This is a genomic window from Rhizobium leguminosarum bv. trifolii WSM2297 (assembly GCF_000271845.1).
This window is the reverse complement of record NZ_JH719393.1, coordinates 1,125,755-1,208,341: the sequence shown is the minus strand read 5'-3', so window position 1 is coordinate 1,208,341 and position 82,587 is coordinate 1,125,755. Positions and strand designations below refer to the sequence as shown.

Sequence of the window (82,587 nt, the reverse complement as noted above, 5' to 3'; positions counted from 1 at the left end):
TGCACTCTGCGCCATCCTCAACAAGACGGCTGCGGAGGTTCTGTTTTTTGCAGATGCTGGACGAAGACGAATTCACCGTCCTTTTCACAAAACGGATTTGGGAGCTCTCGGCCGAAAAAGGTTTGCCGTTTGGCAAGGAACCCTCTGAATATGCGCGGACCGTTGCGCGGGCTTACTGGCTATCGCTCCATGCAGAAGGCTTAAGCCCTGAAGACTGTGCCGACGAGGACGCCTCCTATTGGCCCTGAAACCCATCACCGGCCACCATAGGATATGGGCGCCGATTATCTAGCCTGACATCTCGCCGACGAGATCCGAATGGCACGTAATCTGTCCGAAAGCGTACGGGAACCAGACAGGTTCTCGGTTAATGGTGTCGATCCGCCGATCACTTTTCGCAAAGCTTGGCCAAGTTCTTCTCCAGACTTCGCCGGAGGGCGCCGGAGATTTCAGTCTCCAGCCCCTTGACGATGTCGCCGAACCGGCCACCGGTCTTCACGATCTCAATGGAGGTCTCGGTCGCCTTGCAGGTCGCCAGGTCGATGTTCAGACGAACCTCAGCAGTCGCTGAAAACCCTCCTTCGACCAGCGCTTCGTCTGAGGTCTTGCAAGCAAGCGTGCCGCGGGCGCTCGCCTCCGCGGTGTCGCCATTAACCGACAATTGCAGGTTTTCGATCTTTACGGAATCGAGCTTGTCGACGCCTACCTCTACACTGATGCCGAAGCTCGATACCTTGGTCTTCAACGACCTGCATGGCTGCGCATCTCCGATGGCCCTCTCCAGCGCATTCGGTGCCTGTGCGTTGGCGAAGAAGCATGGCTGGAGGAGAAAGACGCCTGCCGTTAGCACGCCTAAACACTTCCGCATCGCTCTCTCCAATCTGCCTGGGTTTTCACGCAGGTGCCTCTGAATCATAGGGCTGGATCGGTCTCCCGGAAAGGCAATACCGCTCCCGGCCCCTTGCGGATGTGCTTCCTCGTGCATCGCTGTCGAGGGGTCGAGACAGACGACTGGAATTTCTGGAGAATGTCAGCTTGCTGGCGAGTGAAGACGCCCCTCCCCCACCGGGCGGACGGCGGTCTCCTGAGGGGCGTCTCCAGAATCTCTTCGCGAGGCGGCGATCAGCCCATCGCGAGCCGAAATCAAAAAAAACATTGGGCCCTTGTCGAGAACTGATCTCCTCGTACGTCTATTACAAGTGAGGCCGCCGAAAACCATCAAGCGCGCCTTTCGACTTCCGCAATGCGCAGGGTACCCGAATGCTGGTCGAATAACGAAACGGTCGTAATGGATCGAGGGAGCAAGCAGATGGACATGATCGAATTGAAGCCTGCGAAGGAACTGGCCGCGAAACGTGTGAGCAGGTTCATAAACGAAACTGTGGACTACGCCGAGGCGAGGACGGCCCTGTTGGCGGAAGAGATCGAGGTCCGACGACATCTCACCAGGCTTGCGGAGCAACGCCGGCGCCTGCCTCCCGGCCCGCTCGTACAAAAGGATTATCGCTTCAAGGACGAAAACGGTCTGGAGCTCGGTCTGGCAGGCCTTTTCGGGCATCATGATACCCTTGTAACGTACTTCTGGATGTTCGGCCCGCAGCGGGAACGGCCCTGTCCGATGTGCACGAACTTCCTGGGCGGAGCGAACGGCAACGGCGCCGACGTCAAACAGAGGGTCGCATTCAAGATCATCGGTCGCAGCCCGGTGGAGCGACAACGTGCGTTCGCTATCGAACGCGGATGGCGTGACCTTGATTTCGTCCAGACTGTCGGCGACGACTATGCCCGGGACTTAGGCGTGCTTGACGACGAGGGATCAGAGTATCCGGGATTCACGGTCTACCGGAAGGATGGGGACGACGTTCGTGTCTTCTACAATGGCGAGATGCCGGCAGAAGCGGCGGATCCCGGCCAAGATCCAAGGGGGGCGGTGGATATCGCCCCGCTCTGGAACATTCTGGACATGACGCCGGCTGGCCGCGGCACGGATTGGTATCCGAAGCTCAACTATTGAACTCGATCGCGGTGGTTGTCGGGCGCGAGCCTACATGTCTGATTTATCGGCTTGCTGATGGACGAGCTTCGCCCAGACCACCTACTCGTCGTCGCTCGGTGCAACATTCGTTCTCTCCGGCTTTGCCGAGATCGACCGGTTCGCCCTAGCTCCCGGATCGCGTCAGAAAAAGCGACCGATGCTTCTTGCGACACGTCATGACCGGCGCCCAGCAGGATCTGCTGAGCGTCGCCGCCGGTGAAGTGCCTGGCGTCCTAATTCTTCGCCGGAGGAGGATCAACGCGGCCATCAGCGCCAGGCAAAAGGATCGTCGTATCCGACAGGCGACCGTTACTAGCCAAGCACTTGATGAAACGCATTTACAAGTATTGGCATGCGCCTCGCTTCCATGGCTCCCTCCTTGGCGGCTATTCGTACGGCCGAAGCGGATACCGCATAACCGAAATACCTTGCTGGTAGCTTAGTTTCCCTTCGCAAACATCGCCACAATATGCCTAACCCGCTCACTGCGGAACGCCGCCCTGATCCGACCATGGCGCTCAAGCTCCGCCAATCCATGTAACGCAGCCCAAAAGGCTTCGGTCGCTACCTCAGCGTCAGCGCAAAACCGATCAACGACCCCCATCATAGCCCCAAACGTCTCGCGCAAGACTTGAGGCGTATCGGACTTCGCGAACCGAAGACCGCTCGGCAGAACGAACATGGCTTCGTACAGAGCTGGCCTTTCGAATGCGAATTCAAGGTAGGCCGTGGCGACGGCTTCGATAGCCTCTTCTGGAGATGCACCTGCGGGGACAGACGCCCGCAACGTTGGCCCCAGTTCTTCAAAACCCTTGAGCGAGACTGCGCCGACAATCGCGTCCCGGTTTTCGAAATGGGCGTAGAGTACGGGCTGGCTGTATTCGATCTCCTGCGCAAGGCGCCGGACGGTGACTGAAGCCCAGCCATCTCGTTCGGCAAGCATTCTTGCCGCCGCGATGATCCGCTGCTCCCGCTCCGCTCTTTCCCGCTCTTTCCGCTCGCTGATACCCATGTTTCCACCACCTTCGATCCGTCGCTCTGACTTTAGCGATCTTAATTATTCGTGGCAATGCTTGACAAACTAGCGCTGCTAGTTTTAGGTTTATCGCTATCGCAAACATGGCGATCGAAACCATTAGGGTCTTCCAATGTCCAACCTGATATCGTTTTCACTCGGTAATGCCGCGACGCTGGCGGCCGCGGCGGCGTTTCTCATCGGCAGCGTCGTCAACGCCAGTGGCCGCAAGCCGATCCGCGAAGAATTCGTGCGTTACGGATTTCCTTGGTGGTGGTGCTGGGTCACCGCGCTGCTTGAATTTATGACGGCTGTTCTTCTTCTCCTGCGCCCGACATTCGCCCTTGGAGTGGCGCTTGGGGTTTGCATCATGGTCGCGGCGATCTTCGCAATCCTGCGAGCGCGTGACTTCCGCCACATCCCGCCGCCAGCGGCATTCCTGCTGCTGTTGCTGATCGCTGCATTCGTCCAGTTCTCATAAATTTGACGGGAAACCGTCGATCTCAACCATCAAAACCGCCGAATGTCGAACCGCGCCGAAACCCGTCGGCGAGGCGCACAGCCACGGCGCAAGGAGCCAGTCATGACCATATCCAACTCATCCTCCAACAGCGTGGTCGTTTACCATTCCGGCTACGGCCATACCCACCGCATGGCGGAGGCCGTCGCCGAAGGAGCCGGAGCGACGCTTCATGCCATCGACGCCGAGGGCAACCTTTCCGAGGACGGATGGGCGGCGCTCGATGCCGCCGACGTCATCATCTTCGGCGCGCCGACTTACATGGGCGGACCGAGCTGGCAGTTTAAGAAGTTCGCGGATGCATCCTCAAAGCCGTGGTTTTCCGTAAAGTGGCGGGATAAGATTTTCGGCGGTTTTACCAACAGCGCCAGCCTCAACGGTGACAAGTTGAACACCCTGCAATATTTTGCTCTTCTTGCGGGGCAGCATGGCGGCCTGTGGGTGAGCCTGGGCATCAAGCCATCGAACACCAAGTCGTCTTTGAGAGACGATGTAAACCGAATGGGATCGTACCTCGGCCCGATGGCGCAGTCGGATGCCGACGCGGCGCCAGTGGAAATGTCTGTCGGTGATCTCGAGACCGGACGTCTCTACGGGGCGAGAGTTGCAGGCATCGCGCGACAACGAAAGTCTTGAACAGGCATCAAATGAACTGCACGTTTATCTGACAAAGTCCTTCCGCGCCTTTGCGCGGAAGGTTTAGGCTTGTAGCGTGTATGACCACGTTAAGCCGAAGCTGACAGCGTGTGCCAACCGCCTTGAAACCGGATCCTAGCTCTTGAAAGGAATCGAACCGGAGATCCCTCGCAGGAAGTAGCTATGCGTTTGGCAATCGGTGATTTTCCGTCGTCACCTCGAAGCGGGCACTCGACCAGTCACGGATTGCGGTAGAGGATATCAGCCGCTTTATTCCGCATCAGGCCAATACAAGAATCTTCAATGCTTTGTGCGAGAAGCTGGGTATCCCGACTGCGAAGACGGTGAACACGATTGGCGATTACGGCAATTCGTCCGCCGCGACCATTCCGCTGTCGCTGACGATTGCCAACGACGAGCGCCGGTTGTTCCAGGAGAGACGCTCCTTCTGGCCCGGCGGGTGCCGGACTGACGGGCGGCGCGGTGGTCCTGCGATTTTGATCCGGCCTTGCAGCAACGCAGCCGCGCTATTGCCGGTTGGCCGGGCTGCGGCCATAAAGCAAAAGCATGGCGATGATGACGACGCCGTAGATGATCTGCCGCCCTGCCTCCGGCATCTGCATGACGGAGAGGATCGATTGCAGCAGCGTAATCAGGATCACGCCGGCAACGGTGCCGAGATAGGATCCCTTGCCGCCGAGAATGGAGGTTCCGCCGAGGACGACGGCGGCGATCGAGGGCAGGAGATAAGCATCGCCCATGGACTGCGCCGCTTTCGAGGCATAGCCAGCAAGCAGGGCACCGCCGAAGCCGCTCAGCGCCCCTGAGGCAATGAAGGCGATCATGACGATCCAGCGGGTATTGATACCGGAAAGATAGGCGGCACTCTCCCGATTGCCGATACCATAGACGGACCGGCCGAATGTCGTGCGGTTAAGGACGAAGACCGTTGCGGCGCCGACGACCGCCCAGATGAGAACGGCATTGGGTAGCCCGGGCAGAAGGAAGCCGGTTGCCAGATAGCGCATCGCAAATGTTGCCGAATCCTGCGGCGAGAAGCCGCCAGTATAGACGACCATCAGTCCTTGCGCGACGGCGTTGGTCGCCAGCGTGATGATCATCGAGGGGATGCGCAAATAGGCGACGCCGATCCCGTTGGCGAGCCCGATCGCCATGCCGCAGGCAATGCCGAAGGGAATGGCCAGAGCCTCGCCGAGCGGGCCGTAAGCGGCAGCCGCGCACGCCATCATTCCGCCGACGGCGACAGACCACGGTACGGAAAGATCGATCTGGCCGAGCAGCACGACGATCATCATGCCTGTGGCGATGACGCCAAGAAAGGATGCGACCTTCAGCTGCTGCAGGAGATATTCCGGCGACAGGAAACTCGCCGAATACAAACTGCCGATGATGAGCAGCAGGAAAATGCAGGCGAAGGCGGTGGCTATGGCAGGGTCGAGCCGATGCATGAACTTGGAAAGCCGGGTCACCGAGTGTTCTCGCATCAGTTTGTTCATCCGAACCATTCCAGGCGATTGCGCACACGGAACAATGCGAACGCGCCAAGGCTCACCGCGACGAGCAGCACCACACCCTGGAACAGCGGCTGCCACAGCGGATCGAAATCGAAGACGAAGAGCAGGTCGCCGATGGTCCTGAAGGCGAGGGCTCCGAAGATTGCGCCGATCGCGCTGCCTTTGCCGCCGAACAGGGATACGCCGCCGAGCACCACCGAAGCGATTGAGAACAGCGTATAGGCATTGCCGCTCGCAAAGGCTGCCTCGCCGGTGAAGGTGAAGAAGGTAAGGAAGAGCCCGCCAATCGACGCAAGAAGACCGGCGAGCGCATAGGCGGTAAATTTCGCGCGGCGGATGGGCAGGCCGGACATATAAGCCGCGATCTCCGATGAACCGGAGGCATAGGCTGCCCGCCCGATCAGGGAGCAGCTGAACGGTACCCATATGACGAGAACGACGGCGATGAGAGCGACAAGGCTGGCCGGCAAGAGGTCGAAGACCTTGCCTGTCATGACGTCTGCCAGTTCCTCGTTGACCGATCCGCCGGGAAAGGGTCGCAGCAGGAGGGCGATGCCGAAAAACACAGCGCCGGTGGCGATCGTGGCAACGATCGGCTGCAACCGTCCATAGATGACGATCAAGCCGTTGAGCGCGCCGCAGGCAAGACCGGCAGCCAGGACGGCCATCACGCCAAGAGCAGTTTCAAGCGGCGAGCCGAGCACGAGCCAGGAGGCCAGCGCATTGGTCAGGATGAAGATCATGCCGACTGAGAGGTCGATGCCGGCGGTAATCACCACCAACGTCTGAGCCATCGCGACGAAGGCAAGCAGCACGCCCTTGTTCGCCGCGGTCTGGACGACATTGGCCGTCAGTCCGGCGGGATGATTGGAGACGTAGATTGCAAACATGACGAGGAATATGCCGGCTGCCATCAGCGTGCCGCGCCGTTCGCCCAACCGGTAACGCCACTCCTTCATGCCGCGCTCCCCACATTCTCGCTGCCGACATTCAGTGCGCTCGCCACCAACGCATGCTCCGTGATGCCGTCGCCCTTCAATTCGCGTCTGATGCTGCCGTTGTAGAAGACGAGAACGCGATCGCAGCAGCCGATCAACTCGTCGTAATCCGTCGAATAAAAGAGAATGGCTGCTCCCGCTTCGGCCAAGCGCCGCAGCAACTGATAGATCTCCTGCTTGGTGCCCACATCGATGCCGCGTGTCGGATCGTTGAGCAGAATGATCCGCGGCTTGCGCATCAGCCACTTGGCGATGACGACCTTCTGTTGGTTGCCGCCGGAGAGCGCTCCGACCGGAATGTCGAGACCTGCCGTCTTGATCGCCAGTAGCTGTACCATTTCCTCGATCAACCGTTCTTCCTTTTCCTGATCTATCACCCACACTCTGGACACCCGGTCCAGTACCGCAAAGGATAGATTTTCCCGGACCGTCATCGGCAGCATCAAGCCTTCCGTCTTGCGGTCCTCGGGGATGAGCGCCATGCCGATCTGTCCGGATTTTGCCGCTGCCGGGCTTGCGAGCGTAACCGCCTTGCCGTCGACAAGGACGGAACCTGTGATCCCGCGCAGGACGCCGAAGAGCGCAAGCAGCAGCTCGCGCTGCCCTTGTCCATCCAGGCCTCCAAGGCCGACGACTTCACCACGACCGACGGTAAGCGAAATGTCGTGCAGCCTATCCGCCCAGCCGAGCTTGCGGCATTCCAAGACCGGACGGACTTCATCCTTCGCGAGCCGTTCCGGTTTCGGCGGGAAGGCGCGGCTGTATTCCCGACCGATCATCATTTCGACGATCTCGCCATCGCTGCGCGTGGCTGCCGGGAAACTCGCCACATTGCGGCCATTGCGCAAGACCGTGCATTGATCCGCCAATTCGGCGATCTCCTGCATGCGATGAGAAATGTAAAGGAGTGCCAGCCCTTCGGACCTCAGCCGTCGCAAAACGGAGAAGACCTCGGCGACATCGGCTGCCGTCAGTGCCGACGTCCCTTCGTCGAGAATGAGAATGCGCGGTTTCCAGGCGAGCGCCTTCGCGATCTCCACCAGTTGTCGGCGCGAGAGCGGCAGGTCCTTGACCAGCTCGCGCGGATGAATGTCGCTGGCGCCTGCCCGCGCGAGCATCTCCTCGGCGATGACGCGTTGCGCCTTGCGGTCAATCAGGCCGAAACGGCGCGGCGGAGCGGCGATAGAGATGTTGTCGGCGACGCTGAGGTCCGGGATCAGCGAGAGTTCCTGAAATACGCAGGTGACGCCGGCGGCGGAAGCCTCGGCCGGGGAGCGGAAGGTCACCGGATGCCCGTCGAGCAGCATGCGGCCTTCATCCGGCGCGACGACGCCGGCCATGATCTTGATCAGCGTGGATTTGCCCGCGCCGTTCTCGCCGAGAATGGCGTGGATTTTCCCGGATTCCACGGTGAGTTTGGCGTTTTCCAACGCATGCACGCCTCCGTAACGCTTCGATACACCGCTCATCTCAAAGAGCGGGGTTGCCGCCGGTTTTTCTGGTGCCGTCATGAATGTCCTCGGGGCAAGTGTTTCTCGCGCGCCGCGGGCAGAGCCGCGGCACGCCGCTCAAGCGATCCGGTTGGACCCCGGCCTATTTGTTTTCCTTCGACTGCCCCATGATCTCCTGCGCGGTAAAATTGATGCCGCAGGTGGGAAAAGCGTTGCCGACGAAGAAATTGTCCGACTGATCCGGATAGAAGTCCTGGCCCTCCTTGAAGTTCGGGTCTTCGACAATTGCCAGCGGCAGCTTGATGGACTGCGGCACGACCTGTCCTTCAAGTGCTGCGATCGCCGTCTTGATGGCAACTGCCACCTGGGCAGGCCCGGTGCCGGCCGATGAGCATTTCAGGCCTTCACCAGCATATTTGGCGCAGAACTTGCGGAAGCCGTTTTCCGTTTCGCCACCGAAAGGCACGAACGGATGTTTGGCATCGATCATTGCCTGCACGACGCCGGTATCGCCGCCCTGCGCGGTGATGCCGTCGAACTTCTTGTGCACGGCTATCGCGTCGGCGGTGGCTTTCTGTGCCGTCGGGTCGTCCCACTTGCCGAGCACTTCGACGACATCCCACTTCTTGCCGGTGGCATCCAGGGTTTCGTGTATGCCGTTGTGGCGGTCGGTATCGACTGACGTTCCGGCAACCCCGCGCACCTCGAGAACTTTGCCGCCGTCAGGAAGGTGCTTTGCTAGCCAGTTCGCCCACAACACGCCAAGGCCCTTCTGGTCGACGTTGACGTTGATTGCGTCTTGCGTATCCAGAATATTGTCGAAGGCGACCAGGACGACGCCGGCCTGCTTTGCGCGCTTGATGACCGGTCCGAATGCCGTCGGATTCTGGGCATTGACGACGATGGCGTCGTAACCGGAATCGATGAAGTTGTTGATCGCCGAAATCTGCGCCGGCACGTCCTCACCGGTGGAAACGACCTTGAACTCCTTGAGTTTGGCGGCGACATCCGGCTGAGCGGCATAGGCTTTCGCGGTCTGGATCATCTGAATGCGCCAGGTGTTGGCGATATACCCATTGGCTAGCGCGATGCGATAAGGCCCGTCTTTTTTCGGAAATTTGAAGAACTTGGTATCCGCCGTCCACGGCACGAAGCAGTCAGCCTCGGCCGCAGGCCCACTGACAATTTCCGGTTGGGCAAGAGCCGTGGAGTGGGAAAGCGTAAATGCAGCAGCGGCGAGAAGGCCGCCGACCAACGTCTTGTACATCGAATCCTCCCATTTGTTGCCATGTTGGGATCGGCATCGAATGGGTGTCGGAATCATCGACTGTCCGCTGCAGTTGTTCTGCAGTGGTTGCCGGTCCGGCAATGCATGTCGATACGCTCTCCAAATGACGCCGGATGGGCTCCTCCCGAGGGCGTCACGCATCCGATGGTAGCGCTGCCAATCATGATTGTAAAGAAGCACGCAATGACCTGATCAACGCGAGATTCTCAGGCTCACCCGGAGCAGCTAGGGTCGCCCGGGGCTTGTCCTTAAGCTGCTGTTTGGGCGCCGCAAATTGACTTCGCACGATGCCGTGGCACTGGAGCTTGTCGTAGCAACGAAATTGCACGAGCAGGCTCTAAGGCACCTAAGTCGCCCAAAGCTGCTAGCTTGCAGAACTTGGCTCGGTCGAATTGGGATGCGTAGATCTGGGCTACATGATCCGACTAAATCCGTTTCTTTTCATCCTCGCTACAAAAGACTGGTCGAGAGCTGAACGCGAGCGAGCTCGTGGAGACGGATTGCTGGTTGCCAGCGCCGTAGGAGAATCCCGGCAGGATGCGCGCCCGGCGCCAAACGGCGCGATAATGATTATGTCGCGACAGTCGTGCGCCGGCGCTTCCAATCCTGAGAACTGTCTTCCACTATCTGGCAAGCCCTCTTATGCGCCCTGATCTCGAAGGCCCGATGAAATTACCGATCGTCGAGAACGAGTGTGCGCCGAAATCTCCTGGCGTCTCAAATCGCTTCCCCAGAAAGATGAAGCAGTCCCGGTGGAAAATCATCGATGATCCCGAGGGCCTCGTACCCAAGCCGTTCGTAAAACCCGCGCGCCCGAAAGCTATTGGTCGTGAGCCACGAACCTCGGCAGCCGCGATCTACCGCCCTCTTGCGCAGCGAGGGCCATGACACGACGGCCAATGACACCCTGGCGAAGCGCTTCCGGCACTACCGGTAGATCGACCGTGCTGCCCCAACGCCCACCAACAATATTTCCTGTTTCGGGCCCAGTGGCAGTTAAGACCAGCAGTTTATCTTCAGTCGGACGCCAGTACGAGACGCCTTGAACTCAATCAGCGACGCGGCAATGGCGGACCGTTCATGTGAACCCGGGTCTCTGACGAGCTGGATCGTTGTTGAGCACCCTGTTTTCCGAACCTTTGCGGCGGCGCATACTAGGGAATTCTGCGATAGTTGCAATGTCCGCTTGTGGCTCAATCCTGGCGTCACAACAGTCGCGGCCTGCGGGGGCCGACGGGGAATGCCAGGAGTTTTGGCGGAACCGAAACCTTGCGAGTAGGCTCAAAGCGTCGCCTGCCATGCGCCCGCGCCTACTAGAATGTCTTCCAAGTCCGCTGGCCATACCTGCTCCGTAGTGGAGCGAAGCTCGGTCTGGCTCCACCAATGATGGGCAGCCATGACTTCCCGCTCAAGGAGACTCCAGTTGGCATCGGAGATTGCTGGCTCGTTGATGCGTATCATGAAATATCGTTCATCGGCTTCGACCACGTTTCCGTTGTAGAGTGTTAAGACGACGGTTCGTTGGGCAACCTGTTGTCCGGGATGGTCTCGAGTGATCCCGAGCTCCTCATGCAACTCGCGAAGCGCAGTCTCTTCATACGTCTCGTTATCTTCCACCCCGCCGCCGGGTGTCGCCCAGAAGATTCGACCGCTCAAGGGTCCTGATTTGGGCTCGAACCTGAACAGAAGCACTTGGTCCTGGTTGTTGAGGACGAGAAGGCGGGATGACGGGCGCTGCAACATAGCCCTACGATAGGCCGATTTTTCGTGGCAAGAAAGATGCTTGGTCCAGAGTACGTTGGCGAATGACGTCGCCTTCACTGATCAATCCGAGCGGCCGGTTATCGGGGTCCACAGCTGGTATTGCGGTGACGTGGTGGATCAGCATTTGCCGAGCGGCCTCGGCCACGGTGGTTTCAGGCGACACCGTAATCAAATTCGTTGTCATCACAGACTTTGCGGGGATTGTCATGTGTACGGCTCCAGCTAGAAGAGCGTGCACGATACCATACCGGTTTGGTGGCCGCCTTGACGTACCGCAACATACGATCGGTTGCCGTCCCTCGCGACCATCCCGGATGCTGAAATTGTCGCCACGCTTGTGAAGTCCCGCCTCTCATCGGCCGCACCTGACAATACATATCCGTCTTGATCCACGGCGCGCCACAGCCAGCACTTTCTCCCTCCGATGCGAACGACAGCCTCGTCGAGATGCCACACGTCGCCGGAAGAAGGCGATTTGCGGTGCAACCGCGCTGTGACATGGAACCGTGCGAACCATTGGCGGATCGTTTCATACGAGACTGCCACACCGCGCTCCAGCATCATTTCCTCGCGCAGGCTGACGTTGAACCAGAAATACAGCCAGATTGCTGGGGCGACGGTTTCAATAGGGAAGCGATGATTCTTGTAGGTCGGCGTCGCGCTGTTCATCCGTGAGCGTCTACCGCAATCGTTTGACGAAAATCAATGTGACAACGCCGCAATACAAGACATTCGACGACCGGGCACAGGGGGTCACCCCAGATCCTGCAGATTGAGTACTTGAGAGAAATAGGCTCCAGGTGTTGAGCCGCTCCTACGACCGCGCTTTTTGTTTCGTGTCGATCTCATCCGAACTTTTAGAGACGTCAGAGGCTTTGAAATCCCAGTGCTCGTTCTCGGCCGCCCGTGCCTTGCAAACGACATAGGAGGGGACCGGCTCGCAGCGTCCTCGTACGTATTCTCTTCTCGCTGCAAGAGTCGGGATCCGCTCGAGTGAGACTGGCCCAGTCAGCGCACGATCCACTAACAGATCTGACAAATTATGTCGTAGAAATTGGATGGAAACGGATGGATAAATAGTCCATGAGAGTGTTTCGAGAATTGGATGGGAATGGATGGGAAAATGAAATTTCTAAAAACGGCGACCGTCCGGATCACGCCCGAAATCTTGTCGCTGATCGCCGAAATCGACGAATTCAAGGGTGCTTGGCGTGCGATCGGCCGGATCGCTCCTGAGCGGCTGTCCGGCCTCCGGCGTATCGCCACGATCGAAAGCGTCGGTTCCTCCACACGTATCGAAGGGGCACGCCTTACCGACCGAGAGGTCGAAAAGCTGCTGGCAAACATTCGCCTGGGGTCGTTTACGACACGCGACGAGCAAGAGGTTGCCGGCTATGCGGAGGTGATGGAGACCATCTTCAGTGCTTACGAAGCTATTTCATTCACCGAGAATCATATCCGTCAGCTCCACCGCGACCTTCTTGCGTATTCGACAAAGGACGAGCGGCATCGCGGCGCATACAAAACCCTCTCGAACAACGTGGAAGCGTTTAACGAACAGAGCGAGAGCCTTGGCATCATTTTCGAAACGGCATCGCCGTTCGATACGCCGCGTCGAATGGAAGAACTGATCGGCTGGCTGGATGAGCAATGGCGAGAAAAGCGGCTCCATCCACTTTTGGTTGTCGCGATCTTCGTTGTCGTTTTCCTGGAAATTCATCCGTTCCAGGATGGCAATGGCCGCCTCTCGCGCATTCTGACCACCTTGCTGCTCTTGCAGGCCGGCTACGCTTACGTCCCCTACAGCTCGCTCGAAAGCATCATCGAGCAAAGCAAGGAGAGTTATTACATCTCGCTCCGGCGCACGCAGGGAACGATCCGCAGCGCAGAGCCCGAATGGAATCCCTGGATCGAGTTCTTTTTGAGAGCCCTGCATCGGCAGAAGACCCGGCTTGAGAAGAAAATGGAGCGCGAGCGAATTATCCTCGCCGACATGCCGGAATTATCCGTTACATTGCTCGAGTTGGTGCGCGAGCACGGGCGGATTACGGTCGCGGAGGCTGCACGGATCACCGATGCAAGCCGTCACACCATCAAGGATCATCTCAAGACACTCGTGGATCAAGGGCACCTCGCCCTCCACGGTGCCGGCCGCGGCGCCTGGTACGGCCTTTCCTGATGATGCGGATGTCAGGCCCATCTCAATAGTTTTTGCAGTTGAAAGGATTTGAACCAGCGACCCTCAAGAAACAAGTCGCCGCGTAAGATAGCCGACGTCGCGTCGACGATGTCGGTCATGCCCACCAGTCTTCAGAGGCCGCTGAAGAGGGGCGCCGCCGCCACAAGGACAAGGCGAGCGACTTCGAAAACGCGCTGGCGGCTGATCATACCGGCCCTTTGAAGTAGACCCTGATGAGGAACAATGTCGCCCGCGCCTGCGGTTAACGGCGTCAATTGCGGAGTAAAAATGGGCCGTTTCGCCAAAGAAAAAATTTCTATGACGATTCCCCACAGGCTAGCTCAATTAGCCAGGGGCTAAGCCTCGAAGATCTTGCGATTGCAACGGGACTGACGGTTGTGGAGATAGAGGCCTGCGAGGATCCTCCCGCCGGAGCAGTACGAAGCCATCATCTGGAGCGTATCGAGCGCGTGCTCGGCTAGGGCCTCCCCAGCGTCGCCCTGGAAGGTTCGGTGCAGCCTGTACAAGGACCAGCAGAACGGCGTTCGACGATCCGTGAGGCAATCATCACCCGCCGGGCAGGCATACCGGAGAGCCGTGGATTTTCGATGCGTTCGATGAGCAGGCGGAGGCCGACGGCACCGGCCTCCTGCCCTTCCATCTTCACCGTCGTCAGTGGCGGCGAAATTTGGGTCGCCGGCGAAAAGTCGCCGAAGCCGACGACCGAAACATCGTCGGGGATCCGGTACCCCTGCCCCAGCAATTCGGAAACGACTGTCAACGCAAGACCGTCATGAGCGCAGAAAAAGGCCGTCGGAGGAATACCCCTCTTCTTCAGGTCCCGGAATGCCGCGCCGAAGCCGTTTTGCTCATCGAACTCCAAGACCTGCAAGGAGACGTCCTCGTGCCGCTCGGCGATCTCACGCGCCCCATAAAACCGCTCACGCCGCCCGCGGAAGCCGGGTGTGCCGCTGACATAGACGATTGATCGATGGCCGAGGCCAACCAGATATTGAAGCACCGCCTGCCCCGCCTCATGGTCGGTCCCAGTGATCTGATCAGCCTCTTCCAGCGGATCGACCCATCCGAAACGCACGATCGGTATGCCGGTTGCCGTTGCCGCCGCCACTGCTTCGCGATCATGCGGACCGACAAGCATCAGGCCCGCGCATGCGTGCGCCAATTCCTCAAGTTGCCCGGCGCTATGCGTCCAGCGGATGCGCAGCGCCATCCCCAGCCTGTGAGCCTCGCGCTGGACGCCGTTCTGGATCTGCATGTAAAGCTCGCTGTTAACGGCATCGAGATCGTGGAACACGACGGCAATGTCGTTTGACTGCGATTGGCCGGCAGGACGCGTGTATCCCAGCCGCTCGGCCGTTGCGCGAATGAGCGCGCGCGTTTCCTCGCTGACGCCGCTCTTGCCTGCCAGCGAGCGGGAGACGGCAAATTTGGAGAGGCCGACCTCTTGCGCGATCGTTTGTAAGGTAATCCGCCCGCGTTTTCCCACTCTCCACCTCGTCCGCTGCAGCCCGTTCGCTACGTTTCACGCGGCAAACGCAACTTTCCTACTAATAACACATAACGCTTTACCTAACGGTATCCAACTGTATTCTTCTCTTCGGTCCGCTTTGATAGGCAAAAATCACAGGAGAGCGGACGATTTCTGGAGGAGACCCCCTATGATCAAGCTGAAACGTCGTGCGTTTCTGGCCGGGACTTCGGCCGTTCTGATCCTGCCCGCACTGCCTGCCCTAGCGGCGGATTACAAAGAAGCCGCCACCCTGAAGGACAAGGTTTCGGGCGGCGCATTGCCGCCGCTGAAAGATCGACTGCCCGAAAATCCCCTGGTCATCAAGCCGGTGGATAGTATCGGCAAGCACGGCGGCGACTGGAACATGGCCCTTGTCGGCGGCGGTTCGCTCTCCATGTTGTTCCGTTATCAGGCCTACGAGCCACTCCTGCGCTACACGCCCGATTGGTCGGGCGTGACGCTCAACGTTGCCGAAGCCTTCGACGGCAATGCGGATTCCACCGAATATACCATCCGTCTGCGCAAGGGCATGAAGTGGTCGGACGGACAAGCTTACACCACAGCCGATGTGAAATTCTGGTACGATACTATTCTTACGGACAAGCGGGTCGCCGTGAACGGCCAGGGTCATTGGAAGACATCAGGCAAGCCGGCAAAGCTCGAAATCATCGACGAGCAGACGTTTAAAGTTATCTTCCCCAAGCCTAACGGTATGTTCCCACTTCAGGTCGCCTGGGCCAATAGCGATCACACGACCCGCTGTCCCAAGCATTATCTCGAGCAGTTCCATATCGACTATAATCCGAAAGCTGACGAGCTTGCCAAGCAGCGCGGCTTCGAGAGCTGGATCGCCGCCTTCCAGTCTGCCTCCGGCTTTCAGGACGACAACGCTTTCTTCCTGAACTCCTCGAAAAAGCCCTGCCTGCATGCCTGGATGTTCACCGTCGCCCCAGGCGAGAATACCGAACGCGCCATTGCCGAGCGCAATCCCTTCTACTGGAAGGTTGATACGGAGGGGAACCAGCTCCCTTATATGGACCGCATCGTCTACCAGATGGTCGCAGATCCTCAAGTGCTGCTCTTGAAGGCCATGCAGGGAGAGATCGACCTGATGGACCAGTATATCGCAACACCGAACAACAAGTCGGTTCTCTACGATGCGCGTGAGCAGGGCAAATATGATTTCTACACACTGACTTCCACCGAAGCCAATGTGATGAACTTCATCTTCAACCTGAATCACAATGACGAGACCAAGCGAAAGCTCTTCCGCAACAAGGACTTCCGTGCAGCACTGTCACTGGCGCTCGATCGCCAGTCGCTGATCGATGCCGTACTCGTCGGCCAGGGCGCTCCCGCCCAGCCATCGATCAAACCGGGCGATCCGCTCTACAACGAGCAGCTCGCCACGCAGTTCACGAGCTATGATGTCGACAAGGCGAATGCCATGCTCGATCAGCTCATTCCGAAGCGTGACGACCAGAACTTCCGGCTAGACGAAAAGGGCCGCCGGCTGACGGTGATCTTCGAAATCGACCAGGCACGCGCCGTCTTCCTCGATCTCTTCCAGCTCGTCATCCCGATGTTCCAGGCCGTCGGCATCGATGCACAGATGCGCACCATGGATCGATCGCTCTGGGAAACCCGCGTCCGGCAGGGGCGCGATTTCGACGCTACGGCCCACCAGTTTGGCGCCAATGGCGGCGTCGCCGCCATGCTCGATCCGCGCTATTACGTGCCGACGGATTCGAACGCTATGTATGCGCCGGCCTGGCAGCTCTGGTATCTCGACCGCAACAACGCCAATGCGGAAGAGCCGCCGGAAGAGACCAAGAAGCAGCTTGAGCTCTACGACAAGCTGAAATCGACCTCCGATCCGTCCGCCCAGCAGGAGGTCATGAAGCAGATCCTGCAGGGTGCGGCTGACAACTTCTATGTTTTTGGCGTCTCCCTGCCCCCGGATGGCTACGGCATCGTCAAGAACAACATGAAGAACATCACGAAGACGATGCCGAACTCATTCGGTTGGCCGACGCCTGCTCCCACCATGCCGGAGCAGTTCTACAAGGTCTGATGGCCTATGACAGCCATGAATGCGAGGCGCCGGCTCTGCCGGCCGGCGCCAAGGTCCCTCATTGCCCAGCGGTTGGATGAAGACGATGCTCGACGCCAGAAGACAGAATAGCGACACCTTGCGCACCCCGAACTGGTTCAAGACCGCAACACGGTGGACCCAGCTCACCTTCGTGGAGGACGATCCGGAAAAATATGATCCGGCCTTCTGGGTGGACGTTTTCAAACGCACGAAATCCAACGCGGTATGCCTCAGCGCCGGCGGCTACATCGCCTATTATCCGAGCGAGGTGCCCTATCACTATGTGAGCAAATACCTGGGCGATAAGGACATCTTCGGCGCGCTCGTCGATGCCGCCCGAAAGCTCGACATGCATGTCATGGCCCGAGTCGACCCACACGCAATTCACGACGATGCCGCCACGGCACATCCCGAATGGGTGATGATTAATGCCGACGGCACACCGCGCCGCCACTGGGCCTATCCGGATGTCTGGGTGACCAATGCCTATGGCGATTACAACACCGTCTTCATGCCTGAGGTCGTCAAGGAGATCGTTCGCAAATACGATATCGACGCCGTCTTCGCAAATCGCTGGCAGGGCCATGGCGTCGATTACAGCGAAGACAGCGCGCGCCGCTTCAAGGATATGTTCGGCCACGACCTGCCGAAAAAACCGGATGCCGAAGACCCGGCCTGGCAGGCCTGGGTGCAGTGGCGCCGCCGCGTACTCACCGACATGATTGCCCAGTGGGACGATGCGGTCAAAGCGATCCGCCCGCATGCGAGCTTCATCCCGAACATGGGCGGCGCCTCGCTGATGGAATTCGACCTCTCGGTCATCGCCAAACATTGCCCCTTCCTCGTTGTCGACCATCAGGGCCGTAAAGGCCTCGAACTCGGCTGGTCCGCCGGCCGCAACGGCAAGCGCATCCGCGCCACCTTCCCCGATCGCCCCGTCGTGCTCATCACCTCGATCGGCCCGGAGGAGGAATACCGCTGGAAGGATGCGGTCACCTCGGGCGAGGAAATGCAGCTCTGGATCAATGACGGCACGGCCCATGGCCTCTATGCCTGGTTCACCAAGTTCAACGGCGTTGTGCCGGACAAGCGCTGGGTAGAACCGGTCGCCGACGCCTTTGCACTTCAGGCAGCCGTCGAGCCGGTCCTCGAAAGCATGCAGCCGACCGCCGAAATCGCCGTCGTTGATCCTTCGACCACCCTTCGCCACTGGGCGCCGGAAGAGCGGCACAATGCCGAGAAGCACGATCTCGGCTTCTATCACGCGCTCGTCGAAGCCCGCCTACCCTTCGAGCTTCTCTCGGATCAGGTTCTGACCAATGAAAATCTCGACCGTTTCAAAGTAATCATCCTCGCCAACGCTTCCTGCCTTTCCGATGCGCAGAACGAGGCGATCCGCGCCTATGTCGAACGTGGCGGCAGCGTCGTCGCTTCCTACGAAACCTCACTCCGCGATGAATTCGGCAAGAAGCGCAACGAATTCGGCCTTTCGGATGTACTGGGTGCGAAGCTCGTTTCCGGCCCGCGCGGAATCGTCAAGAACACCTATGTGGCACTGTCTGGCGATCATCCTGTTAATCAGGGCTATGAGGGTGCCGAGCGCATCATGGGCGGCACGCGCCTCATTCATGCCGACCCGACCGGTAATGCGACGATGCCCTTCCTCTATGTGCCCGATTTCCCGGACCTGCCGATGGAAGAGGTCTATCCTCGCAAAGCGCCGGAAGGTGCTGCCGTCATCGCCCGCGAAACCGGCAAGGGCGGTCGTACGGTCTATATCCCCTGGAATATCGGGGAGATCTTCTGGGAAGTCTTCGCGGTCGACCATGGCAAGCTCATCAGCAATGCCGTCAGCTGGGCGCTCGGCAAGACCCCGCGCGTCACGGTCGAAGGTCCCGGCGTCATCGATATGGCACTGCGCGACAGTGCCGAAGGTATCGCGGTCAGTCTGTTCAACCTCACCAACCCGATGATGATGAAGGGGCCTATACGCGAGAATTACCCTCTGGCGGCCCAGACGGTTTCAGTGGAAATTCCTCAGGGCAAGTCGCTAGCCAAGGCATGGCTGACCGTTACCGACCGCGCCGCAAACTTCAGCGTCAAGGATGGCCGCGCGCAGGTGGAAGTGCCTGATATCGAGCGGCTGGAGGTGCTGCACCTCACCTGGAAATGAGGTGTCGAGACAAGGAGGAGCGTTTTCGGCCTGAAGGGGCCGAAAGCGGATGGAGATCCGAAGGAAGTGCCTGACCGGGCGCTCTCAACGGGAGGAGAAACATTCCGATGCATGGCTATATCTTCAAGCGCGTGCTCTACATGATCCCGACCTTGTTGGGCATGTCGCTGATCTCGTTCCTGATCATCCAGCTGCCGCCGGGTGATTACCTGACCTCAATGATCGCGACGATGAGCGACAGCGGCCAGGCCGTCGATCCCGCGCAGATCGAGCGGTTGAAAGAGATCTACGGCTTCGACGACCCCTTCTATATCCAGTACCTCAAATGGATCTGGGGCATTGTCAGTCGCGGTGATTTCGGCTGGTCCTTCGAGTGGAACCAGCCCGTCTCCGGCCTCATCTGGGCGCGCATGGGCTCGACGCTGGTCATCTCGTTTCTGAGCCTGCTCTTCGTCTGGATCGTCGCCCTGCCGATCGGCATCTATTCGGCCGTGCGCCGCCACTCGATCAGCGACCACGTCTTCACCTTTTTCGGCTTCATCGGCCTTGCGGTACCGAACTTCATCCTGGCGCTGACATTGATGTATGTCGCCTACCGCTACCTCGGCCAGAGCGTAGGCGGCCTCAACTCCCCCGAATTTGCCGAAGCACCCTGGAGCCTCGCCAAGGCAGGCGATTTCCTCGCCCATCTCTGGATCCCCATTATCATCATCGGCGCGTCGGGCACCGCCGCCATGATCCGCATCCTGCGCGCCAACCTGACGGACGAGCTGCACAAGCCCTATGTCATCACCGCTCGCGCCAAGGGCCTGCCGGAGTACAAGGTGATCCTCAAATATCCAGTGCGCATAGCGCTGAACCCCTTCGTCTCGGCGATCGGCTGGGTACTACCCCATCTCGTCTCCGGCGTGACAATTACCGCCATCGTCCTGAATTTGCCGACCGCAGGTCCCCTGCTTTTCCGCGCGCTGGTCTCGCAGGACATGTATCTCGCCGGCAGCTTTATCCTGCTGCTCTCGGCACTCACCCTCGTCGGCATGCTTCTGTCGGACCTGCTGCTTGCGCTGCTCGATCCGCGCATCCGGTTCAATTGAGGAGGCGCCGATGACGCACGAAACATTCGCGCCCCATAACGGTCCCCTCCACATCGTTTCCGAAGGTCCCTCGATCAGCCCGCTGAAACAGGGCAAAACCGTATCGACCGCAGCCATCGGTCCCTGGCGGCTGGTCGCCGGCAAGCTGATCCGCCAGAAGGTGGCGATGGTCGCCGGCGTGATCATCCTCCTGCTCTATCTCATCGGTCTCTTTGCCGAATTCCTGGCGCCTTCCCTGCCCGCGACCTCCAAGCCGCAATATACCTACGCGCCGCCGCAAGGCCTCAGCTTCTTTGTCAACAAACCGGATGGCAGCTCGGAATTCAATTTCCATGTGAAGGGCTACAAGGTGGAGATCGAAAAGGTTGCGTTGAGGCGCACCTTTGTCGTTGACGACAACAAGGTCGTGCCGATCGGCTTCTTCGTCAAAGGTCCGGCCTACAAGCTCTGGGGCCTGGTCCCGATGAACCGGCATTTCATCGGCCCGATCAACCCTAATGATCCCATGTACCTGCTCGGCGCCGATCGCCTCGGCCGCGACGTTCTCACGCGGCTGATCTACGGCACCCGCATTTCGATGTCGATCGGCCTCGTCGGCGTCGCCATGTCGCTCGTCCTCGGCGTCGTGCTTGGCTCTATCTCCGGCTTCTACGGCGGCTGGGTGGATACGCTGATCCAGCGCGTCATCGAAGTCGTCAGCGCCATGCCGACCATCCCGCTGTGGCTCGGCCTTGCTGCGGCAATCCCGCTCACATGGTCGCCCGTCAACGTCTATTTCGTCATCACCATCATCGTCTCGCTGCTTGGCTGGACCAGCCTTGCCCGCGAAGTGCGCGGCCGCTTTCTGGCGCTGCGCGGCGAGGATTTCGTTACTGCCGCAAAGCTTGACGGCTCAAGCGAGGCGCGGCTGATCTTCCGCCATATCCTGCCCTCGCTGACGAGCCATATCCTGGCTGTCGTCACGCTCGCCGTACCGACGATGATCGTCGCGGAAACCTCGCTCTCCTTCCTCGGCATCGGCCTCAAGCCGCCTGTTGTCAGCTGGGGCGTGCTGCTGCAGGACGCCCAGAATATCCGCACGGTAGCAACCGCGCCCTGGCTGCTGATCTGGCCGTCTCTGGCGGTAGTTGTTGCCGTCCTGTCCTTCAACTTCTTCGGCGACGGCCTGCGCGACGCAGCCGATCCCTATGACAATTGAGGAGGAAGCCATGACCGATCTTCCAGAAGATGTCGTCCTATCGGTTGAAAATCTCTCCATCGACTTCCGGCTGCGCACGCATATCCTGCATGCCGTCGAGGACGTCAGTTTCCAGCTGAAGCGTGGGCAGACGCTCTGCCTCGTCGGCGAAAGCGGCTCGGGCAAGAGTGTGACCGCCCGCTCACTGCTGCAGATCGTCGACAAGCCCGGCACCATCGTCGGTGGCCGCATCCTCCTGCGCAACGGCAGCGAGATCACCGACATCGCCACCCTCGAACCCGGCAGCCGCGCCATGAGGCAGATCCGCGGCCGGCGCATCGGCCTCATCTTCCAGGAGCCGATGAGTTCGCTCTCGCCGGTCCACACGATCGGCTCGCAGATCGTCGAGGCGATCCGCATGCACAGCGCTCTCGACAAGAAGGCAGCGCGTACCCGCATGGTCGAGCTGCTCCGCCAGGTCGAAATCCCAAACCCGGACAAGATGGCCGACTGCTACACCTTCGAATTCTCGGGCGGCATGCGCCAGCGCGCCATGATCGCCATGGCTCTTGCCGGCAATCCCGATATCCTGATCGCCGACGAGCCGACCACCGCACTCGACGTAACGACACAGGCCGAAATCCTCGACCTCATCAAGCGCCTGCAGGTCGATCGCGGCATGGCGATGCTGCTCATCACCCATGATATGGGCGTGGTCGCCGAAGTGGCAGAGGATGTCGCCGTCATGCGCTTCGGCCATATCGTCGAGCGCGGCCCGGTCGATGCCATCTATCATGCCGCGACCCATCCCTACACACGCCAGCTGCTGGCCTCGACCGTGAAGCTGACACATCATGTCGAAGGCAGACTCCCGGCAATCGCCTTGTCTTCGCAGGCACCGCCACCGATCCTGTCTGTGCGCAATCTCAGCAAGACCTTCGGCTGGCACGGCAATGCCAACACGCTACGCGCCGTCGATGACGCCAATTTCGACCTCTATCCCGGCGAAAACCTCGGCATCGTCGGAGAAAGCGGTTCTGGCAAGACGACACTCGGCCGCCTGATCCTGCGCACCGTCGAGCCGACGACCGGCACGATTCTCTACCGCGGGAAGGATGGCGGCGAGACCGATGTTACCAAGCTCGGAAAGAAGGAGCTGCGCAACTTCCACCGCGAAGTCCGTCTCGTCTTCCAGGATCCTTTCGCCTCGCTCAACCCGCGCATGACCGTCAAGGAAGTGATCGGCGATCCACTGATCGTCAACGGCCTCGCCAAGGGCAAGGCGCTGGAGGACCGTGTCGCCGAGCTGATGCGCCTCGTCGGCCTCGATCCGATGGGCATGGAGCGCTATCCGCACGCCTTCTCGGGCGGCCAGCGCCAGCGCATCGGCATTGCTCGCGCCCTTGCACTCGATCCGCGTGTCATCATCGCCGATGAAGCGACTTCGGCCCTCGACGTATCCATCCGCAGCCAGATCCTCGACCTGCTGCTCGATATCCGCCAGCGGCTGAACCTGAGCTTCATCTTCATTTCTCACGACATTTCGGTGGTACGCTACTTCTGCGACCGCGTTGCCGTCATGCATCGCGGCAAGATCGTCGAACTCGGCGAGGCCGAGCAGATCTGCACCGCGCCGCAGGAGGCCTATACGAAGAGCCTCATTTCAGCCGTTCCCAATCCCGACCCACGCGACAAACGCATGCTGCACCGGCACCGGTTCGTCGCTCCTGCCAATGCCTGAGGACGTTCCAGTGCCGAAATTTTGCGCCAACCTTTCCTTCCTCTACCAGGATCTTGCCTTCCTCGATCGTTTCGTCGCCGCTGCAAACGACGGCTTCGGCGCGCTCGAATATCTCGGCCCCTATGTCGAGCCGAAGGAGAAGGTCGCCGATGCGCTCAAGGCAAACGGCCTAAAACAGGCGCTCTTCAATGTTCCCTCCGGCGACTGGGCGGGCGGCGAACGTGGCATTGCCTGCCTGCCGGATCGTATCGAGGAGTTCCGCGCCGGCATCTCGCTGGCCCTCGATTACGCCAAGGCGCTCGCCTGCCCGCAGGTCAACGTCATCTCCGGCCTCGTGCCGAAAGGTGCCGATCTCGAAACGCTCGAAAAGGTTCTGGTCGAGAATCTGAAATATGCCGTTCAGCGCACCGCCGATGCCGGCGTGAAGCTGTTGATCGAGCCGATCAACCTGCGCGACATCCCGGGCTTCTTCTTGTCGAAGACCGATCACGCCGAGCGCATCCTCGAAAAGGTCGCATCCGACAATCTCTACATCCAGTATGATTTCTACCACATGCAGATCGTGCAGGGCGACCTGATCCCGACCTTCATCCGACTCAAGGACAGGATCGCCCATGTGCAGATTGCCGACAATCCCGGCCGCAATGAGCCCGGTACGGGCGAGATTAACTACGGCTTCATCCTCTCCGAACTCGACCGCCTCGGCTACGACGGCTGGGTCGGCTGCGAATACAAGCCGAAGGCTGGCACGAGCGAAGGCCTCGGCTGGATGAAACCCTATCGGAAGTGAGCGAGACATGAATATCGGTTTTATCGGACTGGGCCTCATGGGCCGCCCGATGGCGGAGCACCTGATCGATGCCGGCCACACGCTGCATCTGAGCCGTGTGAAGGACGCCTCGCAGCACCTCGTCACCAAGGGCGGCAGGGCTGTCCACACTGCCAAGGCTGTTGCCGAGGCCTCCGACATCACCATTCTGATGCTGCCGGATACGCCTGACGTCGAAGCCGTGCTCTTCGGTGAGAATGGAGTGATCTCCGGCCTCTCCTCGGGCAAGCTCGTCATCGACATGAGCTCGATCTCGCCCGTCGCCACCAAGGACTTTGCCAGGCGCATCGAAGCGCTCGGCTGCGACTATGTCGATGCTCCGGTCTCCGGCGGCGAAGTCGGCGCCAAGGCCGCTTCGCTGACGATCATGGCCGGCGGCAAGGATGAGGCTTTCGAGCGAGCCAGGCCACTCTTCGAAAAGATGGGCAAGAATATCACGCTGGTCGGCGCCGTCGGCGATGGCCAGACCGCCAAGGTCGCCAACCAGATCATCGTCGGGCTGACGATCGAAGCCGTCTCCGAAGCGCTGCTCTTTGCCAAACGCGCCGGCGCCGATCCGGCCAAGGTGCGCGCAGCCCTGATGGGCGGCTTTGCCGCCTCGCGCATTCTCGAAGTGCACGGCGAGCGTATGGTCAAGGAAACCTTCGATCCCGGCTTCCGTATCCGACTGCATCGCAAGGACATGACGCTGGCCGTCGATGCCGCCCGCGCGCTCGATCTCTCGCTGCCGAACACGGCCGCCACTCAGCAACTCATGAATGCCGCTGTTGCGAATGGCGACGGCGAACGCGACCATTCCGCCCTCATCCGCACGCTCGAGCTCCTCGCCGGAGGGCCGCGCTAGATCAGGACCACCTAGAACACCCGGACGACATCTTCGATTGCCTCCCACCGGAGCCTTTTTCCGGATGGCGAAGCCATGTCCGGACATCGATAGAGAAGGACAGGACAATGCTCAGAAACGATATCCAATTCCCTTATGGCGCCGTCTATTTCCGCAAGTCCAATCCGCCGCGCGACGACTGGGAACGCGACTATGCCACCGCTGGCGAAGACGGCCTGAACATCTTCCGCCACTGGTTCATGTGGAGCGCCATCGAAGTCGCCCCCGGCGTCTACGACTGGGAAGAATATGACCGCCAGCTCGATCTTGCCGCAAAAAACGGCATCAAGACGATTATTGCCGAACTCATTCATGCGGTGCCGGATTGGGCCGTCCGCAAATATGCCGATGCGCTGCAGGTCAATGCCGACGGCACCAAGCTCGGCTCCTTCATGGGTGTATCGGCGGCAACTGGCGGCTTTTCCAACAATGGCGGCGGCGCCGGTGCGCTGACGCTGAACTGCCCGGAAGTGAAGGAGGCGGCCGGCAAGTTTTTGACCGCGCTTGCCACCCGTTACAAGGACCATCCGGCGATTTACGGCTACGACGTCTGGAATGAGTGCAACTATTCCGCCGATGTCGATTACAGCAGCTATGCCAAAGCCGCCTTCCGCAGATGGCTGGAGAAGAAATACGGCAGCTTGAAAGTTCTCGCCAAAGCTTGGCACCGCTACAGCTATGCCGAATGGGAGGATATCGAGCCGCCGGTCCATATGGCGCCCTATCCTGAATGCATCGACTGGCTGCAGTTCAAACGCGACAATTTCTATAATCAGATGCAATGGCGCATCGATACGATCCGCGCGGTCGACCAGAAGAACGTCATTGCCGCCCACGGCATTTCGGGCTCGATCCCGAACATGGTCGCCAATGGCTGCGACGACTGGCTTGCCGCTTCCAAGGTCGAAATCTACGGTTTCACCTGGATCCAGGCCCGCAAGGGTACCGAGCCGTGGAAGACCTGGTACGGGGTTGACATCAACCGAGCCGCCGCCCGCGGCAAACCCTTCTGGCATGCGGAGCGTCAGGGCGGTCCGCTCTGGCTGCAGCCGCAGGTGATCGGCCGGGACAAGGAGGACGGCCGCGTCGCCGAGCCGGAGGACATCCGCATCTGGAGTATGACTTCCTTTGCCGGCGGCGCGCGCGGCGTGCTGAACTTGCGCTGGCGTCCGCTGCTCGACGGGCCGCTCTTCGGCGCCTTCGGCGCCTATGGCATGGACGGCAGCCGCACGCCACGTTCGGACATGCAGAGTGTAATGGCGAAATGGGCGAACGATCCGGCGCAGGCAGTGCTTTGGGAAGCCAAGCCGGTGCGTGGCGAGGTGGGCATCCTCGTCGTCCGCGAAACGCAGGAATGGGATTACCTGTTGAATTATGACCGCAAGGAAAAGCCCTATCCCGAAGCCATGTGGGGCGCTTACCGCGCCTTCCTCGAACAGGGTCTGCAACCGGATTGGGTCCACATCGACGATATCGACTCCTATGACTTTCTCTATTTCCCTTACCCGATCATGTTCACCGCCGAACAGGCGGCACGCCTGAAAACGTGGGTGGAGAAAGGCGGCACGCTCATTTCCGAAGCCTGCCCCGGCTACTTCGGCGATCGTGGTCATGTCGGCCAGGTGCAGCCTAATCTGGGGCTCGATGAGGTCTTCGGAGTGCGCGAGGAAGACGTTGAATTCATGCCCGACATCGGCCACCGTATCCGTTTTAAGGTCGGCGACATAGCCGTCGATGGCGGAGGTCTGCTGCAATCTTACCGCCTCACAGGCGGCACGGGGCGCGGCTATTTCGACGATGGGCGCCTTGCAGTCGTCGAAAGTCGCTTTGGCAAGGGTCGCACCTTGCTTATCGGAACCAATCCCTCTGTCGCCTTCTATCGCACCGACGGCAGGTCCAATGCCGCTTTTTTTGCCGGGCTTGTGGCCTGGAGCGCCAGGACGCGGCACGTAACCTTGTCAAACGAAGCGATCTTTGCTCGCATCCACAGGGGGGAGAGCGCAAGCTTCCTATGGCTGGTCAACCCGACACGCAAAAACCAGACAACATCGGTCAGCCTCGCTGAAGGAAAGCTCTCGGGCGCGAAGGCCGCCTGGCCGCCCGAATTTGCGTATGATACAGACCGGCTCGAAGTGCCGGCGCGAGACGTGTTGATCCTGCCGCTATCGTAGCCAACATCTCCGGGCTGGGCCGCGGTACTTCCTTCGCGGATAAAGCCGGGCATGCCACGGCGTCTCACGCGAAGGATGATCTCATCGCGGAGACAGGCGCCGCTCCTATTCTGATGTGCTGTCTCTGCGGCACCGCGGCAGAAGGATGATTCAACCGTGTTGCTTTGATCCTTTCGAGCATTTTATTGAGCCTATCCAGGCTCGAAATCCATACCATCTCGGTCCATGGTGGAGGCCAGATCAACCATCTCGCTAGAGACTATCATGACGAGAATTGCAGCTCTAAAGCCAGACGACGTCCCGGCCGGTTCGAAACCGACTCTCGATGCCTTCACAAAGACTCTCCGGTTCACCCCAAACATGATGGCGAGCTTTGCAGCGAGCCCGATCGCATTCAACGCGTGGGCGACCCTGCGCACCTCCATGAGCGAGGCGCTCGACCTGAAGACCCGTGAAAGCATCAGCCTTGCTGTATCCGAAGTGAATGGCTGCAACTACTGCCTTGCGGTCCACACCTTTGGCGCCGGGCATGCCAAGATGTCGGCCGATGAGATCATCCTCGCCCGGAAGGGCCATGCCAGCGAACCGAAGCGGGACGCCGCCGTTCAGTTCTCGCGCAAAGTCATCGAGACCCGAGGGCAGGTCAGTGACGCCGATCTCAAAGCCGTCCGCGACGCCGACTACACGGATGCGAACATCATCGAGATCGTCACGCTGGTGGCCATGTACGCTGACGAACTTCTTCAACAACGTGTTCGATCCCGAGAAGGACTTTCCCGCCGTTCCGCCGGCCGGCTCGATCTGAGCTCTGTCCGGTCGGGTTGCAGATCGGAATTTGGTAAGATGACGAAACACCACACACAGGGAGTTGGACGATGAAGGCAATTATTGTGACGGACCAAGCGGCCGGAACGGCCGGGATGAAGCTGGTGGAGCGGCCCGAGCCGCAGCCAGCAATCAACGACGTCATCGTTGCGGTTCATGCGTCGGGGTTCGTTCCGACCGAACTGACGTGGCCCTCGACCTGGACCAATCGCCGAGACCATGACCGAACTCCGTCGATCCCCGGGCACGAACTCGCCGGCGTGGTCACCGCTCTCGGCTACGGCACCACGGGACTGTCGGTGGGACAACGCGTGTTCGGCCTTGCCGACTGGTATCGCGACGGCACGCTCGCGGAATATGTTGCCATGGAGGCGCGCAATCTCGCGCCCTTGCCGGGCGACGTCGACTTCACGGTCGGCGCGAGCCTGCCGATCTCTGGCTTGACCGCGTGGCAGGGCCTGTTCCAGCACGGACGCCTTCAGGCAGGTCAGAGCGTGCTTGCGCACGGCGCGGCCGGCGCGGTCGGTTCAATGGTGGCGCAGCTCGCGCGGGAGGCCGGCGCCTATGTCATCGGCACGGGACGCGCCGCCGACCGGCAGAAAGCGCTCGACTTCGGCGCGAGCGAATTCGTCGACCTTGAAGCCGACGCGCTGGAAGATGTCGGCGCGGTCGATCTGGTGTTCGATGTTATCGGTGGCGACATCCAGAAGAAATCCGCGGCCCTGATCCGGGCCGGAGGAACGTTGGTAACCGTCGTCGGTCCGGCGGAGGCTCGACCCGCGGATGGCCTTGCTGTCGACTTCGTCGTCGAGTTCGATCGTGCTCAATTGGGTGAGATTGTCCAGCGGGTGCGGGACGGACGACTGCGGACGAACATCGGCAAAGTCTCGAGCCTTGACGAGGCCGTTGCCACCTTCAACTCAACCGATCGACGGTCGGGCAAGACGGTTATCCGCGTTCGTCCTTAAGAGCTTGGGAGGGCGAGCGATCCTGTTCTCCGCGCAGATCGTCTTTGCCCTTTTGGATCGTGGCGAGTGTCTTGGCACGCATCCAGCGAAAGAACCGATCAAGCCCCGGCGCGGGTCAGCCCGCCATTCAGGAGAAAGAAAGTGACACTCGATCATCCGATTTTCACGCGCTGGCCGGCGCAATACCCCGATCGGCTGCAACTGTTTTCCCTGCCGACGCCCAATGGGGTAAAGGTGAGCATCATGCTTGAGGAAACGGGCCTCCCCTACGAACCGCACCGGATCGACATCACGGCGGACGAAAGCCATGACCCAGCCTTTTTGGCCCTTAACCCCAATGGCAAGATTCCCGCAATCTACGATCCCGACGGGCCGAGCGGCAGGCCGCTGGCGCTGTTCGAATCGGGTGCGATCCTCCTCTATCTTGCCGACAAGACGGGACAGTTCATCTCGGCCGATCCGAACACCCGCTATGAAACGATCCAGTGGGTGATGTGGCAGATGGGCGGGGTCGGGCCAATGTTCGGCCAGGTCGGCTTTTTCAACATATTCGCCGGGAAGGACTATGAGGATAAGCGGCCGCGCGATCGCTATGTGGGTGAGGCCGCGCGGCTGCTTCGCGTCCTCGACGACCGCCTCACGGGACGCGACTGGGTGATGGGCGCAGACTACACGATCGCCGACATTTCTCTCCTCGGTTGGGTGCGCAATCTGATTGGCTTTTACGAAGCGCGCGAACTCGTCGGTTTCGACCGCTTTCTTCATGTGCAGGCCTGGCTCAATCGCGGGCTTGCGCGGCCGGCTGTCGAACGTGGGATCAATATCCCACCGCGTGAATAGCGTCCGCCAAGGTGGATGCCACTGCAAATAGCGAGCGACGCACGGGTGGGCTCAAACCATATTCAAGCGAGTATAATCATGGCTGAAATCACTCCCGATATGGAGGCAATCATCAAGCAGGCAATCCTGTCCTTCGTCGCCACGATCAACGAGGACGGAACGCCAAGTCTTTCGCCGAAGGCATCGCTAACGGTGCGCAATGGCGTACTTTACTTCGCCGATATCGCATCGCCTCGGACGATCCTGAACCTGAAGCGAAATCCGGCCGTCGAAACCAATGTGGTCGACGTATTCCAGCGGCGCGGATACCGGTTCACGGGTCGTGCGGTGGTTTTGCCGCCGGGAAGCGATGAGTTTTCGATGATTGCCGACTGGGTCCGCGCGACAAACGGCTCGGAATATCCTGTCGATCATGTCGTCAGAATTGAAACCACCTCAATTTCACCGCTTCTTTCTCCCGCTCATGTCTTTGCCGATCCGCCTCGGAGCCAGGAAGAAATCAGGGACACGTATCGTCAGAAATACGCGGCGACCGCTGGGCTGTCCTGACCGGGGAAACCACGCCGCCCGGTTTTATGGGTCGTCACACGAAACCAACGAGGGTGCCATGCACCTCTAAGAGCGGCATCGCTGAGCGCTCCGGTCCCTCTAATGTCCAAAGCTTCTTGCCTGACCTGCTACATCGGACGCGGGCCGCGCAGTGCGCTATGGTGCGTCAGCGATTCAAGACCCAGGGGTCCAATGTCTGAAGTCGACTGGTTGAGCCATCTCCTGCAAATCGTCAGCGTGACCGGGCAGCTCGAGGTCCGCTGCGCCTACGGTGCCCCGTGGCGATTGACCTGGGGCCAGGCTGCGGCGAACGAAATCCCCTACCACGTCATAGTCAAGGGCCGGGCCATTTTCGAGGATCCGGAAACGAGAACGGCGAGGGAACTGGTGAGCGGAGATATCGTGCTGCTGCCTCACGGTGCTGCGCATGTGTTGCACGACGGTAGCGGACAAACACCCATCCGCACTCAGCAGAGCCACGGGTCTGCGGGATGGATGCTGAGCGAGAACGATAGCCAGGGCGAGCAACTCGATCTGTTGTGTGGCCGATTTTTCATCGCACCGCCCCATGATCGCCTGATCCGCAATTACCTGCCGACGAATCTCGTGGCACGGGCCATGAACGGTCAAAGAGCAGATGGCATCGGGTCCGCTTCCAACCAACTCGCCAGTCTTGTTGGGCTGATGCGAATGGAATCGGCCAGCGACAGAGCGGGCGGTCGCGCCGTTCTCAACGCGCTCTCGTCGGTCCTATTCACGCTGGTATTGCGAGCGGCAAGCGAATCCGAAAAACCCCCGGAAGGCTTGTTGGCCCTGGCCAGCCATCCGCGACTGGCTCCAGCCATTGCGGCGATGTTCGCCGATCCAACGCGGCCTTGGAAACTGCCGGATCTGGCGGACTTGTGCGGCATGTCGCGCGCCACGTTCATGCGGCACTTCCAGGACAGGTTAGGTTGCTCCGCCCTCGACTTGTTGACCGATCTGCGCATGGGTCTAGCGGCCAACGAGTTGAAAAAGCCAGCGATCAGCACCGAGACCGTGGCCGAGACGGTCGGCTATCAATCTGTTTCGGCATTCCGCCGTGTGTTTGCCGAAAGGATGGGGATGACGCCGGGGGAATGGCGCCGGCTGACTCAAACAGGCGAACAGAAAGGCGCAAAATTACCTTCAGCGCGAGATTGATCCTTTCGAGCATCTTATTGTGCATATACAGTCTCGATGTTTGCATCATCGTCCGTAAACTGGGCTCCGTAATCACTTGATGAAGGAGCCATCCAATGAACGACATCGCTACAGCCAAAACCGAAACCGCAGCCGGCATGGGTGCGGAAATCTATCAGGGCGGGCGCGCTTTCCCGACGAACGCCGTCACCGAAAGCATGCTCACCCGCCGCGCTACGAAGTACTACGATGCCGCTGCCAGCTTGAGCGGCGACCAAATCCGCCAGTTGGTGAGGATCGGCACATCCGCGCCGACGTCCTTCCACCTGCAGAACTGGCGGTTCATAGCGGTGCGCACGGCTGAAGCCAAGGCTCGCCTCCGCCCGATCGCCTGGGGCCAGCCCGCGATCACCGACGCTGCCGTCACTTTCGTCATTATCGGCAAACTCGCAGATGCCAGCACGATCCCTGCACGTCTGGCGCCGGTGGTGGAAGCGGGCATCATGCCGGCACATGTCGTGCCGGAATGGGAACGACCGGCACGCGGTCTTTATGATGACCAACCTCAACGGCAGCGTGACGAGGCCGTGCGCTCCGCAACCTTCGGCGCGGCAGCGATCATCGCTGCGGCCAGTTCCTTCGGCCTGGGTTCGACGCCGATGATCGGTTTCGACGCCGACGCGGTCCACCGGGAATACGGCCTGGGCGGAGACGAGATCCCGGTCATGCTGTTGACCGTGGGACCGGAGCGGGCCGGCAACTGGCCGCAGAAGCCGCGCATGCCGGTGGCAGACGTCCTGTCCTTCGCATAATTCGCAATCCAACCGACAATTTAAGGAGACTACCATGACAAGAACCAGTGTTCTGACGCCGGAACAGGTGCCGGCCGCATCCAGACAGACGCTTGATGCTTTCACCAACAACATCGGATTCACCAAGCCCGATCGCGTTCAACGCATGGGCTACTCTGCTCGGCTCCTTGAGCAAAGCGCTCGATGTCAAGACGCGCGACAGCATCGGCCTCGCCGTCTCGGAAGTGAACGGCTGCAACTATTGCCTGACAGTTCACAGCTTTACCGCTGAACATATGGCCAACCTGCCGGCCGAGGACATCATTCTCGCTCGGAAGGGTCAGGCAAACGATCCGAAGCGGGATGCCGCGGTCCAGTTTGCGCGTAAGGTCATCGAGACCCGAGGGCAGGTCAGCGACGAAGATCTGAACGCCGTCCGCGATGCCGGCTACACCGACGCGAACATCATCGAGATTGTCGCTCTGGTGGCGATGTACTCGCTGACGAACTTCTTCAACAACGTGTTCGATCCCGAAAAGGATTTTCCCGCCGTTATCCCGGCCGGCTCGATCTGAGCTTTGGCCTGTCGCAACCTTTTGAAGCTCCGGGATCAATCACATGAACATCCTCCATATCGATAGCAGTCCGCGCCAACAATCGCACAGCCGCCAGCTTTCGGCAGCGATCGTCGAAAAGCTTCTTGAGGTTGCGCCCGGCAGGGCCATCACTCGGCGGGATTTGGGCGCTGAACCCCTGCCCCAAACCCTGGCCCTCTACGCCGCCGCGCTGGCGTCGCCGGCAACATTGGCCGCCCCGCCGATGGGTTCTCTTGATCTTTCCGAAGCGCTGATTCGGGAAATTGAAGCTGCAGATGCGATTGTCATCGGAACGCCGATGCACAATTTGACCATCCCGTCCGTCCTCAAGGCGTGGATCGACCAGATCCTGCGCGTCGGCCGGACAATGAAATCTACGCCGGGCGGGAAGGTGGGAATGCTCCGGGACCGTCCGGTCTTTGTCGGTGTCGCGTCCGGCGGCTTCTTCAACGGCGAGCGAGCCAACCAGCCCGATTTTCTCACGCCCTATCTGTCGCTGGCACTCAGCTCGATCGGGCTGAAGACCCAGCAGTTTCTCTTGCTACAGGGCACAGCCTTCCTGGAGTGGAGCCAGGCACCAGTAGCGAGGGAAAAAGTGCTCGCCGCTCTCGACCTGACCTCCGTAGAGGATCTGCGAGAAACCCACGATCACCCTGCGGTATTCGCGAGCGCCGACAGACGGTATTGCGACCTCCCCTCACTCCCGCAATCGCCGCCAGCAGCATGCTGAGGGCGTACAAGCTCTTGTCGTCCGTATCTCAACCCTCCGGTGCCTGCCGGACCATCAACATGAGGCTTAAGATGATTTCACCTACGCCTACGCTTCCCCAAATCGGCGACAGGATCACCGACAAATCAGCGCCGCCCGATAACAGCGCCGTCCGCGAATGGATCGGACCGGAGGCGTTCGAGCGTTGGGACGAGCTGCGGGACTGGATCGACGAATTCTACCCTGGAGTATTCGCGCCGGACTGGCTCTATGGTGGCAAGTACCGCGGTTGGTCCTTGCGCTACAAGAAAACCAAGGCGTTCACCACTTTCGTACCGGAATACCGGCGGTTTTCGGCTGTCGTGGTCATGGGGGGAGCAGAACGAGAGAAGTTTGAGGAGCGGCGTTATGTCTGGCGTCCTCAATTGGTCCAGCTCTACGATAGCGCCAAAACATACATCGACGGGAAATGGCTGACAGTTGCCATCGCATCGGCAGACGATCTGCATGATGTGATGGAGCTCTTGACTATGAAGCGGCCCCCACCGTCGCGCGATTGAATGTCAGGACACTGGGGTCGCTGCAAAATCGGCGCGGCAGCTTCATGGGAAGCCGGAGCAGTGGCCACGGACAGCATGGAGCCAGTTCTCCACAGTTGACCCCAAGTACTTAACCCAGAGCGACACTGACAAATATCTAAGCTCTTGAACCAACTTTCACTTACGACCTGTAATTCGCGAGCTGGAAGTGATTGAAATTCCTGCTCTTCACCTTGAACGTATTGATATGAAGGTCGGGCGCGAAATCCCACGCCTCTGGCGTTCGCGCCGCCGATCAACAACAGCTTACGAGCCTCGTGGTGTCTAACATGCATCCTGTACTCGAGCGGCGTCATGAGCGTCATCGCCGGGAAGTGCCGATGGAGCGACGTCGGGCTCATGCCTGCGAGACTGGCGAGCAGGCCGATAGACATCGATTCGCGATAATGCTCCTTTAGCCAGGACATCACCCGTCCGATCGAGCGAGCTTCGTATTTCCAGTCGCGGAATCTCTGAGGGTTGCACCATGCTGACCTTGTAGAAGTCGATAATAAAGTTCCGTCGTTGCCGGCGTCAGGAGCGCTCCGAGATCTTCCGGACGGTCGAGAAGCGCCGTGACCCGATGAAGCGCGCTCAAGATTTCTTCTGTCTGGTCTCCTACAGAAGGACCTTCTCGATGCGGCGAAGAGGGCAGGGTCGAGACGTGCGGGAGCAGTTCGGCCAGGAAGACGTAGCGTCTTGCGCGTCAAGCTGAAAATTTAGCTACCGGGCAAAGTGTCGGGCCATTCCAGCGATCCATGAAGGACGCGCAGGACACGAACTGCTGTTTCCGTAACGACATATGGCGTTCCGTTGATCACCAGTTCGCGTGTCCCAGCAATTCTTCCAACGCGACCGCTTGCTGGAAAATCGACCAAGCGGCGCGCAGCGGCCATGATCCGCTCGTCGATCATTACAGCGGCCGAAGGTTTGTCTGCCTCGATATAGGTGAATATGGCGTCTCGATCCGACAGCGCGAACGCAGACCATGTAAGCTTCACGACTTGAGAGCACCTGCTTTGACGCGCGCTGTCGCCCGGCGCTCCGCGAAGTGTGCCTCGACGTCAAAATCTGACACGTCCGGTCGAGTGTCGTTCAGCGCTTCGAGTACCTTCGTGCGAAACCAAGCATCGTGAGCCTCGCTTCCCGAAAAAAGTTCAAGTGGCAGCGCACCCTCATTAGCTGTCCGCGTGAGCAGGATACGGACCGCATCTGATACCGTCAGGCCCATGTTCTCAAGGACGGCGGAAGCACGATCCCGAACTTCGGCATCGATACGTGTTTGGACAAGTGCGTTTGCAGCCATTGGCTATCTCCAAATTTAACAGCAAGGTAATGCATTTGAATGACAATATCCATAGTAAGTTGGCGCGAAGGCCCCGATTCAGATTATCGACGACGCGATTTCCTCGTGCGGCATGTCAGTAATTTATGGAACTATGCCCCCGATCTGGACAGGCAATCTTGAGATCTGAGAGAAAGCGACTGCTTGGAACTCCCGAACTCGCAAGGCTGTACCTGAATCAGTCATTAAGCAAATGGGGCCCACGATGAAGAGCTTCGGAGGCAAATCCGGCGAGTTCGCGAATGAAGAAGTCGAGAACCGTGGACGGTTTCTCCCCGAGGCGGGTGGCAATGATGAAAGGCGACTTGATCCGCGCCTGCTCTGCTAGCACTGCCCGAAAGATCCCCTTCTGCACCCAGTCCGCCGCGTAGTGATCCGGCAGATATCCGAGGTAGCGTCCGGACATTACGAACATTGCCTGCGCTTCCATGTTCGAGGCAGACGCCCGCGCCCGTGCCTTCGGAAAATATTGCAGCTCCCGCATATTGGCATAGGGCCTGACGACAAAATCGAAGCCCTCGACCCGCTCAACCGAAATCTCATTATCCGGCGATGAGAAAAGCGGATGCCCCTTTGCGCAATAGAGAGAATGGGTCTCGTCGCGCAGGCGCGATAATTTCAGGCCCTGGTAAGGTTCCGTTTCCGGCAGAATGGCAATGTCGAGGCCGCCATTGGCGATTTCGGACAGAAGCGCATCCGGCGAATCGATGACCAGCTCCAGCCGTGCCTCCGGCGCTCTGTCGCTGATCCGGGCGATGATGCGGTGGATGGGAAGGTCGGCGTCGGTGATCGTGTTATCCACCAGGCCAAGTCTCAGCGTTCCCGTAATCCGGTTCTTCAAGTTGCCGACATCGCTCTCGAAGGCATTGAGCGCCAGAAACAGCGATTTCGACTGCTCGTGCACGATAGCGCCCCGATCGGTCAGCTCGAAGCCGCCGCGGCCGCGACGACAGAGCCTGAAGCCGAGCCTGTCTTCCAGCGCCTTTATATGAAAGCTCACGGCCGATTGACTGAGCCCAAGGGTGATCTGCGCACCAAGGAAGCTTTTATGCTCCACCACGGCACGAAAGACGGTCAACGATCTAAGGTCGGACTGGGCTAGAAGCATCGACAACGCCTTACATCATATTTTCTGATGTGAACTCCATATTTTTTCTATTTTTTTGCGCTGTTGTCCATGATTTCCTGTTTTCAACACTGAAAACGGGGAACGGAATTATGAAGCGTCTATCGACCTCAAAAGCTCTTCTTATCGGCGCAGCACTCGTTGCCGCGCTTTCGACCTCCACTGCGCGGACTGCAGACCTTCTCGAAAAGGTCAAGTCCGACAAGGTATTTACTGTTGCAACCGAAGCACGCTTTGCGCCTTTCGAATTCGTTGAAGACGGCAAGATCGTCGGCTACTCGGCCGACATCATGGCAGAAGTCATGAAGGCATTGCCGAATGTCACGTTGAAGCGGCTCGACCTACCCTGGCAGGGCATTCTACCGGGCCTCGCGGCAGGCCGCTTCGACTATGTCGTCACGTCGGTCACGGTCACCTCGGAGCGCATGAAGGCCTATCACCTCTCCGCCCCGATTGCGGATGCGACCATGGCCATTCTCAAGCGCAAGGGCGATACGGCGATCACCAAGCCCGAAGACATCGCCGGCAAGGCGGTCGGTTCGCAGGCAGGTTCGGCCCAGCTCGCAGCACTTGAGACCTTTGCTGGAAAGCTGAAGGACGGCGGCAAGCCGGCCGTGACGGTCTCTACCTATACCGATTTCTCGGAGGCCTATGCCGATCTCGGCGCCGGCCGCATCCAGGCTGTCGTCAATTCGCTTCCGAACCTCCTGGAAGTAGCTCGCCAGCGTCCCGATGCGTTCGAAGTGGTTCTGCCGACCTTCGGCCCGAAGACCTATTTCGCGTGGGCCGGCCGCAATGACGCAGACAGCGCTGCACTCAATGCGCTGATCGATGCGGAACAGATCAAGCTGAACAAGTCCGGCAAGCTCGCAGAGCTTCAGAAGAAGTGGTTCGGTGCGCCGATGGAACTGCCGGAAGCTCTCCCCACCGCCGAGTAAGACGCGCAGCGACAGGCAGGTCATGGAAAAGACAGTCGCACACATTTGGCCGGCACTTCTCGATGGCCTGACCACAACGATGACGATCAGTCTGGCGGCGCTTCTTCTCGGCGCGCCGCTGGCCCTCCTGCTGGCGGCGGCCGGACGTGGCGGACGATGGATCCGGGCCCTGGCCGGGATCTATCTCTCCTTCTGGCGTGGAACGCCGATCCTCGTCCAGCTGTTGATCATCTTCTATATTCTCCCCTTTCTCGGGCTTGAGCTGGACCCGGTCGTTGCGGCGACCGTGGCCCTAGCGCTGAATACAGCTGCCTTCCAGTCCGAAATCTACCGGGCGGGCCTCCAGGCCATCCCGAAAGGCGAGATCGAGGCGGCGAAAATGCTTGGCCTTTTTCCCCGCACGATCTTCCTGCATATCGAGGCGCCTCAGGCTTTCCGCACCATGCTGCCGGCGCTCGTTGGCGAAATGCAGGCTCTGGTGAAGAACTCCTCACTCGTCTCGGTGATCGCCGTCACCGACCTGACGCGCCGCGCCCAGCAGGTCGCCGCCTCCACCTTTCGGCCGCTGGACGCCTATGCCTCCGCTCTCATTCTCTATGTCGCGATCGGTATACTTCTCGCAGGAGTGGGCCTTTTGATCGAACGACGTCTCTCGCATGGGAGCGAAGGCCAATGACCGGCTTCACGAACGACGCTCCGCTCTATCTTGCCGGACTTCTAACCACCATCACGGTGTCGGTCAGCGGTATGGCAATCGCAATCCTTCTCGGCATCATGCTTGCCTCGGCGCTACGCAGCCGTTTCCGGCCGCTCTCCCTTGCGGTCAGGGCCTATGTGGAATTTGCCAGAGGCGCACCGCTCGCGCTCGTGCTGTTCCTTCTCTACTACGGGGGCCCACAATTCGGGCTTCTGCTCAGCCCCTATGTGGCGGGCATCGTGGGCCTCGGTGCCTATGGCGCCGGCCCGTTCGCCGAGACCCGGGCAGGTCTCAACGCCGTCCCAAAGGGAGAACGCGAAGCGGCCGAGATGCTGAGCCTGACACGGGGACAATGCTTCCTTTATGTGGAGCTGCCGCAAGCTTTGCGCCTCACCGTGCCGCCGTGTGTGGGCCAAGCGATCGCACTCCTGAAGGAATCGGCCGTTCTGTCTGTCATCACACTTGGCGAACTGACGAAAGTGGCTGGTGCCATCAGCTCGATCACTTTCGCCGTTGTCACTCCCTACCTCTCCATCGCCCTCCTCTACTGGGCATTCGTTGAAATTCTGTCGAGGCTCGGGCGCGTTCTTGAGCGCCGCTTCGCCATGAAAGGCTCCTGACATGACGCAACCGGCGGCGATCTCCGCTCGCGGACTTGAAAAACGTTTTGGCGACAACACCGTATTGCGCGGCATCGATCTCGATGTTCACAGCGGCGACGTCACCTGCATCATCGGGCCCTCCGGTTCCGGCAAGAGCACATTATTGCGCTCGCTTGCCTTTCTTGACGCCTATGACGCAGGCGATGTCCGCATCTTCGGCAAGATGCTCGGATGGCGCGAGACGCCGCATGGCCGCGAGCGGGCCGGCAACAGGGAGCTTATCGAAGCCCGAAGCCCGATCGGGATGGTGTTTCAGCATTTCCATCTGTGGCCACATATGAGCGTTCTGGAAAATGTCACCCTTGCACTTCGGCTGGCGCATGGCTTTTCGCGGGCCGCAGCCGAGGAGACTGGGCGGCAGATGCTGGGCAAGGTCGGCCTTGCCGACTATGCCGACCGCCGACCGGAAAGCCTGTCCGGCGGACAGAAGCAGCGCGTGGCGATCGCCAGAGCACTGGCGGTCAAGCCCAAGGTCATGCTTTTCGACGAACCCACCTCGGCGCTCGACCCGGAACTCGTCGGCGAAGTTCTTTCCGTCATGAAGGCGCTGGCGGCGGAGGGCATGACCATGGTCATCGTCACCCACGAAATGGGCTTTGCCTCCCATGCGGCCCGTCGGGTCGTCTTCATGGATGGCGGCCAGATCGTCGAAGAAGGATCGCCGCAGGTGCTTTTCAGCACCCCGAAAAGCGGCCGCCTCTCCCAGTTTCTGCAAACCTGGCGCGAACGCGCGCTCTAGTGCCTGAAAAGGAATGACCATGACTGCCCACGGCTATGACAACGGACGGCTCAACCTCCCCTTCGTCGGCATTTCGACCTTCGCCAAGAGCCCCTATGTGGAAAACTGGGACCAGATCGACGCAGATGTGGCAATCCTCGGCGCTCCCTTCGATTTCGGCACGCAGTGGCGCTCCGGCGCCCGCTTCGGGCCGCGAGGCATCCGCGAGGCATCGACCCTTTTTGCCTTCGGCCATGCCGGCGCCTACGATCATGAGGACGACGTCACCTATCTTGAAGGCGTTCGCATGGTCGATCTCGGCGATGCCGACATCATTCATACCGATACGATGACGAGCCACGCCAATATCGAATTCGGCGTTCGCAAGATCCTCGCAGCCGGCGCACTGCCGGTCATCCTCGGCGGCGACCATTCGATCAACATCCCTTGCATCAACGCCTTCGGCGAGCAGGAACCGATCCATGTCGTGCAGTTCGACGCGCATCTCGATTTCGTCGACGAGCGTCATGGCGTCCGCTTCGGTCATGGCAGCCCGCTGCGCCGTGCCTCAGAAAAGCCGTGGGTCACGGGCATGACACAGCTTGGCATCCGCAACGTCTCGTCGACCGCCAAGGAAGGCTATGACTATGCCCGCGCGCAAGGGTCGGACATCCTGTCGGTCCGCCAGGTCCGCAAGCTTGGCGTCGATGCCGTTCTAGAGCGTATCCCTGGCGGCAAACGCTATTACCTGACGATCGATATCGATGGTTTCGATCCATCGATCGCGCCGGGGACCGGCACGCCGAGCCATGGCGGTTTCATCTACTACGAAGTGCTGGAACTTATCGCCGGCCTTGCCACGCGCGGGACGATCGTCGGTGTTGATCTGGTAGAAGTGGCGCCGGACTATGATCATACCGGTTCCACATCGATCCTCGCGGCTCAGCTATTGCTCAACACGATTGGAAGAATCTTGACGTAGCGGGTGGTCAAGTGCCCGCGCCGATTGGCGGCGAAGCGACGTTGATCCAGGACCTCAGTTCGAATGCCGTTGCGTCAAGATTTCAGCCCAAGGCGAACTTCAACACTTCGGCGCACCATGCGACCGATGCGCCCACATCTTCACGTCCGCGATCTGGTTCATCTAGTCGCGAAAGTGATGATCTCGGGGCTCGACGGTCCAAGCGGGCTGCCGTCAAAACCCCCGAATCGCTGTTCGATCCGTAGCCCCGCGCTTTCCAGAAGGCTAGATAGTTCATCCGCCTCAAGGAATCGCAAGGTGCTCTGACTAACCCGCGGGAGGCTCCAATGCTTTCCGCAGAACCTGTGGGTGAATGTCAGCGTTTTTCCATCGAAAGGGATGACAACCTCTGTTGTGATCTGCACCAATGACCCGTCAGGCAGTTCAACGACGACAGCATTCTCAGGCGTCCAATTCTCCCACGCACGCACCGAAGGATTCCGCGTTTCGAAAGCGAAACGTCCACCTGGCACAAGGACGAGTCGTACAGCCGCCATGAAATCCCGCAGGTCTTCGTCGCTGACAAGGGCCTGGAATGCGTGTCCAGTCATCACAATGAGATCAAACTGCGCTGTCCAACCGACCGACTGGAGATCGCCGAGAACCCATTCAATGTCCGTGCGCGTTCGTGCGCGGTTCAATACGCCAGGTGCTGGGTCGATCCCACAGAGTCGCCCCGAATGTCCGGCCAGGCGAGCCTCGTGAAGGAGGGTGCCCGTTCCAAACCCGACATCAAGCACAGCGTCTGCTGTTAGAATGCGAGAAAGGTAGAAATCATAATCCTCACGTACGGACCTCGGATGCCAGGCATCATAAACGGCTGAGAGGTACGGGTCGGCGAAAAGATGGTCGAGCATAGGGTCAAGTTCGAATGAGGAGTGGGACGAGCTAAAGCGGATAACGAATTTACCGAATAATGGCTGGATCTGGGCAAACAAGTGAGATGAACCGCGGCACGCCCGGATTACTGTTTTCTTTGGTCGAAGGCATTTGACGCGTTGCCTGGGCCGAGTTCGGCGGCCGGCCCGGCACAGGTAGCGGGTCAATTTTTCCGACAGATGCCCGACAACTTCATGTCCGCGATCTTCGCCGCGCCCATCAACTTCCGGCTCTGTTCGACAAGCTGCGAATATCGTCGCGCGCGTATCAACCCTCAAGCGCAGCCTGAGCAGCCTGCTGCGCGCGGATCGTCCGGGGATCGACGGAAATCCAGGAATCCACAATCTTGCCGTCGACGACGCGGTACATGTTCAGACCCGTCGCCTCGAACGGTTTATTGGTGGGTTTCAGATTGAAGAACTGGCCCGTGTGCACGCCCGTCTCGCGCCATTGAGCAACGACCAGGTCGCCGCTTGCTACGATCAGCTGTAACTCGCTCTTGAGGTCGGAATACGCTTTGTGGATGTTATTGACGGCTTGCGCAAATCCCGCCGGACCATTCCTGCCGTTCGAATGATCCGTATGTTTCTCCGAAACGACTGCCGCGAAGCCGCCGGCGTCGTTCCGCTGGATGTATTCATAAAGCTGACGAACGACCTGCTCATTTCTGGCTGTATCATTCATGATGCCTCTCCTGTTTTTTGATTGGCTGATTGGGATCAAACACTGATGGTCAGATCAACCTTGGTGTCGAAGGCGGCAAAGAGCATGCTTATCAACGCGGCGAGAAGTGTTGGACTTCGGGCATAGCGAGGCCGTCGACCACTGGGATTTGCATGACTTGTACTAAAGCATCTGATCAAGCATCCGTCGAAACGGGCCTTCTTGAACGGCCCGTTCTTGTTTAGATGATCGCCACTCCGCTCCTCGGCGACAAGTGACCATTATGGCTTCTCGAGACCAGCTTTCCTTGCAAACATAATAGCATGCCGCCGCTTGGCCTCGCGCGTGCCCTATCCTTCCATGTTCATCCAGACAATTTCCCAGACATAGCCATCTGGATCTTCAACATGGCGATTATACATGAACCCCAAATCCTGTGCGGGGTTGGGGTCGGCGCGCCCACCTGCCGCAACGGCGCTTGCCAGCGTCGCGTCGACGCTGTCGCGATCGCCGACAGTGAGGACGATCATCGCCTGACTGTCGCGCCGGGCGTCGCCAATAGGGCGTTTGGTGAATTCTTTGTAGTGGTCATGGGTCAGCAGCATCACCCCGACCGAGTCCGAGAACATGAGCGAAGTGGAGTTCTCCCCGGAAAACTGCCCATTAACAGTGCCGCCCAAGGCCACGTAGAACGCCGTCGACGCCGACAGGTCCCGGACAGGCAGGTTCACAATCATCATTTTAGACATCACATTCCTTTTCCGGCCCTCCTTTGTGAGGCCACATTTTTGATATACAATGCGTATAGTTAAATCAAGCTAATTTTTGCCCGGGGAGCTGGCGCGAGTTTGCTCGCGCGGCCTTCTGGGTCAGGAAGGAAATTTGTAAGCTCAGCAAGACGACGAGGGCGGGATGGCGCATCGCGGCAGCCTGCCGCCTGTTGGCCGCAAACGATTGCTCTGAGGTGATCCCCAACTCTTGCAGGGCCTCAGCCAACCCCTCGGCCGTCGACATCCGCGGGCGATTTGCGTGCCGGGCGATGACCGCTTGCCGCCTCGACTGGGTGGGACGCCCCACGCTTGCGGCCTGGCCATGACTGAATGCCTGGCAAGAGCCGCTCGAGGGTAATGAAGTGCAGAACCAGACAGACGAGAATGTCGCGCAGTCCTCGAGCGGCGCGTCCGCCCAGCACGAAAAAAATTGGGTGGTCGTTGGCGTCGAGTGGAAACAACGCCGCGAAACGGCCGACCGCAACCGCCTGGGCGAAGGTGGAGAAAGTAAACGGCAAAATAGTCTCCCCGGTAACTTTAGCAGCAACCTGCTCGGCGGCGTAGACGCCTGAGACTGCGGCGGTAAGCGCAGATGGTCGAAATGGAGCACCAGTTGAACCGCGGGGATGAGCGCTGTCGCCAATGGCCAGAATGCAAGGATGGGAGACAGATCGGAGGTCATGTCGACAACCACCCGGTCCTGCGCATCGACCGTAAGCCCAGCCTCTCTGGCTATCGAGGGCGCGCGCATCCCGGCCGCCCAAATGCACACGTCGAATGTAAAGTGGCGTCCGTTCGCAGTGACCACCTCGCTCGCGGTGATTTCACTGACGCGTTCATTGTCGACAAGTGCAACGCCCAGTTTCGTCAGATCGCGTCTGAGTACGGCTCGGACCTTGTCGCTGGTGAAATCCCCGGCACGCGTTGCGCTCACCAGCGTGACGTCCATTTCGGGCCAGGTTGATTTGACCTCGCCTGCCGCCTCGATCGAAAGCGGCCCTCCGCCGACGGCCAGCACGCGAGCGGGTCGTCCTGCGAACTGGTGCAAGGTGCCTCGTAAAGCCGCAGTCGAATGTAGGCTCTCGCCCGGGTCGAGCCGATAGGCGTATCGCGACGCGCCAGGCGTTTTGCTCGTATCGACATGCGACCCAAGCGCGTAAATGAGCTGGGTAAAGCCGATCTCACGCGCAGATCCCCTAGCTTCGATGTGGACACGGCACCGTACGGGATCCAGCGAAAGCGCACGCGCCTCTATGAACTTGATTGGCGTCCTCGCGAGATAGTCGGAAAGGGACGCGATCCGCGGCATAACAGGAGCGACCATCGCTTCCTGCAGCCGCACACGTTCTACGAACTGTTCCTCGGCGTTGATTAACGCGACCCGAAGTCCAAGCCGGCGTCGCCCCAACCGAAGACTGGCCATCAACCCTGCGTAGCCAGCTCCCAATACGACTATGTCATAGGTTTCGAACGGTGCGTCAGGTGTTGTCAACATCGAGGACTTCTCCGGCATAGCCATTGCAATATCCGTCTCTATGCGTAGCGGGCGGCGGCCATGGTCACAGCCGCGATAGCGAGCAGAATGGCCGCGCCCCGCTGAGCGACCGCGACGCGGGGTCGAACGCTCGCGTCATAGTCGCCGCCAGCTTTCCTCAACCGCCGCAGCGCGCCACCCACAACCGTCGCCTGGATGCCAAGGGCAAGAATTGCGGCCACGGCGCCAGCCCCCAGCAGTTGTTCGGCGGTTCCAAAGGAACCCTCATGCAGCGTGTGCCAAAGATAACCGCCGGCGCCGATGGCGATTGCGGCAGCGAAAAGTTGCGAACGGAAGAGTTGCTCACTTCCGAGTCCCGCCGTTCGCGCCAACGCGAATGTGGATCCGGCCCAGAACGTGGCGGCAAGAATATGGACCGACATGGCTATGATCAGCGACAGTTGCATGGCATTGATCCTCTTGACTGGCAAATTAAATATACATTGTGTTAAGTTAAATCAAGAGGCAAGATCGTGTCAAAGCGTTCCTATGTCAGCGTAGCGCGGGCTGAGGCGGCCGCGGAAAAAAAGGAACGGGTGATTCAGGCGGCCACCCGCTTCCTCCGCGAAGCAGATAGCATCACAGCTTTTTCGTTGGACTCCATTGCGAAGGCTGCCGGCGTGACCCGTCTTACGGTCTATAATCAGTTCGGGTCGCGGCGCGGGCTGCTCGAGGCGGTCTTCGACGATATCGCTCAACGAGGGCAGCTCCTCCGCCTGAACGGCGTAATGGCCGAGGCTAACCCCTCGAAGGGACTAGACCTTCTGATTTCAATCTTTTGTGACTTTTGGAGCGGCGATCCAGCGGTGACTCGGCTCCACGACGCCATGGTGATTGATCAGGAGTTCGCGGAGGCGCTGCTCCAGCGTAACGAACGCCGTAGAAGAATGATCGGGGACCTAGTCGCACGAATAGCTGGGGAACAGGCAACAGTCGCAGCCAAACGCGACGCCGTGGACCTCATATTCGCACTCACGAGCTGCGGGATGTTTCGAATGCTCTCTGGAGCAAGGCCCATCGAGGCTGTTTGCGCTATCATAACGCACGCCGCTTGGGCAGCCATTACCAGGATCTCGTCCCCAAGTCCCGCCCGAAGTTGATCCCTGCAGGCCGTCCTCACCCGCTGGAAACGGCGTCCGCCCGACGCGAGAAATTCTGGTAATAACCACCGCGATGAAGTTGCTCACCTTCGATCTGGTGAACTCTCCGCGATTGATATCGATGGGAGCCTGACGAAGCAGAGAACACAATGGATCGCCAGGAAGCTCTCGATCGAGCACATGCGCTCATTCAAGATCATGAGTGAGCGTCCGACGAATGCATTTTTTGCGTCTACGAGGCGCGGTTTAGGACTTGCGGCTTAGCTCATCTGCCATGACGCGCTCGATCATCTCGGGATCGCATTGTTCATCGACGAGGAACTGGCGGATTCCACCATCCCACGTCCTTATGTCGGCCAGGAGATCTCGAAGGTCGTCAATTCCATTTTCGGTCAGGCCTTTTGTGCCATCTTCACTGCCATCGCGGACATATACCAATTCGCCCTCGGCGATATTGTCCGAGTTGGCGGTGACTTCCTCGAGTAGTTCAAGGTTCTCGCCGATCATGCTGGCGACTTCTTTGAGCGTGTAGATGAACCTCGAGCGTGCCATCACGCAGCCTCGCATCGGTCTTTCGCCGGCACCCACTGCCACGGCAGCAATTCCTGGAGCCGATCCTTGGGATAGCTCTGGATCCGGGTCAGGACGTCTGTCAGATAGACCTCCGGATTGTGACCATGGAGCTTGGCAGTCTCGATGATGGTCAGGATGTTGGCGATGCGCTCACCGCCCTTGTCTGACCCGGCGAAGAGCCAGTTTTTTCTTCCGATTCCAAGCGGTCTCATGGCGCGCTCGGCTATATTGTTGTCGACCTCAACACGGCCATCGTCGATGTAAACGCTCAACGCTGCCCACCGCGAGAGGGCATATCGCATCGCTTCCGCCAGCTTCTGCTTCTGTGGCAGCGTCGAAAGCGTAGCCTCGATCCAGACCTTCAGCTCTCCCAGTATGGGCTTGGCATGTTGTTGGCGCAGTTTGCGTCGCTCGTCGGCAGGCATGCCGCGGATGCGATCCTCGATATCGTAGAGCGCACCGATGCGCGACAGTGCCTCGTCGGCGATCGGAGATGGCTTCAGCTTGATCACATCGTGGAACTTGCGGCGCACATGCGCCATGCAGGCGGCCTCGACGATCTGGTTGCCGTAGAGCTTCTTGTAACCTCCATAGCCATCAGCATGCATCACGCCGCTGAAGTTTGCGAGATGGTCAGCCGGATGCACGCCCTTTCGGTCGGGGCTATAGTAATAGGCGATTGCTCCGGGAGTGGGATCTTGATAACCGCTGCCATCGAAGACATAGACCCAAACCCTGCCAGTTTTTGTCTTTCCTCGCCCAGGGTCGAGAACATCGACCGGGGTATCGTCTGTATGTATTCGGTCAAGCGCGGCGATGTGCGCCCTGATAGCCAAGACGAGCGGCGCAAGCAAAAACGACACGCGGCCAACCCAGTCCGCCATGACAGAGCGAGAGATGTCTATCCCCAGCCGGTCGTACATCTCGGATAGGCGGTAGAGAGGGATATGATCGTCGAATTTGGCGACCATGATATGGGCGAGCAATCCCGGTCCGGGCTTGCCGCGTTCGATGGGCAGGGTCGGCATCTCACCCGCTACCGTCGTGTCGCACTCCCTGCAAATCATGCGCTTTTCGACATGACGGACAATCTTGATGGACGCCGGCACGTGCTCCATCACCTGGACCACCTTGTCTGCTGCCTTCAGGAATGATGTGCCTCCGCACGTCGGACAATTGCAGGGCGCGGCATAGACCAGCTCTTCGGTGGGAAGACCATCGGGCAACGGTTTGCGCTTCGGCTTGTCCGGGGTGTCGTTCAACTCCGGCAAAGGAGCTTTCCCGGAGCGCATCTCAGCCTCGGCACGAGAGGCCTCGATCTCCTCCAGCATCAGTTCGAATTGCTCGATCTTCCGGTCGATCTTTTCCGAAGAAGCGCCATGCTGCCGATGGCGGAGCAGTTCCAGTTGCGCGCGCAGAAGCCCGATAATGGAGTCGCGCTTGATGACTTCGGCTTCCTGGCTCTCAAGTTTCGCCGCCTGTTCCGCGACGAGTGCACGCAAAACAGCTAGCTCGTCCTGACTGTTCAGCGGCGTTGTTTCCATACCCGCATACATAGCCGATTTGCGCCGGAAGTGCCAGCATTTTGCCCCGGATGTCCTTGCAAAATATAGCTTTTAACCCGTTCGTCCGGGAGCAGAAGTCCACGCAGGTCGGCGCCAATCGATCCCCTCAACAAGCATCGACAACTGAGCTTGCGTCAGATGCGCAACCCCATCTTTCGCCGTCGGCCAGGGAAAGTATCCGCGTTCCAAAATTTTGTAAAACAGGCAAAACCCTTGGCCATCCCACCATAAAAGTTTGATCCGATCAGCGCGTTTTCCGCGGAAGCCGAAGATTGCGCCGGAGCCCGGCGCTTCCTTGATAGCCGTCTCGACAAGCGCCGACAGTCCATCAATGCCACGCCGCATGTCGGTCACCCCGCAAGCCAGATAAACCCGCACATTCCCCGAAGGCCCGATCATGCCGCCTCCACACAAGCGACCAGTGACGATAGCACTTCGAGATCCATGTCCGCTGCAATTCTCAGTAAGCGGCCATTCCTCAGGACGATCTCAACGTCTTTGCATCTCGACCGAGCACTGCTCCTCTTGGAACCGTCACCCACGCTCTCCGACGCTCCGATAAGCGATACCGGGATGAACGTCTGGGGAGATTCGGCTGGCAAGAGCTTCTTTCGCCAGGCGTAAATCTGCTGCGGAAGAACGTCGTGCCGGCGCGCGACATCCGAAACGGTGCCATCCGCGCTGAACGCTTCTTGCAATATCGAAAGCTTCAGTTCCGTCGACCAGCGACGTTGTCGCTCGGCACCCGTCAGAATCTCAACCTTGGCCATTCATACCCTGTTACGTCACAAATGAATCATCTGTGTCGTAACTTGCGCCAATCCCGCACCTAACCAAAATCCGATCACCGGACGCTCACGATCATGAAAGAGTAGTCTTCATGATGTGCGGCATTTCAGGTTCAGGAAAGACCACATTCGCCCAGGAACTTGAGAAGATGGGGTGTGAACGCCTATCGATAGATGAGGAAATCTGGCGCGCCAATGGCCGCTTCGGCCTGGATTACGCAGAGCATGAATATGGCGAGTTGCGAGACGCGGCAGAGGAACGCCTCCGCAAGCAACTCATAGAGATGCTCCGGCGGGGAACCAAGGTTGTCATCGATTTCAGTTTTTGGAGTGCCAAAGCACGATTACCGTGATCTTGTGCAAGCAACGATTATCGACAACAACTGGTGTTCATGAACATTCTGCCCGAGGTTTTTGCGGGAGCGATTGGATCACCGCGCCTTACGACGCGACGCTAACGCGGCCTTTCCGATTACTGACGAGCTGCTGCATCGCTACATCCAGGGTTTTGAACCACCACATCATGAGAATGAGTGGAGGGTAGAATAGTCCACCGGGAATATTGCTGCGACAGCACGATCCTTAGAATAGGAGATGAAACCGGGTGCCATATTTGATGAAAGCCTCGCACTTTGAGCTCTCAGAATCCAATCTAACACCACGAACCCGGCGATCCAACCGTCCCCCGGTAAGCCCTGATGCGCACACACATTTCGATAAGTACGTGTCGTGAAGCACCTCATCGAGTGGGCCTTCGATCAAATCGGTGGGTTCAGATATAAAAAGTGGCGGCGTGGCTGCCGATGTCGGCCCCCACGCGATCGTATCCATCAACCTAGGAAATCCTGTACCGCCTCCATGAACTCTGATGGATATTCAACGTTCGACAGGTGAACCGCAGGCAAAACGATCAGCTTCGCGCCGGGCACTGTCGCGGTGATCAACTCGCTATGGCTGAGCGCCGTCACGGTATCGTGCTCGCCGGCAATCACGAGTGTCGGCCGGTTGATTAGAGCCACGGTGCGGCGAAGGTCCGCATCGCGAACCGCCGCAAACAGAGCCGCCAGGCCCTGCCGGTCGATTGTCATCAGCATGGCTCGGAATTCCTCGATAGCTGGATCGTGGGCCGCCAACATACCCGACGGGAACCAATTGTTGAGGAATATCTCGGCGGTCTCCGACATGTCCGGTGCTTGACGCACGGCGGCAATGCGCTCGTCGAAATAGCTTGCGGGTGAGAGGTGTGACGACGTGTTGCTCAGGATCAGCCGGTCGATGCGCTCGGGCGCGTAGATTCCGAGCCACTGGCCGACGAAGCCACCGAGCGACAGGCCGAGGAAGTGCACGCGTTGCAGATGAAGCGCATCAAGTAACTCGATGACGTCGCGGCCAAGCCGGTCCAGCGAATAGGCGCCGGCCGGCACGCTCGATCCACCATGGCCGCGAAAATCGTACCGCAGAACGCGGAAATACTTCGACAATTCGTCGACCTGCCCGTCCCACATGTGCAGCGTGGTGGCGATCGAGTTGGACAGCAGCAGCACCGGCTTTGCGGCGTCGCCGTCGAAGCGGTAGGCGATCCGGGTTCCGTCGCCGACAGTCACGAAATTCAATTCACTCATGATGATGATCCCTCTGGAACGTTGAATGAACCAACCGTAGCGGCGCCTGACGTTTGTTGATATTACAAAGATAGGACAATCTCTGTAATCAGGACTGACATGGCTGAATTCACCTTGCACGACTTGCAGTGTTTCGATGCGGTCGTCCGCACCGGCGGCTTTCAGCCGGCGGCCGCCCTGCTGCACCGCTCCCACCCAGCGGTGTTCGCCGCCGTCGCCAAGCTTGAGCGACAACTCGACCTCGTTCTCCTCGATCGGAGCGGCTATCGAGTTCGCCCGACCGAGGCAGGGCTGTCGTTCCACCGCCGGGCTCAGTCGTTGCTGCGCGAATTGGAAGCCCTGCGGGTCCATGCTGCGCAGCTCTCAATGGGCGAGGAAAGCGAAATCCACGTCGTGATCGGCGACCTCTGCCCGCGAGCACAGGTACTGGGCATGCTCGGACGGTTCTTCGCCCAATGTCCCAGCACGCGCCTGCATCTGCATTTCGAAGCCGTCGGGGGGCCGTGGGAGCGCCTCTTCGATGACGAGGCCGATTTGATCTTGCACTGGATCGACAAGGGCGACGCGCGAGTGGAATGGATCGATCTTTGCAAGGTGCCATTCATTCCCGTGGTGGCGCCGGGCTTTCTGACGGATGACATCAAGCAGCCGATCACTCTCGACCAGATGCAGGCGCTCACTCAATGCGTGATGCGCGACACCGCCCGGCATTCACCGCAACGGGACTACTTCATGATCGAAGGCGCGCCGCAATGCCTAGTGGCCGACCAGGGCATGAAGAAGGAGATTATCCTGCAAGGTCTGGGCTGGGGCCACCTGCCACGCTTCCTGATTGAGGACGAGCTGGGCGATGGACGCCTCCGATCGATTGCCGGTAGCCATATGCCGGGCCGCACCGACGATCTGGTGGTGGCGCGCCGCCGCGACCGCCCGCATGGGCCGATCGCGGACCGTTTATGGGATCATATCCAGCAGGAAGCGACGGCATTGCGCCGCGCGTTGCAGCCCGCGGCAAACTGACCCCGCGATACACGATCTTTGCAGTTGAAGGGATACGAACTGCCGACCCGTGATTATTGCCCCCCCACGCCCCGTTCGACCTTTGGGATGAATTCAAGAGGTTGTTGAGTTTGTGCTTGCATAATCAGCAAGCGTCTTTATATTTGCTAGCATGAACAGCAAGCAGAGAAAGACTCTCGCGGCGGTCTTCAAGGATCCGGTCTCGGGAACCATTGAATGGGCCGCAATAGAGAATCTGCTTGTGGCTGCCGGAGCCGACCTCATTGAGGGGAACGGTTCCCGCGTCAAGTTTGAAAAAGACGGGATCATTGCGAGCTTCCATAGACCACATCCGGACAAGGAAGCAAAGCGCTATCAGGTGCGCGATGCTCGCGAGTTCCTGATGCAGATTGGAGTAACGCCATGAACATCATGACCTACAACGGATATCACGCTCGCATCGAATTCGACGCTGAGGACGATGTGTTTTTCGGCAGGATTGCAGGTATCTCGGATGTAATCGGCTTTCACGGTGACAGTGTCGCTGAACTCAAGAAAGCCTTCCATCAGGCAGTCGATGACTACCTGGAGACCTGTAGGAAAATCGGCAAAGAGCCTCAGCGACCCTATTCTGGGAAGATGATGTTTCGTGTCGCTCCCGAAGTCCATCGCCGAGCAGCTCTTGCTGCTGAGCTTTCGGGAAAGAGTCTGAATCAGTGGGCAGAAGAGGTGCTAAAAGAAGCCGCCGACCATTATGCCGAGGCGCGCCTGCCGGCGTAGCGGATCTTTCGTCACTTTGTCTACATCAAGTCGCTCGCCGATGGGCAGCGGGTTCCCGCCTTTGTTGAGGTTCATCTGCCTGAAGCGCGCGATATCAAGAAGCGTTTCCCGGAGTGTAAAAATCGTACACTCGCCTGGATGCGACCCACTGAGGCTGCGTCTCTCGTCAAGGAGCCAGAATTGCAAGGCCTTCTGCGTCGCATGGAAAAACACGCGGTTTGAGACGGGGTGCGATTCGAATACGTCGGAGGTGGACGGAAGTCATAAGATTGAGGGGCAGTTGTGATCTAGATGCACGAAGACGGGCTTTTTGACGAGGAAGTGGCGGCAACCTACGACGACGCTGGTGGGATCTCGGCCCCGGAGGTCGTTGATCCCGCGGTCAATCTCCTGGTCGAGTTCGCAGGAGGCGGGCGCGTCCTGGAGTTTGCGATCGGTACAGGCCTGGCCCTCCCTCTCGCGCGGAAAGGGATAGAGGTAGAAGGCATTCGAACTTTCGAGAGCGATGGTTTCTCGCCTTCGCGCCAAACAGGGCGGCGCGGAAATTCCCGTGGTGGTGGGTGACATGGCCACGACCCGTGTAGAGGGGCCTTTTTCCCTGGTTTATCTGGCTTTCAACACGATCAACAACCTCACGTCGCAGGAAGCCCAGGTCGCTTGCTTTCTGAACGCGGCCGCGCATCTGGAACCTGGCGGGCACTTCCTGATCGAGGTTGGCGTGCCGCCGCTTCAGCGGCTTCCGCTCGGCGAGACGATCCTGGCGTTCGACCGAAGCGAGACGCATTGGGGCATCGACGAGTACGACGTGGTGACCCAAAACTTCTCGTCCCATCACGCTTGGTTCCGGGACGGAAGCTATAGGCAATTCTTGGTCCCGTTTCGATTTGCATCCAGCGGAATTCGATCTTATGGCGCCTGGCCGGCCTAAAATTCAAAAACCGATGGGACGGGTGGAAAAAGGAGCCGTTCACAAAGGTCAGCGATCGACATGTCTCCGTTTGGCAGAAGATCGCAGGTTAGGCGCGCGATATAATGCCAGTCTCGCGCGAAGTGATCGCCACGCAGCCGCTCGTGAAGACAAAAGATGTGGATAGCCGGCGCCTTCTCCTAGAACCCCGCCGCTGTCTGCGGGCGGTCGCGGGGCCAGTTCGAATGACACGGAATCCGCGTCTGCCACGAACGATCTTGTCGTGACCAGCGGCACGGCGATATAAGGCACGATGACGTCTGATTCAAAGATCTTTGTCGGCCTGAGACCGACGCGAAACAAACCGGCCGAACATCAAGACACGAGCGGCCCGAGATGCCAATGGGATGGATGCGCCAAACAAGGCGTCCATCGCGCCCCAGTGGGAGCGGATGCCGAGGGGCTATACCTGCTCTTTTGTCGCAATCATGCAAAAGAGTACAGTGAAGGCTACAATTATGTGACGAAATTGTCGGCCCCTGTCACGGCCCGGTATCAAAGGGAAGCGGCAAGTGGCAGCCGCCCCAGCTGGGGCGTCAGAGTCGATCACACTTCTGAAACTCCCCTCCCCTCCTCAATTCGCTCCGGGAGTGCGAAGACGATCAACGCGCGAAAAAGCGCAGCACAAAGCCAAGCAGCCAAAGCGACCTTTCAATCCCGCAAACTTAAAGTGCTGGAAGCAAAAGCATTCGAAACGCTTGGTCTTTCGCCGAACTCTACGCCGGACGAAATCAGAAGCCGCTACAAGCAGAGACTCAAGATGCACCATCCCGACGCAAACGATGGTGACCGCACGGCCGAGGAGGCTCTTCGGGCGACGCTTGACGCCCATAAAATCCTGAAGCTCAACGGCTTCTGCTAGCTAGGTGCGATGCACTGGACGCTTTGATGCGCGCTGGCTGGGCTGGTCTTCGTCTCCGATTTGGGGGCGCCTTAGCACACCATGAAAGGACATCGAGGAACGAAGACTGAGGATGGCCCAAAGTGAGCACAACCGATCGTTAGGCGTCCTCATCTCAACGTTGGCCAGGAAGTAGCTCAGAATCGGCCCGTGATCGCGGCGGCGTTCGAACGACTTTATGACGGCTGTCGCATTGAATAGCGTGCCATCATGGAACTTCACACTGTCCACGAGATGGAACGTGTAGGTCAGCCCGTCGTCAGAGATCTCCGTGGCAATTTCGACCGCCTCATGACGGAAGTATGGCGCCAGTTCCGAACGCGAAGTCCCAGTCCCTCAAACAGAAGCTCGTCCCTTGCCTCGGAAATCAGTGCCGAAATAAGAGTAGCAAGCGAGAACAGAGCCATGGCGAGCATGAAGACCGGCCGCGTATTCAGACGCTGCAGCAGGTAACCGGTCACGGTGATGACGACTGCCATAGTCAGCATGAAAGCCGTTGATAGCCACTGCGCTAGGCTCGCGGATATCTGGAGATCCCTCATCAGCCGCGGCAGAGCGACACCATGATCGTGTCGTTCAGAATCATTACGAAGGCCGAGATCAGAAGTAGGCCGATCACCATCCTGTTACGATGGGAGCGATCGTTTGGATGGGATCAATGAGTGGGATCGGACGTGTTCTCGAAATCAGCAGTCATGTGGCCCTTGCCGGAGTAGGGGAAATCAAAGCAGTTCGCTTGAGGATCCGACCCTGTGAATGGACGTGCGCAGCGCAGTTAGCAAAATTTCACCGGGAACGGCCCCGGGACAGAATTACACCCTTCCGACCCCGGTGTTCCATGCTTGTCTCCCCGTGAATTGGAAATTTGGATTAATACCGGACGGAATTTCGCCGTCCCACGGGGCGAAGAGCTCAAGGCTGTCCATTGCCCGACAGGATCTGAGCTACGCCCCGTACACCGACGCGGAACGCTTCGTCGAAGTTTACGCCCCTCACTTGCCAATGTCGGCTTTCCTGTCCCTGCGCCAGATGCCAGGTTGCCACCCAGCCGAAATCCGAGTCGCTCCACACAAGCGAGCCCGTAAGGGCAACATCCGCCCCCATCTCGACGGCCGCCCTCGTCACGTCGGGTGTCTCTTCTGCCCTATCCGAGTCTTTCGGCGCCGGAAAAATGATTGTCATCGCCATGGAAGTTGCGGCTTGCGCGAAGGCCTCGCGCATGGCCGCATCCCGTGCGTTACTGGCATTCACACGAAATTCTTGTTGATACCGCTTTACCTCCAGGAACACTGCAGTCACAGGTCGCTTGTCCCGCCAGGGGCGGCTGCCGAGGCCGTCCAGAAGCCCGTCGACTACCGGCTGATCATAATAGCATGTCAGGTCATGAGGGCGGTCATCCATACCCTGCGCGTCGTGAAAAGGCTTGCCAGCCAGCCGATCTCTATAAGTATATTCGCGAACGAATGTGCTGCCCCTCGCCTTCAGATCGCTCATCTCTGGTCGTTCAACCAGGCGCTGATCTCCTGAAACACGCAGGAGAACCCGTTCCAGACAATCGCGAAAGCCCGTCTCCCGGTTCTTCTCGCCAGTACCCGTCACGATCGTTTGGGACGTGTAAAGCTCATCAAGTGATCCTGCGCCCGCAGGCACGCCCGAGGCTAGAACCAGCATGAGACAAATGAAGGCTTTCCTTGATCTTATCATCTGGTCTCTATGGATCAAACTGAAGACGACCAATGATACCGCTCTCCTCGTGCGTTTCACAGGGGCCAAGCCAAATCTGTTGCCATCGATGTTTCAAGGCTCATATTGAGCCGTCCTGAGGCGCCCTCTAGCGAACCCGCTGGCATCCATCCCGGCCTTGAATTTCTGGCCGAAGGCTGTTGGCACCTTTAAGCAAAAGAGAAAACGACGTTCGCGAAATTGTATTCGCCCACAGGTTGGTTGCCCAGCTTCACCGGTCTCCGTGTAGAGATATAATCAACATCAGTGATATTTTCCCGCCATCCCGGGTCAGGTTCTCGGTGGAAAAGCCGGGTCAGCTCCCAGTGGAATCAAAAATCGTGTGCCGGCGCGCTGCCGGATTGCGCGCTGAAGGCGCGTGCAGATGTGGTTGTGCAAAGGGTCGCCATCGACCTCCAGAGAGCGCGCCGCAGGGACACTTGGCATGAAAGATGGGCATGAGATCCTCCCGGTGCTGACGAACGTGGTCGATCTAACCCTTCTGGAACCGACAAGGTCCAGCAGAAATTTTCGAAGTTCTGCGATGCAAGACGCTCCGGGCAACCCGCCGAGCCGGGGCGAACCGAGATTGGATCACAATCCTTCCTTAAGCGCATGCGCGCCGAACGGGGCCGGTGTATTTCTCATCTGGTACAAACGCAATGCGGCCAACGCTGCTCACGGTCTGGTCAGCAACCTCGTACTCCACGTGCTGGAGCCGGTCGCAGGTTCGCAGATGCAGAAATCCGGCATTCCGAAGACCCTTCTGAACCCTGTCCGTCCTAGCGCGTTACACCCAAGGCAACAAGAGATCCGGGAGATAGCATGACCAAACCCAAGCTCGTGAGCTTGGAACAAGTCGCGCTCGAGGTCGATGATGTTGACGCGGTGCTCGAATTCTATGGCAAGGTCATCGATTTTGAGCTGCGCGGAAGCCACCGCGATAATAGCGGCGTCCTGCAGATGGCTTTCGTGGACATGGGGACCAATTCCTCGCATTGAGCCGCGGCAGAACGCAAGAGCGCGACACCAATCGTCACTTCTGCCTCGTTGTGAACGAAAGATCGATGGTCAGGACCTTGCCACTGCGGCTGGCGCGACGGTCCCGAAAGGCCGGCCGTTCAACTTTCTCGACCCATGGGGAAACCATGTCGAAATCGTCGAGTACCGCGACGTCCAGTTCACCAAGTCGGCTGCCGTGCTCAAGGCGCTCGGCGTTCCCGCCGAACAAAACCGAGACCGCGAGCGCGGAAGAAAGGAATTTGTAATGCCGAAATATCTCACGATCGGTTATGGCGATCAGATCGGATATGATCGCACCACTCCAGCGGTCCGCGATGCCGCGCACGCTTATGACCAGCAGCTGCGGGATCGAGGTGCGATCATGGCCATAGCCGGATCGCCGGTCCAGGTCCGAAACCACGACCGCGCGGGGGTGGAGGCTTCCAAGGGTTCGTTCCTGACGGCCGCATTGCCGTTGGCTGGTTTCGCACTGATAGAAGCTGAAAGCCTGGAAGAAGCTATCGAGATGGTTTCGAAGACGCCATGCGCGGTCGCACAGGGTGTCGTTGACATCTGGCCACTGGAGCAAGCCAAATGACGAGGGCGGATGCGTTCGTCGTTCTTGGCGCAACCGGCCATATCGGATCGGTGGTCGCTCGGACACTTCTTCGAGACGGGCACCAGATTGTCGCGGTCGTACACGACGAGGCGAAGGCCGTGGATCTTAAGTCCGCGGGAGCTGATATCGCCGTCGTCGATCTTGGCGACACGCAGGCTTTGCGCGCCACGCTGCGTCGTGGCCGTCGAGCGTTCCTGCTGAATCCTCCGGCTCCCGTTACTACTGACCCAAACGCCGAGGAAACCCGGACGGCCACCAGCATCGCCGAGGCCGTCGGCGGTGCGGGCCTGGAGAAAGTCGTGGTGGAGTCCACCTATGGCGCACAGCCCGGCGACGCGATCGGCGATCTCTCCGTTCTGTGGAGTTTCGAGAGAGCCGTCGGCGCTGCCGCGATCCCGATGGCCATCAACCGCGGCGCATATTACTACACCAACCTCGACACGCTCCTCGACGAGGCCCGGCATGGCTCGATCGCGACGATGTTCCCGGCGCAGCTGAAGATCCCGATGGTGGCTCCGGTCGACCTCGGTTTGGCCGCAGCAAGACGGCTGACCGGTCCGCTCGACGACGTCGGGGTCAAGTATGTCGAGGGCCCTGAAGCCTACACGTTTGACGATGTCGCGGCTGCTTTCGCCAAAATGCTCGATCATGCCGTCACCGTCCGGACGATCGAGCGGAGCGAGTGGGTATCGAGCTTCAGGCGGGTGGGCTTTTCAGAACCTGCGGCCCAAGCCTACGCGCGGATGACGGAGGTATCACTGGAGGGCTTTGACATGCCTGACGACCCAATCCGCGGAACGAAAAGCTTGCAGGAATACATCTCAGAATTGGTGAAGGAGAGAACGTCGGCGCGATAGCGGGTATCCAAGGGAGCTTTGCGCCAGAAGTCGCAATCCGCCGCCGTCATCGCAAACGTTGGAACGGAACCGTGCCTTTTCTCATTACAGATGGCCCGATTTGGAAGGGAGCAATGTAAATGCAAATCCAAGGAATCTATGCCGCACTCGCGACAGCGAACATGGATAGTGCCGAAAAATTCTATACCCAAATTTTCGACCGAAACCCTGATGATCGTCCGATGGATGGGTTGATCCAATGGCGTAACGTCGCAGGCGGGAATATTCAAATCTTTCACGACAAGGAGAATGCTGGCTCCGGCAGACTAACCATTGTCGTCCCGAAAATGGAGAATGCCCGCAAATCGCTCGCCGAAATTGGCGTGAAGCTCACAGGTGAATTGGAGGGAGACTACGGAAGGATCGCCCAGTTAACAGACCCTGACGGAAATCGCATCACTCTTGCAGAGCCTCCCTCAAGGCCCTTCAGTACATGACCCGGCGAAGCGCGAGCCATGTCGCAACCGCCCGCCAGCGCGACGCTACAGTTGGCCGGCGTCTGCGTATCCACGGAGGCCTTCGGCAAGCCGCGAAGCTCGACTCAAAGCCTGGCCTCTCCGGCTGCCGTTCTCCTATCCTACCGGTAACAAAAATGAGCCGGCGATGATGTGTGCGATGGCGACTGCGGTGCCGGGTGCTCGGAACTCGGGGGGATCTCGCGCATTCTTGTTTCACTCGAAACAGTGCGCACGGCAATGGATGCTTCCTCATCTCGTTTCAAATCTTCGCAGCAGGCTGGCCGCAGCCTTCTAAAGGTTCTCGGTCCCGGTCTGGTGACGGGTGCGGCGGACGACGATCCGAGTGGCATTGCCACCTACAGCCAAGTGGGTGCCCAGTTTGGGTACACTCTTGGCTGGACCATGCTCTTCAGCTACCCGCTCATGGCGGCGGTCCAGGGATTGAGTGCAGGCATCGGAGCGGTGTCGGGCAAAGGCCTAGCCAAAAACCTGAAGCTCCACTACCATCCGTACTTCGCATACGTCGCCATGGCCTTGCTCTTCATTGCAAATTTCGTCAACATCGGAGCCGATCTCGCCGCGATGGGAGCCGCGGTGAGATTGTTCGTTGGCGGGCCGGAGATCGTGTATGCCCTTCTGTTCGGAATCCTTTGCGCGACCGCTCAGGTCTTCGTCCCCTATTCCGCCTATGTCTCTGTCCTGAAGTGGCTGACATTGTCGCTCTTCACTTATGTCGCTGTTGTTCTGGTGGTCGGCGTGCCATGGGGTCAAGCGCTGAGCGGCATCGTCATGCCGACATTCCAGTTAACCGGAGATCACTTCACCGCCTTCGTGGCTGTCCTTGGTACCACGATCAGTCCTTATCTGTTCTTCTGGCAGGCCGGGGAAGAAGTCGAAGAACTCCGACGCCGCAAGCTCGCGCGCCTGCGGCGAATTCCGGAGATGGCCGAACCAGAACTCGGCCGCATCCGCATGGACACGCTCGTCGGCATGGGCTTCTCCAATTTTGTGGCAATCTGTATCATCGTCGCGGCCGCAGCAACCTTGCATGCCAATGGCGTCGACCAGATCGAGACCTCAGCCCAAGCCGCGGAAGCCCTCAAGCCCGTCGCCGGTGAGTTCGCCTTCGCGGTCTTTGCGGCGGGAATAATCGGCACCGGGCTCCTTGCCGTTCCGGTCCTTGCTGGTTCTGCCGCCTACGCAGTTGCGGAGTGCTTTGGTTGGTCGGAAGGTCTCGACAAGAAGCCCAAAGAGGCAAAGGCCTTCTATGCGACAATCGTCGTCGCCACGCTCGGAAGCGTCGCGGTCACCATGTTGGGTCTCGATCCCGTCAGGGCCTTGTTTTGGAGCGCGGTCGTCAACGGTGTGCTCGCGACCCCAATCATCGTCGTGATGGTCATGATGGCGAGGAACCCGGCCATCATGGGAGAACTCAAAGCCCCGCGTTGGATGGTCTATATCAGCGGTTTCACGGCGCTAGTGATGGGCCTGAGCACCATCGGCATGCTCCTCCTTTGATCACGGTTCAGACCGGTCCCTAGGCAATCGTCGATCCTGAGGCCGCGCAAATCATCATCCCGCTGTCCCGCCCGCGTGATTCCCGCGCGTCGCGCGCCCCTGGTCAGGAGTCACTGGACATGCAGTCGAGCGCACTCACCCTCGTAATGCCTGAGACTTCCAAGACAGCGTTCCGCGCGACCTCGTCCATCATCTCCGCGGCACTGGAAGACATCGCAGACCTTCCGATCATTCCTCGCGAGATTGAGGAAATCCTGACGATTAGAGCAGAAGGAATCGTTGGTTGGAGACAGACGTCTTCCGAGCGCGGGAACAAGGTCGAGCGAGACGGATCACCTTTCACATATTCGACCCACGGATTGTGGAAGATCTGCTCGACCGCGGCGCCGTGGACGAATGAAGAGAGGAGGAGGAGGCGGTGAAGGCGGAAGACCAATTTCAACGACTCCGCCCTGTCGCGAGAACAGCGTTCGATGGTGGTTCCATGCCTACGTATGATCGATGCTCCACCTATCGCCCCTGGGTCGAATGCTCAAATGGATGTTTATTAGACATCCATGAAACACACGGAAAAATCATGTATAATGGCTGGGGAGAATTCATGTCGGGGGACTAAGACATGGAGCGCAGATTATCTGCAATTCTAGCCGCCGACGTGGTCGGATACTCCGCACTTATGGAGCAAGACGAGGCGGGCACCTTCGACCGTCTTCGAGCGCGGCGCACGGAGCTTTTTGAACCCGAGATTGCGCGGCATCATGGGCGCATCTTCAAGCTCATGGGCGACGGCCTCCTCGCGGAGTTCGGCAGCGTGGTCGACGCCGTCGAATGTGCCGTGTCTCTGCAGCGCGGAATGACCGAGCGCAACGCCTCTGTCCCTGAGGACGACCGCTTCAACGTCCGCATCGGGATCAACATCGGCGAAGTGATCGTCGACGGTGACGACCGCTATGGTGAAGGAGTGAATGTCGCTGCGAGGCTGGAGCAACTCGCGCCACCGGGCGGGATCTCCGTTTCTGGCAAGGTGGCGAAGGAGGTCGAGAACAAGCTCGCATTTACCTTCGACTCCGTTGGACGGCAGAAGGTCAAGAACATTGAAGAGCTTGTCGATGTCTACCAGGTGCGCATCGACGCCGCGCCACGCCGACGTATTCGGCACAAGCGCAGGATCGGCCGACGATGGTGGGCCATTGGGGCCGCGGCAACCATCGTCGCCTTGGTGGCCGCATGGATGGCGTTACAGAATGCGCTGACCATGACCTCTCCTGCAGGCTCCGGTACGATTCCTTCTGTCGCCGTATTGCCCTTCGCTGATCTCAGTGCCGACAAGAGCCTGGGGTACATGGGAGAAGGGCTAGCGAACGACGTCATCGCCATCCTCTCGCGCTTTTCTGACATTTCGGTCGTCTCGCGAACTTCGTCGTTTGCGTACGAGGGCCAGCAAGGCGACATCCGCCAGATCGGCAAGGAGCTGGGCGTCGGCTATGTCGTCGAGGGCAGCGTGCGCAAGGAGGGCGATAGGGTGCGCATCGTTGCACAGCTTATCAACAGCAAAACGGGGGACAATGTCTGGGCGGACCACTTCGACAAGGCCGGAACCGACCCATGGGCGCTTCAGGATGAGTTGACCGGCAAGATCGTGGGGGCGATGACGGGCGAATTCGGAGCCATTCGCAAAGCGGACTACAGCCGGGCCTGGGGTAAGGATAGCACCAACCTCGCTGAATACGACTACTACTTGCGGGCAGAAAGCCAATTGAACCTCTACACGAAGGAAGGTATGGAACGATCAGGTGAGATTTCACGACAGGGCCTGCAGTCCTTCCCTGGCTCCCCTCTTTTGACCGTCGAATTGGGGTGGTCTCACTGGTTGAACGCTGCGCTGCTCTACAGTTCTGACACGCAGGGAGATCTTCGGGAGGCGAAGCGACTGGTTGATCAGGTCCTCGCAGACAAGAATCTGAGCCCGCAAGTAGCGAGACTGGCAAATTGGCTCAACGCTTGGCTCCTGACCCTGAATAGAGACCATGATGGCGCCGTTGCGGCAATGAACAAGGCCATCACGGCGGCGCCCTATAATGCGTTCACGCTTACGGACGCAGGAAGTATCTTTCTACAAGCCGGTCAACCCGAAAAGGCGCTGGAGCTGACCGACGCTGCAGCCGCGCGGGACCCTGCGCTATCTTGGTTTTTCAACTATGTGCGAGGTTTCATCTACATCGTGCTTGGCAAAAACGAGGACGCAGTTGAGGTTCTAAAGACAACAGATTTCGCCGACGCACCATTGCAACTAGCCATCGCCTATGTGCGTCTTGGACGCGAGGCAGACGCCCGAGCTGCCGTCGGGAAGATGCTCAAGGCAGCTCCGACTGCGACAATCAAATCGTGGCGGCAGACCTGGAACTTCCGAGATCCTTCGATTATGGATCAAGCCGCGGCAGACCTCGCGCGCGCCGGCCTTCCGCAGCAATAAACCCGTCATGCCATGCTAGTCGAGGTGTTCGGGCATCTGCTTGAGTTGATCCTTTGCGCTCATACACCTCCCAGACTAACTCGAGAGCCGGGGATCCATCCTGGCCGGCTCGTGGAGCGAGCGGCGATAGTTTCCGCCCCACGCGACCAGCCCGCCGACGATCGCAAAGCCATCACTCTGGATGCATTTGATCTTCACCCAGTCGCCGAGGCGCCCGCTGCGATACGGACTGTTGCGGTCTTTCGCGATGATGCCTTCGAGCCCATGTTCGCAAGCAATGCGCAAGAGCCTGTCACCGTCGGCCTCGACCTCTTCTGACAGCCGGATAACATCTTCGCCTCCGGCGGGTACCATTCCTTCGAGCGGATGGCGCCGCGCGGTGAGCTCTGTCGCCCTGATGTCGTGTCCGTCGAAATAGAGGAGGTCGAAGGCCATCAGGATCGCATCTCATGATGACCTGGTGCCGCCGCGGCCGCCGAGCGACTGCTGAAGCATGCCGAAATCGGACCGGCCCTGCGCATCGAGCAAAACGGCTTCGCCATCCAGTATCGCGGTTGACACAGCAAGCCGCCTCGCCTCGGCGGAGATCGCCGGGAAGCGGTCCGTCCAGTCATGGCCGCGGCGCGTCAGGATGCGGATGCAGGATTGTTCGATGTGGACGGTCAGGCGGTAGCCTCCCATTTCACCTCGAAAGCCCATTGCGGACCTTTGGGCGGCCGAGGCTTGAGCAGTGCAAGGCACGGATCGATGCGATCCGGCATGGGATCAAGGGAGGCCTGCGGCTGGGCGGGATCGCGCCTTGCTGCGGAGCGGCGCGTCGGCTTCACCGAGTAGCGGCACGGCAGGTTTGCGAGGCAGCTTTGTCATGCCGACACTTCAGCAGCGGCGCTCGAAAAAGCAATTTGCCCAAATTCATTAGAAGCGGCCAGGAATTTTGTTGAGCCAGGGCTTCAAAGCGAGAACGAGCCGTGCCCTAGCTGGCCAGTTTCTTAACAACATCATCGATCGACTCCCTGACGGGGTAATAACTCGGTCCTCCGTCTTTCTGAAGCACAGAAACATAGATGTGGGTGCTGCCGGGGAACGACCGGACGGCGATGACGTGTTCCGGGTTGATGAAGATAAGGGAGTCATTTGAACCCGCATAGTGGAACGGCACCAGCCTCATCTCGTCGTCCTCTTAAAGTCTTCGGGCGTTGAACGAGAAAAGTGACCGATAGTTGCAAGGGCCATTCGGCTTTGATGCAAAATTCCAACTACCGTCCATTCCGGTCCGAAAGCGTACAGGAACCCGACGGATTCTCTATCGTTAATGCGTCGGGACCGCGCGCGAAAGAGACCCGTGCGCGCCGGGCTCTTACCACCGCCCACCCCACGCGCGGTCTCACCCTTTCCATTCAATTGCCCCGTTTCGACGGGGCTATTTTTGCTGAGGTAGTCCGCGCGGCATACGATTTGTGCCCTAGAAACTCAATGTTCAGGAAGGGCAATGTCCCGTCATTGGTCCCACCGACGGGCGGCCAGTAAGCACCTATGCACTGACCGCCTGTCGCGTTTGAGGAAATCATTTCGACCTGATACGGCAATACGATATATTTCGGATCGGCGACCCTGAGAGGTGGCTTTTTCTGGCGTGATTTGGGGCCCGAAGCGCAGACCTACCTCCCGGTAGCTACGCTCACCATTGCCGTAATACTCAATGACTTCTCGCTTGAATGCGCTGCTGTATTTGGACATGCAAAACCCCCGAAGTTGGGTGTCCAAATTTCGGGGGTCAGTTTAGCCAGCGGGGCTTCTTTTTTTGTTCGCGGTCATCTCGTGATCTGGGGCGGCCGAGCTACGAGCGAGATTGATATGTTTGACCGTGATCAACTCAAAACTGTGGCCTTCGAAGTAGCATTTAACGACTGGTGGCGGTCGCAACCAGGGTCCTTCCGTGACAGCGTTTCCTCGTCGGCTGCACGCGCTTGCTTTCGCGCAGGATATAGCGCCGGCAAGAACGCCACCGAGCGCCGCTTCGTTTTCAGAGCGGGCCGAATGCGCATAACCGTCTGGGCAAGTGGCCTTACGGCAGCGAAGGCGAAAGCCGAAATAGAGGCCGATTTCCGGGCAGCAAAGAAGGGGTGGCCCAAACCAAAATCGGGTTGGCAACTCCAGGAGGAATAGCGACAGCCCGGCGCACGAAGGTGTATGATCAATCCAGCAATCGTTGGGCGAACGACCAACTGCGCGATTGATGGCCGCCCAACGTACAGGAGACGGTTTGCTTAGGGTTTAGCAAGTGATCGCTGGGCGGTCAGGGGGAACCGCGCGATTAATATGCTGGTGAGTTCCTCCTGGGTACGATGGCCGCGATTGAAAAGGTCGACTGCCGTGCTGCAGATTATTTCCGATGTCTTGTCGTCCGGTTTGGCCTTGTAGTGCCTATACCAAGATTGAACGGACAGCGAGAGCACGGCCAATTCGGTTTCTTGGACGCTCGTGACCAGCATTCCTCATCTCCCCACAAGTTGAAACGCGGCAGCTTTGCAGGTTTCATACGACAGCCTGCAATCCCAGTTGTGCCGTGACGTTGAAGAATATCTCCTGCCATTCAGTGCGAGGTGATCGCACGACCGCTGGACGCGAGATGCTCTGTAATGGCGCGCCGGATTTCGGTCACCGTGTCGAAGAGCCTGTTGTCCAGGTCGATGACATTGAAGCGGACAGCGATGAATTTGAGGCGGTTTTCGACAGGGACCGCGATCCCGACTTCCTGACCATTGAATACGACAGCTTGCTTTTGCATAACAAACCTCGGACGCGCTACACGGGAGCACCATCTTAGAAAAGTGGAACAAAGGGTTTACGACGCGTCAGATTGCCGGCGTAGGTCGGTATCGGATCGAGACGAGATCACGCACTCGCTGCACGAAGAAACGAAGTCGGACAAACAACGTCATCATCCTCCCCTCAAGCGAGGTCAAAGACCACAGAGTATCGGCGAGAGCCGGTTATTTCGGAGTTCCCCTGTGAAAAAACGTAGTCGAGAAACCTCGAGTAAGCAACTGATTTTTGTGATTATTTAGCATTTGAATCGTATGACAATTACCGCAGGTGCGAAGTAACAAATGATGTACGTTCCTCCGACTCCCTTCATCGACGGTCCTTCGAGGCTTTACCGCACACAAACTGCGCACGAAATAACCGCCGAGCGAGCGCCGTCCGAGCGCCGAAGCGGTTGCGATACTCCTAAGACACTTCATGCGTTCCTGTGTCCCAACCTCGACAGGATAAAAGGAAGGGGAACCAAAATGGAGCCCAACGAACTCGCTACACGCAGGCAACTATTGCAATAATGCGGGGAAAGCGCAGGATTGTCCAAAGTACCTTCGCCTGCGACAGGACATGCGCGATGAGTCAACTTGGTAGCGAACCAGTTCGTGACCCTGGGCACCTCGGCTTCGACAAGGCGCGGCTGGCGCGACTGAAGCTGTGGATGCAGCGATATGCCGACACCGGGCGCTGGCCGGGGGGTGCGGTGCTCATCGCGCGTCATGGAGAACTCGCCTTTTTCGACTGCGCCGGGCACGCCGACGTCGAAGCCAAGCGGCCTTGGCATCGCGACCTCATCGGCCGCATCTACTCGATGACCAAGCCTGTCACTGCCGTAGCGCTGATGATGCTGTACGAGGAGGCGCGCGTGCATCTCGACGATCCGGTAGAAGCTTACCTGCCGGAATTCAAAAATAGGCAACTTCTGATACCGGACGCAAAGTCGCTCGACCAAACGGTGCCCGTCAAAACGAAGATGACGATCCGTCATCTGCTGACCCACACATCTGGCCTAAGCCTTTTTACGAACCCCGGAATACTCGGCGAAGCTTATGCCAAAGAAAAACTCGGCCTCGCACTTGCCTACGGTGGGCTGGACAAGATGGTGCGCAGGATCGCCGAGCTGCCATTGGAATGGGAGCCGGGCACGAAATGGCAATACAGCACCGGGTTAGATGTCATCGGGCGCATCGTTGAAGTCGTTTCCGGAATGACGCTCGACAAGTACTTCGCGACTCGCATCTTCGAGCCCCTCGGCATGACCGACACCGGCTTCTCTGTGCCAGGGTCTGGGATCAGCCGTTTTCCCCCGCTCTATGAGGCCATGGCTGGCGGAATGGCTTTGCACGAAGCGCCCGAGGTTTCGGAGTGGCGGCAAGGCAAGGTTGACACGTTCTGCGGCGGCGGCGGGCTCGTCGGAACCATCGACGACTATTGGCGGTTCGCCGAAATGCTGCGGGCTGGAGGTGAACTCAACGGCGAACGCATCCTCAGTCCCCGCACTTTGAGATTGGCGGCGTGCAATCACCTGCCGGGCGATCTTGCCTCGCTCGCAGCCGAAGTTTGGGCCGAAACCCAGTTTGATGGCGTCGGGTTCGGTCTGTTGGGCTCTGTCGTCCTTGATCCGGCCAAGGCACAAATTTCGGCGCAGGTGGGAGACTATGGCTGGGGCGGCGCGGCAGGCACCTTCTTCTGGGTGAGCCCGGTCGACGACATGGTTGTCATTCTCTTCACGCAACTGCTGCCTTCACACGCCATTCCTGTGCGCAAAGAGCTGCGCGCACTCGTCTATGGTGCGTTGACCGGGGCGTGAAGAGGTGGACGCCAGCCTCGGAGTTGACGGAGCATGGAAGGGCAACAGAAGGCGGCATCGGTTCGAGAGATGTATCCAGAGGATGCGCGAGCATTTCTGAAGGTTCATCGAGAGGCCGCGTGGGCCCGCACCTTCGCTGCTAGCGAACCTCTCGACCGTCGCGACATATGCGGAAGGTATTCCTGTGTTCCTGCTCGGGGTAACCCGGGGTTCACCATCTCACCAAAGTATATGTGAAGCGACGCGTCGGTCGCGTTGATTTCTAAGGGATTTCAGGTTGATGTTACGCTCCCGCACGATGGATTCAGTATGCAGCGCTACGAGATACAAGCACTCGAAAACGGAATGTGGTCGGTCATCGATCATCAGACCGGCAGTCAACTCGTCGACGGGGAAGGTTCGACCGAAAAACGAGGCTGGAAGCCCAGGCCTGGGCCGATTTCCGCAACGGCATGTTGGTTCCTCCCGCAAAGGAACGGATTTCCTCACGGCTCCAGAAGATGCGCCGCATCTGGCAACTGCTCTCTGGAAAGTCGCTGGCACGGTGATCGGCCTTTCAGAAATTCGGTGCCATGACGTAGCTGGTCGGGGTTGTGAAGCGGCGACACCAGGAAGGGTACTGTCGGCCATATTCGGGGGCAGTTGATTTTCAGCAGTAACGCAGCCGTTGGACTGATACGATTGGTCGCTGCCACTCCGACCTCGGCTCAATGCGGACCATCATACCATCGCGCAATATAAGCGTAGAATACTCCGGACGGCGATCTTAGCAGGGCGAGGCCGATTGGGAGATCAGACGTGCTCTTGCCTCAGGTGAGCCACGATAATGTCTCTAAACCTCCTAAATCTTCCGGAACTCTCCGAGCGGCACATAGAGATGCTCGCGAAGGTAATAGCCGACTGGTGCGGCGCGAACTCCCTCGACGCAGGCGGGGATTGCGCGCAAGCCGCATACGCTGCCGCCGTTGATCTTTTAAGTGCAAACACAGACCTGTCAGCGTGCCAGTTGCGACAGGCACTGGACCTCCGAATGATTGAAAATAAGCGCGAGGACCCTTCGTCGTAGACTCAAATTGGGGGATAGCGGGCGCTCCGTTTGGCGGGTTTCACGCCAGCGATGGAGCATGTGTCTTGTGGACGAGTGTCGTTTTTTGCACCTGCGAAAGTCGCTCACCGTAAGATCGGCAGAACAGGCGTTCGATCTCCTGTCGGCCCGTTGGCCAGTATCTGACGGAAAGGCTTACATCGCGGCCTTTGAAGCCTGCGAAGGGGTCGATGACGGACATGTTTCAGACGAAAGCGCTCGGCAGTAGTTCTTGTCGGCGTTGAAAGAAAGCTCGAAGTCTCCTACTCGACCGGCACTGCCCATTCCGAGTGACACGTAGCCGCCGGTATAATCGAGCCGATCGAGATATGCGGCTCTCAGCCGCGGGGTCCGGGTGACACCGCCAACCCCACACAAGTTTCGAGATCATGCCCGAGCATCAGCAAGGAGGAACAACGGCGGAATTTCTTCAAAACCGATGGCGGCGTTCCTGTTCCGGATGCCGGTCTAGCACGAGGATATATTTTCTGGCCCACCGATCGGCAAGGAAACCGTAAACCTGGAGCCTTCTCCCCTGTGGCTTACGACGCTTATTCGGCCACCGTGGAGTTCGACGATTTGCTTGACTAGAGTGAGACCGATGCCAGTGCCTGCTATTCCGGTGGATGTCCTCGCTCGAAAATACCGTTCGAACATTTTCGGCAGATCATCCTGATCGATGCCTATCCCGTAATCTTGCACAGCGACATGAACACAATTGCCTTCTTGCCAGCATCGAATGTCGATTTGCGGTGAGGTGGGTGAATATTTGACTGCATTCGACAGCAGATTGGTGATCACCTGTTCGAGCGCAGACCGATCTCCCACGATCATCTTCGGCAATTCCCCGAATTCCGTCGAGATGCGGTGGTTCTCAGCCAGTTCCTGCTGCCGCTTGCAGCAAAGGGAGACCAGATCCCTTAGCGGAAGTTCTTCGAACTTTATCCCGATTGTTCCGGATTCCAACCTCCCGACTGACAGAATGCTTTCCATCAACTCGACCATCCGGTTGACCGCCCGGCGGATGTGCTGACACTTTTCCGCGACGAAATCCGACGAAAGCTCTCCGCTACGTCTCACAAGCCGCTGCGCGGCGCCGTCAATTATTGCAAGCGGGGTCCGGAACTCGTGACTTGCCATCGAGACAAACTGCCTCTGCAGCGCGCTGGCGCGCCGCTCCTGATCGAGCGCTTTCTCCAGCTGTTGCGAATTTTCTTCGAGGTCCTTCGCTTTTTGCCGCAATTCTTCGGCCTTTTTTCGTGCTGTGATGTCACGCGCAACGCCGATGAGGCCGGCAATGTCGCCTGAACCATTTCGCAGTGGTATTTTGCTTGAGGAGAGCCATTTTTCCTGGCCGCATGCGTCGACGATGGCCTCTTCCTCGTCCAGCATCGGCGTACCGGTGCGAAGAATTTCCTCTTCCTTCAATTTGAAATGTGCCGCTTTGTGAGCCTCATGCAAGTCGAAGTCCGTCAACCCTATCAAGTCGCTGGACCGCTGACGGCCACAATCCAGGGCGAGGGCTAGATTGGCAACCACGAAGCGGCTGAAGGTGTCCTTTACCCATAGATAATCAGGCAGCTGATCTATGAGGGCTTGAAGCGAAATGAGCTCTTCGGTTGGCTTGTTTCTGGATTTCATTTCATCGTCCAGGACGTGTCGGGAAATCCATCCACCTCTCTCAAAGGGATAGTGGCAGATCTTTACGCCCCGACCCGACTGGAGGATTATCGACATGCGCTCAGGGTTTTTGCTTTGGCGGCTTTCGGACGACGGAGCGAAAAGGCATTGTGGCCGGCTCTGGCTCAGATGTGCCCGCGCCACCAGCGTCTCCAATTCTTTGACCGACAGCCCAACTATGTCTCGGGCCGAGCAAATTTCATAAATCGTGCAGAAAGACGGATTGACGTAGTCTAGCCGACCCACCCGGTTGAATATAGAAACGCCTTCGGGATCCCGATCCAGTGCCGCTTCCATGCTGCTCAGTTTTTCGCTCAGATTTCCGTCAGCGGTATGGTCGCGCCCCTCGCTGAAGGACTTTGCTGCGGCAAATTCTTCCATTCGGCGAGTAGTTTCGGGCATCCACCAATTCTTTCTTCCATGCGGTTGATACAAGGCCAACTGGCAGCCGCAAATCTTAAGGCGTAGTATTTAAGATTCCGTCGCCTTTGAGACCCTCCTTTGTTGGACAAATTGACGTCGCCTTCTGCCAGTTAGTCTACAACCAGGTCATTTCATATTGGCCCGTAGCCTATCACCGTCCCTAATAGGGTGCCGATCAGCTCACCTGACATCCCCTTTCCGACCCTATGATCTGTCCGAAAGCGTACAGGAACCAGACGGATACATTATCCTCTCAGCCACGAAGATAGAGTTTCCCTCGGCCGTCTGCACCTCGGCAATATCGACGTGGAAGTAGGCCTTCGTCGCACGGCTAGCCGGAACTTGTCTGTCCAGGACCGGAGCCGTCCCTAACGGATCGTGCCGCCAATCACCATTTTCGAAACGAACTTTGAGAGCAGCACGCTGTCGAAGTGGCCCGGCGAGTTCATCATGATATCAATGGCTTCAGACTGAGAAAACGCACGCTTGTAAGGTCTGATGGTCGTCAAAGCTTCATAGACATCGCAAATGGACGCAAGCCGAGCTGCATAGGGAATGGTTTTTCCTAACCGACCGTCGGGATACCCAGAGCCATCGTATTTCTCGTGATGAAAGCGGCAAATATCGAGCACTTCCGGGGGGAACTGGCCAGTTGCTGAAATCATCTCAAAACTTCGCTGAGGGTGCGTTCGAACGAGCTCCATCTCCTCGGCCGAAAGTCTCCCCGTGTTCGTCAAGATGTCATCCGGGAGGGCCATCTTGCCCAAGTCGTGAACTAGTCCGCCCAGTCCCAGGAGTTTGACGTCCTCCTCTCGATGCCCGAGGCCACGCGCGAAAGTGACCATCAAAGCGCTCACGGCAAGCGAGTGGAGGAAGGTTGTTTCGTCTTTCTCCTTGAGCCTTGAGACCGCAATCAACGCACCTGCATTGTCCAAGGCGGCAGACATGATCTGCTCCACCGCAGAGGTCGCAACTTCACCGTCAAAGCACCCCTTGATCCGGGAGTCGGAAAGCATGTGCCGAATGTGTGGACCGATCTCCTCGATAGATTGCCGCGCCCGGTCAATGTCCTTCGCACAGAAAATAGTGAGAAGGTGAGCCTCGAACGCCTCTCGTCCGTTGCGATGCGTCGATACGCTCGACTCCACGTCGGCGCCTTTAAAGACGTCGATCACAACGGTCCTAACGTGGCTCGCTGCAAGTCGCTCGAGGTCGCTGGCGGATGAAATCAGGAATGGCTGAAACCGCCGAATATTGCGCTCTCCCCCAACCTCCAAATCCTCGACATACATTCCCACACGAAGTTGGCCAACCTGTATCCTCTTTCGCATCGCCTGGCCTTCAAAGTGATTTCAGTAGTTAGCGTTAGCCTTAAATGAAAAGCTTGAACGTTTTGTGCATGGCACCAAGTCTCCACTTCTATTGTCCAACGGCTTTCGCGGGCGGTTTGCTTTCACTGAGCCGCTGTCCGCGCTGCTCTAGAACTTGCGCGGCGAGGGTGCGATCGAGGGCCTTGGAAAACAGGTATCCTTGACCGAGGATGCAACCGAGCTTGCTTACCTGATGGACTTGCGATTCCGTCTCAATGCCCACTGCAACCACCCGGATCCCGAGGTTGCGGGCTATCCCCATAAGGCCATCAACGATGAACAACCCTGCATCACCTGGCACCATCCGATCAACAAAAGATTTATCAATTTTGATGACGTCGACCGGGGTAGTCAGCAGGTTGGTCAGGGATGCGTAACCGGTTCCAAAATCGTCGAGGGCGACCCGCACCCCTTCCGAGCGAAGGGCTTTTATTTCCTTCGCCACCACGTCGTCCCGTTGCCCAAGATAGACGGATTCGGTCACTTCGAGAATGATGTGCTTTAGAGGAACGTCAGCGCAGCCGAAGATCTGGCAAAGCCGGTCTCGTAAATTGCCACCGCGAAAATCGGCGGCCGAGAGGTTGATGCCAACATGCTGCACTGGAAGCCCACTGTCGAGCCATTGGCGAATGTCGCTTGCAACCCGCGTAAACATCCGCTGTGTCAATTCAGCTGCGACATGTGCGTCTTTGGTGGCTTCCCGAAAATGGGCAGCGGCGATTAGTTCGCCGGATGCCGTCGTCATTCGGCACAGCGCTTCGAACCCGACAACCTCATGCGTATCGAGGCGGACGATCGGCTGGTAGTGGGGGTCGATCCGATCCTCTGCGAGTGCCACTCCAACATCCCGAACTGCTCTGGACCGCCGGATCAATGCCGTGCCCAAGCCGGGAGAAAATTCCACGAACTGGCCGCGGCTGCGCTCCTTCGCGTGATACAACGCGACATCAGCGTTGCGGCGGATCTCATCTGGAGTTTGATTCTCCTCTGCAAGCGCACCGCCGATCGTCGCGGCGGGAAAAATGACGTGGCCGTCGCAGGAACAAGGAGGTGAAAGAGCCTCCAGGATTTTCATAGCTTTGGCGTTAAGATCGATACCTTTTTCGCCAGACACAATGATTGCGAATTCATCTCCGCCGAGCCGGAAAGCGCTTTCCGCGCCGGCCACGGCCGAAATTCGGTCAGCGACGACCTTGATCAACGCGTCACCCGCGGCGTGACCGAAGGTATCGTTCACCAGTTTCAGATTGTCGACGTCGGCGAGCAAGATGCCCCAGGCGCGACCAGATGTCGAAAGATCTTTCGTAAGTAACTGATCAAAGCGCGCGCGATTGGATAGACCCGTCAGAGCGTCCCTATAGATCAGGCGCTGACGTTCCATCACCCTTTCTTCCCGGTCGATCGCGATCGAGCACAGGTGAACACAGGCGTCGACAAGCTCTTGTTCGGCAGCGCTGGGGCCGGTGCGCTCCCGATAGTAGAAGGCGAAAGTCCCGACGACGCGCTCGCCACTCTTGATCGGACTGGACCAGCAGGCTTTGAACCCAAGCGGCATGATCAAGGCTTTGAAATCATGCCAGCGAGGGTCGGACCCGATGTCTGTCACGACCACCGTTTCTCCGAGATACGCAGCAGTGCCGCAGGAGCCCACCAGCGGGCCGACTTCAAGATTGTCGATCGCCGCTAGATATTGCGATGGCAGAGAGGGACCTGCCAGGCCGTGGAGACGGCCGCCGTCGAACCTCTGCACTGACGCGGTGACCCTGGGAGCAACCTTCTCGACCTTGCGACAGAGCTGCTCGATCGTAATTCCCAAGGGTTCGCCCTTGGCGATCATTTCAAGTATGGCATTCTGCAACTTAAGGATCATCGCGCTCTATCTCGAAGAAGCTTCAACCTATCAGCCCGGTTTTCAGATCAGGTTATCCGTTTGATTAGACTTTGATCGAAGGCAGGTCTTTAAAAGGGAGGCTTCGGCGGTCTTGAAGGAGCTATGTAGACCATCAAATCATGGTCGTGAAATTGGATCTCGGACCATCGGTCCTTCGAAGAAGGGTGGAATGGCATTCTGGCAGGACCGACTGTTCATCGCGCTTGCCCAGAACGCGGGAAATGCAACAGACTATTTCCGACTTCCAATCGGCCGAGTCGTCGGAGTTGGCCTTCAGACGGTGATCTGACGCGATTCAGCACCTGCGAACCTTGGGGAAACGCTTCTTGTCCGTCTTCGATCTCATCGCCCTACTGCTCACCCTCACTGCCGCCTTCTCTTGGATAAACCAGCGCTACCTGCGTCTCCCGCCGTGCCTCTTGCAGCGATGGTCGAAATTGGCCCGCTCGACACTCCGGCCTACGCGGTGTCGCGAGTAACAAGGTGAGTGTTTAGAGCTCGGAATTCTTTCGGAGTGCAACTCACCTCACGCTTGAAGAATTTGCTGAAATGGGTAGCTTCCTGAAATCCCAGTTTTTCCGCAATGATACCAACCGGCAGGTCCGTATGGGCGAGCAGGCGCTTGGCTTCGAGATTGATGCGTTTCGAAATAAACGCTTTCGCGCTCATGCCGACTGCCAGATGGGTGGCGCGGGTCAGGCTTTTTTCGGTGCAGCCGAGGTCAGACGCATAATCGCTGAGCTGGTTCCACTCGGCGAAGCGCTGCTCTACCAGTTTCTCAAAGCGCCTGAAGCGTTGCAAGGCGGTCGAATCCCCCAAATTTTGCGTCCGCCGCTCGCCATGAATAACGGTCAACCAGGTTACAAGGGCATAAAACTGGTAACGCAGCAGGGCCTGAACATTGGCCGTGAGCTCGCTTGCAGAGCCGCCGCCCTTGGATGGTGAGGCGCCGATCAATGAATCGTCGCGCATCCGCAGAATCGAATGGGCCGCGCGATCGAGCTCGCCGTTCAGTCAGCGTGAGACGTTCCGGCAGGCGTTCGAGATCGAACATCTGGCGCAGATCACGGGAGAGTGAAACGGCCGGCAAGAGGAATTCGGGGCGAAATAGAATTATCCACCCATCCCACTCTTCGTCGCTTCCGAAATTGTGAGCCTGGCCTGGCCGCAGCACCAGAAAGGTCCCGGCACTGCACGAAACAGGCTGGAAATCCACGATCTGAACGCATTCGCCACGGGTGACGCAGATCAGCATGAAAAACTCGTACCTATAGGTCCAACGCATGGCCGCGGCCGCTGTCCGCCGCTTGAGGTCGGACACGCTGAAGACTTCGAGATCGTACGGATGGGGCTTTGCGGGGTGAAAGCTCAGGTGATGGATATCGACCTTGCCAGGCTGGACCATTTTGCGACGCTCTCCGTATCGGCCGCCTATGCAGTTACAGCTAAATCTGTCCGATTTATACCACAGTTTGCTCGTTCTACGCCTTTATAGTCAAGCGATCAGTCGATAATTGCCATTGAGCCTCATCTCGGGCAGGTAAAAATGACAGTCGTTAGGACCTGGTCCAGTCGACATCTCTTTCTAGGGATCCCCTTCCCGGAAATCGAAGCCGTGGGCCCGGAACCGGATTATCGCGGCGGTTCGACTTGTCGAAGAGTAACTTTGAAAGGAACGCCTTATGTCTAAGTCGCAAGAATCCTACGAGCATGACCACAGCAGCGAGGAGCGTGTGCTAGCAGATCATCTTATCGGGCTGGAAAAGGCCGCTATTGATAAGTGGTTCAAGGGCGATACTTCGGGATACGAGACGCTATGGTCAACGCGCAGCTTCACTTATTTCGATGCGGTGGTTACGGAGCGCGTGGATGATTAGAGACGATCAAAAATTTTCTAGGCTCTATCCATGGCAAGTTGTTCGCTGAGCACTATGATTTTCAATCCCCAAGAGTGCAGGCAGTAAAAGACATGGCGGTTCTTACCTATCAGCTTTTCTCAAAAACAAATCTGATAGATATGGAGTATAATGTGGTCGAGGTTTTTCAGAAGGAAGAAGATGAGTGGCGCGTGATTCATTCTACCTGGTCCTTCATACGCCCCATGGATAAGAAATTTCCTGATACTGTTGTCTAAAGATTGATACGCCCCTGCCAGATCGGACCTCTGATCTGCATTTGCCAGAAGGGCAAATGGACCCGAAATCACTCATCGCCGTCGCGCACAAATCTGCCCAGCAGCTCCACGACGCCGTTTCGGAGCCTGCATCCGCATCCGGCCGGCAGGTTTACAAGGTGGGGGGACGGATATTCGCCCGGCCATCACCTGAACAGGCGGCATTGGATATCGATCACTGCGGGCGAAGGCGTCACCGAGGAACTGGTCGACAATGAAGTGCGTGAGTCCTATCGCTTGGTACGGTCCAAGCTGCCATCAAGCAAGCACGCTGCAGACGGCTCGAAGCAACGCCGGTTGACTTCCCGGCAAATACAGCCCTTAGCCCGCAAGGTCGCTGCGTCCATGCCGGGCGTTAGCCACGGGCGCCCTTTCGTTGAGAAGCTGGACGTCTACAAGGTCGGCGACAAAGTGTTTCTTATCGTGACCGACGACCCCAATGAGCGGATCATCACGGTAAAGGTCGAGCCGGAACAGCGGAGCGCGTTGAGCGACCGTTTCCAATCGGTGACGGCGGGGCGCTATCTCGACAAAGACCATTGGATATCGATCAGTGCGGGCCCTGGGATCACCGACAGCGTCGTGAGCGATCTGGTGAAGGGCTCGTACCGTCTTGTACTTAACACGATACGGAAATCCGACAGGCCGGATGGCAGCGGGGCCGTCTGAAACGGCCGCCCCCCGGTGGCGCGAAATTGCCTCGTAAGAGGCACCAACTGCCATCAGCAGCGCCAGCGAGGCAAAGAAGCCGAGACACACGCCTGAGCCAGCCCTAACATGGGCGACATCCCCGAACACGTCAACGGCGCCAGCTGTCATGGTAAACGTCGCGTTACACATGAGTAATTTATTAAATTAGCCGTGGTACATCCTTCTTAGGAAATCCGGCGGAGCGCTGGAAGTTGGGGGTCTTTCAATGCGTCGTCCAAGCATAAAGTCGAGCCTGCTGCTGATCTTCATCGGCGTAGCGGTTCTGTTCGGCATCGTCGCGTATCTTGCGATCGATGGTCTCAGCAAGACAAACGGTTCCACCGAAGAAATTGCCACGAATTGGTTGCCGAGCGTACAGGCATCCCGGGTGATCAATCTCAACATGGCGAATTTGCGCGTCGCCTATCGCGACCACATTATCGCACAGACGGAAGCTGACAAGAAAACGCGCGAAGAGGCCCTTATCGTCGCCGAGGATACGGTTCGCAAATCGATAGACGCCTATCTTCCGTTGGCCTCATCGGACCGCGAACGCCAGTTGATCGACGGAATAAGGGCGAACTTCGAGAGTTACATCGCCAGCAGGCCGCAGCTTCTCGCCCTATCCCGCGCGAACAAGATCGGAGAAGCCGGCCAATATCTCGGCGGAGAGATGCGGACCTACTCGGATAAGCTGAAAGAACTGACGACATCCCTGGTCGAATTGAATGTTATCGGCAGCAAACAGGCTGCCGACGTGAGCAGGACGACCTACGCGTCGGTGAAGTTCTACCTCTTTGCCGCGATTGGTCTCGCGGGCTTGCTCGTCGTCGGTGCGATTTCCTTCGTGCTGACAGGCATTGCCAACCCCGTGACCCAGATCACAGCCTCGATGAGGCAGTTAGCAGAGGGCGACACCAGTTCCGAGATTCCGTTTGCCGGTCGTGCCGACGAAATCGGTTCCATGGCTGGAGCGGTCGAGATATTCCGCCAGGCCGCCATAACAAACAAGCGAATGGAGATGGAAGCGGAGGAAAGCCGGAAGCAGGCGGAGGCCGATCGCATCGCCGCCCAGGAAAAAGCCGAATCCGATGCCGCCGAGCGGTTGCGCGTTGCCACATCGGGTCTGGCAGCCGGTTTGAGACGGCTTGCTGCCGGCGATCTTGCCTTCCGGCTGGATGATGCGTTCGCTCCCGACTTCGAAGCCTTGCGCCACGACTTCAATCAGTCCGTCACCCAGCTTGGTGGAGCGCTGATGTCGATTTCCAACAGCATAACCACGATTGACGATGGCACCCGGGAAATCTCCTCGGGAGCGGGTGATCTTTCCAAACGCACCGAGCAGCAGGCAGCCTCGCTTGAAGAGACGGCCGCCGCACTCGAAGAGATTACCGCGAACGTGGCGAACTCGAGCAAGCGCACCGAAGAGACCCGTAGAGTGGCCACGGAGGCGAACCGAAGCGCTGCGATGTCCGCGGAAGTGGTTTCCCACGCCGAAGAGGCAATGGAACGCATCGAGACCTCGTCGCGACAGATTTCCAACATTATTAGCGTCATCGATGAAATCGCCTTCCAGACCAATCTTCTCGCCCTCAACGCGGGCGTGGAAGCGGCGAGAGCCGGCGAAGCAGGCAAGGGTTTTGCCGTCGTTGCTCAGGAGGTGCGAGAACTTGCTCAGCGTTCCGCCAGCGCGGCCAAGGAGATCAAGGGCCTCATTCAAAACTCCTCGCAGGAGGTGGAGAGCGGTGTCAAACTCGTGCGTGACACCGGCCAAGCTCTCACGACCATCGGCGGCTTCATCACGCAGATCAATCAGCACATGGATGCGATCGCAACCTCTGCCAAAGAGCAGTCGGTCGGCCTGAGCGAGGTCAACATTGCAGTCAATCAGATGGATCAGACAACGCAACAGAATGCGGCCATGGTAGAACAATCGACGGCCGCTTCCACCTCTCTTGCTCAGGAAGCCCAGAAGCTTCGCGAGCTCGTAGGCCAGTTCAGGCTCGATGACGCCGTCTCAAACCAGTCCGCGATTCTTCGCTCGGCGGCTAAAGCAATGGCTCCCCCTGCCGCTGGTGCAACCGTCCGGCTTGCCGCGCAGCGACGTTGACATCTTGATGAGCATTGGCGTGCCGAAGAGGCTGCCAGAATCTTTATTGCGGACGAGCGTTGCGCGAGGTGATGACTACGATCAACATATGCTTAGCGGTGGTTCAATCTGATCGGCATCGCAGACCACTGCCGATCGGACAGGCGCCGTCCGGCTGGGGCGAATGACGCTCGAGGCGTTTGACTCGGCGGCTTTTGGAATATCATCAACTCATTGGCATGCTGCCTCATGCTTCTGGACTGGCCCAATGCAGCGCCTCCGTCGTTACAAGCCTCGCGATCTTCTCGGATAGCGCAGGGTCCGATACAGCCCGAGCGAGGGTTGCACCACCGGTAAGTAGGGCGAGTAACAGAATGGCCCGATCATCCCGCGGATCTCCCTGAGGATCGATTGGCGCGTCTTCTGGAAGGCCTGCAGCGATTTCGGCGATGAGATGCTGCAGTTCTTCGGTATAGGCGCTTCGGGTTTCGTTGTCGGCGCGCATGACATCGCCCGACAAGCTCGGCAACGCACAACTTTCGCCGAGACTGCATGTCCGCTTATATCCCAAATAGTAGTTGACGAACTTTTTCAGCCAGCCCTGCGGCTGTTCGGCCTTAAGGGTTGAAATTCCTAGCCGCAACTCTTCCAGCCCGGCTAGGACGACAATGCGGAAGGCTTCGCTCTTTGATCGAAAATGCCCGTAAAAGGCACCGTTCGTCACACCGGCCGCCTTTGTCAGCGCGTCGATGCCGGCACCGCCGTAGCCTTCTTTGCGGAACACCTGGCCGGCTGCGGCGATGACTTTAGCCTGGGTACGCTTCTTATGCTCGGCGCTGTAACGCATATGAAACCTCATAAAGAGAAATCACTCTTTATCATTGCATAAAGAGCTTTCGCTCTCTATTGATAGAGAGCGTTCGGTACATATCGCACCCGGACACGCGTAAAACAAGGAGAGACCATGCCCATCACACTGACCATACCAGAAGGCCTGCTGTCGCCTGCCGCGCAAGCGGAGGCATTTGCAGGGCTCACGAAGACCGTCCTCGAAGTATCTGGCCTCAACGGAAATGCGTTCATGACGGCAAATGTCGTCGGCTCGATTAACGTCCTGCCCAAAGAACACGTCCTAGTGGCCGGAAAACCAGCGGAGGCGGCGTTCGTCGAGCTGAAACTGCCCGAGATCGCACTGGCGACGCCGGAAGCTAAGAGGATGTTCGTCGAGAAGGCAACCGACGTGGTCGAACGAGCCGCAGGAGGGCGGCTCCGACGCGAACATATTTGGTCGAACATTGTTTATGCACCCGAGGGGGCATGGGGGATTGCCGGGCGTAGCTATGACAACGCCGACCTTGTCAGCGCCATTACCGGGTCTGCTGCGTAACGGCATTGGACATCGAGAAAGGCCGGGCCGTTCGGCCCGGCGACCATGGGAGCTTGTTCTATGCAACTGGCCAACTACCTATTCTTCACCACGCAGTGTGATGCTGCGCTTGCTTTCTACACCGAATGCGGCCTTGGCCGGATAACGACGCTGATGCGTCACGGAGATCACGGCATTCCACTCGCGAGCGAGGGAATGAAGGGCAAGGTGATGCATGCGCGTTTCGAGGGGCCGGGAGTACTGTTCTTCGCCTCGGACAATCACGACGCCGAGCCGATGAGAGGCTCGGCCCATATTCTCATCATGGACGATCGCGGTAAGACCAAGGACCTGTTTGCGAAGCTTGCAGCCGGCGGCAAGGTGACGACACAACTCGCGATGCAGCCATGGGGGAGCTACTATGGCAAGCTCACGGATCGGCATGGGGTTCAATGGATGCTGGACTGCAAAGTTTAGGGGTCTTCAGGGCGGAAGCACTGGACGATGCTGGTCACTGTATTCTTGCTGATGACGAGACCAGGCTGCATCACGTTTGTAGGACAGCCCTACTTCAGGAAGCTCTACGGTTCGTCCTTCGCCGCTGCAGTCTTCTCGCTTCGCAAGCTGTACGCACCACGAGAAAATGTTCCGATTCGCAATCGGGAAGGTTTTCCATCCGAGGCTGCAAGACTTCGCATCGAGGATTCCATGCTTTTCTCTCCACACGTCGCAAGCATGAAAGGCGACACGACTCGGTGCACCCATTTTTGTACAATCTCGGCAGGCGGAAGAGCGGGCCGAAGGCTTTAAGAAGGTTGGGCGATGAGCGCGAATTCAGTGGGGGTTTTCGAACGCGATGGAAAATGGATTGTGTAAATAGCCGAATGCGGCAAGAACAGTGAACGTGAATTTGGAAACGAAGAGTTCGCGCAAAACTATACGGCCGGGCAAGCTTTGCGGTTACACGCCATCCCGGAGTCATCACCTACATCCGAGAAGCATTGAAAGGAATATCATAGATTTCCGCCTCATCGGCGGCATCCCGGAGCCCCTTATATGAGGCGTGCCGCAGCTTCCCGACATGGGTCCAGGCTCGGTACTCGATTTCGGCAACCAGCTCCGGACGGATGAAGACTGCATTTCGCTTCCTACCGGTGTCGACAGCGGGCTTGCCGATGACCCGCTTGTCCATTTGCTCCCGGAGCTCGACGGCGGAACGTTCGTCGAAGCCGGTCCCCACTCCCCCGACATACACGAGCTCGTTTCCTTTGTGCGCGGCGAGCAGCAGCCGCCCGATGCCGCCGAACGATGCGGTCGACTGCTCATAGCCGACGATCACAAAGCCATCACTCTGGATGCATTTGATCTTCAGCCAGTCGCCGAGGCGCCCGCTGCGATACGAACTGTTGCGGTCTTTCGCGATGATGCCTTCAAGCTCGTGTTCGCAGGCGATGCGTAGAAGGGCATCGCCGTCAGCCTCAATCTCCTCGGAAAGCCGGATATCGCCCTGCCCTCCGGCCGGCACCAAATCCTCGAGCAGATGCCGGCGCATGTCGAGTTCGGAATTTCTGAGATCGTGGCCGTCGAAATATAGAAGATCGAAAGCCATGAAGATGGCGTCACTCGACAACTGGCCGCCGCGACCGCCGAGTGATTGCTGCAGCAGGCCGAAATCCGACCGGCCCTGCTCGTCGAGAACCACGGCCTCGCCGTCGAGGATTGCCGTGCCAACGGGAAGCCAGGCGGCCGCCTGTTTGATCGCAGGGAAACGATGCGTCCAGTCATGGCCCCCGCGCGTGAGGATACGCACGCGGGACGGCTCGATGTGAACGACAATTCGATAGCCATCCAATTTAACCGCGAAGGCCCATCGCGGGCCTTTCGGTGGACGCGGCTTCAGCTGCGCCAGGCACGGTTCGATGCGCGCTGGCATAGGATCCAGGAGGAGGTGCGGCTGAGCGGGATCTCGGCGGCGGCGCGCCTTGCTCCTGATTGGTGCATCAACGTCACCGAGCAGCGGCTGTGAAGGTTTGCGAGGCTTTGTCATACCACAACTTCATCAGCAATGCCTTAAATAGCAATTGACCAAGATTGATTATGACCCACGCCGCCACTACGCGCCGTAGCTCACTCATGTGTACCATTCTTGCAATTGAAGAGGCGTTCTCCGACTCCTCTCATACATCGGCCGGGGGAAATGAGGTTGATCATGTTCCCGTTGGATGTATCACACACCGCGCTGGACGACGCCGCGGTCGCCCTCTGCCAGAGGGTCTACAATCACGTCATTTCGGTAAAACAACTCAACACCGACCGGGACCGCGAGGAACTGGCTAGCCGAATTATCCAATCGTTTCAGCATGGAGTGAAGGACGAGGACACCTTGGTGGGGCTGATAATCTGACGGCAGTTGCGGCCCCGGAACTTTTCTCGCGCGTCGGCATGTTCAACGCGCGAGGACGGGCAAGGCCGACTTCTCGCAGCCTCTCGTCCCCTTCCCATGCACGCTGACTCGCCGCGACCTCGCGGGCCTTTTTGTGGACGAAAGCGTACCGGAACTATCGTCACTCATCGATGTTATGTACTGCCGATCGCGCAGAGGGCCAGGCCCCTGCACACCCCCTGCACTCTGCGCCATCCTCAACAAGACGGCTGCGGAGGTTCTGTTTTTTGCAGATGCTGGACGAAGACGAATTCACCGTCCTTTTCACAAAACGGATTTGGGA

At 58.6% G+C, this 82,587-nt stretch carries 85 protein-coding genes and 7 pseudogenes; 53 read left to right on the top strand and 39 right to left on the bottom strand.

Features of this window, described 5'->3' with window-relative positions; genetic code table 11:
- A partial coding sequence (locus RLEG4DRAFT_RS40770; protein WP_210161328.1) for a hypothetical protein occupies positions 1 to 248 on the top strand: 248 nt, incomplete at its 5' end.
- A gap of 140 nt (positions 249 to 388) precedes the next feature.
- Here RLEG4DRAFT_RS40770 and RLEG4DRAFT_RS09415 read toward each other — a convergent pair.
- Positions 389 to 868, bottom strand: a complete 480-nt coding sequence (locus RLEG4DRAFT_RS09415) for a hypothetical protein (RefSeq protein ID WP_003577223.1) — start codon at positions 866 to 868, stop codon at positions 389 to 391.
- A 441-nt stretch (positions 869 to 1,309) separates the two neighbouring features.
- Here RLEG4DRAFT_RS09415 and RLEG4DRAFT_RS09410 point away from each other — a divergent pair, with 441 nt between their 5' ends.
- Positions 1,310 to 2,014: a DUF899 family protein gene (locus tag RLEG4DRAFT_RS09410; protein ID WP_003577221.1), complete on the top strand. Its 705-nt coding sequence runs from the start codon at positions 1,310 to 1,312 to the stop codon at positions 2,012 to 2,014.
- Positions 2,015 to 2,474: 460 nt separating this feature from the next.
- Here the strand turns inward: RLEG4DRAFT_RS09410 and RLEG4DRAFT_RS09405 are convergent, their stop codons facing one another.
- On the bottom strand, positions 2,475 to 3,047 hold the full coding sequence (locus RLEG4DRAFT_RS09405) for a TetR/AcrR family transcriptional regulator (protein WP_003577220.1): 573 nt from the start codon (positions 3,045 to 3,047) through the stop codon (positions 2,475 to 2,477).
- A gap of 136 nt (positions 3,048 to 3,183) precedes the next feature.
- On the opposite strand from RLEG4DRAFT_RS09405, the gene RLEG4DRAFT_RS09400 reads away from it, so the two are divergent.
- The 3 genes and pseudogenes from RLEG4DRAFT_RS09400 to RLEG4DRAFT_RS42530 all read left to right on the top strand — a co-directional run.
- On the top strand, positions 3,184 to 3,531 hold the full coding sequence (locus RLEG4DRAFT_RS09400; RefSeq protein ID WP_003577219.1) for a DoxX family protein: 348 nt from the start codon (positions 3,184 to 3,186) through the stop codon (positions 3,529 to 3,531).
- A 102-nt stretch (positions 3,532 to 3,633) separates the two neighbouring features.
- Positions 3,634 to 4,206, top strand: coding sequence for a flavodoxin family protein (locus RLEG4DRAFT_RS09395; RefSeq protein WP_003577218.1), 573 nt, complete (start codon positions 3,634 to 3,636; stop codon positions 4,204 to 4,206).
- A 245-nt stretch (positions 4,207 to 4,451) separates the two neighbouring features.
- A pseudogene (locus RLEG4DRAFT_RS42530) lies at positions 4,452 to 4,574 on the top strand (3-oxoacyl-[acyl-carrier-protein] synthase III C-terminal domain-containing protein); the annotation flags it as partial.
- A 159-nt stretch (positions 4,575 to 4,733) separates the two neighbouring features.
- On the opposite strand, the gene RLEG4DRAFT_RS09390 reads toward RLEG4DRAFT_RS42530, so the two are convergent.
- The 7 genes and pseudogenes from RLEG4DRAFT_RS09390 to RLEG4DRAFT_RS09360 all read right to left on the bottom strand — a co-directional run.
- Positions 4,734 to 5,723, bottom strand: a complete 990-nt coding sequence (locus RLEG4DRAFT_RS09390; protein ID WP_003577216.1) for an ABC transporter permease — start codon at positions 5,721 to 5,723, stop codon at positions 4,734 to 4,736.
- Positions 5,720 to 6,700 carry an ABC transporter permease gene (locus RLEG4DRAFT_RS09385; RefSeq protein WP_003577215.1) on the bottom strand — a complete coding sequence of 327 codons (981 nt, stop codon included), beginning with the start codon at positions 6,698 to 6,700 and terminating at the stop codon, positions 5,720 to 5,722. The genes RLEG4DRAFT_RS09390 and RLEG4DRAFT_RS09385 overlap by 4 nt, the downstream gene beginning before the upstream one ends.
- Positions 6,697 to 8,250 (bottom strand): sugar ABC transporter ATP-binding protein, encoded by a 1,554-nt coding sequence (locus RLEG4DRAFT_RS09380; RefSeq protein WP_003577214.1) that lies wholly within the window; start codon positions 8,248 to 8,250, stop codon positions 6,697 to 6,699. The genes RLEG4DRAFT_RS09385 and RLEG4DRAFT_RS09380 overlap by 4 nt, the downstream gene beginning before the upstream one ends.
- A gap of 82 nt (positions 8,251 to 8,332) precedes the next feature.
- Complete coding sequence (locus RLEG4DRAFT_RS09375) at positions 8,333 to 9,457, bottom strand: sugar ABC transporter substrate-binding protein (protein ID WP_003577213.1); 1,125 nt, start codon at positions 9,455 to 9,457, stop codon at positions 8,333 to 8,335.
- A 1,302-nt stretch (positions 9,458 to 10,759) separates the two neighbouring features.
- On the bottom strand, positions 10,760 to 11,299 hold the full coding sequence (locus RLEG4DRAFT_RS09370; protein ID WP_003577211.1) for an NUDIX hydrolase: 540 nt from the start codon (positions 11,297 to 11,299) through the stop codon (positions 10,760 to 10,762).
- Positions 11,226 to 11,426: a CBS domain-containing protein gene (locus RLEG4DRAFT_RS09365; protein WP_245277952.1), complete on the bottom strand. Its 201-nt coding sequence runs from the start codon at positions 11,424 to 11,426 to the stop codon at positions 11,226 to 11,228. The genes RLEG4DRAFT_RS09370 and RLEG4DRAFT_RS09365 overlap by 74 nt, the downstream gene beginning before the upstream one ends.
- A gap of 158 nt (positions 11,427 to 11,584) precedes the next feature.
- A pseudogene (locus tag RLEG4DRAFT_RS09360) lies at positions 11,585 to 11,911 on the bottom strand (DDE-type integrase/transposase/recombinase); the annotation flags it as partial.
- A gap of 454 nt (positions 11,912 to 12,365) precedes the next feature.
- On the opposite strand from RLEG4DRAFT_RS09360, the gene RLEG4DRAFT_RS09355 reads away from it, so the two are divergent.
- Positions 12,366 to 13,421: a Fic family protein gene (locus tag RLEG4DRAFT_RS09355; RefSeq protein ID WP_037093509.1), complete on the top strand. Its 1,056-nt coding sequence runs from the start codon at positions 12,366 to 12,368 to the stop codon at positions 13,419 to 13,421.
- Between the two features lie 478 nt (positions 13,422 to 13,899).
- Here RLEG4DRAFT_RS09355 and RLEG4DRAFT_RS09350 read toward each other — a convergent pair whose 3' ends face one another.
- Positions 13,900 to 14,928 carry a LacI family DNA-binding transcriptional regulator gene (locus tag RLEG4DRAFT_RS09350; protein WP_003577208.1) on the bottom strand — a complete coding sequence of 343 codons (1,029 nt, stop codon included), beginning with the start codon at positions 14,926 to 14,928 and terminating at the stop codon, positions 13,900 to 13,902.
- A 172-nt stretch (positions 14,929 to 15,100) separates the two neighbouring features.
- On the opposite strand from RLEG4DRAFT_RS09350, the gene RLEG4DRAFT_RS09345 reads away from it, so the two are divergent.
- From RLEG4DRAFT_RS09345 to RLEG4DRAFT_RS09265, 17 genes and pseudogenes are all read left to right on the top strand, one after another.
- The gene (locus RLEG4DRAFT_RS09345) at positions 15,101 to 17,026 is read left to right on the top strand and encodes an ABC transporter substrate-binding protein (RefSeq protein WP_003577207.1); all 1,926 of its coding nucleotides are present in this window, start codon (positions 15,101 to 15,103) and stop codon (positions 17,024 to 17,026) included.
- 85 nt (positions 17,027 to 17,111) lie between these two features.
- The gene (locus RLEG4DRAFT_RS09340; protein WP_003577206.1) at positions 17,112 to 19,220 is read left to right on the top strand and encodes a family 10 glycosylhydrolase; all 2,109 of its coding nucleotides are present in this window, start codon (positions 17,112 to 17,114) and stop codon (positions 19,218 to 19,220) included.
- Between the two features lie 107 nt (positions 19,221 to 19,327).
- The gene (locus RLEG4DRAFT_RS09335; RefSeq protein WP_003577204.1) at positions 19,328 to 20,314 is read left to right on the top strand and encodes an ABC transporter permease; all 987 of its coding nucleotides are present in this window, start codon (positions 19,328 to 19,330) and stop codon (positions 20,312 to 20,314) included.
- A gap of 10 nt (positions 20,315 to 20,324) precedes the next feature.
- The gene (locus tag RLEG4DRAFT_RS09330; RefSeq protein ID WP_003577203.1) at positions 20,325 to 21,512 is read left to right on the top strand and encodes an ABC transporter permease; all 1,188 of its coding nucleotides are present in this window, start codon (positions 20,325 to 20,327) and stop codon (positions 21,510 to 21,512) included.
- A 10-nt stretch (positions 21,513 to 21,522) separates the two neighbouring features.
- Entirely contained in the window at positions 21,523 to 23,232 is a 1,710-nt protein-coding gene (locus RLEG4DRAFT_RS09325) for an ABC transporter ATP-binding protein (RefSeq protein ID WP_003577202.1), read from the top strand.
- Between the two features lie 10 nt (positions 23,233 to 23,242).
- A complete protein-coding gene (gene otnI, locus RLEG4DRAFT_RS09320; protein ID WP_003577201.1) occupies positions 23,243 to 24,022 on the top strand; it encodes a 2-oxo-tetronate isomerase in 780 nt (259 codons plus the stop codon).
- 7 nt (positions 24,023 to 24,029) lie between these two features.
- Positions 24,030 to 24,905: a 2-hydroxy-3-oxopropionate reductase gene (locus tag RLEG4DRAFT_RS09315; RefSeq protein ID WP_003577200.1), complete on the top strand. Its 876-nt coding sequence runs from the start codon at positions 24,030 to 24,032 to the stop codon at positions 24,903 to 24,905.
- Between the two features lie 107 nt (positions 24,906 to 25,012).
- The gene (locus RLEG4DRAFT_RS09310) at positions 25,013 to 27,115 is read left to right on the top strand and encodes a beta-galactosidase (RefSeq protein WP_003577198.1); all 2,103 of its coding nucleotides are present in this window, start codon (positions 25,013 to 25,015) and stop codon (positions 27,113 to 27,115) included.
- A 264-nt stretch (positions 27,116 to 27,379) separates the two neighbouring features.
- Positions 27,380 to 27,920: pseudogene (locus RLEG4DRAFT_RS09305) on the top strand (carboxymuconolactone decarboxylase family protein).
- 70 nt (positions 27,921 to 27,990) lie between these two features.
- A complete protein-coding gene (locus RLEG4DRAFT_RS09300; RefSeq protein ID WP_003577194.1) occupies positions 27,991 to 28,908 on the top strand; it encodes an NADP-dependent oxidoreductase in 918 nt (305 codons plus the stop codon).
- Between the two features lie 141 nt (positions 28,909 to 29,049).
- A complete protein-coding gene (locus RLEG4DRAFT_RS09295) occupies positions 29,050 to 29,748 on the top strand; it encodes a glutathione S-transferase N-terminal domain-containing protein (RefSeq protein WP_003577192.1) in 699 nt (232 codons plus the stop codon).
- A gap of 78 nt (positions 29,749 to 29,826) precedes the next feature.
- Positions 29,827 to 30,297: a pyridoxamine 5'-phosphate oxidase family protein gene (locus RLEG4DRAFT_RS09290; RefSeq protein ID WP_003577191.1), complete on the top strand. Its 471-nt coding sequence runs from the start codon at positions 29,827 to 29,829 to the stop codon at positions 30,295 to 30,297.
- A gap of 192 nt (positions 30,298 to 30,489) precedes the next feature.
- Positions 30,490 to 31,479 carry an AraC family transcriptional regulator gene (locus RLEG4DRAFT_RS09285; protein ID WP_003577189.1) on the top strand — a complete coding sequence of 330 codons (990 nt, stop codon included), beginning with the start codon at positions 30,490 to 30,492 and terminating at the stop codon, positions 31,477 to 31,479.
- 137 nt (positions 31,480 to 31,616) lie between these two features.
- Positions 31,617 to 32,270: a nitroreductase family protein gene (locus RLEG4DRAFT_RS09280; protein ID WP_051040898.1), complete on the top strand. Its 654-nt coding sequence runs from the start codon at positions 31,617 to 31,619 to the stop codon at positions 32,268 to 32,270.
- A gap of 34 nt (positions 32,271 to 32,304) precedes the next feature.
- Positions 32,305 to 32,824: pseudogene (locus tag RLEG4DRAFT_RS09275) on the top strand (carboxymuconolactone decarboxylase family protein).
- 43 nt (positions 32,825 to 32,867) lie between these two features.
- Positions 32,868 to 33,575 carry an FMN-dependent NADH-azoreductase gene (locus RLEG4DRAFT_RS09270; RefSeq protein ID WP_003577184.1) on the top strand — a complete coding sequence of 236 codons (708 nt, stop codon included), beginning with the start codon at positions 32,868 to 32,870 and terminating at the stop codon, positions 33,573 to 33,575.
- 71 nt (positions 33,576 to 33,646) lie between these two features.
- Positions 33,647 to 34,114, top strand: coding sequence for a DUF3788 domain-containing protein (locus RLEG4DRAFT_RS09265; RefSeq protein WP_003577183.1), 468 nt, complete (start codon positions 33,647 to 33,649; stop codon positions 34,112 to 34,114).
- A gap of 445 nt (positions 34,115 to 34,559) precedes the next feature.
- Here RLEG4DRAFT_RS09265 and RLEG4DRAFT_RS59920 read toward each other — a convergent pair whose 3' ends face one another.
- The 4 genes from RLEG4DRAFT_RS59920 to RLEG4DRAFT_RS09255 form a co-directional block, all read right to left on the bottom strand.
- A complete protein-coding gene (locus RLEG4DRAFT_RS59920; RefSeq protein ID WP_432416799.1) occupies positions 34,560 to 34,787 on the bottom strand; it encodes an AraC family transcriptional regulator N-terminal domain-containing protein in 228 nt (75 codons plus the stop codon).
- A gap of 64 nt (positions 34,788 to 34,851) precedes the next feature.
- Positions 34,852 to 35,133: a type II toxin-antitoxin system RelE/ParE family toxin gene (locus RLEG4DRAFT_RS38620; protein ID WP_003577182.1), complete on the bottom strand. Its 282-nt coding sequence runs from the start codon at positions 35,131 to 35,133 to the stop codon at positions 34,852 to 34,854.
- Positions 35,130 to 35,438, bottom strand: coding sequence for a type II toxin-antitoxin system RelB/DinJ family antitoxin (locus RLEG4DRAFT_RS09260; protein ID WP_003577181.1), 309 nt, complete (start codon positions 35,436 to 35,438; stop codon positions 35,130 to 35,132). Before RLEG4DRAFT_RS09260 ends, RLEG4DRAFT_RS38620 begins: the two co-directional genes overlap by 4 nt.
- A 217-nt stretch (positions 35,439 to 35,655) precedes the next feature.
- Positions 35,656 to 36,585 (bottom strand): LysR family transcriptional regulator, encoded by a 930-nt coding sequence (locus tag RLEG4DRAFT_RS09255; RefSeq protein WP_003577180.1) that lies wholly within the window; start codon positions 36,583 to 36,585, stop codon positions 35,656 to 35,658.
- Positions 36,586 to 36,695: 110 nt separating this feature from the next.
- Between RLEG4DRAFT_RS09255 and RLEG4DRAFT_RS09250 the strand changes: the two genes are divergently transcribed.
- Genes RLEG4DRAFT_RS09250 through speB form a run of 5 tightly spaced genes read left to right on the top strand, consistent with a single transcriptional unit; the run spans position 36,696 to position 40,600 of the window.
- Positions 36,696 to 37,541, top strand: a complete 846-nt coding sequence (locus RLEG4DRAFT_RS09250; protein WP_003577179.1) for a transporter substrate-binding domain-containing protein — start codon at positions 36,696 to 36,698, stop codon at positions 37,539 to 37,541.
- Between the two features lie 22 nt (positions 37,542 to 37,563).
- Entirely contained in the window at positions 37,564 to 38,217 is a 654-nt protein-coding gene (locus RLEG4DRAFT_RS09245) for an amino acid ABC transporter permease (RefSeq protein ID WP_003577178.1), read from the top strand.
- Positions 38,214 to 38,858, top strand: coding sequence for an amino acid ABC transporter permease (locus RLEG4DRAFT_RS09240; RefSeq protein ID WP_003577176.1), 645 nt, complete (start codon positions 38,214 to 38,216; stop codon positions 38,856 to 38,858). Before RLEG4DRAFT_RS09245 ends, RLEG4DRAFT_RS09240 begins: the two co-directional genes overlap by 4 nt.
- Position 38,859: 1 nt before the next feature.
- Complete coding sequence (locus RLEG4DRAFT_RS09235) at positions 38,860 to 39,639, top strand: amino acid ABC transporter ATP-binding protein (RefSeq protein WP_003577174.1); 780 nt, start codon at positions 38,860 to 38,862, stop codon at positions 39,637 to 39,639.
- Positions 39,640 to 39,658: 19 nt separating this feature from the next.
- Positions 39,659 to 40,600 carry an agmatinase gene (gene speB, locus RLEG4DRAFT_RS09230; protein ID WP_003577172.1) on the top strand — a complete coding sequence of 314 codons (942 nt, stop codon included), beginning with the start codon at positions 39,659 to 39,661 and terminating at the stop codon, positions 40,598 to 40,600.
- Between the two features lie 158 nt (positions 40,601 to 40,758).
- Here speB and RLEG4DRAFT_RS09225 read toward each other — a convergent pair whose 3' ends face one another.
- The 5 genes from RLEG4DRAFT_RS09225 to RLEG4DRAFT_RS09205 form a co-directional block, all read right to left on the bottom strand.
- A complete protein-coding gene (locus tag RLEG4DRAFT_RS09225) occupies positions 40,759 to 41,496 on the bottom strand; it encodes a class I SAM-dependent DNA methyltransferase (RefSeq protein ID WP_037093502.1) in 738 nt (245 codons plus the stop codon).
- Between the two features lie 289 nt (positions 41,497 to 41,785).
- Complete coding sequence (locus RLEG4DRAFT_RS09220) at positions 41,786 to 42,202, bottom strand: ester cyclase (RefSeq protein ID WP_003577170.1); 417 nt, start codon at positions 42,200 to 42,202, stop codon at positions 41,786 to 41,788.
- A gap of 329 nt (positions 42,203 to 42,531) precedes the next feature.
- On the bottom strand, positions 42,532 to 42,930 hold the full coding sequence (locus tag RLEG4DRAFT_RS09215) for a VOC family protein (RefSeq protein WP_003577169.1): 399 nt from the start codon (positions 42,928 to 42,930) through the stop codon (positions 42,532 to 42,534).
- Between the two features lie 64 nt (positions 42,931 to 42,994).
- Positions 42,995 to 44,470 carry an NAD(P)/FAD-dependent oxidoreductase gene (locus tag RLEG4DRAFT_RS09210; RefSeq protein WP_037093398.1) on the bottom strand — a complete coding sequence of 492 codons (1,476 nt, stop codon included), beginning with the start codon at positions 44,468 to 44,470 and terminating at the stop codon, positions 42,995 to 42,997.
- 14 nt (positions 44,471 to 44,484) lie between these two features.
- Positions 44,485 to 44,892 (bottom strand): hypothetical protein, encoded by a 408-nt coding sequence (locus RLEG4DRAFT_RS09205; RefSeq protein ID WP_003577166.1) that lies wholly within the window; start codon positions 44,890 to 44,892, stop codon positions 44,485 to 44,487.
- Between the two features lie 66 nt (positions 44,893 to 44,958).
- Between RLEG4DRAFT_RS09205 and RLEG4DRAFT_RS09200 the strand changes: the two genes are divergently transcribed.
- A complete protein-coding gene (locus tag RLEG4DRAFT_RS09200) occupies positions 44,959 to 45,585 on the top strand; it encodes a TetR/AcrR family transcriptional regulator (protein WP_003577164.1) in 627 nt (208 codons plus the stop codon).
- Between the two features lie 246 nt (positions 45,586 to 45,831).
- On the opposite strand, the gene RLEG4DRAFT_RS54155 is transcribed toward RLEG4DRAFT_RS09200, so the two are convergent.
- The 4 genes from RLEG4DRAFT_RS54155 to tnpA form a co-directional block, all read right to left on the bottom strand.
- Positions 45,832 to 46,137 (bottom strand): hypothetical protein, encoded by a 306-nt coding sequence (locus RLEG4DRAFT_RS54155; protein WP_003574546.1) that lies wholly within the window; start codon positions 46,135 to 46,137, stop codon positions 45,832 to 45,834.
- Positions 46,137 to 47,702 (bottom strand): IS66 family transposase, encoded by a 1,566-nt coding sequence (tnpC, locus tag RLEG4DRAFT_RS09190; RefSeq protein ID WP_037093500.1) that lies wholly within the window; start codon positions 47,700 to 47,702, stop codon positions 46,137 to 46,139. The genes RLEG4DRAFT_RS54155 and tnpC overlap by 1 nt, the downstream gene beginning before the upstream one ends.
- Before the next feature lie 72 nt (positions 47,703 to 47,774).
- Positions 47,775 to 48,122, bottom strand: coding sequence for an IS66 family insertion sequence element accessory protein TnpB (gene tnpB / locus RLEG4DRAFT_RS09185; RefSeq protein WP_003577159.1), 348 nt, complete (start codon positions 48,120 to 48,122; stop codon positions 47,775 to 47,777).
- Entirely contained in the window at positions 48,119 to 48,493 is a 375-nt protein-coding gene (gene tnpA / locus RLEG4DRAFT_RS09180) for an IS66-like element accessory protein TnpA (protein WP_003577157.1), read from the bottom strand. Before tnpA ends, tnpB begins: the two co-directional genes overlap by 4 nt.
- Positions 48,494 to 48,603: 110 nt before the next feature.
- Here tnpA and RLEG4DRAFT_RS42525 point away from each other — a divergent pair, with 110 nt between their 5' ends.
- Positions 48,604 to 48,864, top strand: coding sequence for an AAA family ATPase (locus RLEG4DRAFT_RS42525; RefSeq protein ID WP_245277946.1), 261 nt, complete (start codon positions 48,604 to 48,606; stop codon positions 48,862 to 48,864).
- A gap of 477 nt (positions 48,865 to 49,341) precedes the next feature.
- Here RLEG4DRAFT_RS42525 and RLEG4DRAFT_RS09170 read toward each other — a convergent pair whose 3' ends face one another.
- Positions 49,342 to 50,133 carry an alpha/beta fold hydrolase gene (locus tag RLEG4DRAFT_RS09170; protein ID WP_003577156.1) on the bottom strand — a complete coding sequence of 264 codons (792 nt, stop codon included), beginning with the start codon at positions 50,131 to 50,133 and terminating at the stop codon, positions 49,342 to 49,344.
- Positions 50,134 to 50,232: 99 nt separating this feature from the next.
- Between RLEG4DRAFT_RS09170 and RLEG4DRAFT_RS09165 the strand changes: the two genes are divergently transcribed.
- The 4 genes from RLEG4DRAFT_RS09165 to RLEG4DRAFT_RS59915 all read left to right on the top strand — a co-directional run bounded on the left by RLEG4DRAFT_RS09165 (position 50,233) and on the right by RLEG4DRAFT_RS59915 (position 52,840).
- Positions 50,233 to 51,153 carry a LysR family transcriptional regulator gene (locus RLEG4DRAFT_RS09165; protein ID WP_003577154.1) on the top strand — a complete coding sequence of 307 codons (921 nt, stop codon included), beginning with the start codon at positions 50,233 to 50,235 and terminating at the stop codon, positions 51,151 to 51,153.
- Positions 51,154 to 51,304: 151 nt separating this feature from the next.
- A complete protein-coding gene (locus RLEG4DRAFT_RS09160; protein ID WP_003572077.1) occupies positions 51,305 to 51,559 on the top strand; it encodes a type II toxin-antitoxin system HicA family toxin in 255 nt (84 codons plus the stop codon).
- Positions 51,556 to 51,912, top strand: a complete 357-nt coding sequence (locus RLEG4DRAFT_RS09155) for a type II toxin-antitoxin system HicB family antitoxin (RefSeq protein WP_003577151.1) — start codon at positions 51,556 to 51,558, stop codon at positions 51,910 to 51,912. Before RLEG4DRAFT_RS09160 ends, RLEG4DRAFT_RS09155 begins: the two co-directional genes overlap by 4 nt.
- Positions 51,913 to 52,417: 505 nt before the next feature.
- Entirely contained in the window at positions 52,418 to 52,840 is a 423-nt protein-coding gene (locus RLEG4DRAFT_RS59915; RefSeq protein ID WP_245277955.1) for a hypothetical protein, read from the top strand.
- Between the two features lie 89 nt (positions 52,841 to 52,929).
- Here RLEG4DRAFT_RS59915 and RLEG4DRAFT_RS42510 read toward each other — a convergent pair.
- A pseudogene (locus RLEG4DRAFT_RS42510) lies at positions 52,930 to 53,019 on the bottom strand (nucleotidyl transferase AbiEii/AbiGii toxin family protein); the annotation flags it as partial.
- A gap of 113 nt (positions 53,020 to 53,132) precedes the next feature.
- Between RLEG4DRAFT_RS42510 and RLEG4DRAFT_RS09145 the strand changes: the two are divergent.
- Positions 53,133 to 53,741, top strand: a complete 609-nt coding sequence (locus RLEG4DRAFT_RS09145; protein WP_003577149.1) for a J domain-containing protein — start codon at positions 53,133 to 53,135, stop codon at positions 53,739 to 53,741.
- Here the strand turns inward: RLEG4DRAFT_RS09145 and RLEG4DRAFT_RS48465 are convergent, their stop codons facing one another.
- The 3 genes from RLEG4DRAFT_RS48465 to RLEG4DRAFT_RS09130 form a co-directional block, all read right to left on the bottom strand.
- On the bottom strand, positions 53,742 to 54,002 hold the full coding sequence (locus RLEG4DRAFT_RS48465; RefSeq protein ID WP_280803679.1) for a hypothetical protein: 261 nt from the start codon (positions 54,000 to 54,002) through the stop codon (positions 53,742 to 53,744).
- A 26-nt stretch (positions 54,003 to 54,028) separates the two neighbouring features.
- Entirely contained in the window at positions 54,029 to 54,322 is a 294-nt protein-coding gene (locus tag RLEG4DRAFT_RS42500; RefSeq protein ID WP_037093393.1) for an MFS transporter, read from the bottom strand.
- Between the two features lie 370 nt (positions 54,323 to 54,692).
- Positions 54,693 to 55,517: a DUF2066 domain-containing protein gene (locus RLEG4DRAFT_RS09130; protein WP_003577147.1), complete on the bottom strand. Its 825-nt coding sequence runs from the start codon at positions 55,515 to 55,517 to the stop codon at positions 54,693 to 54,695.
- Between the two features lie 430 nt (positions 55,518 to 55,947).
- Between RLEG4DRAFT_RS09130 and RLEG4DRAFT_RS40760 the strand changes: the two genes are divergently transcribed.
- The 7 genes from RLEG4DRAFT_RS40760 to RLEG4DRAFT_RS09095 all read left to right on the top strand — a co-directional run bounded on the left by RLEG4DRAFT_RS40760 (position 55,948) and on the right by RLEG4DRAFT_RS09095 (position 62,468).
- Positions 55,948 to 56,331: a hypothetical protein gene (locus tag RLEG4DRAFT_RS40760; protein ID WP_171898193.1), complete on the top strand. Its 384-nt coding sequence runs from the start codon at positions 55,948 to 55,950 to the stop codon at positions 56,329 to 56,331.
- The gene (locus RLEG4DRAFT_RS41120) at positions 56,328 to 56,504 is read left to right on the top strand and encodes a VOC family protein (protein WP_003577146.1); all 177 of its coding nucleotides are present in this window, start codon (positions 56,328 to 56,330) and stop codon (positions 56,502 to 56,504) included. The genes RLEG4DRAFT_RS40760 and RLEG4DRAFT_RS41120 overlap by 4 nt, the downstream gene beginning before the upstream one ends.
- A gap of 265 nt (positions 56,505 to 56,769) precedes the next feature.
- Positions 56,770 to 57,102: a YciI family protein gene (locus tag RLEG4DRAFT_RS09120; protein WP_003577143.1), complete on the top strand. Its 333-nt coding sequence runs from the start codon at positions 56,770 to 56,772 to the stop codon at positions 57,100 to 57,102.
- Positions 57,099 to 57,980, top strand: coding sequence for an NmrA family NAD(P)-binding protein (locus RLEG4DRAFT_RS09115; protein ID WP_003577141.1), 882 nt, complete (start codon positions 57,099 to 57,101; stop codon positions 57,978 to 57,980). The genes RLEG4DRAFT_RS09120 and RLEG4DRAFT_RS09115 overlap by 4 nt, the downstream gene beginning before the upstream one ends.
- Positions 57,981 to 58,099: 119 nt before the next feature.
- On the top strand, positions 58,100 to 58,456 hold the full coding sequence (locus tag RLEG4DRAFT_RS09110) for a VOC family protein (RefSeq protein ID WP_003577139.1): 357 nt from the start codon (positions 58,100 to 58,102) through the stop codon (positions 58,454 to 58,456).
- Positions 58,457 to 58,714: 258 nt separating this feature from the next.
- Positions 58,715 to 59,995, top strand: a complete 1,281-nt coding sequence (locus tag RLEG4DRAFT_RS09105; protein ID WP_037093390.1) for an NRAMP family divalent metal transporter — start codon at positions 58,715 to 58,717, stop codon at positions 59,993 to 59,995.
- Positions 59,996 to 60,614: 619 nt separating this feature from the next.
- Complete coding sequence (locus RLEG4DRAFT_RS09095) at positions 60,615 to 62,468, top strand: adenylate/guanylate cyclase domain-containing protein (RefSeq protein ID WP_003577134.1); 1,854 nt, start codon at positions 60,615 to 60,617, stop codon at positions 62,466 to 62,468.
- A 153-nt stretch (positions 62,469 to 62,621) separates the two neighbouring features.
- On the opposite strand, the pseudogene RLEG4DRAFT_RS09090 reads toward RLEG4DRAFT_RS09095, so the two are convergent.
- A pseudogene (locus tag RLEG4DRAFT_RS09090) lies at positions 62,622 to 63,335 on the bottom strand (non-homologous end-joining DNA ligase); the annotation flags it as partial.
- A 106-nt stretch (positions 63,336 to 63,441) separates the two neighbouring features.
- Entirely contained in the window at positions 63,442 to 63,636 is a 195-nt protein-coding gene (locus RLEG4DRAFT_RS09085) for a hypothetical protein (RefSeq protein ID WP_003577132.1), read from the bottom strand.
- 686 nt (positions 63,637 to 64,322) lie between these two features.
- Between RLEG4DRAFT_RS09085 and RLEG4DRAFT_RS42495 the strand changes: the two genes are divergently transcribed.
- The gene (locus RLEG4DRAFT_RS42495) at positions 64,323 to 64,634 is read left to right on the top strand and encodes a hypothetical protein (protein WP_003577130.1); all 312 of its coding nucleotides are present in this window, start codon (positions 64,323 to 64,325) and stop codon (positions 64,632 to 64,634) included.
- A 101-nt stretch (positions 64,635 to 64,735) separates the two neighbouring features.
- Here the strand turns inward: RLEG4DRAFT_RS42495 and RLEG4DRAFT_RS09075 are convergent, their stop codons facing one another.
- Together RLEG4DRAFT_RS09075 and RLEG4DRAFT_RS09070 are read right to left on the bottom strand one after the other, a co-directional pair.
- Positions 64,736 to 64,960 carry a hypothetical protein gene (locus tag RLEG4DRAFT_RS09075; RefSeq protein WP_003577128.1) on the bottom strand — a complete coding sequence of 75 codons (225 nt, stop codon included), beginning with the start codon at positions 64,958 to 64,960 and terminating at the stop codon, positions 64,736 to 64,738.
- A 101-nt stretch (positions 64,961 to 65,061) separates the two neighbouring features.
- Positions 65,062 to 65,256, bottom strand: a complete 195-nt coding sequence (locus RLEG4DRAFT_RS09070; RefSeq protein WP_003577126.1) for a hypothetical protein — start codon at positions 65,254 to 65,256, stop codon at positions 65,062 to 65,064.
- 606 nt (positions 65,257 to 65,862) lie between these two features.
- Here RLEG4DRAFT_RS09070 and RLEG4DRAFT_RS09065 point away from each other — a divergent pair.
- Together RLEG4DRAFT_RS09065 and RLEG4DRAFT_RS59910 are read left to right on the top strand one after the other, a co-directional pair.
- The gene (locus RLEG4DRAFT_RS09065) at positions 65,863 to 67,095 is read left to right on the top strand and encodes a serine hydrolase domain-containing protein (RefSeq protein ID WP_003577119.1); all 1,233 of its coding nucleotides are present in this window, start codon (positions 65,863 to 65,865) and stop codon (positions 67,093 to 67,095) included.
- Between the two features lie 1,124 nt (positions 67,096 to 68,219).
- Entirely contained in the window at positions 68,220 to 68,408 is a 189-nt protein-coding gene (locus RLEG4DRAFT_RS59910) for a DUF982 domain-containing protein (RefSeq protein ID WP_085061888.1), read from the top strand.
- A 239-nt stretch (positions 68,409 to 68,647) separates the two neighbouring features.
- On the opposite strand, the gene RLEG4DRAFT_RS38095 is transcribed toward RLEG4DRAFT_RS59910, so the two are convergent.
- The 3 genes from RLEG4DRAFT_RS38095 to RLEG4DRAFT_RS09045 form a co-directional block, all read right to left on the bottom strand.
- Positions 68,648 to 70,240, bottom strand: coding sequence for a sensor histidine kinase (locus RLEG4DRAFT_RS38095; RefSeq protein WP_051040891.1), 1,593 nt, complete (start codon positions 70,238 to 70,240; stop codon positions 68,648 to 68,650).
- Positions 70,241 to 70,650: 410 nt separating this feature from the next.
- Positions 70,651 to 71,613 carry an HD-GYP domain-containing protein gene (locus RLEG4DRAFT_RS09050; protein ID WP_003577115.1) on the bottom strand — a complete coding sequence of 321 codons (963 nt, stop codon included), beginning with the start codon at positions 71,611 to 71,613 and terminating at the stop codon, positions 70,651 to 70,653.
- A gap of 88 nt (positions 71,614 to 71,701) precedes the next feature.
- Entirely contained in the window at positions 71,702 to 73,522 is a 1,821-nt protein-coding gene (locus tag RLEG4DRAFT_RS09045; RefSeq protein WP_003577113.1) for a putative bifunctional diguanylate cyclase/phosphodiesterase, read from the bottom strand.
- A gap of 112 nt (positions 73,523 to 73,634) precedes the next feature.
- On the opposite strand from RLEG4DRAFT_RS09045, the gene RLEG4DRAFT_RS59905 reads away from it, so the two are divergent.
- Positions 73,635 to 73,832, top strand: coding sequence for a KUP/HAK/KT family potassium transporter (locus RLEG4DRAFT_RS59905; RefSeq protein WP_432416792.1), 198 nt, complete (start codon positions 73,635 to 73,637; stop codon positions 73,830 to 73,832).
- Between the two features lie 170 nt (positions 73,833 to 74,002).
- Here RLEG4DRAFT_RS59905 and RLEG4DRAFT_RS41115 read toward each other — a convergent pair whose 3' ends face one another.
- Both RLEG4DRAFT_RS41115 and RLEG4DRAFT_RS59900 read right to left on the bottom strand, forming a co-directional pair.
- A complete protein-coding gene (locus tag RLEG4DRAFT_RS41115) occupies positions 74,003 to 74,515 on the bottom strand; it encodes a helix-turn-helix domain-containing protein (RefSeq protein WP_245277944.1) in 513 nt (170 codons plus the stop codon).
- A gap of 145 nt (positions 74,516 to 74,660) precedes the next feature.
- Positions 74,661 to 74,798: pseudogene (locus RLEG4DRAFT_RS59900) on the bottom strand (AraC family ligand binding domain-containing protein); the annotation flags it as partial.
- Positions 74,799 to 75,225: 427 nt separating this feature from the next.
- Here RLEG4DRAFT_RS59900 and RLEG4DRAFT_RS42490 point away from each other — a divergent pair.
- The 4 genes from RLEG4DRAFT_RS42490 (at position 75,226) to RLEG4DRAFT_RS09025 (ending at position 78,516) form a co-directional block, all read left to right on the top strand.
- Positions 75,226 to 75,420, top strand: coding sequence for a hypothetical protein (locus RLEG4DRAFT_RS42490; RefSeq protein ID WP_245277943.1), 195 nt, complete (start codon positions 75,226 to 75,228; stop codon positions 75,418 to 75,420).
- Positions 75,421 to 75,512: 92 nt separating this feature from the next.
- A complete protein-coding gene (locus tag RLEG4DRAFT_RS59895) occupies positions 75,513 to 75,677 on the top strand; it encodes a hypothetical protein (RefSeq protein WP_432416791.1) in 165 nt (54 codons plus the stop codon).
- 258 nt (positions 75,678 to 75,935) lie between these two features.
- The gene (locus RLEG4DRAFT_RS09030) at positions 75,936 to 76,385 is read left to right on the top strand and encodes an MmcQ/YjbR family DNA-binding protein (protein WP_210161325.1); all 450 of its coding nucleotides are present in this window, start codon (positions 75,936 to 75,938) and stop codon (positions 76,383 to 76,385) included.
- A gap of 247 nt (positions 76,386 to 76,632) precedes the next feature.
- Positions 76,633 to 78,516 carry a methyl-accepting chemotaxis protein gene (locus RLEG4DRAFT_RS09025; RefSeq protein ID WP_003577108.1) on the top strand — a complete coding sequence of 628 codons (1,884 nt, stop codon included), beginning with the start codon at positions 76,633 to 76,635 and terminating at the stop codon, positions 78,514 to 78,516.
- Between the two features lie 226 nt (positions 78,517 to 78,742).
- Here the strand turns inward: RLEG4DRAFT_RS09025 and RLEG4DRAFT_RS09020 are convergent, their stop codons facing one another.
- Entirely contained in the window at positions 78,743 to 79,342 is a 600-nt protein-coding gene (locus RLEG4DRAFT_RS09020; RefSeq protein WP_003577106.1) for a TetR/AcrR family transcriptional regulator, read from the bottom strand.
- 117 nt (positions 79,343 to 79,459) lie between these two features.
- On the opposite strand from RLEG4DRAFT_RS09020, the gene RLEG4DRAFT_RS09015 reads away from it, so the two are divergent.
- Both RLEG4DRAFT_RS09015 and RLEG4DRAFT_RS09010 read left to right on the top strand, forming a co-directional pair.
- Positions 79,460 to 79,882: a tautomerase family protein gene (locus RLEG4DRAFT_RS09015; RefSeq protein ID WP_003577104.1), complete on the top strand. Its 423-nt coding sequence runs from the start codon at positions 79,460 to 79,462 to the stop codon at positions 79,880 to 79,882.
- Positions 79,883 to 79,942: 60 nt separating this feature from the next.
- Positions 79,943 to 80,338: a VOC family protein gene (locus tag RLEG4DRAFT_RS09010; RefSeq protein ID WP_003577103.1), complete on the top strand. Its 396-nt coding sequence runs from the start codon at positions 79,943 to 79,945 to the stop codon at positions 80,336 to 80,338.
- Positions 80,339 to 80,846: 508 nt separating this feature from the next.
- On the opposite strand, the gene ligD is transcribed toward RLEG4DRAFT_RS09010, so the two are convergent.
- Positions 80,847 to 81,908, bottom strand: coding sequence for a non-homologous end-joining DNA ligase (gene ligD, locus RLEG4DRAFT_RS09005; RefSeq protein WP_037093385.1), 1,062 nt, complete (start codon positions 81,906 to 81,908; stop codon positions 80,847 to 80,849).
- A gap of 162 nt (positions 81,909 to 82,070) precedes the next feature.
- Here ligD and RLEG4DRAFT_RS09000 point away from each other — a divergent pair, with 162 nt between their 5' ends.
- On the top strand, positions 82,071 to 82,265 hold the full coding sequence (locus tag RLEG4DRAFT_RS09000) for a hypothetical protein (protein WP_003577100.1): 195 nt from the start codon (positions 82,071 to 82,073) through the stop codon (positions 82,263 to 82,265).
- Positions 82,266 to 82,587: the final 322 nt, after the last annotated feature.

What these genes read in the sequence shown, in the direction of transcription:
- RLEG4DRAFT_RS09000 (WP_003577100.1), top strand. Translation starts at nt 82,071, where the DNA reads ATGTTCCCGTTGGATGTATCACACACCGCGCTGGACGACGCCGCGGTC.
- RLEG4DRAFT_RS09310 (WP_003577198.1), top strand. Translation starts at nt 25,013, where the DNA reads ATGCTCAGAAACGATATCCAATTCCCTTATGGCGCCGTCTATTTCCGC.
- RLEG4DRAFT_RS09400 (WP_003577219.1), top strand. Translation starts at nt 3,184, where the DNA reads ATGTCCAACCTGATATCGTTTTCACTCGGTAATGCCGCGACGCTGGCG.
- RLEG4DRAFT_RS09375 (WP_003577213.1), bottom strand. Translation starts at nt 9,457, where the DNA reads ATGTACAAGACGTTGGTCGGCGGCCTTCTCGCCGCTGCTGCATTTACG.
- speB (WP_003577172.1), top strand. Translation starts at nt 39,659, where the DNA reads ATGACTGCCCACGGCTATGACAACGGACGGCTCAACCTCCCCTTCGTC.
- RLEG4DRAFT_RS09205 (WP_003577166.1), bottom strand. Translation starts at nt 44,892, where the DNA reads ATGCAACTGTCGCTGATCATAGCCATGTCGGTCCATATTCTTGCCGCC.
- RLEG4DRAFT_RS09210 (WP_037093398.1), bottom strand. Translation starts at nt 44,470, where the DNA reads ATGGCTATGCCGGAGAAGTCCTCGATGTTGACAACACCTGACGCACCG.
- RLEG4DRAFT_RS09265 (WP_003577183.1), top strand. Translation starts at nt 33,647, where the DNA reads ATGATTTCACCTACGCCTACGCTTCCCCAAATCGGCGACAGGATCACC.
- RLEG4DRAFT_RS40760 (WP_171898193.1), top strand. Translation starts at nt 55,948, where the DNA reads ATGAAAGATGGGCATGAGATCCTCCCGGTGCTGACGAACGTGGTCGAT.
- RLEG4DRAFT_RS09095 (WP_003577134.1), top strand. Translation starts at nt 60,615, where the DNA reads ATGGAGCGCAGATTATCTGCAATTCTAGCCGCCGACGTGGTCGGATAC.
- RLEG4DRAFT_RS09070 (WP_003577126.1), bottom strand. Translation starts at nt 65,256, where the DNA reads ATGCAAAAGCAAGCTGTCGTATTCAATGGTCAGGAAGTCGGGATCGCG.
- RLEG4DRAFT_RS59910 (WP_085061888.1), top strand. Translation starts at nt 68,220, where the DNA reads ATGTGTCTTGTGGACGAGTGTCGTTTTTTGCACCTGCGAAAGTCGCTC.
- RLEG4DRAFT_RS09050 (WP_003577115.1), bottom strand. Translation starts at nt 71,613, where the DNA reads ATGCGAAAGAGGATACAGGTTGGCCAACTTCGTGTGGGAATGTATGTC.
- tnpA (WP_003577157.1), bottom strand. Translation starts at nt 48,493, where the DNA reads ATGGCCAAGGTTGAGATTCTGACGGGTGCCGAGCGACAACGTCGCTGG.
- RLEG4DRAFT_RS09260 (WP_003577181.1), bottom strand. Translation starts at nt 35,438, where the DNA reads ATGGCTGCAAACGCACTTGTCCAAACACGTATCGATGCCGAAGTTCGG.
- RLEG4DRAFT_RS09280 (WP_051040898.1), top strand. Translation starts at nt 31,617, where the DNA reads ATGGGTGCGGAAATCTATCAGGGCGGGCGCGCTTTCCCGACGAACGCC.
- RLEG4DRAFT_RS09220 (WP_003577170.1), bottom strand. Translation starts at nt 42,202, where the DNA reads ATGAATGATACAGCCAGAAATGAGCAGGTCGTTCGTCAGCTTTATGAA.
- RLEG4DRAFT_RS09385 (WP_003577215.1), bottom strand. Translation starts at nt 6,700, where the DNA reads ATGAAGGAGTGGCGTTACCGGTTGGGCGAACGGCGCGGCACGCTGATG.
- tnpB (WP_003577159.1), bottom strand. Translation starts at nt 48,122, where the DNA reads ATGATCGGGCCTTCGGGGAATGTGCGGGTTTATCTGGCTTGCGGGGTG.
- RLEG4DRAFT_RS09065 (WP_003577119.1), top strand. Translation starts at nt 65,863, where the DNA reads ATGAGTCAACTTGGTAGCGAACCAGTTCGTGACCCTGGGCACCTCGGC.
- RLEG4DRAFT_RS09215 (WP_003577169.1), bottom strand. Translation starts at nt 42,930, where the DNA reads ATGTCTAAAATGATGATTGTGAACCTGCCTGTCCGGGACCTGTCGGCG.
- RLEG4DRAFT_RS09255 (WP_003577180.1), bottom strand. Translation starts at nt 36,585, where the DNA reads ATGCTTCTAGCCCAGTCCGACCTTAGATCGTTGACCGTCTTTCGTGCC.
- RLEG4DRAFT_RS09045 (WP_003577113.1), bottom strand. Translation starts at nt 73,522, where the DNA reads ATGATCCTTAAGTTGCAGAATGCCATACTTGAAATGATCGCCAAGGGC.
- RLEG4DRAFT_RS09110 (WP_003577139.1), top strand. Translation starts at nt 58,100, where the DNA reads ATGCAAATCCAAGGAATCTATGCCGCACTCGCGACAGCGAACATGGAT.
- RLEG4DRAFT_RS09345 (WP_003577207.1), top strand. Translation starts at nt 15,101, where the DNA reads ATGATCAAGCTGAAACGTCGTGCGTTTCTGGCCGGGACTTCGGCCGTT.
- RLEG4DRAFT_RS09410 (WP_003577221.1), top strand. Translation starts at nt 1,310, where the DNA reads ATGGACATGATCGAATTGAAGCCTGCGAAGGAACTGGCCGCGAAACGT.
- RLEG4DRAFT_RS09290 (WP_003577191.1), top strand. Translation starts at nt 29,827, where the DNA reads ATGGCTGAAATCACTCCCGATATGGAGGCAATCATCAAGCAGGCAATC.
- RLEG4DRAFT_RS09245 (WP_003577178.1), top strand. Translation starts at nt 37,564, where the DNA reads ATGGAAAAGACAGTCGCACACATTTGGCCGGCACTTCTCGATGGCCTG.
- RLEG4DRAFT_RS09170 (WP_003577156.1), bottom strand. Translation starts at nt 50,133, where the DNA reads ATGAGTGAATTGAATTTCGTGACTGTCGGCGACGGAACCCGGATCGCC.
- RLEG4DRAFT_RS09315 (WP_003577200.1), top strand. Translation starts at nt 24,030, where the DNA reads ATGAATATCGGTTTTATCGGACTGGGCCTCATGGGCCGCCCGATGGCG.
- RLEG4DRAFT_RS41120 (WP_003577146.1), top strand. Translation starts at nt 56,328, where the DNA reads ATGACCAAACCCAAGCTCGTGAGCTTGGAACAAGTCGCGCTCGAGGTC.
- RLEG4DRAFT_RS09085 (WP_003577132.1), bottom strand. Translation starts at nt 63,636, where the DNA reads ATGAGGCTGGTGCCGTTCCACTATGCGGGTTCAAATGACTCCCTTATC.
- RLEG4DRAFT_RS09160 (WP_003572077.1), top strand. Translation starts at nt 51,305, where the DNA reads ATGAACAGCAAGCAGAGAAAGACTCTCGCGGCGGTCTTCAAGGATCCG.
- RLEG4DRAFT_RS42490 (WP_245277943.1), top strand. Translation starts at nt 75,226, where the DNA reads ATGTCTAAGTCGCAAGAATCCTACGAGCATGACCACAGCAGCGAGGAG.
- RLEG4DRAFT_RS42495 (WP_003577130.1), top strand. Translation starts at nt 64,323, where the DNA reads ATGTTTGACCGTGATCAACTCAAAACTGTGGCCTTCGAAGTAGCATTT.
- RLEG4DRAFT_RS09415 (WP_003577223.1), bottom strand. Translation starts at nt 868, where the DNA reads ATGCGGAAGTGTTTAGGCGTGCTAACGGCAGGCGTCTTTCTCCTCCAG.
- RLEG4DRAFT_RS59915 (WP_245277955.1), top strand. Translation starts at nt 52,418, where the DNA reads ATGGTTTCTCGCCTTCGCGCCAAACAGGGCGGCGCGGAAATTCCCGTG.
- RLEG4DRAFT_RS09250 (WP_003577179.1), top strand. Translation starts at nt 36,696, where the DNA reads ATGAAGCGTCTATCGACCTCAAAAGCTCTTCTTATCGGCGCAGCACTC.
- RLEG4DRAFT_RS09105 (WP_037093390.1), top strand. Translation starts at nt 58,715, where the DNA reads ATGGATGCTTCCTCATCTCGTTTCAAATCTTCGCAGCAGGCTGGCCGC.
- RLEG4DRAFT_RS09325 (WP_003577202.1), top strand. Translation starts at nt 21,523, where the DNA reads ATGACCGATCTTCCAGAAGATGTCGTCCTATCGGTTGAAAATCTCTCC.
- RLEG4DRAFT_RS09225 (WP_037093502.1), bottom strand. Translation starts at nt 41,496, where the DNA reads ATGCTCGACCATCTTTTCGCCGACCCGTACCTCTCAGCCGTTTATGAT.
- RLEG4DRAFT_RS09390 (WP_003577216.1), bottom strand. Translation starts at nt 5,723, where the DNA reads ATGAACAAACTGATGCGAGAACACTCGGTGACCCGGCTTTCCAAGTTC.
- tnpC (WP_037093500.1), bottom strand. Translation starts at nt 47,702, where the DNA reads ATGGAAACAACGCCGCTGAACAGTCAGGACGAGCTAGCTGTTTTGCGT.
- RLEG4DRAFT_RS09300 (WP_003577194.1), top strand. Translation starts at nt 27,991, where the DNA reads ATGAAGGCAATTATTGTGACGGACCAAGCGGCCGGAACGGCCGGGATG.
- RLEG4DRAFT_RS09165 (WP_003577154.1), top strand. Translation starts at nt 50,233, where the DNA reads ATGGCTGAATTCACCTTGCACGACTTGCAGTGTTTCGATGCGGTCGTC.
- RLEG4DRAFT_RS09330 (WP_003577203.1), top strand. Translation starts at nt 20,325, where the DNA reads ATGACGCACGAAACATTCGCGCCCCATAACGGTCCCCTCCACATCGTT.
- RLEG4DRAFT_RS09240 (WP_003577176.1), top strand. Translation starts at nt 38,214, where the DNA reads ATGACCGGCTTCACGAACGACGCTCCGCTCTATCTTGCCGGACTTCTA.
- RLEG4DRAFT_RS09335 (WP_003577204.1), top strand. Translation starts at nt 19,328, where the DNA reads ATGCATGGCTATATCTTCAAGCGCGTGCTCTACATGATCCCGACCTTG.
- RLEG4DRAFT_RS09075 (WP_003577128.1), bottom strand. Translation starts at nt 64,960, where the DNA reads ATGCTGGTCACGAGCGTCCAAGAAACCGAATTGGCCGTGCTCTCGCTG.
- RLEG4DRAFT_RS42500 (WP_037093393.1), bottom strand. Translation starts at nt 54,322, where the DNA reads ATGAGGGATCTCCAGATATCCGCGAGCCTAGCGCAGTGGCTATCAACG.
- RLEG4DRAFT_RS09010 (WP_003577103.1), top strand. Translation starts at nt 79,943, where the DNA reads ATGCAACTGGCCAACTACCTATTCTTCACCACGCAGTGTGATGCTGCG.
- RLEG4DRAFT_RS09235 (WP_003577174.1), top strand. Translation starts at nt 38,860, where the DNA reads ATGACGCAACCGGCGGCGATCTCCGCTCGCGGACTTGAAAAACGTTTT.
- RLEG4DRAFT_RS41115 (WP_245277944.1), bottom strand. Translation starts at nt 74,515, where the DNA reads ATGCGCGACGATTCATTGATCGGCGCCTCACCATCCAAGGGCGGCGGC.
- RLEG4DRAFT_RS09120 (WP_003577143.1), top strand. Translation starts at nt 56,770, where the DNA reads ATGCCGAAATATCTCACGATCGGTTATGGCGATCAGATCGGATATGAT.
- RLEG4DRAFT_RS09155 (WP_003577151.1), top strand. Translation starts at nt 51,556, where the DNA reads ATGAACATCATGACCTACAACGGATATCACGCTCGCATCGAATTCGAC.
- RLEG4DRAFT_RS54155 (WP_003574546.1), bottom strand. Translation starts at nt 46,137, where the DNA reads ATGGCACGCTCGAGGTTCATCTACACGCTCAAAGAAGTCGCCAGCATG.
- RLEG4DRAFT_RS09395 (WP_003577218.1), top strand. Translation starts at nt 3,634, where the DNA reads ATGACCATATCCAACTCATCCTCCAACAGCGTGGTCGTTTACCATTCC.
- RLEG4DRAFT_RS38095 (WP_051040891.1), bottom strand. Translation starts at nt 70,240, where the DNA reads ATGGAAGAATTTGCCGCAGCAAAGTCCTTCAGCGAGGGGCGCGACCAT.
- RLEG4DRAFT_RS09405 (WP_003577220.1), bottom strand. Translation starts at nt 3,047, where the DNA reads ATGGGTATCAGCGAGCGGAAAGAGCGGGAAAGAGCGGAGCGGGAGCAG.
- RLEG4DRAFT_RS09015 (WP_003577104.1), top strand. Translation starts at nt 79,460, where the DNA reads ATGCCCATCACACTGACCATACCAGAAGGCCTGCTGTCGCCTGCCGCG.
- ligD (WP_037093385.1), bottom strand. Translation starts at nt 81,908, where the DNA reads ATGACAAAGCCTCGCAAACCTTCACAGCCGCTGCTCGGTGACGTTGAT.
- RLEG4DRAFT_RS09365 (WP_245277952.1), bottom strand. Translation starts at nt 11,426, where the DNA reads ATGACAACGAATTTGATTACGGTGTCGCCTGAAACCACCGTGGCCGAG.
- RLEG4DRAFT_RS09380 (WP_003577214.1), bottom strand. Translation starts at nt 8,250, where the DNA reads ATGACGGCACCAGAAAAACCGGCGGCAACCCCGCTCTTTGAGATGAGC.
- RLEG4DRAFT_RS09270 (WP_003577184.1), top strand. Translation starts at nt 32,868, where the DNA reads ATGAACATCCTCCATATCGATAGCAGTCCGCGCCAACAATCGCACAGC.
- RLEG4DRAFT_RS09145 (WP_003577149.1), top strand. Translation starts at nt 53,133, where the DNA reads ATGACGTCTGATTCAAAGATCTTTGTCGGCCTGAGACCGACGCGAAAC.
- RLEG4DRAFT_RS42525 (WP_245277946.1), top strand. Translation starts at nt 48,604, where the DNA reads ATGATGTGCGGCATTTCAGGTTCAGGAAAGACCACATTCGCCCAGGAA.
- RLEG4DRAFT_RS09285 (WP_003577189.1), top strand. Translation starts at nt 30,490, where the DNA reads ATGTCTGAAGTCGACTGGTTGAGCCATCTCCTGCAAATCGTCAGCGTG.
- RLEG4DRAFT_RS59895 (WP_432416791.1), top strand. Translation starts at nt 75,513, where the DNA reads ATGGCGGTTCTTACCTATCAGCTTTTCTCAAAAACAAATCTGATAGAT.
- RLEG4DRAFT_RS09340 (WP_003577206.1), top strand. Translation starts at nt 17,112, where the DNA reads ATGCTCGACGCCAGAAGACAGAATAGCGACACCTTGCGCACCCCGAAC.
- RLEG4DRAFT_RS09025 (WP_003577108.1), top strand. Translation starts at nt 76,633, where the DNA reads ATGCGTCGTCCAAGCATAAAGTCGAGCCTGCTGCTGATCTTCATCGGC.
- RLEG4DRAFT_RS09115 (WP_003577141.1), top strand. Translation starts at nt 57,099, where the DNA reads ATGACGAGGGCGGATGCGTTCGTCGTTCTTGGCGCAACCGGCCATATC.
- RLEG4DRAFT_RS09355 (WP_037093509.1), top strand. Translation starts at nt 12,366, where the DNA reads ATGAAATTTCTAAAAACGGCGACCGTCCGGATCACGCCCGAAATCTTG.
- RLEG4DRAFT_RS09020 (WP_003577106.1), bottom strand. Translation starts at nt 79,342, where the DNA reads ATGCGTTACAGCGCCGAGCATAAGAAGCGTACCCAGGCTAAAGTCATC.